This window comes from Bacillus sp. SRB3LM (genome assembly GCF_015712745.1).
Lineage (GTDB): Bacteria > Bacillota > Bacilli > Bacillales > Bacillaceae_G > Bacillus_A > Bacillus_A thuringiensis_K.
In genome coordinates, this window is record NZ_VWVQ01000114.1 from 1 (window position 1) to 115,343 (window position 115,343).

Below are 115,343 nucleotides of genomic sequence, written 5' to 3' on the forward strand. Positions count from 1 at the left end.
GGTGCCACTGGACCTCAAGGTGCTCAAGGTAACACGGGGGCTACCGGTGCCACTGGACCTCAAGGTGCTCAAGGTAACACGGGGGCTACTGGCGCTACTGGACCTCAAGGTGTTCAAGGTAACACGGGTGCTACCGGTGCCACTGGACCTCAAGGTGTTCAAGGTAACACGGGTGCTACCGGTGCCACTGGACCTCAAGGTGTTCAAGGTAACACGGGTGCTACTGGTGCCACTGGACCTCAAGGTACTCAAGGACCTGCTGGTGCTACTGGCGCTACTGGACCTCAAGGTGCTCAAGGTAACACGGGTGCTACCGGTGCCACTGGACCTCAAGGTGTTCAAGGTAACACTGGCGCTACTGGACCTCAAGGTGTTCAAGGTAACACGGGTGCTACCGGTGCCACTGGACCTCAAGGTGTTCAAGGACCTGTTGGTGCTACTGGACCTCAAGGTGTTCAAGGGCCAACGGGCGCGACTGGTATAGGAGTTACCGGACCTACTGGGCCTACTGGACCTAGTTTCCCTGTAGCAACAATTGTTGTAACAAACAATATTCAACAAACAGTACTACAATTTAATAACTTTATTTTCAATACTGCAATTAACGTAAACAATATTATCTTTAATGGCACAGATACAGTTACAGTTGTCAACGGTGGTATTTATGTAATTAGCGTATCTATTTCTACAACTGCGCCAGGATGCGCTCCTCTTGGAGTAGGCATTTCAATTAATGGGGCAGTCGCAACTGATAATTTCTCTTCAAATTTAATAGGCGACTCACTTTCATTTACTACAATCGAAACATTAGCAGCTGATGCAAGAATCTCTGTCCAATCTACTCTTAATGAGATTACGATCCCTGCAACAGGAAATACTAACATCCGCCTTACTGTATTTAGAATCGCTTAAATTTCACTATATATTGTTTATGACAAATAAAAAAAGAGCGAGGAAACTGAACTGCACCCCAATTGTTAGACACAGTCTAACAATTGGAGGTGCAGTTTTTCTATGGCTAAATTTACAGCTGATGAAAAAATACAAATCGTTCTACGTTATTTGAACGGAAATGAAAGTTATCGAGAAATGGGTAAATCGATTGGTATAAGTGACACAATTATTTTGAATTGGGTAAACCAATATAAACAAAATGGTATAGAAGCTTTTCTAAAACGATGTACAAATTACACACAACAATTTAAACTAGACGTACTAAACTTTATGATTGAAAACGGTATGTCCTTATTTGAGACGGCAGCTATCTTTAACATTCCTGCCCCTTCAACGATTTCTGTTTGGAAAAAACAGCTCGAAACACAAGGAATTGATGCCCTTCAATCTAAAAAAAAGGGGCGTCCATCCATGAAAAAAGATTCAAATAAACAATTAAAACAAACTTTAGCTGACGGGTCAGTCGAAGCACTTGAAGCACGTATTAAACAGCTTGAAATGGAAAATGAGTACTTAAAAAAGTTGAATGCCTTAGTTCAAAACAAGGAAAAATCACGAAGCAAGACAAGGCGCAAGTAGTCTATGAATTAAGGCATAAATATTCGGTGAAGGCACTCGTGGAGCTAGCTGGTATTCCACGGAGTACGTATTATGATTTAGTAAAGAAAATGAATCGTCCGGATCAAGATGCCGATTTGAAAGCTGAAATTAAAGCGATTTATGAGGAAAATGAAGGTCGTTATGGCTACCGTCGCATTCGTGATGAGTTAACGAATCGTGATCAGAAAGTGAATCACAAAAAGGTTCAGCGCATTATGAAAGAGCTTGGATTAAAGTGTGTTGTGCGTATGAAGAAATAGAAATCCTATAAAGGGAAAGTCGGTAAAATTGCACCTAATATTTTAGAGCGTAATTTTTATACAGATGCCCCGAATCAAAAATGGGTAACGGACATCACAGAGTTTAAATTGTTTGGAGAGAAACTGTATGTATCACCTGTATTAGACTTGTATAATGGTGAAATTATTACCTATACAATTGGTTCTAGACCGACGTATTCACTTGTTTCAGAGATGTTAGAGAAAGCATTAGAACGTTTACCTGAAAACCACCAGCTACTAATGCATTCGGATCAAGGATGGCATTATCAAATGAGTCAATACGTCCGCACACTTGAATCAAGGGGTATCGTACAGAGTATGTCTCGAAAAGGAAACTGTTACGACAACGCAGTAATAGAAAATTTCTTTGGGATTATGAAGTCGGAGTTCCTCTACATAAAAGAATTTGAAAATGTAGAGCACTTTAAAATAGAATTAGAAAAATATATAGATTATTATAATACGAAACGGATTAAGGCAAAATTAAAAATGAGTCCGGTACAATACCGAACTCATTTTTATCAAGCTGCCTAATGAAATAACCGTGTCTAACTTTTAGGGGTCACTTCACAGTTTTACTCTTTTTTCTATTACCTTATTTTATCATTCAATCATTGAATAACCTCTGCCATGTATCGTTTGAATATATCTTTCTTTCTTCTCGCACTTTAACTTTCTTCTTACATACCCAATATATAAATCTACTACATTTGGATTTACTACTACGTTATATCCCCAAACCTGATTCAAAAGCATTTCACGGCTCAATATTGTATTTTTATTCTTGATTAAAAATACAAGTAAATCGTACTCGCGCTTAGTAAGCGAGAGATTTTCGCCACCTTTTTTCACAATATTACTAGATGCATCAACAAAGAGATCTTTAAACTGATAAAAGTTTGTCTCATTTTGCTGAATACAGTCACTTCTCCTTAAAATTGCTTGAACCCTTGCTACTAATTCTTCTTTCACAAATGGTTTTCTTATATAATCATCTGCTCCTGCTTGTAGCCCTGCTATGCAATCCTTACTAGAAATATTGTCGGTCACAATAATGATCGGTGTCGTTTTAACAAGTCGTATTTGTCTGCAAATTTCTGGTCCCGATATACTTAATGAGTCCCAATCCAATATGATAATATCCCAATCTTGTTCATATATTATATTTAAACCTTGGTTTTCATTGTGAAGTTTTAAAATGAAATAGCCTTCTTGCGTTAGACCGCTTACAATTTTCTTTGCTGAAGACCGTTCATTCTTAATTACTAACACCTGCCTCACCGATGGTTCACCTCTACTTCAATATAACTTATTTAGATAAAAAAATTATCCCGAAAAAACAATTTAAGATTTATAAATTTAAGATTCCTAAATAATCCATTAAAACAGCTTATTAGGAGAACTCTATATAATCTTACAATAGGTATGGTTAAAAACACAAAACATATGAAGATTCGAATAAAGCGAATTATTAATTGAATAGAGATGTTTATCCCCCACTGATTATCAGTCCTCACCAATCGGGCTTTTACTGGATAAAATTGTGATAGTTAAGGGATAACACACAAGATGCATTGATGATGTAATTGAAAGAACCAAGAAATTAGATACATTCTATTTTTAGAACCATAAATTTGCCACAAACAAAAAGGACCATAACCTCGCCAATTTGGCAAAATTATGGTTCATATCATACAAAATAAAAAAACCACCAAATATGTATTGGTGGAGACGGTGGGAGTCGAACCCACGTCCAAAAATATCGGCACTTAAGCTTCTACGAGTGTAGTCGATATATTAGCACTTCGCGAACTCTTCGGCCTATCGACAGGCTTCCAAGTTGCTAGTCTGGTTATTCTCTTCCTTTGTCCTCAGACGGCGAACTCCGGCGTAGTCCACTTAGTTTGAGTCCCTTACCCTACCACATGGACGATGGAGGGAGGAACCTTTAGTGCAATTAAGCAGCTAAAGAAAGATTGTTTTGTTTGCCAATTATAGGCTTTGACGTTTTAACGAGGCCGATCCCCTCGACTCGCAACCTAAGCTCGAACTATCCCTGTCGAATCCGTAACGTCCCCATGATAAAAATGGAGCATACGAAGAAAATATCGTGATAGCTACTAAGAGCTGTTTTTCAATGTGCAACAACCTTACATAAGTTATTATAACATACGCGCTCCATTTTACAAATGTAAATATATGTATTACATCTTTTGGCGATCACGGAACGCGCGTGCAATTTCACGTTTAGCTTCTTTCTCTTTTAAATCGTGACGTTTATCGTATTGCTTCTTACCTTTTGCTAAACCAAGTGCCATTTTTGCAAATCCATTTTTCAAATAAATTCTAAGTGGAACTAATGCGTAACCTGTTTCTTTTGCAGCACCCGCTAGTTTATCAATTTCTTTTTTATGCAGAAGTAATTTTCTCGTACGAAGTGGATCATGGTTGAAACGATTCCCTTGTTCGTACGTATTAATGTGCATATTATGAACCCATACTTCACCATTATGTACACGTGCAAACGCATCTTTCAAGTTTACGCGTCCAGCGCGAATCGACTTAATTTCCGTTCCTTGAAGGACAAGCCCTGCTTCGTATGTTTCTTCGATGAAATAATCATGAAATGCTTTTTTATTTTGTGCAATAACCTTACCTGTACCCTTTGGCATATAACGTCCCTCCTCTATTTTTACTATTGTAACAAATGTTAATAAAAAGCGAAAGTGGCTCGCTCTCAAGCCACGAAGAAAAAAGAAAACGGCCCCGCTTTTGATCAAAGCGAAGCCACCCTTTTCTTACTTACGCTTTTTCTTTTTCTTCTTGAATCCTGGTACGTTTTCGAAGAATGCTTTTTTCTTCTTGCCGTTACCGTCTTTTTTCCCTGGCTGGCTAGCGGATGTGGATGCCGATGCAGATCCTCTTCCTTTTCCTTTACCACCACGGTCAAATTTTCTACCTGTGCCACGTTCACCGCCGCGCTCATTACTGCGCTCGCTACGTCCACCGCGTTTCTTTCTGCCTGTTCTTGGCTGCTCGATAACGACTGGACGATCTTTGAACTTACGGCGAGGTGTGCCTTTCATGCCAACGATTTCAAAGTCGATTGCACGCTCGTCTTTGTTTACGTTAATAACGCGAATTGTAATTTCATCACCGATGCGGAATACGTTTCCTGTACGTTCTCCGATCATAGCGAAATGCTGCTCATCATAACGATAGTAATCATCCGTTAAGTAGCTAACGTGTACAAGACCTTCAATTGTATTTGGAAGCTCTACGAATAAACCGAAGTTTGTTACAGAACTAATCATACCGTCATACTCTTCACCGATCTTATCAACCATATACTCTGCTTTTTTCATCTCATCTGTTTCACGCTCTGCTTCAACAGCACGGCGTTCCATATTAGAAGAGTGCTCTGCAATCTCAGGTAATTTTTCACGCCATTTTGCTTGCGTTTCGTTGTCGACTTTACCATTAATAATGTATTCACGAATTAATCTATGAACGATTGTATCTGGGTAACGACGAATTGGTGATGTGAAATGTGTGTAGAACTCAGTTGATAAACCGAAATGTCCTAAACTATCCGCATCGTAACGAGCTTGCTTCATAGAACGAAGCATAACTGTTGAAATAACTACTTCTTCTGGCTGTCCTTGAACCATTTCAAGAATTTGTTGCAGCGCACGAGGGTGCACTTCATTCGCACGTCCTTTTACCGCATATCCGAAGTTCGTTACAAACTCGAAGAAACGCTCAAGCTTATCTTCTTTCGGATCTTCATGGACACGGTACATAAACGGTACGTTCATCCAGTGGAAGTGCTCTGCTACTGTTTCATTCGCAACAAGCATAAATTCTTCAATTAACTTCTCTGATACAGAACGATCGCGCATAACAACGTCTGTCGGTTTTCCTTCTTCATCCACTAATACTTTCGCTTCTTTAAAGTCAAAGTCAATTGCACCACGACGCATACGTTTTTCACGTAAAATTTGTGCCAATTGGCCCATCTCTTTAAACATCGGTACGAGCGGCTCATAACGCTTAATTAACTCTTCGTCCTCATCTTCTAAAATGCTTCTTACATCAGCATACGTCATACGCTCTGTCGTTTTAATCACACTTTGGAAAATCTCGTGTTTAACAACATCACCTAAGTTGTTGATTTCCATTTCACAAGATAATGTCAGACGGTCTACTTTCGGATTTAATGAACAAATACCGTTAGATAGACGATGTGGAATCATCGGAATTACACGGTCAACAAGATACACACTCGTCGCTCTTTCTGCTGCTTCTACATCAATTGGAGAACCTTCTTGAACGTAATGACTTACATCCGCAATATGAACGCCAAGCTTGTAGTTACCGTTCTCAAGCTTCGTTACTGTAACAGCGTCATCTAAATCTTTTGCATCTGCACCATCAATCGTTACGATCATTTGATCACGTAAATCGCGGCGATCCTTTAAATCTTCTTCTGAAATCGTTTCTGGTACACTGTTTGCATGCTCCATCACTTCCTCAGGGAATGCCAAAGGTAAATGATGTTTATGAATGACAGATAAAATATCTACTCCTGGATCATTTTTATGACCTAGAATTTGAATAACTTCACCTTCTGCGCTTAAACGATTCTCTGGGTAGCTCGTAATTTTCACAACTACTTTATGACCTTCTACAGCTCCCATTGACGCACTTTTCAATACGAAAATATCACTTGTCCAGCGCTTATTGTCAGGTATAACAAAGCCAAAGTTTTTCGATTCTGTATATGTACCAACTAGCTCTTTCGTGCCACGTTCTAAAATGCGTACAATTGAACCTTCTTGACGTGAACCGCTTGATTGAGAACTAAGGCGTGCTAATACTGTATCGCCATGAAGTGCACCGTTTAATTCTGTAGGCGGGATGAAAAGATCATCGTCTCCAGTTTTCTTCTCTTCTGGTACAACGAAAGCAAAGCCACGTGCATGTCCAATTAACTTACCTCTTACTAAATTCATCTTTTCAGGAAGACCGTAACGGTTGCTACGTGTACGAACAACAAGCCCCTTCTCTTCCATCGTTACAAGTGCCTTTACGAAATCTTTAAAGCCCTCAGAACCTTCAATTCCAAATGCCTCTTCTAACTCTTGTATCGTTAACGGTTTATACGCTTCTTCTCTCATAAATAATAACAACTTATCAATATGTTCTTGTATGATTTCTTCCAAGCAAAAATACCTCCTTTAAAACCTTATATTATTTAGTGTATCCGAAAGATAGGGGATGTATAAAGCGAAACTTCAATACTCCCCTTATGATTTTTACAGTTTTCACAAAAAATTCCTTATGAAAAAAAGAGGCAACTAGATCTTACCAATCTAGTTGCTCCAAGAAGTTATATACATCCTCATGTAGCTCGTCACGTTGTTTATCAAGTGTAATGACATGCGTAGAGTCTTCATACCATTTAATGTCTTTTAACGTAGATTCTACACCGTTATAAATAATGTTAGCACTATCTGTATTAATCATTTCATCATGACGCGCTTGTACAACAAATGTTGGCGCATAAATCATATCCACATTGTTACGTACGTCAGCAATTAATTGTTGTAATGCTTTTAATGTATTCATTGGTGTCTTTTGGAATTCCAACATTTCTTGTTCGATTTGTTCTAGTGATTTTTGCTCACGTTTTTTATATTCGCGGGCATATGCCAATATACCTTGGTACATAGTTTCTTCGCTCTTAATATACATCGGTGCACACATTGGTACCACACCTAAAACAGGTACTGTATAACCTAATTTTAAAGAAAATACGCCGCCAAGTGACAATCCAACAACAGCAATTTTCTCAAAACCTTTATCTTTTAAAAGCTGATATGCCTCCGTTACATCTTGCCACCAATCTTCAGGCCCTGTATGAACAAGCTCTTCTGGTGGTACACCGTGCCCTTTATAAATTGGCGCATGACAAGTATAGCCTTTCTTTTCTAAGAAACGCCCTAACATACGTACATCAGCTGAGTTCCCTGTGAATCCATGTAGTAATAAAACAGCGCGGTCTCCACCCTCAAATGTAAATGGTTTCGGAGATGCTAATTTCATCATGTACTTCTCCTCTTTCTCTTCTGTAATCTAGTCGTATTCTTTCTATATCTAGTGTACCATATTTATATTTCTATAATCTAATTAGAAACATCTTTCAAATGGTAAAACAAAAAAAGAAGAACCATTAGTACATCTTACTAACGCTTCTTCTTTCAATTCTATAAGTTTAAGTACGTAACAGCAATTGTTAATACAAAGAACAATACAGCTAAAACAATTGTAATACGGTTTAATACCGCTTCAATTCCACGTGCTTTTTGCTTACCAAATAATTGCTCTGCACCGCCTGAAATTGCACCTGAAAGGCCTGAGCTATTACTAGATTGCATAAGTACCATAACAATCATTAAAATCGATACAATAATAAGTAAAACTGATAATAACGTATGCACTTGGCGTACCTCCTACAAAGATTCAGTTATTGTAACTGTAGCATAAATCCTATAGAAAAGCGAGAGCTATAGAGTCGCTCTCGCTTTTCTTCTATTACATAAACATCATTGCAAATAACGGTCCAAGTAAACATGTCAAAATTGCTGTTAATGTCATTGTTACCGATCCAATAACACCTTCATGTTCGTTATTTTTCATCGCACTCATAACACCCATAATATGAGACGCACATCCAAATCCGATACCTTTACCAACTGAGTTTGTAACACGGCTCCATTTTAATAAAAGAGGTCCTGTAATGGTTCCAGTAATACCCGCGATAACAACGAAAGCTGCTGTTAAGGAAGGTACACCACCGACTTGCTCTGAAACACTCATCGCAACTGGCATTGTCACCGATTTTGGTAAAGAGGATAAGATTAAGCTTTTATCTGTTCCCATAAGTGAAGCAATGGCAAAATCACTAGCGATTGCAACTGTTGTACCTACTAATACGCCACCAGCAATCGGTACAACATATTTTTGCAGAACATGACGTTGTTTATAAAGAGGAATTGCAAATGCTACAACACCGGGTCCAAGTAACTTTGCAATCCAGCCACCACCACTTTCCATATAATGTTGATATGGTATATCAAGCACGATAAATAGGAAAGCCATTAATCCTGTTGCTACAAGCATTGGGATGGTGAATGGTGTTGGAAATAATTTATAGATTTTTTTAGATAATTGATATAATAGCACCGTAAAAAGAACCCAACCGATTCCGATTAATATTTGGCTCATCGCGACTCTCTTTCCTTCCTATTCGCAAGATATTGTCCTGTATGTCCTGCGACAATAATAATTAAAAATGTACTCGCTACAACTGTAATGAAAAGAGAAATTCCTTTACTCATAAAAAAAGCACCGTAATTCATTAGGCCAAGCGTTGGCGGAATTAATAAAAACGGCATAATAGCAACGAGTGTTTCTGCTCCTAAATCGAACCATTTCACTGGAAGAACTTTTAGGCTAAGTAAAACAAGTAAGAGGAACATTCCAATCAAACTTCCTGGAATCGGAATATTTAACATTTCTTGCACCCAAGTTCCAACCATATAAAACACGTAAAGAGCAGCAATTTGGACAAGAATCTTTGTAAATTTCATGTTCATCATCCCTCATGTTTATACGATCTTCTGTTAATATCTTTATCATAGTATAAATTGTAAAAAGCTGCAATTTATCAACTTGACAGCAAAAACAGCCTATGTTATACGCTTACAACCTTGATATGACTGCATTTCTAAACAAAAATTATGTCAAAAACATTGACCTAATATAAAAAGTTTTTATTTTCTGAATTTAAAAGACTATTATTTCAATAAAATAATCTTTTTATCCTTAAACTTACATATATATAAAGTGAAACTTTAATCATTGAGGTTTTCCTCATCCCCATTAATTATTAGCCCTCACCAAGCGGATTTGTACGGGATAAACAAGATAGGTGGTGAACATATGCCCAAAAAAGTTCTCATTTTTTGTGATCCTGGGATTGATGATACGATGGCTCTCCTCTTAGCATTCTTTATCGACGAAATAGAAATCGTCGGTATCGTTGCTGATTACGGCAATGTTCCAAAAAAAACGGCCGTAGAAAATGCTCATTTTTTTAATAACGAAACAAAGAATAGAAATATCAAGATATTCGGTGGTTCAGAACGTCCCCTTACTGGTGCCCCACCTGCGTTTTTTACGGATGTACATGGGAAACAGGGGCTCGGTCCAATTATTCCAAAGGTGAATGTGACTAACGGAGAAATGGAGAATTTTTTTGAAGTCATTCCTCTTATTGAACAGTATAAAGATGAATTAATCATTGTGAGTTTAGGAAGACTTACCTCCCTAGCAATTTTGTTTATCATGTGCAAACAGTTAATGAAACAAATTAAATCTTACTACGTAATGGGCGGTACCTTTTTACATCCTGGTAATGTTACCCCTATTTCCGAAGCAAACTTTTATGGCGATCCTACTGCCGCTAATATAGTCCTTCAATCCGCAGTTAACATGTACATATACCCATTAAACGTCACTCAATACTCCATCATTACACCAGAAATGGCAGAATACATTGAGGTAAAAGGAAAAGCTCCACTTGTCAAACCGTTATTTGATCATTATTACTACGGATATTATAAAGACGCCCTACCACATTTAAAGGGGAGCCCATTCCATGACACAATGCCAATACTCGCTTTATTTGATAACTCTATGTTCACGTATCATAAATCACCTATTGTTGTCATGACAGAATCCTCTGCACAAGGAGCAAGCATAGGGGAATTTCGCTCTCTAGTGAACCAGAAGCCATTTATTGATTGGCCGGTTCATCAAATTGCAATTGATTTTGACTATAACCGCTTCTTCAAACATTTCATGTCACTTATGACGGGTGAACAATTTTAGCATAAAAAAACAGACCGTGATTTCTCACGGTCTGTCGTTTATTTTCTACAATTATCGTTTGATGTTATAGAAAGATTTGATACCATCGTAAACAGCGATTTCGCCTAGTTCGTCTTCGATGCGTAATAATTGGTTGTACTTAGCAATACGGTCAGTACGGCTCATAGAACCAGTTTTGATTTGGCCAGCGTTAGTTGCAACTGCGATGTCAGCGATTGTAGCATCTTCAGTTTCACCAGAACGGTGAGATACAACTGCTGTGTAACCAGCACGTTTAGCCATTTCGATAGCTTCGAAAGTCTCAGTTAAAGTACCGATTTGGTTAACTTTAATTAAGATTGAGTTAGAGATACCTTTTTCGATACCTTCAGCAAGTTTTTGAGTGTTAGTTACGAATAAGTCGTCACCAACTAATTGTACTTTATCACCGATACGCTCAGTTAATAATTTGTGACCATCCCAGTCGTTTTCGTCTAAACCATCTTCGATAGAGATGATTGGGAAGTCTTTGCAAAGCTCTTCATAGAAATCAACCATTTCTGCAGAAGTTAAGCCAGTACGGCCTTCGCCTGCAAGGTCATATTTACCAGTTTCTTTGTTGTAGAACTCAGAAGAAGCAACGTCCATTCCTAAGAATACGTTCTCGCCAGCTTTGTAACCAGCTTTTTCGATAGCTTCGATGATTACTTCTAAAGCTTCACGGTTAGAACCAAGGTTTGGAGCGAATCCACCTTCGTCACCTACTGCAGTGTTAAGACCTTTGTCATGTAATACAGCTTTAAGTGCATGGAATACTTCAGCACCCATACGGATTGATTCTTTGAATGTTGGAGCACCAACTGGTAAGATCATGAACTCTTGGAAGTCAACGTTGTTATCAGCGTGAGAACCACCGTTGATGATGTTCATCATTGGAGTTGGTAATTGTTTTGCATTGAATCCACCAAGGTAACGGTATAATGGAAGACCTACGAAGTCAGCTGCTGCGTGAGCTACTGCCATAGATACACCAAGGATAGCGTTAGCGCCTAGTTTACCTTTGTTTGGAGTGCCATCTAATTCGATCATAGCGCGGTCGATACCAGCTTGGTCAGTTACATCGAAACCAGCGATTTCTGGAGCGATAATTTCGTTAACGTTGTTTACTGCGTTAACAACACCTTTACCAAGGTAACGAGATTTGTCACCGTCACGTAATTCTACTGCTTCGTGCTCACCAGTAGATGCACCACTTGGTACGATAGCGCGTCCGAAAGCGCCGCTTTCTGTGTAAACTTCTACTTCTACAGTTGGGTTACCACGAGAGTCAAGGACTTCGCGAGCATAAACATCAATAATTGTTGACATAATAAATTCTCTCCTTTTTATATAAGCAAATTATTTAATAATTGTTTTACCTGTCATTTCTTTCGGTTGCTCAACACCAAGAAGTGTAAGCATTGTTGGAGCGATATCACCTAAGATACCATCTTCACGTAATTCTACGTCGTTCTTAGTAACGATGAAAGGAACCGGGTTAGTTGTATGAGCTGTCATTGGCTCTCCTTCAGAAGTTAATTCTTCATCCGCATTACCATGGTCAGCAGTAATAAGTGCTACACCATCTTTTGCAAGAATCGCTTCTACAACTTTTCCTAAACATTCGTCAGTTGCTTCTACTGCTTTAATTGTTGGTTCCATCATCCCAGAATGGCCAACCATATCACAGTTCGCAAAGTTAAGAATGATAACATCATGTTTATCATTTTCGATTTCATTTACTAAAGCGTCCGTTACTTCGTAAATGCTCATTTCAGGTTTCAAGTCATATGTTGCAACCTTCGGTGAGTTAATTAAGATACGCTCTTCTCCTGGGAATTCAGCCTCACGACCACCGCTAAAGAAGAATGTAACGTGCGGATACTTTTCAGTTTCCGCGATGCGAAGTTGCTTTAATCCCGCTTGCGCAACAACTTCACCTAAAGTGTTATCAAGGTTCATTGGCTTGAATGCCACGTAACCATCTACAGTTTCACTGAAGTGTGTCATACATACGAATTCTGGAATGTGAGGTACTTTTTCACCACGATCGAACTCACGGAAGTCTTCGTTTGTAAATACACGAGCAATTTGAATTGCACGGTCTGGACGGAAGTTATAGAAGATAACTGCATCATCATCATTGATTGTTGCAACTGGCGTGTTATCTTCGTTAACAATTACAGACGGCAATACGAATTCATCATAGATACCGTTCGCATAAGAGTCTTCTACACACTCTTGTGCTGATTTATAAGTAGGGCCTTCACCATTCACCATAGCACGGTAACATTTTTCTACGCGATCCCAACGCTTGTCACGGTCCATGGAGTAATAACGACCAGAGATAGTCGCGAATTGTCCTACTCCTGTTTCTTTAATTACTTCATTTGTTGCATCGATATAGCTTTGTGCTGTTTTTGGTCCAACATCGCGGCCATCTAAGAATGCATGAATGTATACTTTCTCAACGCCTTCTTTAGCTGCTAAGCGAAGAAGAGCAAACATGTGATTCATGTGACTGTGCACACCACCGTCAGAAAGTAAACCGAATAAATGAAGTGCAGTACCTTTTTCTTTTACGCTTTTAATTGCACTTTGGAACGTTTCGTTCTTATCGAACTCACCTTCACGAATTGCAACGTTAACGCGTGTTAAGCTTTGATATACAATGCGGCCAGCACCAATATTTAAGTGACCAACCTCAGAGTTACCCATTTGACCTTCTGGAAGACCTACTGCCTCGCCACAAGCTGTAAGCGTTGTGTGAGGGAATTTATTCCAGTAACCATCAAAATTAGGTTTCTTAGCTTGTGCTACAGCATTCCCGTAAGTTTCTTCACGAAGTCCGAAACCGTCAAGAATGATTAAAGCTGTTGGCTTTCTCATTTTACCGCCCCCAGAAGACCTAAGAACGAAGCAGGCTCTAAGCTAGCACCGCCAACTAAAGCGCCGTCGATGTCAGATTGTGCCATATACTCTTTAATGTTTTCTGGTTTTACGCTACCGCCGTATTGGATACGAACAGCTTCTGCAGCTTCTGGAGAAACAGCTTCTGCAACAACTTTACGGATGTGCGCACATACTTCGTTTGCATCTGCAGAAGAAGAAGATTTACCTGTACCGATAGCCCAGATTGGCTCATAAGCGATAACAGTTGCTTTAACTTGCTCTTCTGTTAAACCTGCAAGTGCTTTTGTCACTTGACCTGCTACTAGATCAAATGTTTTTCCGCTTTCGCGCTCTTCTAAAGTCTCACCACAACATACAATTGGTGTTAAACCATGTTCAAATGCTGCGATAGTCTTTTTGTTTACTGACTCATCTGTTTCAGCAAACATTTCACGACGCTCAGAGTGGCCAAGTACTACATAGCCAACTTTTAAGTCGCTAAGTGCTACTGGGCTAATTTCGCCAGTGAATGCACCATTTTTTTCGAAGTGCATGTTTTGTGCACCTACTTGTAAGTCAGTTCCTTCAGTTGCTGCTACAAGGCGCTCTAAGAATAGAGCTGGAGAGCAAACTACTGCATCAACAGCTGAAGCTGCTGGGATTTGACCTTTAACTTCCTCTACGAAGCTAACTGCTTCTGATAGAGTTTTATTCATTTTCCAGTTACCTGCGATAATTGGTTTACGCATGCTTTGCACCGTCCTTTTTCTTTGGCTGCTACTTATTTGTCGTTAAGACAAACTACACCTGGAAGCTCTTTACCTTCCATGAATTCTAATGACGCACCGCCGCCAGTAGAAATGTGGCTCATTTTATCAGCCATACCGAATTTTTCAACAGCTGCTGCAGAGTCACCACCGCCGATAACAGAGTATGTATCTTCTGCATCTGCTAATGCTTGTCCTACTGCTTTTGTACCTTCTGCGAATGGAGTCATTTCGAATACACCCATTGGTCCATTCCATACAACAAGCTTAGAATTTTTAATTACATCTGCATAAATTTCACGTGTTTTAGGACCGATGTCCACGCCTTCCCAGTTAGAAGGGATAGAGTCGATACCAACGATTTTAGTTGTTGCAGTTTCAGAGAATTCCTCAGTGATTACAACATCAACTGGCATGTAGAAGTTTACGCCTTTTTCTTTTGCAAGTTGCATAAATTCTTTAGCTAGTTCAATCTTGTCGTCTTCACATAGAGATAGACCAATTTCATGACCTAAAGCTTTAACGAATGTGTAAGCAAGTCCTCCACCGATGATTAAGTTATCTACTTTGTCTAATAGATGACGAATTACACCGATTTTGTCTTTTACTTTCGCACCACCGATGATAGCTGTAAATGGACGTTCTGGGTTAGAAAGTGCTTTACCAAGTACATCTAACTCTTTTTCCATTAATAGACCAGATACTGCTGGTAGGTAGTCTGCGATACCTGCTGTAGAAGCGTGAGCACGGTGAGCTGCACCGAATGCATCGTTTACGAAGATGTCAGCAAGTGCTGCAAATTCTTTCGCAAGTTCTGCATCGTTCTTTTCTTCGCCCGCATAGAAACGTACGTTTTCAAGAACTAATACGTCGCCTTCGTTCATTGCTGCAACCATTTCTTGTGCAACTGGTCCGAATGCTTCATCCGCTTTTTTAACGTCTTTACCAAGAAGCTCGCCTAAACGTGCTGCTACTGGAGTTAAACGCATTTCTTCTACTACTTGACCTTTTGGACGGCCTAAGTGACTTGCTAAAATAACTTTCGCACCTTGCTCTACTAAATATTGAATTGTAGGAAGAGCTGCACGGATACGAGTTTCATCTGTAATTTTGCCTTCTTTCATAGGTACGTTGAAATCAACGCGGCAAAATACACGCTTACCTTTTAAATCTACGTCACGAATTGATTTTTTGTTCATTGGATTTCCCTCCGACTACTAGTTAGGATTGACAAAACCCACTCAAAAGCTTAACACATTTGCTTTTAAAACGAAAGAAGAGAGAGAGGGAACAAACCCTCTCCCTCGTTTTGTCATTGATAACTTATATAATTAAGAATTAAAGACCTTTTGAAGTCATGTAAGCTGCTAGGTCTACTACGCGGTTAGAGTAACCAGTTTCGTTATCGTACCAAGAAAGTACTTTAACCATGTTACCTTCCATTACCATTGTAGATAATGCATCGATTGTAGAAGAAGCTGTACATCCGTTATAGTCGATAGATACTAATGGCTCTTCGCTGTATCCAAGGATACCTTTTAATTCGCCTTCAGCTGCTGCTTTGAATGCTGCATTTACTTCTTCAACTGTTACTTCTTTGTCAAGTTCAACAACTAGGTCAACTAGAGAAACGTTAGCAGTTGGAACACGTACAGCGCCACCGTTTAATTTACCTTTAAGTTCTGGTAATACTAATGCTACAGCTTTAGCTGCACCAGTAGATGTTGGGATCATGTTTTCAGCTGCTGCACGAGCACGACGTAAATCTTTGTGTGGTAAGTCTAAGATTTGTTGGTCGTTAGTGTAAGAGTGAATTGTTGTCATCATTCCGCGTTTTACGCCGAATTTTTCGTTTAATACTTTAGCGAATGGAGCTAGACAGTTTGTAGTACAAGAAGCGTTAGATACTACGTTGTGGTTAGCTGCATCGTATTGTTCGTGGTTAACACCCATAACTACAGTGATATCTTCGTCAGAAGCTGGAGCTGAGATGATAACTTTCTTAACTGATCCACCTAAGTGTTTCTCAGCGTCTGATTTTTTAGTGAAACGGCCAGTAGATTCTACTACTACTTCTACTCCGTAGTCGCTCCATGGTAATTGAGCTGGGTCACGCTCAGCGATAACTTTAATTTCTTTACCGTTAACAACGATGCTGTTTTCGTTAGCAGATACTTCTGCATTTAAAGTTCCGTGAACTGTGTCATATTTTAAAAGGTGAGCTAATGTTTTAGCATCTGTTAAATCGTTGATTGCTACTACTTCTACCTCAGAGTTGTTAAGAGCTGCGCGGAATACGTTACGTCCGATACGTCCAAATCCATTAATACCAATTTTAGTCATTTGAATTTCCTCCTTGGGGGATTATATTAAAGGGTAAAACCCTTTGTTAACTGTTTTGCTGCACCTTCATCTGTAATTAGAATTGAAGTGTGTCCTTGTTTAATTACAGCCTGTATTGCTTTTGCCTTTGAAGAACCTCCAGCGACTGCAACAACGTGAGATACATTTTGTAAGTCCTCTAGTTGCATACCAACTGTTCTTACTTTATGAACAACATTTCCTTCTTCATTAAAGTAGTAACCGAAAGCTTCGCCAACTGCTTCGCTTGCCTGAATCTTTAACCAATCTGCTTCTGAAGTACTTCTGCGACGTGCCATTGTTAACGCATCACCTATTCCATGAATGACGATATTGGAAGATCGAATCAACTCAAGAACTTCTTTCACGGAAGGCTCTGTCACAATAGACGCATATGCTTCGCTGCTAACATGGTCTGGAACATACAATAAGCGATAATTACTCATCGTATTTTGCGCCATCTTGGCACAAATGGTATTGGCTTCTAACTCGACGCCTTCTCCAATTCCACCACGTGCTGGGACAAATAGCATATGTAAATCTTTGCAATCAAGTTGCATCATGTCCGCAGCAGCAGCTAGCGTAGTTCCTCCAGCCACAGCAACGATATTATTCGCTGTCAGACGGTCTTTTATACAAGTCACACAAGCACGGCCCATCTCCAGTTTGACCCAAGGTGATTCATCACTATCGCCAGGGACAACGAAAACTTCATCCAAGTCTAATGTTTCCTTAAGTTGCTTTTCTAAAACCTTTAACCCGGAAATTTCTTTCATAAAGTCTTCCAAAGCAAGAACTAAAGCTGTTCCTTCTTCTGTCAAAGTCATTCCAGAAGAAGCGACGTGAACTAAGTTTTGTTCTTTCAAAACTTGTACTTCACTTCGCAATACTCGTTCTGTCATACCGAGACTTGCTGATAAGTTTCTTCTTCCAATCGGCTGCATGAGCCTAATGTATTGAAGAATTTGCATTCTCGTTTGCATAACAGGTAGCAGATCAGGTAATAATTTTTTTGTGTTCTGAATCCATGAGCGCATATCTTTTCTCCTCACTACATCGGTTCATTTCCCCTCGTGGTCACTTTACGTCCCGTAGTGACATTTTGTGTCCCACATAGGTTAAAAAAATAATCCCTGCTACGTGTATTATTGTAACAGGAGATAGAAACTTATTCAACTCTTAACTGCATTCTTTATATAGTTTATTATGACACCTTTGTGAATGTTACCATATTCTACTTGTTTTCCGTCCATTTCTACAACCGGAATCATTAAATGATATTTTTCTAAAAGGTCATTATCTTCATATATATCTATTTCCTCGATTTGAAAAGAATATTCACATTGTACTTCCTGTAAAACTTGTTTCGCCTTCACGCAAAGGCCACAATCTTTTTTGGTATACAGTACAACTTTCATCTTCTTCACCTATCCAATCGTTTTTCTTAATGACGAAGCTGGGATATGCATTTGTTCTCTATACTTCGCCACTGTTCTTCGAGAAATAACAATTTCATGCTCTTCTTCTAATAATTTTGAAATCTTTTGATCTGAAAGTGGCTTTTTCTTATCCTCTGCCCCAATAAGCGTTTGAATAAATTGTTTTACACGTTTTGTAGAAACTGCTTCATCTTCAGTCGTCGAAACGGCATTGCTAAAGAACGATTTCATCTCAAATAAACCGTGTGGTGTTTGCACATATTTATTTCGCGTCGCACGACTAATTGTCGATTCATGCACACTTAACTCTTCTGCTACCTCTTTTAAAGCGAGCGGTCTTAAATACTCTGGACCTTTCCAGAAGAAATCACGTTGTTTTTCCATAATAATATTCATCACTTGCAGAAGCGTCTGTTTTCTCTGCTTCAAACTGCGCATAATCCACTGCACATGCTGATACTTTTCTGATACATAAGATGCTACTTCACTTTCACTATTATTAAGAAGCGCACTATATTCAGAGTGAATTTCAATTCTCGGCATATTTCTCTCATTCATTTGCAAAACGAGGCGATCATCTTCTTTTTTTACTGCCATATCAGGAACAATATAAAGTGGCTTATCTGAAGAAAATGCAAGACCTGGTTTTGGTTGTAATGACGTTATACAATTTACCGCACTCTGCAATTCTTCATTGCTACACTTCAACACTTGAACGAGCTTTCGCCAATCTTTCTTCACAAAATAAGCGAAATGATCTTCTACAACCTCTTCTGCTAATCCATTACGTCTTTGTAAGCGCTTCAATTGTAAGGTTAAACATTCCTGAATATTACGCGCCCCTACCCCTGCTGGCTCCAGTGATTGGACAAGCTCTACAGAGCGGTCAACTACATGAATATGCGCAGAAAGGAGCTCTGCTAACTCTTCATTCGTTTCTTGTAAATACCCGTTTCCATCCATGTTCATAATAATGAAAGAAGCCACTTTCCGCTCTTCTTCATTTATTTTATAATACTGTATTTGATTTAATAAATGTTGCTGAATCGTTGTAGAATCCACACTGTAGATTTCCATCTGATTCTCGATTTGTTTGCTGGTACTTTTACTTGTGTTAGAGCTTTTTTTCTTCTCCCTCTCAAAACCACCTAACTCAATAAGGGGATTCTCTAACGATTGCTCATACAAAAACTCCGATAATTCTTGTACATTATACTGGAGCATTGTAATCGCTTGCCTTAACTCTTGTGTCATTGCCAAACGTAAGCTTTGTTCTTGTAAAAGACTTGCCTTCAAACTAATCTCCCCCTTGTTTCTATTGTACAATAAGTTTGGTAAAAGGAGAATCCTCACGCAGACACCCATTCCAAAATATTATTAATTTATATGTATTAATGAGATTTACAACTTACAACCGAAATTTGAATAATATTGAAAGAAAATATTAAGGTCAAAATTATTATCAAGTACTAATAGTAAATCTTATTACTAGATATAACAAGAGGGAAATAAAAAAAGTCCTAACCTACAAAACGTAAGTTAGGACTTTTTGACGCGCCCAGAGGGATTCGAACCCCCGGCAGACGTGGTACCGGAAACCACCGCTCTATCCGACTGAGCTATGGGCGCATGATTATAGAAAACACTTCATTTTCTTCTCATAATAATAGCAATAAAATCCATCTAAATCAATAAAAATATCCCCGTAATACCTTATGCATCTTAGCTAAAATCATATAAAATCTATTCCACCCTAAATTTTCCAATCATAAATTCACCCCAACTCACAAATTATAACCTATGAATTGATATTCCAAAGGGGGCTTCATTCAATGACTGTAATTACAAAATTAAAGCAAACTGTTTCTGGATTAAAAAGTGCACAAGCTAGCTTAGAGGGATTCGCTCTTGATACGGATAACCAACAAGCTAAGCAACTTTTCCAAACAGCTGCGCAGCAAACACAAACGATTATCGATTCTTTAAACCCACGCGTTGAAGAAGTCCAACAAGAAGAACCACAATACTCACAGCAATAACGCATCCGTCTTGCTGTGAAATAGAAAAAGGATGATATGCAGTCATCCTTTTTCTATCACATTACATATTGCAATAGAAATGGAATGATAATTATGCGAAAACTCGGCCTCATAACCGCATTATTTGCACTTCTATTTAGCTCTTTTACCGGATGTAATAATAGTCCTTTAGATAAAAAAGTGAAAGAAGAAGCAAAACGAACGGAGAAAGAAAAAGGTCCAAAGTTAACAAAGACGAGTACGGAATCCTTTAATCAATCTATATCACAAGGAGCGAAGAAAAGAGCTCTCGCTATGGATGAAATTATAAAAAGCACAGCAGTGAATTCAAATTTAGATCTCTACATAGCAGTTACACCTGAGCATCACGAAAGGTTTGGATTAAAACCGCTGCGCAGCAAACTTCAAAAGCAATTAAGTGATGAATACCCCACTTTCGATGTTCGTGTAAGTACAGATAAAAAAATCTTTATGTTACTCGAAAAACTTGAAAACAAAATTAAGAAAAAAGAAGTATCTAAAGATGAAATTAATAAGCAATTAAAATTCATCGGCAAAAAAATGGAGTCTAACACTTAACGCTTTTTAAAAGAAAAGGAAGGATTGCAATGTCTAGTAAAGATAAAAACTTAACCCCTGTACAACAGGAGTATAAAAAATTCGAACAAGAACGCGAACCGAAACGACCTGTCTTAAAAAATTGTATAAAAGCCTTTTTCGTCGGTGGTTTTATTTGCTTCATAGGACAACTAATCTCTACTTTTTATATTACTTATTTCGATTTCACTGAACGTTCGGCAGGAAATCCAACCGTCGCAACTCTTATTTTTATTTCTATGTTACTAACTGGATTTGGTATATACGATCGTTTTGGGCAGTTTGCCGGTGCTGGTACAGCTGTACCTGTTACTGGATTTGGTAACTCTGTTATTGCCGCATGTATCGAACACCGAACGGAAGGATTTGTACTCGGCGTTGGTGGTAACATGTTCAAATTAGCTGGTTCTGTTATTTTATTTGGTGTATTTTCTGCTTTCGTCATCGCACTTATTAAAACGATTCTCGTTCAATGGGGAGGGCTATAAATGTTACAAGGGCACCGAACGTGGGTATTTGAAAACAAACCAGTTATTATTTCGACAGGAGTCGTTGGGGGGCCATTTGAAGCAAAAGGGAAAATCCCAGAAGACTTCGATACCCTCCATGAAGATTTATGGCTCGGACAAGATTCCTATGAAAAAGCACATAAAATTTTATTCGAAGAAGCTTGTAGTCGCGCAACTGAAAAAGCAAAACTTCGTAAAGATGATATTCAATTCGTACTTGCAGGAGATTTAATTAATCAAATTACCCCTACAAGCTTTGCTTGCCGTACACTGGGCACTCCTTATCTCGGGCTATTCGGGGCTTGTTCTACTTCTATGGAAGGTTTAGCACTTGGAGCAAGTATCGTAAATGCAAAAGGCGCAAAATATTTATTAACCGGGGCATCAAGCCATAACACCGCTGTAGAAAAACAGTTCCGCTATCCTACCGAATATGGTGGACAAAAGCCACCTACCGCACAGTGGACAGTAACCGGTGCTGGGGCCGCTATTTTAAGCGATACTGGGCACGGTCCAAGAGTAACCTCTGCAACAATCGGACGAGTGGTTGATATGGGATTAACAGATCCGTTTAATATGGGAGGTGCAATGGCTCCAGCTGCCGTCGATACAATTGAAGCTCATTTACGTGAACGTCAAATTGATGCCTCTTACTACGATTTAATTGTAACAGGCGATCTCGGACATGTAGGCCGTGAAATTGCTTATGACTTACTACATAAACACGGAACAAAAGTAACGAGCGAACAGTTTCAAGATTGCGGGCTACTCATTTATAGAGAAGGACAGCCTGTCATAGCTGGTGCTAGTGGACCAGGATGTTCCGCAACAGTCGTTTATGGTCATTTATTAAACCGAATGAAAAGAGGAGAGTTCAAAAAAATACTTGTCGTTGCGACAGGCGCTTTACTATCTCCACTTACATTCCAACAAGAAGAAACGATTCCGTGTATCGCTCACGCCGTTTCGATTGAATTTGGAGGTGCAACGCAATGATTTTTTTCTGGGCTTTCGTCATTGGCGGACTCATATGTGTAATCGGACAACTTATGTTTGATGTTGTAAAACTTACACCAGCTCATACAATGGCAACACTCGTTGTTGCCGGAGCTATATTAGATGGATTCAATTTGTATGAACCATTAATTGATTTCGCTGGAGCTGGTGCAACTGTGCCTATTACAAGCTTTGGTAATGCTCTCGTTCATGGCGCAATGGAAGAAGCTGCAAAACATGGCATCGTTGGTGTTATCACAGGCATGTTTAAAGTAACGAGCGCCGGCGTATCCGCAGCTATTATTTTCGGCTTCATTGGAGCATTGTTATTCAAACCGAAAGGATAAGGAGTGTTTGTATGACTGTTATCGCTAGCGTTAAAACTTGCCTTGCTAGTGTAAGAGGAGCTCAAGCAAGCTTAAGTTCCCTTTCGCTAAATTCTACAGACGATGAAGCTAAACGCATATTTCATGAATGTATGTTAGAAATGGACAGTATCATCGCTGATTTACAAAATAGAGTTTCAGTATTGGAACGTGAAGAACCTCAATATAAAGGGTTTTAAGTAGACTGGAGGAAATGACTATGTCTCACCTGCCGGAATGGACACTTGTCATTATTCGCTCTGTATTCATATTAATCATTTTATTCACTATCACAAAGTGCTTAGGAAAAAGGCAAATTTCTCAGCTTTCCTTTTTCGAATACATAGCAGGAATGACAATCGGTGATATCGCCGCTCAAATATCTACAGGGCTTGACCAAAAGTTTTTCCATGGCGTCTTCGCTATACTTATTTTCGCCTCAGTACCTTTTTTCGTTGGCATTCTTTCCTTAAAAAACAAAACTGCTAGAGACTTTTTTGAAGGAAAATCTACAGTGTTAATAAAAGATGGCAAAGTACTTGAGGATAATTTAAAGAAAGAAAAATATACTAGTGATGAGTTACTCGAACTTCTTAGAGGAAATGGTGCATTTAGTATAGCTGAAGTCGAATTTGCTGTCTTAGAACCGAGCGGAGAATTAAATGTATTATTAAAGAAAGATTCTCAGCCACTTACTGCAAAAGACATCGGTTTAAAAGTACCAAACGAGAAAGAACCACAAACTGTTATTATGGATGGAAATGTACTAGATGAACCTCTTTCAGCAAGCGGACATAACCGCGCTTGGCTACATTCAGAATTAGAAAAACTCGGTGTTGTTATTGAAAATGTCTTTCTCGGTCAAGTGGATTCATACGGACAACTTACTATCGACATTTACAATGACAAACTCCAAATGCCTTCTCCTCAAAACAAACCTTTATTATTAGCATCTTTAAAAAAATGTCATGCTGATCTTGAACTATTTTCCTTAGAAACAAAGTCGAAATCAGCAAGCGAAATGTATAGTAAAAACGCGAAACAAATCGAAAAGATTTTAAATAAAGTAACCTATCTTTTAAAAGACTAATTATCGAAAGAACGCTTCAGTTAAAAGGCGTTCTTTTCTTTTTTTCTCCAGTTTTCATAACGTTTAAATTTATGTAATTCGGTTATGATGTTGAAGATACATAAGCAGGGAATTTCGAAAACATAGCGAATATTTCATGGTACAACTACATATTTTTTTGATTTAAAGTGGTTTCGTTTGACCTTTATTGACCATAATTGTATTATAAGACTAAGAAAGCTTTAGAAGGAGGAAATAACAGATGAATTTAATTCCTACAGTAATTGAACAAACAAATCGTGGAGAACGCGCTTACGATATTTACTCTCGACTATTAAAAGACCGCATCATTATGCTTGGTAGTGCAATTGATGACAACGTAGCTAACTCAATCGTTTCCCAGCTTTTATTCTTGGAATCTCAAGATCCAGAAAAAGATATTCACATCTACATCAACAGCCCTGGCGGTTCTATCACAGCGGGTATGGCAATCTATGATACAATGCAGTTTATTAAACCACAAGTATCAACAATCTGTATCGGTATGGCAGCATCTATGGGTGCCTTCTTACTTGCAGCAGGTGAAAAAGGAAAACGTTATGCACTTCCAAACAGTGAAGTAATGATTCACCAACCACTTGGTGGAGCACAAGGTCAAGCGACTGAAATCGAAATCGCTGCAAAACGTATCCTATTCTTACGTGAAAAACTAAATCAAATTCTTGCTGACCGCACTGGTCAACCACTTGAAGTACTACAACGCGACACAGACCGCGACAACTTCATGACAGCAGAAAAAGCTTTAGAATACGGTTTAATCGATAAGATCTTTACAAATCGTTAATACTTAAAAGCGGAAGCGGCTCGTTTAGAATCGCAGGGCGATGGAGCCCCTGATTCCGAGGCGCTTTTTGCCTCGAATGAAGGGGCGAAGCGACCGGAGATTCTAGCCGCTGGAGCTGGATATAACTAAAAGTGGAAGCGCCCTATAATTGGGCGCTTCTTTTATATATTGTTCCCCGCTCACATACCCCATCCAGTATCCCTCTAAATATATCAACGATTTTTCAATTATATCGAACAAAACTTAAATTATATCAACGATTTTTTTAATATATCAACGGTTCGACACAACATATCGATTTACCGACAATCTACGACAAGGACAAACCACCTACATACCCCCTATCCCGAAAACGCCCTTTAAGTAAACCGCAAAAACAAAAAGCTATCGCACATGCGCGATAGCTTTTTTACTGTACATATGCAGCTAATGCTTCTAAAGCCTCTTCTGCATCTGAACCTTCTGTTGTAATTGTTATCATGCTTCCAGTTCCAATTGCTAAGCTCATAATCCCCATTATGCTCTTTGCATTTACTGTCTTTCCATCTTTCTCGATGAAGATATCTGCATGAAAGCGATTTGCCTCTTGTACAAACAACGCAGCCGGACGTGCTTGTAAACCGTTTTTTAATGAAACCCGAACTCTTTTTTGAACCACAGCTCCATTTCCCCTTTAACCTCTTATTTTTTTGCTACCGTTTCCCCCGCGCGTAATTTCTCTGCAATTTCATCGATTTTACGCAAACGATGATTAATACCCGACTTACTAATCTTCCCCCCGGATACCATCTCACCTAACTCTTTCAATGTTACATCTTGATAATCTCTTCGTAATTGCGCAATCTCTTGTAGTTTATCCGGCAATATATCAAGACCAACTGTCTCATCAATGTAACGAATATTTTCAATCTGCCTTAGTGCTGCACCAATTGTTTTATTTAAATTAGCTGTTTCGCAGTTCACTAAACGATTTACAGAATTACGCATATCACGTACGATTCGAATATCTTCAAATCTTAAAAGCGCATTATGAGCACCTATAATATTTAAAAACTCTGTAATTTTTTCTGCTTCTTTCAAATACGTAATGTACCCTTTTCTTCTTTCCAACGTCTTACTATTTAAATCAAATCCGTTCATCAGTTCACATATAGCATCATTATGTTCCTTATATAACGAAAAGATTTCTAAATGATAAGATGATGTTTCTGGGTTATTTACTGAACCACCTGCTAAAAATGCACCTCGTAAATACGATCGTTTACAACATTTCTTCTCAATCAATTCTTGTGATATATTTCGAATAAATGAAAAGTCATCTCGAACGATATGAAGATCAGCTAATATTTCACGAGACTTCTCAACAAGCCGCACAATATATACATTATTTTTCTTCAATCGCATTTTTTTACGAACAAGTAATTCTACCGTCACGTCATATCCTTTTTTCAAAAGCGTATAAATCCTTCTTGCAATTGCCGCATTTTCCGTTTGAATATCGATAGATAGACGACGGTTTGAAAAAGAAAGCGACCCGTTCATTCGAAGCAACGCTGATAATTCTGCTTTCTCACAGCATTCCTTCATCTCAAGATTCGTCAACTCTTTCTTTGTTTCTGATGCAAATGACACAGTCAACACCTCCTTATACGATTATTGCGGAACAAAAATCTTGTCCTATATGAATGAGGAGCGCTACCTCAAACGAGGCAACGCATATTTATAACAATGAATATAAAATCGAAGCTAACTTTAACGTATCATGCCTTACAACATGATCATCATACTTCGCCAATCCCTCTTGAATAATATCAATATTATTTTCAACAAAACGTTCTTCATCCACTACAACTGGTGTAGACATTTCTTCATCATATAACTTACGTAATTCACAAGGAATCTCACGGTTATTTACAATTGCAGTATTAATAAATGGTTGCCCTAAATGATCGTGTAACGCCTGCACATGATCAAAAGCAGTATATCCCATCGTTTCACCCGCTTGTGTCATAACGTTACATACATATACCTTCTTCGCCTTTGCAGCAAGAACAGCGTCTCCAATTTTGTTAACAACTAAATTGGGTAATATACTCGTATACAAACTTCCTGGGCCGAAAACAAGTAAATCAGCTCGTTTAATCTCAGCCAACGTTTCATGCAATGGCTCTACATCTTCTGGAGTCAAAAAGACGCGATTAATCTTCTTTCCGTAATAAGGAATCTTTGATTCACCTGTTACAATTTCTCCATCTTCAAGTTCCGCATGAAGTACCGCACTTTGATTCGCTGCTGGTAATACACGTCCTCTGACATTTAATACTTTACTTGTTTCCGTAATCGCATGGAAAAAGTCTCCTGTAATCGAGGTCATACCTGCCAACAATAGATTTCCTAACGCATGACCTTTCAGTCCGTCTCCTGTTGTGAAACGGTGCTGAAATAAAGCTTCCACCAGTGGCTCTACATCCGATAACGCAACAAGTACGTTACGGATGTCACCTGGAGGTGGAATTTCTAGCTCATCACGTAATCTACCTGAACTGCCACCATCATCAGCAATTGTAACAACTGCTGTAATATCAACAGGATATTGCTTTAATCCTCTTAATAAAACAGAGAGTCCAGTTCCGCCTCCCATGATGACAATTTTAGGCTTTCTCTCTTTTTTCATCCCTTAATGGCCCTTTCTCTTCTCCACATCACGATGAGATACATGAACACTATACTCTGGTTTCAAATGTTTCCCAAGGTATTCTGTAAGCGTAACAGAACGATGCTGTCCACCTGTACATCCAATTGCAATTACAAGTTGACTTTTGCCTTCTCTTTTATAATGAGGCAGCATGAAAGTAATCAGATCCGTCAACTTCTCTAAAAACTTATGTGTCTCATTAAATTTCAGTACATAGGAAGAAACTTCTTCATCTAGTCCTGTTAATGGCTTCATATGTGGAATGTAATATGGATTTGGTAAAAAACGAACATCAAATACTAAATCTGCATCAATTGGAATACCGTACTTAAATCCAAATGACATAACATTTACACGGAATGCTTGCTCAGTTTCTGTTGAGAACAAGTGAACGATTTTTTCACGTAATTCTTTCGGTTTTAAATCCGATGTATCAAGCACAATATTCGCTCGTGCCTTCATATCTGTTAATAAATTGCGCTCAGCTTCGATTCCCTTTAACGGCAAACCAGTTGGTGCAAGTGGATGCGAACGTCTCGTTTCTTTATAACGAGTTACAAGCGTACTATCTTTCGCATCTAAAAATAAAATATGAGGAATAATCCATGTACGTTCTGATAAATCATCAAGTGCTCCCCATAAATGTTCGAAAAACTCGCGGCCACGTAAATCAATACCAAGTGCCACTTTATTCATTTTCCCTTTTGAATCCGCCATAAGCTCAATAAACTTTGGCAATAACATCGGTGGCAAATTATCCACACAAAAATATCCTAAATCTTCAAAACTTTGTAAAGCTACTGTTTTTCCAGCTCCAGACATTCCTGTAATAATTACCATTTTTATATCATTATTCTCTGTCATCGTATCCTCTCCTTGACGGTTTAACTCGGATCTAATCGATATGAAAGCAACTCAAAATCTGGGGTATATACAAATGTACCGTAGATTATGCCATTTCCTTTAATTAAATAATCAATAATGTGATAATCTCCTGGCGCCATTGCTAAATCATCAATTTTATCAAATGTATGCCAACCAATGATGCCTTCTTCGCTCTCTAGTTTGTTTTCTCCTGCAAAATCTGTCGCTAAAAAGGAGAACATCATCCATTCAGAAACAACTTTATCACCTTCTTGGATGACAAAGGTGAAGACCCCCTTTAACGCTGGGTTTTTCAAATAAATACCTGTTTCTTCACGATACTCGCGAACAACGGAATCTCTTACAGTCTCCCCACGCTCCATTTTCCCGCCTGGTGCAACCCACCAATTCCGGCGAGGTTTTTGGAGTAAGAGTACTTCATTATCTCTAATTAACACACAGTTTGTCACTCTTTGCATGTTTCTTCACCTCAGCTACTTGCAGTAAAATTCCTCACTGCATACTTATTTCATTATACTATCAAAAACAGTTTGCTACAACGAAGGAGCCAGTCCTCTTTCGCTAAGCATATGCTACTCAGCAATTTTAAAAAAGCTTTCTATAACAAGCAATGTAAATGCTTAGATTTTTAATGAATAGCATGAAAAATCCCCTTAACGATTTTTATCGTCAAGGGGATTAAAGCCCTTATTTCTTACCGAAATAAGTAACAATCGCAAAGCCTAAAATAAAGGTAATAATTGAACTTATAATTGAAAATCCGCCAGTCGGAATCCCAGGGAATACAATTACAATTGAACCGATTACAAGTCCAATAATTGCCGCAAATGTCATACTTTTATAACGATCTAATAAAAAACTAATGCCTTTACTACTTACAACAAATCCAACCATAACACCAGCACCGATAACCACGATTAAAGGTAAGTTAAGTGTAGTTAAAGCGTTAATTGCTGTCGGATACACACCAATAATTAATAAAATAAACGATCCACTAATTCCAGGAAGCAGCATGGCCATACTAGCCATCCATCCTGCGAAAAATAAACCAATTGCATTTAAAATTGTTAAAGTCGTAATTGGATCTGCTGCCTTATCTGGTTTAAAGAAAGCTGTAATCGCAACAAGAATTGCTGCAACTATTAATAAAACGATGTGCTTACCTTTAAACGACGACTTTGCATCAGCTTCCCTCATTAGCATCGGTAATATACTAATAATTAAACCGAGGAAGAAAAATTGAGTCGGTTCATAATGATTTGCAAGTAAATATTTAATAACGTGACTTAACGTTAAAAATGCCGCTGCCACGCCAGCTGCAAGGGGAATTAAAAATCCTAAATGTTTTTTCCATTCACGACTAAAGAATCCACTAATTGCCGCAAGCAATTGTTCATAAATCCCTAACACAACAGCGATTGTACCGCCGCTCACACCAGGAATTAAATCACTAACGCCCATACAAAATCCACGATATATATTACGCCATTCCATACTGAATAAATTCCTCATTTCTTATAGTGATTTTTTCCGTAAAGTCCAGTATATCAATAAGAAAGCTTATAATCCTTATATTTTTTGACAAAACTTTGACATTTTCACACAAAAAAAGAAGAAAGCTCCTGTCGGTAGCTTTCTTCTCACAAGGTATATTATCCCTTATTTTTCTGATACAGTTTTTAATTCCTCTAATAATTCTTCTACGTAATGTTGTGCACTTTGCGCTGCAATACTACCGTCACCTGTTGCAGTTACAATTTGACGAAGCATTTTCTCACGAACATCACCAGCTGCGAAAATACCAGGGATTTTCGTTTCCATACGCTCGTTCGTTTCAAGGTAACCATTTTCATTTGTAATACCTAGTTCAACAAATGGTTTTGATAAAGGTAACATACCGATGTATACGAATACGCCGTCAGTTTTGACTTCTTTCTCTTCTCCACTATTTACGTCCACAAGTGTTACACTTCCTACTTTACCACTTGCTTCGTTGATTTCTTTTATCGTGTGGTTCCAAATGAAATCTACTTTTTCGTTTTGGAAAGCACGGTCTTGTAAAATTTTCTGTGCACGAAGCGTGTCACGACGGTGAACGATCGTTACTTTTGATGCGAAGCGTGTTAAGAACACACCCTCTTCAACAGCAGAATCTCCGCCGCCAATTACGATAAGTTCTTTTCCTTTAAAGAATGCCCCGTCACATACTGCACAATATGATACACCGCGGCCGCCAAGTTCTGTTTCACCCGGTACACCAATTTTTTTATACTCTGCACCGCTTGCAACGATAATTGCACGTGCTTTATATTCTTTTTTACCAGCAATAATTGTTTTGTATTCCTTACCATCGATGACTTCTTTTACATCACCGTATGCATATTCGGCACCAAATTTCTTTGCATGCTCGAACATTTTATTTGATAAGTCTGGTCCTAAAATAGACTCATAACCTGGGTAGTTTTCTACATCTTCCGTGTTTGCCATTTGGCCACCTGGAATACCACGCTCAAGCATTAATGTGCTTAAATTTGCACGAGATGTATATACTGCAGCTGTCATACCAGCTGGTCCTGCACCAATAATAACGACATCATAAATTTTTTCTTCTGACACACTATTCACTCCTATCCATTCCTACACAATTAAGTTACCCTCATTATACTGTTAGCATCATTTTTTTCCCAATGATTTGCTTATCTTATGTGTGCGTACGCTTAACAGCTTGCACATACTTTCGGACAGTCGCTACAGATACATTATATACATCTCCAAGCTCCGACTGTGTCATTTTATTTCCTTGTTCGCCGCGTACAATATATTCAATCGCAGCTGACCAGCCGTACACATTTGTAAATATGTCTCCAGATGTATATAAACGTATGAACGTACAAAACCAAAAGTGTAAACACTCTTCAATTAATTCATCATCTTTTTTCGTATAATTGTATAATGCATCCGCGATTCGTACGCACTGCTCAAATTGTTGTAAATCAGCTGGAATACTCTTATGACTATTAAGTAAAAAGAAGTACTTTGCAAGTTGCGACACGATGGGAACACCGTTCTTCGCTTGCGTTATATCAAAAAAGAATCCAACCTTCTCCGGCGTTGACAATTCATTCATTAAATATAAAGCTAGCATTTGTTCTTCTAGCGTCGCACTTTGCTGAAATGATTTTCGTAATTCTTCAAATAACACGTTTTGTCCTTCATCTGCTAAATTCAGCGCATTCCACGGTTCTTTTCCCTTTTTATCAGGATGCAATTCTACGACATGTTGCCACATTTTTTCAGCTAGTTGTTGATCTTTCACCATATACGCAGAATATGCAAACCAATAATAAAAACTAACGTCTCCCTCGTATCCTTGACGCTTTAATAGTTTGAACCATTTATATGCATGCTCGAAATAACCAATTGTTGCAAGTGTAGTTCCCAGTTTCAAACGATGTTCAAATGAAATTGGATATACTGAAACTAGCTGTCCCGCTAACGCTTCTACTTGTTTATGCTCTCCAATTGAATATAGAAAAATAAGCGTATTACAAAGCGCATGTATATTACCAGGATTTTTCTCTAAAATCATTTCTGTTAACTTCAGTGCTTTGTCTACATTACCAGATTGAAAATGTGCAATGGCTAAATTATTATGCCCTGACCAAAACTCCGGATAATCCTTAGTAACAATTTCTAATGTAGCAATTGCTTCTTCCAATTGTCCATTACGAATATAACGATTCGCTTCTTCCTGCATAACAATTAAATCATCTTCATCTTCAATCTCTTCCGCACCCATTGCTTCTTCTTCCATAATCTCAAGAAGTTCTAATGTATCTTCTACGAATTCCTTCTCTTTTGCAACTTCTAAATAACGATCTGCATATTTCTTCGCCTGTTGAAATAACCCCATATATGCATAATTATTTGCAATAAAATAATAGCACTGTTCAAGTTCTGGATTAGATCTAACTAACTTTAAGAAGATTTGATTCGATTCTTGATATTCACCAGCCTCAGATAATACTGTTGCTAATTGACATAGAATAAACGGCTCCTTCTCACTTTGTGCCGCTCTTCGAAAATATTTAATTGCATCTTGCAATTTTTGTCCTTTGTAAGCTCTCATCCCTTTTTTATAAAAGAAGTCCGCTAATTGATTAAAAGAGATAACTTGTCCGTTCTCCTTATATATCCTTTGATTTTTCCCCATATATCCTCCAGTTTTTTGTTTTCTTCGTTCACACATTCTTCTATCTATAAGTATAAACGATTCCGTAAAAAACAAAACAGTATATTATACTCAATTATTTCCTTTTTATTCATAAAAAAAGAGGAGAAATGTTACATTTTCACCATGAACCTTCTCTTGCGGTCATTTGCTCTTTCGTATAAATAATACGCATTGGATTTCCACCTACGAAAGCACCGCTCGGTACATCTCTATGAACAAGTGTGCCAGCTGAGACAGTCGCACCGTCTCCAATTTTCACACCTGGTAATATTGTTACATTCGCTCCAATCATTACTTCATTTCCAATGACGATTTCGCCAAGTCGATATTCACGAATTAAATATTCATGTGCTAAAAGCGTTGTGTTATAGCCAATAATCGAATTCTCTCCCACAGTTATCTTTTCTGGGAACATAATGTCCGGCATAACCATAAGTGCAAATGATGTTTTCTTTCCTACTTTCATCCGTAAAAAAGTACGGTACAACCAATTCTTCACAGATAAAAATGGCGTGTAACGCGCAATTTGGATAATAATAAAGTTTTTCATTACCTTCCAAAAAGACACTGTTGTATACACATTCCATAACGAATTTTCTCCTGAAACAGGATAGCGCGTTGTCCGTCGCACTTAGCTCGCTCCTCTACTAACTTACTTGGACCTTTATGAACGGTTCATATTAGACAAAATCGGTAGCAAATCACTCATTTTATCTAGCATAAAGTCCGGCTTGTAAGCCTCTAAATACGCTCTACCTTTCAACGTCCATGAAACCGCAGCTGTTTTCGTCCCCGCATTTTGACCACCGACAATATCATGATGATTATCCCCAACCATCAATGCCTCTTCTGGTTTTGCATCTAATAATTCAAGCGCTTTTTGAAGTGGCTCCGGATGTGGTTTCACATGCTCTACATCATCAATTGTCACGACAACATCAAAAAATTCATCAAGCTTTGACAACTGTAATCCCATCTCAACGGTTTGTCTCGCTTTCGTTGTAACAATACCAACTTTATAACCTTGCTTCTTCAACTCTTGAACTGTTTCATATACAGTTTCATATTCTTCTACTAATTCATCATGATGATCATGGTTAAATTGACGATAGCTTGTAATTAACTCTTCAACCTTACTTTCATCAATCTTACTGAAAGTATCATGCAAAGACGGACCGATAAATGGCAATACATCTTCACGCTTATATTGATTTGGATAATATGTATGTAAAGTATGTAAAAAAGAAGAAATAATAAGTTCATTTGTATTAATTAACGTTCCATCTAAATCAAATAACACTGTATTTATTTTCATTGCCTGAGTCCTTTCTCTTTCCTGAATATGAAAGAAGCAGCATCTTATAATAAGATGCTACTTTTCTCTAATTTTCTAAATATCTTTTATCAGCTTGCCCCATTTTTCGTCTCACAATAATGAAAATAATAGAAATAACAACAAGTCCAATTGACATTACTTGTGCAATACGAAGTGGTCCTAGCATTAAACTATCTGTACGTAAGCCTTCTACGAAGAAGCGTCCTACTGAATACCAAATTAAATATGTGAAGAATAATTCCCCGCGACGTAAATTCACTTTTCTTAATGCAAGTAGTAAAATTACACCTACAAAATTCCATAATGATTCATATAAAAACGTCGGATGATAGTACACACCCTCAATATACATTTGATTAATAATGAAATCTGGTAAATGAAGACCTTCTAAAAACTGTCTCGTTACTTCATCACCATGCGCCTCTTGGTTCATAAAGTTTCCCCATCGGCCAATTGCTTGTCCTAGTAAAATACTTGGAGCAGCAATATCAGCCAACTTCCAGAAGGAAACTCCACGTCGCTTCGCAAAAAGAATTCCGGTAATAACAGCCCCGATTAAACCACCATGAATCGCCAAACCACCTTGACGAATATTAATAATTTGACTCGGATTTTGTGCGTAGTATTCCCATTCAAAAATAACATAGTACATTCTCGCAAAAAGAATAGCGATCGGTACCGCAATTAATACAAGGTCAACAAATGTATCTTTTGGAATACCTAGCCTTTCTCCCTCGCGAGTTGCCAGCCAAAGACCTAATAGCACACCTGTACCAATAATAATCCCGTACCAATACACAGGAAACGGCCCAAGTTGGATAGCTACACGGTCAAGCTGTGGTACAGAAGCTAACAGCATATGTATATGACCTCCCTCTCCAGAGTTTACTCCTGATTTCCTAACTCAATCGCACTCATTAATCGTTCTGAGAACTGTTGTGCTGCATTGACTCCCATACGTTTTAAACGGAAGTTCATCGCTGCTACTTCAATAATAACAGCCAAGTTTCGACCAGGACGAACTGGAAGTGTAATCTTCGTAAGTTCTGTATCAATAATTTTCATCTTCTCTTCATCAAGACCTAAGCGATCATAATTTTTCTTTTGATCCCAAATTTCAAGATTAATAACAAGTGTAATACGCTTATAATTTCGTACTGCCCCTGCACCGAATAACGTCATAACGTTAATAATACCTAGACCACGAATTTCTAATAAATGCTCGATTAAATCTGGTGAGCTTCCTACTAATGTGTCTTCATCTTCTTGGCGAATTTCTACACTATCATCAGCAACAAGGCGGTGGCCACGCTTTACAAGCTCAAGAGCTGTCTCACTTTTACCAACACCACTTTGACCTGTAATTAAAACACCAACACCGTAAATATCTACTAATACACCATGAACAGCAGTTGTTGGTGCTAACTTACCTTCTAAATAATTGGTTAAACGACTTGATAATCTCGTCGTCGTTTGAGAAGAACGTAATAAAGGCATGCCTGATTCACGTGATGCTTGTAATAACTCATCTGGTACATCTTGATTACGAGTTATAATAATACATGGCGTCTCCTCAGTACAAAGCGCTTTCATTCTCTCTTGTTTTTGCTCTGTTGTTAACGTATCAAAGAACGTAAGCTCCGTTTTACCAAGAAGCTGCACACGATCTGCTGGATAGTATGTAAAAAATCCTGCCATTTCAATTCCAGGTCGTGATAAATCACTTGTATCAATCGGACGATGAATGCCTTCTTCACCACTGATTAACTCCAATTGAAATTGTTCAATTAAATCTTTTGTCCTTACTTTCGGCATATGTATAAACCTCCACTCCGCTGCGGGTTCAGTCTCGTTTGATGTGAAATTCCATTCTATCGGATATTGTACCATTTTTTTCTGGAAACAAGAAATACGGTTTCTAATAAATAGAAAAAAACATTTCATACGAATAATGAAATGTTTTTCTTTTTGTCACTTTCTCTTTTTTTCATATAGAGGTTCAACAATTGCCTTTTCAATTATCATATTAAAAATTGAAATACAAATTGCCGCAACAATCGCTACACCAAATCCTGATATATTAAAAGCATCTCCTAATAATGAATCTGCTATTTTTAACGTAATCGCATTAATAACAATTAAGAAGAACCCGAAAGTTACAACCGTAATTGGTAACGTAATTAAAATTAAAAACGGTTTTACGAACACATTTAAAACAGCCAAAATAATACTCGCAATAATTGCAGTTTGTATATTTGCTACGTAAAATGCATCTGGTGCAATCCCTTTTAAAAGTCCCGATACAGCGATTAACACAACGCTATTTACAAGAAGTGATACAATCCATCTCATTTCGTTACACATCCTTTTAACCATATATATTTCATCATACGCTAATAGATAATAAACGCAAGTATCATACAAATACTTATATCAACTTATTCTACTCTTCATGCTTGTATACCTACTAATACTTCCTCGCAAAATAAGGACCACACCACCTATTTTCATGAGTTTTTACAAAGGTCCAAGTGAAATCTTTATCTACAATATAGATATCGCCTTTATACGCATCGTCTGTCTCACACAATATATCATCCATATGTAACAAACTCGCATCCTTTATTAACAGTACTTCATCACAGTGTTGGTAGAAAACATAGCACTCCTTTTTCGCTTCATTATGAAACGCTCTCTCTGCTTCTGTTCCTTCTAAACACTTCTTTTTCTCATAACTAAATATGTGCCATAGATAACCACATGCATACCTATCTCCATAAAGAAAAATATCTTCTTTTTCTTCATCACTTAAATGATTTGCAAAGTGATCCTCCCAGCGCTTGCGAAAATATATACCCCAACTTTGAAATTCTCTTACCTTCATATTTTTCTTCCTTAACATCTCTAAAAACTCCATCTTCTCCCCCTATACAATAAAAAACCGAGCGTCATTTCCACTCGGTTTTCATCAATAAACTTATTGCGATAACTCTACTTCTTTTATTTTCTCTTTCATTCTTGCTTTATCACGATTTAAGATCTCTTTTAAATACTTACCTGTGTACGAGCGCTCTTCTTTCACTACTTGCTCTGGCGTTCCAGAAGCAACGATTTGTCCACCTTTATCTCCGCCCTCTGGTCCAAGATCAACGATATAATCAGCTGTTTTAATTACATCTAGATTATGTTCAATTACAAGTACAGTTTCACCGCTCTCAACAAGACGTTGCAGCACTTCTAAAAGACGTGCAATATCATGCGCATGCAAACCAGTCGTTGGCTCATCTAAAATGTATAACGTACGACCTGTAGAACGACGGTGTAATTCAGAAGCTAATTTCACACGCTGTGCTTCCCCACCAGATAATGTTGTTGCTGGTTGACCTAATTTCATATAACCAAGCCCAACATCTACAAGCGTTTGAAGTTTACGCTTAATTTTAGGAATATTGGCGAAGAATTCTACTCCATCTTCAATTGTCATCCCTAACACTTCAGAAATATTCTTATCTTTATATTTCACTTCTAACGTTTCACGATTATATCGTTTACCGTGACAAACTTCACACGGAACGTATACGTCTGGTAAGAAGTGCATTTCAATTTTAATAATTCCATCACCACGGCACGCTTCACAACGGCCACCTTTTACGTTAAAACTGAAACGTCCTTTTTGATATCCGCGCACTTTCGCTTCATTCGTTTGTGCAAACACATCACGAATATCATCGAATACACCTGTGTACGTCGCTGGATTAGAACGTGGTGTACGACCAATTGGTGATTGATCAATATCAATTACTTTATCTAAATGTTCAAGACCTCTAATCTCTTTATGAGTACCTGGCTTCGCTTTCGCTTTATATAGCTTTTGCGCTAACGATTTATATAGTACTTCATTAATCATCGTACTTTTACCAGAACCAGATACCCCTGTTACCGCTACAAACGTACCGAGTGGAAATGACATCTTCGCATTCTTTAAGTTATTCTCTTTTGCGCCGACAATCTCCACTTTACGTCCGTCACCTTTACGTCTTTCAAGTGGAACCGGAATAAACTCTTTACCGCTTAAATACTTCCCTGTTAATGAATTCTCATCTTGCATCACTTCAGCTGGTGTACCTGCTGATACGACTTGTCCGCCGTGAATACCTGCGCCAGGCCCGATATCAAGTAAATAGTCAGCTGCCATCATCGTATCTTCATCATGCTCAACAACAATTAACGTATTACCTAAATCACGCATTTCTTGCAATGTACGAATAAGACGATCGTTATCACGCTGGTGTAAACCGATAGAAGGCTCATCAAGAATGTAAAGCACGCCAGTAAGACGAGAACCAATTTGCGTCGCTAAACGAATACGCTGCGCCTCACCACCTGATAATGTTCCGGCGGCACGACTTAACGTTAAATAATCTAAACCGACGTTTACTAAGAACCCAACGCGCTCCTGAATTTCTCTTAAAATTAAATGAGCAATTTTTTGTTGTTTCTCCGTTAACTCCACATTTGAGAAGAATTCCTGTACTTCTTGAACAGAATATTTCGTTACATCAGCAATCGTTTTCCCACCAACGAAAACAGCTAAACTCTCAGGTTTTAAACGTCCACCTTTACACTTCGGACAAGCTTGTTCTGCCATATACTTTTCCATTTGCTCACGAATGTAATCAGAACTCGTTTCGCGATAACGACGTTCAATATTTGGAATAACACCTTCAAATAAAATCTCATTTTCCTTTACTTGACCAAATTCATTTACATAGCGGAAATAAACTTTCTCTTCACCGCTTCCGTACAACACTTTATCAAATAAATCTTTCGGTATATCTTTCACAGGCACATCCATATCAACGCCGTAGTGATTACATACAGATTGTAAAAGTTGTGGATAGTATTGTGAACTTGTCGGTTCCCAAGGTGCAATCGCATGTTCATTTAATGATAAATCCCAGTTCGGGATAACAAGCTCTAAATCGACCTCTAGCTTTGAACCAAGTCCATCACAAGAAGGACATGCTCCGAACGGACTGTTGAATGAGAACATACGCGGCTCTAATTCTCCGATTGAAAAACCACAATGCGGACAAGCATGATGTTCACTAAATAGAAGTTCCTCTTCTCCCATTACATCAATTAACACTCGGCCTCCGCCAAGCTTTAATGCACTTTCAAGTGAATCAGCAAGACGGCTTGCGATTCCTTCTTTTACAACAATACGGTCAATTACAACTTCAATGGAATGCTTCTTATTTTTATCTAACGTAATATCTTCAGATACATCAAGCATTTCACCATCAACACGTACACGAACATATCCTTGCTTCTTAATATCTTCAAGTACTTTCACATGTGCACCTTTACGCCCAGACACGATAGGAGCTAACACTTGTAATTTCGTACGTTCAGGATATTCAAGAACACGGTCTACCATCTGCTCTACTGTTTGTGATGTAATTTCAATTCCATGATTTGGACAAATTGGCGTACCAATTCGCGCAAATAATAAACGTAAATAATCATAAATCTCCGTTACCGTTCCGACAGTTGAACGTGGATTACGACTCGTCGTTTTTTGATCGATTGAAATCGCTGGTGACAATCCTTCAATCGTGTCCACATCCGGCTTATCCATTTGTCCTAAAAACTGGCGCGCATACGCAGATAATGATTCTACGTATCTGCGCTGCCCTTCTGCATAAATCGTATCAAATGCTAATGATGATTTCCCCGAACCAGACAATCCCGTTACAACGACAAGCTGATTTCTCGGAATGGTTACATCAATATTTTTTAAGTTATGTGCTCTAGCACCTTTTACAACGATAAAATCCTTGCTCTTACTCACTTTTTTCACCCTTCCGCTTTTAATTCTAATAGTAAATCTCTTAGTTCAGCTGCACGCTCGAAGTCTAACGCTTTTGCTGCTTCTTTCATCTCTGCTTCCATCTTCGCAATTGTCTTTTCGCGCTCTTTTTTCGTCATTTTCTTAGAAGGAGTTGCTTCGTATGTTTCTGTCTCTTCAGCAGCTGTCGTTGCACGGATAACATCACGAACGCCTTTTTGAATCGTTTTCGGCGTAATACCATGCTCTTCATTGTAAGCTTCTTGTATACTACGACGACGCTTCGTTTCTTCAATCGCAATCCCCATAGATTTCGTTATACGATCTGCATACATAATAACGCGGCCGTTTTCATTACGCGCGGCACGACCAATTGTTTGAATTAATGAACGTTCTGAACGCAAAAATCCTTCCTTATCAGCATCTAAAATAGCTACAAGTGATACTTCCGGAATATCTAATCCTTCTCGCAATAAGTTAATACCGACAAGTACATCAAATTTACCGAGGCGAAGATCACGGATAATTTCAATACGTTCTAACGTTTTAATTTCAGAGTGAAGATAGTTAACTTTAATTCCTACATCTTTTAAGTAATCCGTTAAATCCTCTGACATTTTCTTCGTTAAAGTCGTAATTAATACACGTTCATTTTTTGCAATGCGATCTTGAATTTCTCCTAATAAATCGTCAATTTGCCCTTCAATTGGTCGTATATCAATTGGTGGATCTAAAAGCCCTGTTGGACGAATAATTTGTTCTATTACTTCTGGTGACTGCTCTAACTCGTACGGTCCTGGCGTTGCTGAAACATAAATAACTTGATTCGTTTTCTCTTCAAACTCATCGAATGTGAGCGGTCTATTATCTAAAGCTGACGGCAGACGGAATCCATGATCCACAAGCACTTGCTTACGCGCTTGGTCACCGTTATACATCGCTCTTACTTGCGGTACTGATACGTGCGATTCATCCATAACGATTAAGAAATCTTTCGGGAAATAGTCTAATAGCGTATACGGCGTTGCCCCCGCTGGACGAAGTGTTAAATGACGGGAGTAGTTTTCGATACCTGAACAAAATCCCATCTCGCGCATCATTTCTAAATCATAACGTGTACGCTGTTCTATACGCTGCGCTTCTAACAACTTGCCGTTATCATTTAATTCCTTTAAACGCTCTTCTAATTCTTTTTCGATATTTTCAATAGCGACCTTCATCTTTTCTTCACGTGTAACGAAGTGAGATGCTGGGAAGATTGCTACATGATCACGTTCTGCTAATACTTCACCTGTTAACGCATTTACTTCACGAATACGATCGATTTCATCACCGAAAAATTCGATTCGAATACAATGCTCATCAAGTGATGCCGGGAAGATTTCAACTACATCTCCGCGTACACGGAATGTACCACGCTTGAAATCAATATCATTACGTCCATACTGTACATCAACAAGTTCACGAAGCAATTGATTACGGTCTTTTTCCATACCAACTCGAAGCGAAACAACTAGCTCGCGGTATTCTTCTGGAGAACCTAAGCCATATATACACGAAACGCTCGCAACGATAATTACATCGTCTCGTTCAAATAATGCAGACGTTGCCGAGTGACGCAATTTATCAATTTCATCATTAATCTGCGCATCTTTTTCAATAAACGTATCTGTTTGTGGTACATACGCTTCTGGCTGATAATAATCGTAGTAACTAACAAAATATTCAACTGCATTATTCGGGAAAAAGTCTTTCAACTCACTATATAACTGCCCTGCTAACGTTTTATTATGAGCCATAACAAGTGTTGGCTTTTGCACTTCTTTAATGACATTTGAAATCGTAAATGTCTTACCCGTTCCTGTTGCTCCAAGCAACACTTGCTTTTTCTTTCCACTATTAATTCCCTCTACAAGCTTCTCTATAGCTACCGGCTGATCACCTTGCGGGGAATACGCTGAGACAATTTCAAATTGACGTTCCAAGAAAATCCGACCTGCTACAAAAAATATAGACAAATGTATATTCTTAGAGTGTTCCTGCTTCTACGTGTCCTGCCTTGCCAACCACTCGCTACTACAGTTTGATCTAACACTCCACAGGCGTAAATTCCGATGTAGCCCACCGTACATATATACAATCTATTTACGTTAGTATTGTATATTTTTTTGCTTGTAAAAGGTTTATTGACGCGTTCAAATCTCTATCCATTACATTTCCACAGTTACATGTATATACTCGGTCGGATAGCTTTAAGTCTACTTTCTTTTGACCACAGTATGAACATAGCTTTGAAGATGGATAGAACCTGTCTACTTGACGTAATTCAATTCCATATTCCTCACATTTCGTCAATAACCATGTTTTAAATGTATAAAAGCACTGCTTAGCAACTGCTTTAGATAGATGTTTATTCTTCATCATACCTTTTACATTCAAATCTTCCACTGTAATAAACGTTGGCTTGGTTTTCACCACATCATTTACAACAGATTTTACATACGCTAATCGAATATTTGCTAGCTTGGCATGTAGTTTTTGCACCCTAAGAATATTTTTATCTATATTCGCTCTTTTGTTAGTAGCAGATTGTTCACCTCTCTTTCTTATATTTTCAAATTTGCGTGATAAAGAGCGTTGTTCACGTTTCAACCGTTTTTCTATCTTTTTTACTTGTATTGTTTTGTTCATATTTTCATGAACGATACCATCGCTACGTATAGCGAAATCCTTTACCCCCAAATCAATACCTAGACCTGTTTGATTGAGTATTGGCTTCATTTCTGCTTCTTTCCATTCGCAAAGCACAGATACAAAATATCTTCCTGCTCTTTTACCTATCGTCCCACTTTTTACAATCGCATTTTGGGGGATATACCCATATTCTTTTAACCTCATCCAACCAATCGTTGGAACTTTTACTCTATGTCTTTCTACTGTCCAATCTGTTTTGTTGTTTTTAGGAAAATAGCATTTCACATCTTGATTCTTCTTTTTCTTATAACGTGGAAATCCAGATAAACCCTGAAAGAATCTTTTAAAAGCTTTATCTCCATTCATAATGGCCTGTTTTACCGCTTTACTAGATACCTTTTTAATCCATTGACTACATTCTTTTGTATAAACATTGTTTAGCCATTTAGAAAAATCATATCCACTAAGGAACCTTCCCTCTGATTCATACATCTCTTTGTTTTTGGAGAGATACAGATTATAAACGTACCCACAAACCCCAATCGTTTGATTGATCTTGGTTATTTGTTCATGTGTCGGTTTTATCTCTATAAAATATGCTCTTCTCATGTCTCTTTATCCCTCGACATTTTTTGTATTTTCTCAATCATATATCTTACAACTACATACACGAATGATAGATAGCAAATCTTGAACAATTTCTTCTTGTAGAGATTGTTTTTCATTTATTTTTTTGACTTTGATAAGTAGTTAAAACATCTGGATTATCCTATCTTTTCAATAGACATGTGAATCATTCCCCAAAACTCTTTCAATATATACTCTTTCATAATTACATTTTTATACATCTGTCTATCATTGTTTGCTTTTTTGAATACTGTTTAATGTTCCTCATAAAAATCTGTATTATTATTTTACCACGAATACCTATAAAAAACCTAAAAAAACGAACAGATATTCGGTAAAATTTTCGACAATATACACGTAGAAAAAGGAAGGAGTAAATACTTCCTTCCTCTACTAATTCTATTTTTTAGGTACATATACTAAGTCATATCCATTGCGCCCATTTTCATTCACACAGTCTATTAACCTATAAGCCGTTTGCGATTCACACTGCTCTTTAACAATCCTTTTACAGCTATCTTTATATAACCTCTTATCCTCACCAGCAAATTTGTCTTGTCTACTATCTAACACATAATGTATATCTTTCCCACTATGCTCTAATGTTTGAAAAACCGGGTCATCTTCTTCGGTATACTGTACAATTCTTATTTCATCAACTTTCCCTTGTTCCACATTCCAAACGAACTGCTCGAATTTATCTAGATTGGAAATCCTGGTTCCCTTTACAATGACATCATTCTTCTTGTTAATTGTAGTGTTAGATGGTGAACATGCTACTAAACTAAAGAGAAATAGATATATATAAATGGTTCTTTTTCCTATTTTTATCCTCTCCTATAAAAATTATTTGTATACCCAAAAGCTACTTTCAACTATGAAAGTAGCTTTTCTTTTCCTTTCTCCTTCTTCGGAAAAATAACATATGAAAATGAAATTGCTGTATCAATTAAAAATACAATCGCCCACACTTGGCTGACGCGACTTGCAGCTTTATTTAAAACGATTCCCGATTCTAACCAATTACCCCATTTTTCAAATGGAATAAATCCATACGCGAAGTAAAAGAATATGTGCACACCAACGAATAAAACAAGATGTAATACCCAATTTTTTATTTCCTGCTTCGCATAAGCCATACCTGTTAATTCTACGTGCTCTTCCATAATTGGCGCTGGTTCATTCCGCCATTTCGCAACTAGCTTTTGCGCAAATATATCAAGCTTCTTCAAATCCTTTTTCCCGTAGAAAACTGCATACAATAAAATAATTACAGTAATGATCTGAAAGTTAGAGAACTTTCCTGTTTGATAATAGTCCACTACTCCTAAGGATAAAATGAACACTTCATTTACGAGTAGTACAATCCCCATAATAAAGCTTGCCTTCTTCAAACGGAATCCGTAACGGAGTAAAAAGAAACCGATAGCCGATAACCAAAATACAATCTCTGCCCCAATTAAAAAATACCAACGATATTCTGCGAGTATACTCATTTATCCTTCTCCTTTTCATCATATATACGAAAAGCTTCATCCATATATAATAAAAATTCTTCTTCAATTGGATACATGCTCATTTTCTGTGAATCTTCCTTCGATTTTCTAACTTCCCATAACTTATCTAAAAATGCTTCATCACCATTGGCCATTTCTAAACACTTCTGCATTAATCTCTTCGTTGCCCTTTGTACCTCATCACTCGCGACTTCTTTGCCGTATTTCATAAAAGTGCGTAATTGCTTTAATACATCTACCCACTCTAAAACATTCGGATCTTGTTCACTCATATTTGGCAAATTATGAAGCAATTTTTGTTCTTCCTTTGAAAACACTTCATTTTGAAATATTTCACGTATACGAGAAGACTGTTTTGAAAGCTGAATCAGTTCAAACATAACTTTCCAATCAAGTTCTCCCTCTACATCTACCGAATAAACAACAGCTTGTAAAACACGCTCCATTCGATTAAACTTCTTTTGTTCTTCCTGTACAAATCGAAGTTGTTTTTCAAGCAAATCCTTTAAATTAAGCTCACCTTTTACTAACATATTCGCAGACTCTTTTAATGAAAATCCCATTTCCTTTAAAAATAAAATTTGTTGCAAACGAATAACGTCATTTTCACTATATAACCGATGCCCGCCTTCTGTTTTCCCGCTCGGCTTTAATAAATCTATTTGATCATAATAACGTAATGTACGTACTGTTACCCCTGTTTCTTTCGTCAATTGTTGTATTGAAATCACTACCATCACCTCTTCCCCTTCATTATAAAAGATGACGTTACGTCACTTTCAAGCCTTTTGTAAAAAAATACAAAAAGCTGTTTATACTCTTCGTATAAACAGCTTTTACGGAAATAATCCTTTTTGTACAGCGCGCCCACAAAATAAAATAAGTGCTCCAACAACAACACTCGTTGCCGTTTTATGATAATGGGCTAATAATAATAAATAATACGATAAACCTACAGTACCAATCATAATACACATACTCGGCACTGGATTACGAGAAAAGTTTTGCATTCCCCAAAGAAGCGAAAATATAGCTGTAGCGACACATAACACCGGTAATCCCATCCCAGTTCTCCTTTTTCTATCTATTATTCCTTGTTGCTAACACGCTCGTTGATGCGATACTAATTAATAAATCAAAACCAATCCTTATATATTTAAACGTTTACTCTAATTGAAATCTCTCAAGCTTATCATTTATTTTCTTTCTCCTTACTCCAGCGTAAAGATTTCCTCCACCTTCACTCCAAAATATTTGGCGATTTTTAAGGATAGCTCTAGACTCGGGTTGTAATGATGATTTTCAATCGCCACGATCGTCTGCCGCGTCACCTGCATCGCCTTTGCCATTTCAACTTGTGTTATATGATTTTGCTTTCTTAATTCTTTTATTTTATTTTTCACACCCATAGAATCCACCTTCAAAAGTAGAGATATCTTTACTTGAATTATAAATATTTTCCAATTTTAAGTAAAGATATCTTTACAAATTTCAGAAAAATATTTCACTGAACATCTACTCTAACGAAGTACAAGAGTAATTCAATTTATATCAGCGATTTCCCAAATATATCAGCGCAACTTAAATTATATCGGCGATTTCCCAAATATATCAGCGCAACTCCATTTATATCGGCGATTTTTCAAATATATCGACTTACCGACAAATATCGACATCCGTAGCGCTACTATAATCATAAGAAAAAGCTGTCCCCAAATACCTTCAGGAACAGCTTTCTCCTCTACTACATAAATCCTAACGCATATACAAGAACGTATCCAAGAACCGATAAGCAAATCGAGCCAATCAGCCCTGCCACGAATGCTTTACTTCCTAACTTACGGAACGTTTTAAACTCTACATTTAAACCGAGCCCCGCCATCGCCATTGCGATTAGCATATAAGCAATGACAACAATGTATCCCGCAACAACTTCTGGAATAATCCCAAGCGAATGCACTGCACTCATTGCTAAAAACCCGAAGATGAACCACGGAATTGGAAGTTCGCGCCATGATCTTTTTCCCTCGCTACCTTCACTCTTACCAAACCATAATCCGATTAAAATCGCTACTGGTACAAGCATTGCTACGCGCGTTAGTTTCACGATAACTGCGATATCTACAGCCGTGCTTCCTCCTGGCGCCGCAGCCGCAATTACGTGAGCAATTTCATGCAGTGTCGCCCCTGAGAACACTCCATATCCGTATGGAGATAGGCCAAGCACTGGATATAATAACGTATAAATAAGCGTAAATATGGTACCTAAAATCGCGATGATTGCTGCCCCAACTGCTGTTTCATCGTCCTTCGCTTTCACTTGCGGTGCAATTGCCACGACCGCGGCTGCGCCACAAATTGCCGTACCGCATGCTGTTAAAATCCCAAGTTTCTTTTCTACTTTAAATACTTTCGTTAGCCCGTATACAACAAAAATAGTAAATGTAATAACAACCGCCGCGATGACCAATACTTTCGGTCCCGCCTTCGCAATATCAACAAGATTTAATCGCATTCCAAGTAAGATGATCCCAAAGCGCAGCAACTTCTTACTCGCAAAGTTCGTTCCTGCTATCGCATCGTGAGGAACTCCAATTGCAGCGCGCCAAACCATCCCAATTAGAATAGCAATTACTAATTGTCCCATAATATTTAAAAATGGAAGCTCTGCTAAATATTTCGCGGCAATTGCGATTAATAATGTAATCCCAATTCCTTGCGAAAATCCAAAACGCTTCTTCTTTTGTATAACAAGTGTTTGTTCCATTTTGAACCACTCCAATAATCGTATTGGAACATGCATGTTCTTTCTACTTACATTATAAGAGAGTTTCTATAATAAGTTTAATACCAATACCAAATCTCTATCATCAGAAATACTTATGATAAGATGATAGAAAAAGAAAGGAGCCCATTATATGAACGTAGACATTTTAAAAATTTTTGTTACTGTCGTTGAACAGAAACACTTCTCCCGTGCAGCAGAATTATTAAACCTTTCACAGCCTGGAGTAAGTATGCATATACGCAACTTAGAAAACGAATTTGGCACTACGCTTATTCAACGCTCCCCGAAGCACGTCCAAGTTACTGAAGCTGGAAACATATTATATATACATGCAAAGCAAATGCTCTCTCTTTACGAAGATGCTAAACAAGAAATTAATGAACTACATAACGTTGTAACAGGAACACTTCGCATTGGTGCTAGTTTTACAATTGGCGAATACTTACTTCCAAAAATACTGGCTAACTATGCGAATGAAAATCCACACGTCGAAGTTCATACTTTCATCTCAAATACAGAAGACGTTTTGCAAAGCCTTCGCTCTAATCAAATTGATATCGGCCTAGTGGAAGGACAAGTCGTATACGCCGACGTAGATGTTGAAACATTTATGCAAGATGAAATGAAGCTCGTCGTCCCGCCAAATCATCCATTACTCCGCACAAATGAAATAAATGAAAGTACACTCCAAGATCAAGTATGGGTATTAAGAGAAAGTGGTTCTGGTACACGCGCTTATAGTGACCGCTTTATTCATCAACACCATTTAAAAATGAAACGATTCTTTACATTCAGTAGTATCCAAAGCGTAAAGGAAGCTGTTAGTGCCGGGCTTGGCATCGCTATCCTTTCTGATTGGACTGTACGGAAAGAGCTATTAGCAAAAGAACTATTCCACGTCGAAGTTCCAAATGAACAACTAATCCGTCCGTTTTCCATCGTGCGCGGTAAATATTTCATTCCATCTAAAGCCATTCAAGTGTTCTTAAATCATGTAGATTCTTTTGCGAAAAAACAGAGTTGACCTTCACATTAGTGTGAAGGTTTACAATACATGTAAAAGGAGTGAAATACATTGCGAATTGGAGAATTATCAAAAGAAACTGGCGTTAGTGAAAGATCAATAAGACATTACGAAGAAAAGGGACTACTCCCTTCTAAGCGCCTCGCAAATTGCTACCGTGATTTTAATGAAAGTGCCATCGAAAAAGTGGAGCTTATTCAAATGTACTTACAAATTGGCTTAAATTTAGAAGAGACGGCAAGGATGCTGCGTTGCCTTGCAATTGAACCGCACCTGTACGACAATCCGTGTAGCAGTATCCTTACGCTTTATGAAGATAAACTCAATGAAGTAACAAAGCAAATCACATTGCTTTCCAACATCCAAACGAATTTGCAAAAACACGTTTCACTCCTAAAACAAGCAAAAGAAAAGGGATGATTACATGTTTGTTATACATGGCAGTTCAAGACAAAACGGAAATACAGAAGCTTTAACACATATGATGATAGAGGGCATTGAAACAGAACAAATTTACTTGCGTGATCATACCGTCTATCCTATTACAGACCAACGTCATGATGCAGAAGGATTCCAACCTGTAAATGATGACTATGAGCAGTTAACGAAACGCATGCTAGAGCACGACACAATTATCTTTGCTACACCATTATATTGGTACGGAATGAGTGGACATATGAAAAACTTCGTTGATCGCTGGTCACAAAGCTTGCGTGATACATCTCTTCATTTCAAAGAAAAAATGAAAGGCAAAAAAATGTATGTTGTCATCGTTGGCGGGGACAATCCAAAGCTAAAAGCATTACCGCTTATTGCTCAATTCCAATATATCTTTGATTTTGTTGGTTCTTCATTTGAAGGTTATGTTATTGGGGATGCGAATGGACTAAATAAAATTAAAAACGATGCTGAGGCGCTGGCAAAAGCACAATTGTATAATAATAAATTCAAAAATAGCGAACAGAAATAAGTTTGACAAACCCTTTTGTATGCGCATACAATAAAAGTAATATTATGAAAGGAAGGTACTTTGACCAATGAAGTTCTAATTCTCTTATTTATTTCATCCATCACAAATAGTGAACAAAAATGATGAAAACTAGCAGGGGATTAGTCTGTCCATTTGTCGATACTTTCTTTCGAAACGATCATGTAAAAAATCGTTTATTTATGTACGATTTTTTACATACAAGGGCGACGTTTATCCTCTCTAGTGAAACTAGGGAGGTTTTTTTATGACTATTTTATTCGCAAGTAATATTGAAAAGAGCTTTGGTGATCGCACACTCTTTACATTACCATCACTGGAAATTCAAGCACAGGATCGCATAGGAATTGTCGGAGTCAACGGAGCTGGTAAATCTACGTTATTACAAATATTAAGTAAAGAAATAGAAGCTGACAGAGGCATAGTAACTCATCATAGTTCTATCGCCATCATTCCTCAGCTTAGCGAAGAACTACCGGAAACCGCTTCTTCTCTCGCAAAAGGAAAATGGAGTATTTCAAACGTTACCGACGCAATGAGCGGCGGTGAACGAATGCGGCTAAAGATTGCTCATGCTCTCGAACAAAATGCAGGCATTTTATTCGCTGATGAACCAACAAGCCACTTAGATATGGTCGGTACAGAGCAATTAGAAAAGGCACTTTCATCTTATAAAGGGGCACTTGTTTTAATATCGCATGATCGTGAATTTCTAGATAATATATGTACCAAAATTATTGAAATTGAAGACGGTATTATTCAAGAGTACAAAGGGAATTATTCAAACTATTGAAAACAAAAAGAACGTGAACGAATACAAAAACAAGCAGAATATGAGCAATATATACAAGAAAAAAATCGTTTAGAACAATCCATTCTACAAAGAAAACAACGTGCTTCTAACATGACAAAAATCCCAACACGGTTCAGTTCATCTGAATCTAGACTTTATAGGTTAAGTGGGGCTCATGGCCAAGAACAAGTTAGCAAAGCAGCGAAAGCATTAGAGACACGTCTCGAAAAACTAGAAAAGAAGGAAAAACCAAAGGATCTTTCTCAAGCTCAATTTGACGTACAATACCATACACCCATTCATAGTAAGGTGGCAGTACAATTCAATAAAGCAACAAAGAAAATAGGCGACCGCACACTATTTAAAAATATGAATGGAACTATTGCCCCTGGTGCAAAGCTTGCCGTTTTAGGGGCAAATGGAAGCGGCAAAACCACTTTGTTCAACATGCTTCTCACAAACGAGCGTGGCATGCAGTTATCGAAAAGTTGTAAAATTGGATACTTTGAACAAACATTATCTATTTTAAAAACAGATAAAACAATTTTAGAAAATGTTCTAGAAGAAACAAACTATACGGAAGCATTCGTTCGCACAATACTTGCGCGGCTTCTATTCCGCCGTGAGGATGTTCATAAACCTGTGCACATTCTAAGCGGGGGTGAACGAATGAAGGTTGCACTCGCAAAAGTATTTTTAGGAAACTATAATATGCTTCTGCTCGATGAACCGACAAACCATTTAGACTTAGCAACGCAAGAAGAATTAGAAACCATGTTACAGGAGTATCCTGGCACTATACTTTTTATTAGCCATGACCGTGCCTTTATTCGCTCTGTTGCAGACCATATTCTCCAAGTAGATGAGAGTGAACCAAGAATCTTCCACGGTAATTACGAGCAATACACAAAAAGAACCAGCGGAGATTCTGTAAATGTTACTGAACAAGAATTGTTACGATTACAAACAAAATTAACAGAAGTCATCGGCCGGATTTCCATTCCAAATCATCACGATGACATCACATCTCTCGAACAAGAATATGCAAAATTATTAACTCAAATTCAAAAATGTAAAGAAGCACTCTAATGTCTTCCCTATATATCGACGGGACCTTCCGCATTTCCCAAGAAATATTGAAACTTCGACATATAAAGTAAAAAGCCGTGCATCAGCACAGCTTTTTACTTTTATATACGGACAGCAGTCCCGCTCACAGCAACCATTAGCATTCCTTCGCGAACTACTTCGTAATCCACGTCTATACCAACAATTGCATTCGCATTTTTTTGTCTTGCGAAAGTTTTCATTTCTTCCATTGCGATGTCGCGTGCTTCTTTTAATTTACTTTCATAAGCGCCCGCACGACCGCCGACAACGTCACGAACAGAGGCGAAAAGGTCACGAACAATATTCGCGCCCATAATCGCTTCTCCATTGACGATATCGATATACTCAATAATTTCTTTCCCTTGAATTGTAGACGTTGTTGTTACAATCATACTTTATAGCCTCCCATATGAGATTTTTACCTACTTATGGTGCACTAATTCAGTACAAATTATATTTACGAACTAAACTGAGCTTCGTATAACCTACTATATCCTCCGCCTTGCTCAATTAATTCATTATGTGAACCTTGTTCTGCAATACCATCTTTATTTACAACGACGATGCGATCTGCATTTTTAATCGTTGCAAGTCTGTGAGCGATAACTAATGTTGTACGACCAACAGATAGCTCCGCAAGCGATTTTTGAATTGCAAGTTCTGTCTCAGTATCTAATGCAGAAGTTGCTTCATCCAATATTAAAATTGGAGGGTTTTTCAAGAACATACGAGCAATAGCTAGACGCTGCTTCTGTCCACCTGAAAGTTTCACGCCGCGCTCACCGATAACAGTATCTAAACCGTCCGGCTGTGAGTAAATTAAATCTTCTAACTGCGCACGTTTTACTGCCTGCCAAATTTCAGCTTCTGATGCTTTTAAATTTCCGTAAGCAATATTTTCACGAATTGTTCCTGAGAATAAGAACACGTCTTGCTGCACAATTCCAATTTGCTTACGAAGTGAAGATAACGTCATATCTTTCGTATCAATACCATCAATTTGAATCGATCCAGATGATTGCTCATAAAAACGTGGTAATAGGCTACATAACGTCGTTTTCCCAGCTCCTGATGGTCCAACGAACGCCACTGTTTCACCTGCATGTATTTTCAAACTAATGTCATTTAAAATCGGTTCTTTGTTTTCATATCCGAACGTAATGTTGTTATATTGAATATCACCATGTACATGTTTAACTTCCATTGCATCTTTAGAGTCTACAATGTCAGGCTCTGTTTCAAGAAGCTCTACATATCTTTTAAAACCGGCGATTCCTTTCGGATAGCTTTCGATTACCGCGTTAATTTTTTCAATTGGGCGGAAGAAAATATTCGTTAATAGAACGAATCCGATAAATCCACCGTACGTTAATTCTCCTTGCAGAACAAACCATGTACCGCATATTAAGACGAAGAGCGTTACGAGACGCATGAGCATATAACTAATCGATGAATTTAACGCCATAATTTTATACGCCATTAATTTCGTTGTACGGAAACGAGCGTTGTTCACAGCAAATTGCTCTTTCTCAAACTTTTCATTTCCGAATGCTTGTACAACACGAATTCCCCCAACATTGTTCTCAATGCATGCATTAAAATCAGCAACGTCTGAGAATAAACGTCTAAATGTACCTGTCATTTTTTTATTGAAGTAAAGTGCTAACCATAATAGGAATGGAATGACGAAGAACGTTAATAACGCTAACTTCCAGTTGATCATCATCATAAATGAGAATGCCCCAACTAAAGTCATTACGGCGATAAATAAATCTTCTGGTCCATGGTGAGCAATTTCCCCAATTTCCATTAAATCGTTTGTAAGGCGTGAAATTAAATGACCTGTTTTATTATTGTCAAAAAATCTAAATGATAGCTTTTGAATATGATCAAATAATTTCTGCCTCATATCTGTTTCAATGTTAACACCAAGCATATGTCCCCAATATGTAACGACATATTGTAAGCCTGCATTTAACATATAAACTGCGAGTAAACCGAAACAGGCCCATAAAATAAGCGTCCAGTTTTGCCCTGGCAATAACTTATCAATAAATTGATTTACGATAAGCGGGAAGCCAAGTTCTAATAATCCTGCGACAACCGCACAAGAAAAGTCGAGTATAAATAAACCTTTATATGGTTTATAGTACGAGAAAAATTTACGCAGCATATCTTACCTCCATTTTCCAAAATTAAAAAGACTCACTAAATGATAACCATTATCAAATAATTATTCAAGTTATCCGTCTATGAAACTGAAAATAAGCTTTCCGACAGTTGTCTTTTTTTGCCGGAAAGTCAATATATTCGAATAATCGCCGATATATTTCGAGTTGCGCTGATATATTTGCAAAATCGCCGATATATTTCAAGTTGCACTGATATATTCGGATAATCGCCGATATAAATTTCATTTACTAACTATCCTCCCCCCAAAAAACAAAAAAAAGGTACCACCACAAGGTGATACCATTCCTTCTATTACATCGCTTCCGAATCCCACTCATGCTCCTGTTCAACGAATACAATACCTAATTCGTGATGTCCACCAGCATATAATGCAGTTTGTGCAAGACGAAGCTCACCATTTGTATCTAATACTTCTAATTTACAAAATGCTCCTGTCGTCTTCGTTTGAAGCGCATCATAAAATTCCTCGGCGCTTTTTGGAATGACTCCATTTACTTTCGTAATAATTTCTCCAGGAAGTAATTTCAGCTCTGCTCCAATTGTATTTGGAATTGTATCTAATACAACGAGCCCATCATTGCGTGCAGCAAAATACGCTGGTCTTGTTTCATCGGCAATTTTTTCTTGCATCGAAATTGTGAAACGCCCAAGCATAGCGACTCCCATCGCGATAATTGCAAGTACGTGCCACCAGTAGCTTGCGATTCCTAAAACGAGCACAAGTCCCGCTAACCCATAAACACGTCTTCCTGTAAATAATAAAGCTTCCGTCGGCTCATAACTTTTAATCTTTCTCATAAATCCAATTAAAAATGGAACGAGGAATAGAGAATATGTATTTGACCCTATTGAAACGATAGGCCACCATGAAATAAACTGCGTTACCGCATCACCCGGTACAAGAATAAAAATAGGAACGATCCATAAACGCTTTGATTCGTGTAAACCAATCTTTAATCCACGCTTCCCCTTCCTAATCTTCGGCGTCGAATATCCTACTGCGTTTTTAGAAATCAATAAGCCTTCTACAATAAGCATCACGCCTAGTAAAATAACAAGGGATACAATGGTACTCTCTTCACCTTCTCGAAGCTGTAAAAAGGAAACTGGTAGCTTAGAAGATAATAGAACACATACAATCGCAATGCTAAATGTATAAGCTGCCGATAAATATCGATACATAGCCGTTAATCCAAATAGTAACGTCCAAATTAAAATGGCCCATAAGCTTGCTTTAGAAACAACAAGTCCAAGCCCAATCGTAACAATAGACACTACTAATCCATATCCAATCCCTGCAAATAGAGAGGTTCGCAGTTCAAACCAAATATCATAAACTTTAAAAGAAAAATCTTTTCGTTCTCTTAACATACGTAAGTATCCAACGAAGATACTACTTATTACAAATATATAGACAGCAGGGTGTAAGAAAAAACGTCCAACTGCCCGCATTATTTCAAAAATCCACGCCTCCATGAACTCATTCACCACCATTTATATCATTCTTTCTTTTTATATTATCATAACTAAACAAACGTTTGTTTAACACAAAAAAATACAGGCAGCAAACTGCCTGTATTTCTTCTTATTTTGCCATTAATTTTAATGCTGACTGTAATTGTAGATCATTTTCTCCAGAACGGATTTTTTCGATAATTTTAGTTTGAATCGCTTCAGCTGTCTTTTTATCAAGCTGTCCTGTCGCTTCCATCTCATTTGCATTTTGGAATGCTTTCAGAGCCGATTCTGTCTCTTTACTAAAGTATCCATCTTCACGACCTGGTACATACCCTAAGCTCTTAAGCATTTCTTGAGCATGTTTTACTTGTACATCATTTGAATTGTATGAAAGTGTTTTTTCAATTTGAATTGGTGTCGCATGATAATAATTTGGTTGCTTCACTTCTACTGTTGGCGCGATTCCTTTTTTATGAATCCAGTTCCCATCCGGTGTTAACCATTTAAACATCGTTAATTTAATGTTGCTGCCGTCTTTAAATGGAACAGCTTGCTGGACAGTACCTTTACCAAATGTCTTTTCACCAATTAAATCGTATCCTTCTCCTTCTTTTAGCGCACCCGCTAAAATCTCTGAAGCAGAAGCACTTCCATTATCAATTAATACTGAAATTGGATATGGTTTTCTCTCTTTCAGTTCTGTAGAGAATTTCTTCTTCTCACCATTTCGCTGCTCTACTTGTAGCATCGGCTTTTTATTCGTCATAATTTCCCCTAGTATATCTTCTACACTATTTAAGTAGCCACCAGGATTACCACGCACATCAATAACTAAGCCTTTTATATTTTTCTTCTCTAACTCTTTTAACTGATCCTTAAATTCTTTCGCTGTATTTTCAGCAAAAGAAGTGATTTGCATATAACCGATATCTTTTCCGCTCTCTTGCTTCACAGAACTAAACACTGTAAAGATCGGAATCTTTTCACGCTTAATTTTAAATACAATCGGATCAGTTACTCCCGCACGTTTAATTTCAATTGCGACAGTCGTTCCCTTTTTACCACGAATTTTTAATACTGCTTCTTCACGTGATAAGTCTTTCACACTGTTTCCATCTACAGATAAAATTTGGTCATTCGGTTTAATTCCTATCTTTTCTGCTGGTGAACCTTTAATTGGCGATACGATAATAAGCTTACCGTCCGTCTTGTTCACCTCAGCCCCAATCCCCTCTAATTCGGGATCAAGCGATTCACTAAACTGTTTGGCTGTTTCTTTATCCATATACGTGGAATAAGGGTCCTTCAGCGTAGACAACATACCTTGTATTGCACCTTCAACTAACTTTTCATCTTTCACGTCTTCCACATAACGTGAATCAATTAGTGCATACGCCTCATTAATTTTTGCCAAATTCCCTTGCGCAGTGCTAGCATTCCCACTCGAAATTGTTTGCGTTACTTCTGATGGGTTAACCCCAAATACAGACATGCCTGCAAACATTCCGCCAGCACCAATTAAAAATGCAACAACCATTCCAATAATTGCAACTCTACGTTTCAATGCGGAATTCCCCTTTCCAAAACACACAGGTGGTGTAGCAAAAGGCATCACACAGTGTGTGATGCCTTTACCTATTTCTACTATATGATAAGCTTGTACGAATTATGTTTGCAACTTTTTATACTTTTAAGAAGCGACGAATTGACATTACACTTCCCCACATACCGATTAAAGCACCGATTAACACTAGTAAACCAGCTAATTGGAATACGAACGGACTGTATGGTAGAAGCTCGAAAATTGTTCCGCCAAGTTTTTCATTAAACACACCTTGCAACGAATTATACGTAATTAGAATTAGGCCAATTGGAATAATTGATCCTAATACTCCTAAGAATAATCCCTCTAGCAAGAATGGCCAACGAATAAACCAGTTTGTTGCACCAACAAGTTTCATAATTTCAATTTCTGTACTACGAGCATAAATTGTAATTTTAATTGTATTAGAGATTAAGAACATCGCTGTGAATAAAAGACCAGCAATTAACGCAATCCCAATGTTACGACCAGTTTTTACAGTATCAAATAATCGTTCAACTTGCCCTTTTCCGTACTGAACATTACTAACAAACTGCATTTTTTCAACCTTCTTCGCGATTGTCGCTGTATCGGTTGGTTCTTTCGCTTTTACAACGAATACGTTTTTAAGTGGGTTATCTTGTTCAAATAACTCAAACGTTTTTCCACTATCACCTAAGCTTTTAATTAAACGTTTTAACTCTTCTTCTTTAGAAGAATATTTAATAGAATCTACTTTTGCAATCTTACTCATATCTTCTTCTAATTTCTTTTGATCCGCTTCTTTTGCAGCTGGATCAATGTGTACACGAATCTCTACATCTTGCTCTACTTTCGTCGCAAAATGGTTCATATTCATAATCGCTGTTAAAAAGACACCTACAAGTAATAATGTAACTGTTACTGCACTAACAGAAGCAAATGTCATCCATCCGTTACGTGATAGATTCTTTACACCTTCTCGCAAATGTCGACTAAGGGTCTTAGCCTTCATATCCGTATCCTCCCTCAATCTCATCTCGAACAATTTTTCCGCCTTCAATCGCGATTACACGATGACGGATTGTATTTACGATATCTGCATTATGCGTCGCCATAACAATCGTTGTGCCGCGCTCATTAATGCGAGTAAAAATATTCATAATATCAAGAGCTGTTTCAATATCTAAGTTACCTGTTGGCTCATCGGCAATTACAACCTTTGGTCTATTTACAATTGCTCTTGCAATAGCCACACGTTGTTGCTCCCCGCCCGAAAGCTCACTTGGAAGTGCGTCTGCACGATCTTCAAGGCCTACAAGACCTAGAACTTCTGTTACACGCTCACGAATTGCATCTGGTTCTTCTTCAATTACTTCTAAAGCAAACGAAACATTCTCATATACCGTTAATTTAGGTAGCAATTTGAAATCTTGGAAAATTACGCCTAATTGGCGACGGAAATACGGAACGTCTCTTTCTGCCAATGTTTCGATAGTAAGTCCATTTACATTAATAGATCCTGTAGATGGTTTCTCTTCACGATACATCATTTTAATAAATGTAGATTTCCCGGCTCCACTCGGTCCAACTACGTATACGAATTCACCTTGTTTAATGTTAACTGTAAGACCAGCAATGGCTTTCATACCATTCGGGTACTCCTTATAAACATTCGTCATTTTTATCATTATTTATCACCCAATACTTAATGATTTTTTTCGAAATACTTTTCTGTACATCTGAAAATAAAAGACATCCTTCATTTTCATTTAGTCATCCTTGTTGAAGGTAGTTTACTTATGCTTTCTCATAAGCAATACCACTCTATGTAATATATTTCAGCAAAATTCTACAAACCCCATTGTAACATCAAACGGTTTCCAATTTGGATACATTTTTGTTACAGTTATGTTACATACCAGAAAAAAGGAAAACGAGCTGACTATATTATCAACTCGCCCATTTCACCTTTTTATTTATGTTCAGCTAACCATTCAGATACTTTTTTCACATCTTCACCTTGAATAAGTCCTGGTGACATTGAACCACGGCCTTTTTTAATAATCTCTTCGATATCTGCAGCGTCGTACTTACCGCCTACTTTTCTTAAATCAGGTCCAGTTGCCCCTGATAAATCTGTTGCGTGACATCCCGCACAACTTCTTTGGAAAATTTGTTCTGCGCTGTCTGTGCTTGCAGACTGTTTCGAAGACTTACTCTCTTCTTTATTTCCGCATGCTCCTAAAGCAAAAACAACCGATGTCCCTAGCGCAATAGCCAACAATTTCTTTTTCACTTCTATCGCTCCCCATTGTTGATATTCTTTTTATTCCTAACACACTCATTTTCATTATAAGCATTATCTTTATATAGAAAAACTAAGGTGTATTTCATATTCCTCAAAAATACAGTGAGAACCTTGATAAAATAAAGCTTTCATAAGTTGTTTCAATTCTGTGAACAGCTTAAAAAACTTCTATAAAGTATCCTTTTTAAAAGGAAAATTAGAAAAATTCTATATAAATCTTTACCCTATTACCGCTCTATTTTACTATTCTCTACTTTTTACAAAACAATATACAGCATTGTAATCTACATATAATCCCATCAAAAAGAGAAGTTGTCGTTTCCAACTTCTCTTCCTCTTTACTTCATCTATAAAAATAGAATCAAATTCTTTATATCCTCTATTGTCCTCAGCATGCGCCAACAATTTCGTTGGCTTTTTTTCGCTTATTAGATGCGAGAACGTAAGTAAGCATCAATAAATGGATCAATCTCTCCATCCATAACAGCTTGTACGTTACCAACCTCCGTATTTGTACGATGGTCTTTTACAAGAGAATACGGGTGGAATACGTAAGAACGGATTTGGCTACCCCATCCGATTTCTTTTTGCTCTCCGCGAATTTCATCTAATTCTGCTTGTTGCTCTTCTAGTTTCTTTTGATATAATTTCGCTTTTAACATTTTCATCGCATGCTCACGGTTTTTAATTTGAGAACGCTCCGACTGACATGTTACAACCGTATTTGTCGGTGTATGTGTAATACGAACTGCTGAATCTGTCGTATTTACGTGCTGCCCACCAGCTCCACTTGCTCGGTACGTATCAATTTTTAAGTCTTCTGTACGTACTTCGATTTCAACTTCATCATTGAACTCTGGTACAACTTCACAAGATACGAACGATGTATGACGGCGCCCTGAAGAATCGAATGGTGAAATACGTACAAGACGATGTACACCTTTCTCTGCTTTTAAGTAACCGTAAGCGTTATGACCTTTAATTAATAAAGTTACACTCTTAATACCAGCTTCATCACCTGGTAAATAATCAACCGTTTCTACTTTGAATCCGCGTTTTTCAGCCCAGCGTGTGTACATACGTAATAACATAGAACCCCAGTCTTGTGACTCAGTTCCACCTGCACCTGGATGTAATTCTAAAATCGCATTATTTTTATCATAAGGATCACTTAATAGTAACTGAAGCTCATACTCATTCATTTCTTGAATTAAGCCTTTTACTTCTGATTCTAATTCCTCATGTAAATCTTCATCATACTCTTCTTTTAAAAGCTCATGCGTGATTTCTAAATTTTCGAACGTCTCATCTAACTGACGGAACTTTCCAACCATATCTTTTAACGCATTCGCTTCATTAATTACAGCTTGTGCGCCTTGTTGGTCATCCCAAAATCCTGCGCCCATCATTTTCTCTTCTAATTCTGCAATTTGTTTCTCCTTAGTAGGGAGGTCAAAGAGACCCCCTAAAAGCCGCTAATCGCTTAGCCATTTTCTCTAATTCCTGTCTAATTTCTACTAATTCCATTTCCTTCACCTCTATGTAATTGCTGTTACTTTCGTATGAAAACAAGGGAAACTCTCTCCACTTATTACGGAGAGAGTTTAATCCTTCTTAATTATACATTTTTGATATAAAAGTTTGCAAAACAGCCAAAGCTACCGTCCTATATTACTGAACGATACCACAGCAGTTTTTATATTTTTTACCGCTACCACATTTACATAAATCGTTGCGGCCCACTTGGTCACCTTTTACAACTGGCTTTTTCTTTGCTTCTTCGCCATCGCTAGAAGGATGAACAGCTTCACCTTGAACAACTTCTTGACGTTCTAAGTTTTGTTCAATTTCAGCTTTCATAATGTAACGAGAAATTTCCTCTTCAATAGAAGCAACCATTGACTCGAACATCGCGAACCCTTCCATTTGGTACTCACGAAGTGGATCGATTTGACCGTAAGCACGCAAATGAATACCTTCACGAAGGTGATCCATCGCATCAATATGCTCTGTCCATTTCGTATCTACAACGCGGAATACAACAACTTTCTCAAACTCACGCATTTGCTCTTCTGGCATAAGCTTTTCTTTGTCATTGTAACGCTCTATTAATTTCGCCATAATCGGTTCGCTCATTTCCTCAGGAGCAAGGCGACGTAATTCTTCTTCTTTTACATCTCCGTCTTGAAGAAGGTTTGTATTTAAGTAGTCAACAAGACCTTTAATGTTCCAATCTTCTTCAATTTCCTCTTGTGTATGAAGGGCAACAGCACGTTCTACTGTAGATTTCATCATACCTTCAATAATGCCACGTAAGTTTTCCGATTCCATAACCTCTTGACGTTGCTTATAAATAACTTCACGTTGCTGACGAAGTACATCATCGTATTGTAATAACTGCTTACGTGCATCATAGTTATTTCCTTCAACACGTTTTTGTGCAGATTCTACCGCACGAGAAACCATTTTACTTTCAATCGGCTGTGAATCATCCATACCAAGGCGGTCCATCATTGCTTTCATATTATCTGAACCAAATCGGCGCATTAATTCATCTTCCATTGATAAGTAGAACTGCGTCACACCAGGGTCCCCTTGACGACCGGCACGACCACGTAACTGATTATCAATACGACGGCTTTCATGTCGTTCTGTACCGATAACTGCTAGACCGAAGATTTTTACATCATCTCCAAGCTTAATATCTGTACCACGACCAGCCATATTCGTTGCAATCGTTACAGCACCTTTCATACCTGCTTCCGCAATAATATCAGCTTCACGTGCATGGTTTTTCGCATTTAAGATGTTATGACGTACACCTTTACGCGTTAACATTTTTGAAATAAGCTCTGAAGTTTCAATTGCAACTGTACCTACAAGAACAGGTTGCCCTTGTTTATGACGATTTACAATATCCTCAACAACAGCATTGAATTTACCTTCCATTGATTTAAAGATTAAATCGGCACGATCATCACGAATAATCGGTTTGTTTGTCGGAATTACAATAACGTTCATATTGTAAATGTTACGGAATTCCTCTTCCTCTGTTTTCGCTGTACCAGTCATACCAGATAATTTTTCATACATACGGAAGTAGTTCTGGAATGTAATTGTTGCAAGCGTCATGCTTTCATTTTGAATTTCTACACCTTCTTTTGCTTCAATCGCTTGGTGTAATCCTTCGCTATAACGACGACCTTTCATAAGACGACCAGTAAATTGGTCTACAATTACGATTTCACCTTCTTGTACAACATAATCTGTATCACGGTGCATAACAACGTGTGCACGAAGCCCCTGATTAATATGGTGAAGAAGTGCTACATGTTTTAAATCGAATAAGTTTTCAATATGGAAAGCTTTCTCTGCTTTCGTAATACCATCTTCTGTTAACATTACATTTTTCGTTTTCACATCAAAGGAATAATCTTTTTCATTTTCTAACGTACGAACAAATGCATTTGCAAACATGTATAGCTCTGTTGATTTTTGAGCTTGTCCTGAAATAATAAGCGGCGTACGTGCTTCATCGACTAAAATAGAATCGACTTCATCGATAATAGCAAAGTGAAGTGGACGTTGAACGCACTGCTCTTTATATAAAACCATGTTATCACGTAAGTAATCGAATCCAAGCTCATTATTTGTGCTATACGTAATATCAGCAGCATAAGCCTCTTGTTTCTCTTCGCGTGACATACTATTTAAGTTAATTCCTACTGTTAAGCCTAGGAACTCATGAAGTTGTCCCATTTCATTCGCATCACGTTGTGCTAAGTATTCATTGACTGTAACAACGTGAACACCTTTTCCTGTTAAAGCATTTAAATATACAGGTAATGTAGACGTTAACGTTTTACCTTCACCCGTTTTCATCTCAGAAATATTCCCTTCATGTAAGGCAATACCACCCATTAACTGTACGCCATATGGACGCATTCCAAGAACACGAGTTGCCGCTTCGCGAACAACCGCGAAAGCTTCAGGTAGTAGATCATCTACTGTTTCACCTTTTGTTAGACGTTCTTTAAATTCAAGCGTCTTTCCTTTTAATTGTTCATCAGTTAGTGGCTTAATAGATGACTCTAATGCATCAATTTGCTCAACTGTTTTCTGCATACGTTTAATTTGGCGTTGGTTTACATCAAACACCTTTTTTAAAATACCGATCATAGGAAATACGCTCCTCTTTTTATTAAAATAAAACTTCCGATTGTTTTCTTTTTCTCTATTACAATCAGTCGTTATAACAATCAAATGTATGTTATGCCAATTTTTCTCCTAATTAAAAAAACTAAAATGTATATACCTAATGATAATTGTAACACTTGTCTTATAACTATGACAACAATCGGCCGAATGTCTCGTTCTAAATTAAGAAAAGTTTTTTAAAAATCTATTTTCAGCAAAAAAAGCGCAGCCATTTCGGCTACGCTTTCGAATTATTATTTAGTTTCGATTAAACCGTATTTCCCATCTTTACGGCCATATACAACATTAGTTTCGTTTGTATCAGCATTTGTGAAGACGAAGAAATTATGTCCTAGCATATCCATTTGTAGGATTGCCTCTTCAACGTCCATCGGTTTTAAATCGAATCGTTTTGTACGTACAAGTTCTAATTCATCTTCTTCTACCTCATCCAAAACAGCTACTGCTTCTGGAAGGATAAAGTTCGTTTTTATAGAACCTTTCTCACGTAACTTACGATTTACTTTTGTTTTATGTTTACGAATTTGTCGCTCAATTTTATCAACTACTAAATCGATAGCAGCGTACATATCGCTATTAGTTTCTTCTGCACGAAGTAATAAATCAGTAAATGGGATTGTTACCTCGACACGTTGCTTGTCAGAGTATACTTTTAAATTAACTTTAATCTCTGGGAATGTATCAAAATAACGCTCTAACTTACTTAGTTTTTTCTCTACATATTCCTTTAATGCTGGAGTTACTTCAATATTTTCACCACGAATGTTGAATTTCATAGATGAATTCCTCCTTTCAAGCCTATATACTATAATTTCGACATTGGCTTAAAAACTCCTTCTAACTTTTTTAAAAAAATTAGTGGAATTGCGATTTTTTTATCGTTTTTTGTTGAAATGAAAAGATGCATCGTTTCTATCTTTATTTTATCCTATTAACATCGTGAATAACGAATATTTCTGTGGACAATTCGTTACAGAAAAGAAACAACTTTTTGACAACTTACCCTATAACAAAAACCCCTTGCGAAAAACAAGAGGTTCTACTACATATATATAACGTTGCCACAAACGCAGCTTTCTCTTCCAAAAACAATATCCCCTACAGTTTCACAACATTAGCTGCTTGTGGTCCACGTGCTCCATCTACAATGTCAAACTCTACTTGTTGCCCTTCTTCTAATGACTTAAACCCATCTTGTTGAATAGCAGAAAAATGGACAAATACATCGTCACCATCTTCACGCTCAATAAACCCAAATCCCTTTTCTGCATTGAACCATTTCACTCTTCCTTGCATGTTCATTCCATTCCCTTCACTCTAAAAATCAGGGCATTCGCCCCATATTTTGACTATAACGAATGACAACATATGAAGTCAAAGAAGACTTATCGCCTTTTTATTATCCCTTTCGACACTGCCATATTAACTTCTACAAAGTGTCAAACTAGATACTTCCCTTGCCCCTCTCTCATATAACAAACTTCCGATTTGCCTAACTGTAATTCCTGTCGTATACACGTCATCAACGAGTAAAATATGTTGTCCAGAAAACATCTCTTCTCCCTGAAAATAAAAAGGATTGCTTCCTGACACCCTTTCTTTACGTGTCTTCTTACTTTGCTTTTCTGTTTCCCTTCTTCTTAATGATGGATAAGAAATTTTGACAGGCAAACAAGTTGCTAATAACTCAGCTTGATTAAAACCACGTTCAACTTCCCTTTCCTTACTAAGCGGAACAGCTATAACGGTTGAAACGTTCGTAAAATACTTTTGAAATAGCTCTCGAAAGGATTGATGAAAAATACGAACTAACTCCGCATCTCCTCGAAACTTAAACTGTGCTACTATTTCTTTCATCTCATCATCGTACACATGCAAAGAACGATTTTTAAAAGGACGATACTTCTCCTCATTTATCCATCTTACGCAATCCATACAAATATCATTTTCTTTATATTCGGAAGGCAAATCCTCTAAAGGTCTCCCGCACTCCTTGCAAATCGCTCCTATAATATAGGAGAGTTTCTGCTCGCATCTATCACATATATATTTTCTATGACACTTTACAAAAAAAGTGTACCAACTAATCTTTTCTACAAAACACTCATCACAAAGTAAACAATGCATCAATCGATCAATCCTTGTTCTTTCGCATTTTTATTCATACCTTGAATATGTTTTTTCGCGCGCACCATCGCTTCTGTCTTACCATAGTGAAAATAAATAACCTCTCCATACGGCGCTTCAGAGCTCCGCCCTGCTCGACCCGCAATTTGTACGAGTGCACTTTCTGAGAATATTTCTTCTTCCGCCCCTAAAACTGCGACTTGCAAATTTTTCACCGTTACGCCTCGCTCTAAAATTGTCGTTGTAACTAATAATGGGATTTCTCCGTTTCTGAAAGCCGCTATTTTTTCTTTTCTCCCCGGATCTTCTGCATGTACACCTTCAATTCGATTGTTTAATGGTTTTAACAACAAGCTTATTTCTTCTATATATCGCACATGGGGGACGAATAAAAAAATAGGGAATTTTTTATTTAAGTATGTTTGTAACCACTGTAGTAAAACTCGAGGAATTCTTTTATGAATGAGGTTTTTTTTCCAATTCCCGCACCAACAAAATAAAGGAACTGGTAAAGGATGACGATGATATCGTCCAGAAACAATAACACCTTTTTGTTTACCTTGTTTAAGTTTTCGCTTCCACGTTTCATCTGGAGTCGCAGTTAAATAAATACGCGCCGCTTTTTCTTTCATCGCTTGTCGCACCGCATACTGTAACATTTGATCTGCGTGATACGGGAAGGCATCAATTTCATCTACAATCATGACATGAAACGCTCTATAATAACGTAACAATTGATGCGTCGTTGCAACCACTAGTACTGCATCTTTTTCTTTATCCACACTCCCTCCATATAAAGCCGCTACCTTTATATATGGAAATACTTCTTGCAATCTCGGTGCTAATTCTAGAACAACATCCGTTCTCGGCGTTGCGATACAAACTCTTTCCCCTTTTTGAAGCGCTTCGTTAATTCCGTAAAACAACATCTCTGTTTTCCCAGCCCCGCATACAGCCCAAATAAAAAAGGATTCTTTTTGCTTAATGGCCTCTATAACTCCTTGCGCCGCAAAATCTTGTCCAGCAGACAACGTCCCGTTCCACTGTAACAAGTTTAAATTCTTTTCTCTCTTTCTTTCACCAATCCCGCGAACAAGTACAGCACATTCACTTACCCTCCCCATCGTTATACACTTTCGGCAATATGTGCACACTTTACTACACGTTTTACATAAAAACGACGCAAATAGTCGCTGCTCTATATTTCCACAGCGCTGACATACATATTTAGAAGCCTTCTTTTTTACACCTTGTACACACACGACCTCTCCCTTCTTTTTCAAATCATTTAATTCCCTCTGTAAATCTGAAGAAAGTTCGTCTAATAGCAACTGTTTCCCCGCTAGCATCAACAATCACCTCCAGCACTACTATAAACCTTTCTCATCATCTCGTAAAAACTCAAAAAAGCCGATAACCTACTTATAGAATAGTAAGCTATCGACTTTATACACATGTTTTATTCTTTTATAAATCCTAGAATCGACCGTATCCTAAGAAATGTTTTTTGTTATACGAACTGTTAATATCACCGTACGCAATTCCTTTATCACTAGCATGGATCATTTGGCCATTACCAACGTAAATACCGATGTGAGATGGGCCTGCTTTGTAAGTACCTTGGAAGAATACTAAGTCTCCTGGTTGTGGGCTACTTACTTTAGAAACTGAGTTCCAGTAACCATTAACGTCTTGACGACCTACACCAAAGATGTAAGAAATGAATCCACTACAGTCAAAACCACCGTTTGATGGAGATGCACTACCCCAAACATATGGCATATCTAAGTATTGCTTAGCTTTACCAATTACGCCAGTATCCGGTGGAGTTGGTGCTGGGTTTTGCTCTGGTGTTTTCTTTTCTGCTTTAGGTGCCTCTTTTTTAGGTTCTTCTTTTTTAGGCTCTTCTTTTTGAGCTTGTCCACCATTGTTTGCTGGTGCAGCTTGCTCTGCAGGTGCTTGTGCTGGCTGAGCTTGCGCAGCTTTAGCAGCTTGCTCTGCTTGTTTTTGAGCAGCAGCTTCTTGTGCAGCTTTTGCTTGTGCTTCTTCTTCTGCAATGCGTTGTAATTGTAACGCTTGTTTCTCAAGCTCTTTCAATTGACCTTCCGTACTTGTCATTGAAGTTACAACTGTATCCATTTTACTGCTTAAATCGTTTACCGCTGTTGCTTTTTTCTCTTTTTCAGCGTCAAGTTCTTTCTTAGCAGTTTCAATTTGAGCTTGTGCTTCTTTTAATTCTTTTTGTTTCTCTTTTACCGTTGCAACATCTTTTTTCACACTAGCTTGATCTTCTTGTTGTGTTTTCATGATATCTTCATCAGACTCAAGAATTTTAGAAACAGAAGTTAAACGATCAACTAAATCTGCAACGTTTTTAGAGTTTACAAGAACTTCTGTTACAACGTTCGTATTTGGTTGTTCTTGAAGTGCAACTAAACGCTTTCTTAATAGCTCTTCACGTTTTGCAATCTTTGTTTGTAATTCTGCAATATCTTTATTTTTCTTTTCAATTAATTGCTCAGTATCAGAAACTTTTTTCGTTGTTTCATCAAGCTTTGCAGCATTCTCTTGAACAGATTTATCTAAACCTTGAATTGTTTTGTTTAAGTCATTCATTTGTTTTTGTAATTCATCACGTTCTTGTTGTTGTTTATGTAAAGTGTCATTTTGTGTATTAATTTGTGATTTCACGTCAGAAATTTTATCTTCTGCAAATACATTTGGTGTTAGCCCTGAAAACATTAACCCTGCAACTAATGCGCAAGATGTCATTTTTAGCTTTTTCATTTTATTTTTTACACCGCTTTCTTTTTTCTTTTTCCGTATATAACCTATAAAATTTATACCATAATTCGGGATTTTTTTTGCTAATGTTACGTTTTTGTAAAACAAATGTAATATTATATGTGACTATAGTGCAAAATTCGTATATTTTTGTATGTGTGTGTAGAAATTTATATACTTTTCTTACTTCTATAAACAAAGAAAAAACGTAAGGAATCCCTTACGTTTTATTAAATATACGAATAGAAATGAAATGCTACTTCATCCATTTCTCAGCCCAATTTTGGACCTCATCCATAACACTTTCTAACGCTTTTCCCTTGTCAGTTAAGCCATACTCGATTCGAACTGGTACTTCTGGATAGACATTACGAACTACAATGCCCTCGCTTTCCAATTCCTTCAAACGCTCTGACAACATACGATCGCTCATATTTGGGATAATATCTGCGATTTCTCTAAAACGTTTCGACTCTTCAAGCAAAGATTTAATAATTAAGCCAGTCCACTTCTTACTAAGCAGAGTAAAAGCTGACTCAAACTTTGGACATAAACAAGAATTATGCTCCATATGTTTCACCTCTCTTCCATTATAATATAGTTCCTTGTAAAAAGTAAGTTATAAAACTTTCCTCATTATTTTATTTTACGTACATTTTACCATTTCCAAATATTAACTTGTCAACTAAACGTAACATACCCGTAAAAAAACCCTCTTAAAAAGAGAGCTTTTTATATCTTTATTACTTCGTATACCATCCAAGACCTAATGCACCTTCACCTAAGTGCGTACCAATTACAGCTCCAAAATAACCTGTACGAATTGTGACGTGAGGATATTTTGCTTCTAATTCTTTCTTCCATTCATTCGCTTCTTCTTCACGTTGTGCATGAATGATAACTGCTTCCATAGGTACACCTTTACTTGCTTGCTCATCAAAAATTTCAATGATACGTTTTAATGCTTTTTTACGTGTACGAATCTTTTCAAACGGAATAATGATTTTATCTCTAAAATATAAAACTGGCTTCACTTGTAACAGACTGCCGATGAAAGCTTGTGCGCTATTCAATCGACCACCACGCTGTAAATGATGTAAATCATCAACTACAAAATAGGCGTCCATTGTTTTCTTCATTTCATCAAAACGAGCGATAATCTCTTTTGGATTCTTTCCTTCACTTGCTAACTTTGCACCTTCACGCACATAAAATCCTTGTACTTCACAACTAATTTCAGAGTCATACGTGTACACATCAATACCCTCTACCATCTGTCCAGCTGTCGTTGATGTTTGATATGTACCACTAATTCCACTTGATAGGTGAATACTAATAACTGCATCATAATCTTTAGCTAGTTCTTCATATAGCTCAACAAACTTTCCGATTGCTGGTTGAGAAGTTTTTGGAAGTTCCTCTTGTTCACGTACTTTCACATAAAAATCATCTGCTGAAATTTCAGCTTCTTCTTGATAAGATTCTGTTCCAAACACAACGTTTAATGGAATCATATATATATTGAGTTCATCACGAATTTGCTTCGGTATATATGCCGTACTATCAGTAACAATAGCTATTTTCATTTTCGTACCTGCCTTATAAAAAGTTTTATTTCCTAATTTTACACGAAAACTACAAATGGTGCATCCATACATGAAAATGCCGGTTGAAATTATACCTACCATCTCGACAAATTACAACAAAAAGATAAAATACTCACCAAAAACTTCAGCATATTTAGAAAAAATGTTTGAATATAAAAAGGCTCGCTTTTAAAATGGAAAGTACTAGTCATTTTGATAGATAGGGGCGTACACAAGTGCTATTACAATATTTTACAATCAAAGACTACGGCGAACACGAAATCGTCATTCAAAAATCAAGATTTATTTGTTATATTAGCCGAGCAACGACTGAGGAAGAGGCTCAAGCATTTATACAAAAAATAAAAAAACAACATTGGAATGCAACACATAATTGTTCCGCTTATTTAATTGGCGAACAAGATCATATTCAAAAAGCAAACGATGACGGGGAGCCTAGCGGTACAGCTGGCGTACCGATGCTAGAGGTACTTAAAAAACGTGGACTAAAAGATACCGTTGTTGTCGTAACACGCTATTTTGGTGGCATTAAACTTGGCGCAGGTGGATTAATTCGTGCATATGGAAAATGTACAAGCGAGGGCATTAATCATGTCGGTGTTGTCCAGCGAAAACTAATGCGTGTGATGCAAACCGAGATTGATTACACATTACTTGGCAAAGTGGAAAATGAATTACGCAATTCAAAATATGCCATTAAAGATATACATTATCTAGAAAATGTCACATTTGATACGTATGTAGAAGAAGACGGCAAACAAGCATTTACAGATTGGATGATTGAATTAACAAACGGGAAATGTACAATTACAGAAGGAGATATGTTGTACTTAGAACAAGATGTTATCTAAGCATAACCCATTTATCACCTTCAAAGATTAATGTAGTGAATTACTTCCCTACGAATGAACTAACGAACTAAGGAGATTATATATGGAAGAACGTTATTATCATCTCCAAAATAGCAGAATAAAAAAGAAGCGAAGAAGGAAACTTTTCTTCTTCCTTATTTTCGCATTTTTATTTGGCAGTATAGGAGTTTATGTGTTAAATTCTTACTCTTCTCTTATGGGGATGTATAGTGGTTTTACTCGTGAAAAATCGGATTTAAGAAATAAAGATGTAGAAATTACAAAGGAACCTTTTACAATTCTCATTATGGGTATAGAAGATTATGCGACAGACGGTCAAAATGGTCGTACAGACTCATTAATGTTTGCAACAGTCAATCCAAAAACACAAAAGATTTCACTTATGAGTATTCCTCGTGATTCTCGAGTTAAAATTGTTGGCAAAAATAAAGAAGACAAAATTAACGCTGCCCATGCTTACGGCGGAGAAGAAATGGCAATCAAAACTGTCGAAGGCTTTCTAAAAGTTCCTGTAGACCATTATCTTAAAATTGATTTCCAAGGCTTTAAAGGTATCGTTGATGCTGTTGGCGGCGTTACCGTTGACGTACCCTTCGATTTCTGGGAGCGATCTGACGTCGATTACTACAAAAAAATCCAATTTAAGCAAGGACAGCAAAACTTAAACGGTGAAGAAGCACTTGCTTATGTACGTATGCGAAAGCAAGATCCAAATGGCGATTATGGTCGAGCTGCTAGACAAAGACAATTACTAGCCGCTGTTGCTCATAAACTAAACTCCACTTCTACTGTATTTAAAATTAAAGATTTAACAGCTGTCGTTGGAAAATATATAAAAACCGACATTCCTATTTCAGACGGACTTGCTCTTTACAATAAACTTTCTGGATTTGATCCTTCTACAATGCAAACGTTAAAGCTTGAAGGTGAAGACAAAAAGATAGGCGGTATTTATTACTTCCTTCCAGATCCAATCAGTATAGAAACGGTGCGTAACGAAATTGAAAAAGAATTAGGAGAAAAAGCAAAAAATCCAACTACAAAAAACAACTCAAATCCTGATTCAAATTCAAGTTCTAATTCTAACGAACAAACAAAAAAAGAAACAAACCAAAATAAAACACCAACTGATCCGCCACCTTCTACAAATGCTCATGCGGAGTGGATTATGCGCAATCAGCCGTAGCAAAAAGGCCCAATCTATCCGATTGGGCCTTTTTTATTTACTTATTAAAGTGTTGTAAAATTGCTTCTACAATACGCTCTGATGCACGACCATCACCGTAAGGGTTAGATGCTTTCGCCATCTTATCATGAGCTTCTTTATCTGATAACAATTCATCAGCAAGACCAAAGATTGTCTCTTCGTCTGTTCCTGCTAATTTCAGCGTACCTGCTTCAATACCTTCAGGGCGCTCTGTTGTATCACGAAGAACAAGAACTGGTACACCAAGTGATGGAGCTTCTTCTTGTACACCACCAGAATCCGTTAACATTAAGTATGAACGAGCTGCAACATTGTGGAAATCAATTACATCTAGCGGCTCAATTAAATGAATACGGTTATGTTCACCTAAAATTTCATTTGCTATTTCACGAACGACAGGGTTCATATGAACAGGGTATACAACTTGTACATCTTCATGCTTATCAACAAGACGCTTAATTGCACGGAACATGTTACGCATCGGTTCACCTAAGTTTTCACGACGATGAGCTGTCATAAGTACAAGACGATCATTTCCAAGTTTCTCTAGTACAGGATGACTATATGTTTCTTTTACAGTCGTTTGCAGCGCATCAATCGCTGTATTTCCTGTGATGAAAATACGTGATTCATCTTTATTTTCCTTCTGTAAGTTCGTTGCTGATTTTGCTGTCGGTGAGAAATGAAGATCCGCCATTACACCTGTTAATTGACGATTCATCTCTTCTGGGTATGGAGAATACTTATCCCACGTACGAAGGCCCGCCTCAACATGACCTACTGGAATTTGATTATAAAAAGCAGCTAAGCTTGCAATAAATGTTGTTGTTGTATCACCATGTACAAGTACAATATCCGGCTTCGCTTCTTTCATTACTTTATCCAAACCTTCTAAGCCACGCGTTGTAACATCAATTAAAGTTTGGCGATCTTTCATGATATTTAAATCGAAATCTGGCGTAATTCCAAAGATACTTAATACTTGGTCTAACATTTGGCGATGTTGTGCTGTTACAGTCACAATCGATTCAATTTTTTCTGGGTGTTTTTGCAACTCTAATACAAGAGGTGCCATTTTAATTGCTTCTGGACGTGTCCCGAAAATTGTCATTACTTTTAAACGTTCAGTCATGTGATTGCCTCTTTTCTTTCACTAATTACAGCTTCTATTATGACATATAAAAATAGGCATGAGTATATCCCTTTTTAACGTATAACAGAAACTTTTCTATTACAAATACTTTTTCTTCCCACCGAGTAATAATCTATCTTTTGTTTCTTAACATCTTCATCAGTATAACAATTTCTCCCATCAAATAAAATAGGCTCCCTCATAAGTTGTACGTACTTTTCTAACGGATAAGTTTGAATATCTTCCCATTCTGTTACGATAAAAACCGCACTCGCATCTCTAATCGATTCATCTATACAATTGCTATATTGTATAGCATCTCCAAATATATTTTTCACATATTGAATTGCTTTTGGGTCGTAAAGAACAATATCTGCACCTATATTAATTAATACTTCTATTATAATAAGAGATGGTGCCTCTCTAATATCATCCGTATTTGGTTTAAAGGATGCGCCAAGAACTGCAATCCGCTTTTTATTCATGTTCATGACTTTTTTCGCTTTTTCAATCAATAGCAGTTGTTGCTTATTATTTACTTCAATAACCGCTTTTAACAAACGAAAATCATGAGCAACATTTCCCGCAATTTGCACCAGCGCTTTCGTATCTTTCGGAAAACACGATCCTCCGTATCCAATGCCCGCATTTAAAAAAGATGCACCAATTCTCTTATCCATTCCCATCCCTTTAGCAACATCCAGTACATTTGCGCCTACCTTCTCACATATATTTGAAATTTCATTCATGAAACTAATCTTTGTAGCTAAAAAGGCATTCGACGCGTATTTAATCATCTCTGCACTTTTAATATCTGTAACATACGTTTCTAAGCGTAATTCGCTATACAAACTCTCTACTCTTCTTGCTACTTCCTCACTATCTGCTCCAATTACAATACGATCTCCATGAAAGAAATCATAAATACCTGAACCTTCACGCAAAAACTCTGGATTCGATACGATATGTAATGTATATCTCCCCTTTAACTCCTCCTCAATCCATCCTTTCATTACATCATTTGTACCTACTGGAACTGTACTTTTCGTAACCACAATAATATCGTTCGTCGCATATACTCCAATATCATTACAAGCACTCTGAATATACGTTAAATCCGCCGTCCCATCTAATAAAGGTGGTGTTCCAACTGCAATAAATATAAACTCTACATCCTCAAACGCCTCTTCTTTATTTGATGTGAAAGTTAAAGCATTATTCTCATATGCATGATTTATTAATTCATGTAATCTAACCTCATAAATAGGTAAATCCCCTTGTTTTATCCGTTCAATTTTCTCATCATCTATATCAAAACATGTAACTGAATGCCCCAACTTTGCCAATCCTACTCCTGTAATCAATCCAACATATCCAGTACCTACTATCGTAATTTTCATTTCCTTTTCGCACAGGAATATACAATAGAAAAGATATGAAATATAGAATTCTCCCTGTGCTTCCCCCTCTCACATTAAAAATGAGAAAACTCTTTTCCTTTTTCATTATATGAATTACTTCCCTCATTCTTTTTAAAGTTTTTGTAAAATTAAATGCACTATAATATAAAGTGCAACTTAATCATTGGGAAGCCAGCTACCAGCTCACTCCAGATAAATTCCCACATTTTAACACGAGACTTACTCATTTCTACGTGTAACACTTATAATACTGAAATAAAAGTATTCACTATTGAAGAAAAAGAGGAAATGTCATATTCCAAAGTCCAGTACGATTAACCTTCTTATATGATTCAACATTCTATATACAATTGTCATATATTCTATCCGCTTCCATTAAGCGTAAAAAGAAAAAAAGATTGAATTCTAATCTTTTTGTGATACCATATGTTATGAGCCTGTAAATAAACATCATAATTTTCAGATAAATATATTTTCAAAAAAAAAATTACGTTAGACTATAAAGGGTGGGGTATTAATGGACTCACAAGTGATTTATGCCATTTTGGCATCTTTCATCACTGTACTCGTCGTTACTCCTTTAGTTATTAAATTAGCTTTTAAAATAGGAGCGACAGATAAGCCAAACGCACGTAAAGTGCACCAAAAGATTATGCCTCGTCTTGGCGGGTTAGCAATCTTTATCGGTGTAGCTGTAGGATTTGTTGTTGGCGGCTTATATGAGCAAAGAATGTTATCGATAACGCTAGGTGCGATTATCATTGTAATCATCGGAATTTTAGATGATATGTACGAGTTATCTGCGAGAGTAAAATTCGGTGGACAACTGTTAGTTGCCATTATGATTGTAAAAAGTGGATTATTAGTGCAAGTATTATATATCCCATTCCTTGGGGATACTGAACTTGGATGGCTTGCTTATCCAATTACAGTATTTTGGCTTGTAGGTATTACGAATGCAATCAACTTAATTGACGGCTTAGATGGATTATCTGCGGGGATTTCATCTATCGTACTTGCAACGCTAGCATATATGGCCTTCACTAGTCCATGGGGTACTGGAACAGCTATTATATTGCCACTTGCATTAATTATATTAGCAAGTACAATTGGATTTTTATTCTACAACTTCCATCCAGCAAAAATTTTCATGGGAGATACAGGAGCACTATTTTTAGGATACTGTATTTCTGTTATATCGTTACTTGGATTATACAAAAGTGTAACGTTATTCAGTTTTATCGTTCCAATTATCATTTTAGGTGTACCTATATTTGATACGATATTTGCAATCATCCGTCGTATCGTAAATAAAAAACCTATTTCAGCACCAGATAAATCGCATTTACATCACCGCTTACTTGCAATGGGATTCTCTCATCGCAAAACGGTACTAATTATATACGCATTCGGTATTTTCTTTAGTGTAAATGCCATTATTTTCACTAGTGCAACATTATGGTTATCCATTATTCTTCTTTTCGCTTTGATTTTCTTCACAGAAATCATTGCTGAAATAATCGGGCTTGTACATGAACGCTACAAACCAATTATTTCCTTTTATAAAAAAGTGAAAAAACGCGAAGACTAATTGTAGTATAGCCTTTACCATTATGAAATATTCAAATAGCATCCTCTTTCTTATAAGAGGATGCTATTTTTTATTCCTTATTTTATATTTCCAAAATATAGATTGTTTGAGAGTTCCTCTATTGGAGAAAGATATACATAATAAGAAACGTATCAAGTTTTCTTTTTACATCTTGATTGTCAAACTGAGGGTGAATGTTATGATCAAGCGAGTATTGCAATGTATTATTTTATTTTTGACCATTACTATGTACGCATCATCTAATACTGAAGCAACAACTGTTATTCCTGCTGAATATCATCCAAATACTGAAACGACCTCTCCTACACAAAAAATTGCGTACTTAACATTTGATGACGGGCCAAACAAATATACTACACAAATTTTAAACATCTTAAAAGAAAAGAACGGAAAAGCAACTTTCTTTGTTATTGGCGGAAAAGTGCCACATTACACAAAAACGATGCAAAGATTAATTAAAGAAGGACATTATATCGGTCTCCACAGCATGTCACATGATGTAAAACGCCTTTACACTGGTGACCCTTCCACTTTAATTGCAGAAATGGAGCAAACACAAAGCATTGTCCAGCAAGTTACGAAATTAAATACACATCTCGTTCGCGTTCCATATGGTAGTATGCCTTACTTAAAAAAGAATTACCGTGACGCACTTGTATCGGCCCAGTATAAAATGTGGGATTGGACAATCGATACATACGACTGGAAAAGCTATGACAATCCTTCTGCCATACTCGAAAGAGTACGTAATCAAAGTGATGAACAAGTAGAAGTCATTTTAATGCATGATTCGAGTGTAACCGTACAAATACTGCCAAAAGTAATTGATTATTTACAGTCACAAGGATACAAACTTCTTCCCTATAATCCTTCTTCTCATCTCAAGGTAAATTTTTGGAAAGACACAAGATTGTAACAGCTTTAGTGCCTATGTGCTAAAGCTGTTTTATTTTTCTCTTCCCACCCTTCCCGTTTTTGTGTAAAATTTTAAATAGTGATGAAGTTTCGAGGTGAATAGAAATGAAACGAATAGATCTCATTTTTAACGCAATACAAAAAGGCAATTATACAGAAGGTGTAACCGCATCAGAACTCGCTACCTTTCTGCAACTAGATCGCGCCAATGTAAGTAGCGACTTAAACAAACTTGTAAAAGATAAACGTTTATTAAAAACAAATACGCGTCCCGTTCGTTTTTATATAGAAACGAACGCTTTGTTGGAAACGCATTCAAAAGAAGTGACTTCATTAGATACATTTGCAATTGAAAATACAAGCCTTAAAATCGCAATTGAAAAAGCGAAAGCTTCTATGCTCTATCCTCCAAACGGTATGCATACTTTACTGCTCGGAGAAACAGGAGTCGGAAAGTCTATGTTTGCTTCTTTAATGCACGAATATGCAATTGAAGTTGAACAACTTCCTAAAAATGCACCATTTATCGTCTTTAACTGCGCTGATTATGCAAATAATCCACAGCTACTACTTGGACAGTTATTTGGAATTAAAAAAGGAGCTTACACAGGTGCAAGTGATCAAAAAGGGTTAATTGAAAAAGCTCATGAAGGGATTCTCTTCTTAGATGAAGTACATCGCCTGCCTCCAGAAGGCCAAGAAATGCTTTTCACCTTTATTGACCGCGGAGTATATCGCCGCCTTGGAGAAACAGAAAACGAGCGTAAAGCACAAGTATTAATCATTACTGCAACAACAGAAGAACCAAATTCATTTTTATTAAAAACATTTACAAGACGTATACCGATGACTATCACGCTGCCACCACTTCGTGAGCGTACACATAAAGAGCGCTTTGCTTTACTACAACTATTTTTTACAAATGAAGCAATTCGTCTGCGAAAAGAAATTCACGTTAGTCCGAATGCAATGCGTGCTTTCGTCTTTTACAATTGTCCCAATAACATCGGTCAATTAAAAACGGATGTACAGATCGCCTGTGCGAAAGCCTATTCTGAATTCGTAACAAAGAAACGTGATTCTGTCTATGTTTCAAGTACAGACTTACCTTGGTATATGAAAGAGGGGCTGTTCATCGAAAGAAAGAGCCGTCACTTATACCAAATACCAAATGAAACGTTTGTATTTACAGGTGATGAAGGTTGGAGTAATCATAAAACAGAAGATGAAAAACGCTCTTCTATTTACGATTATATTGATTATAAATACGAAGAACTTCAAGCACGCGGTATTGAAGAGGAAGAATTAGAATTACTAATAGAAAATGATGTTCAAAGCTTTTTCGTACAATATTTTAACCAAATATCAAAAAAAACAAGCCATGAAAATGTTTTTAAAATTGTGGATCGTAATATCGTTTCCGTATGTGAAAAAATAGCGGAACTTGCGGAAAAGCATTTATCTAAGACGTTTGATGAAAAAGTATTTCTCGCTTTAAGTTTACATGTACAGACAACTCTACAACGTTTACAAAGCGGCAAACAAATACATCACCCACAATTAAATCAAATTCGTACGAAATATAAAAAAGCCTTTTCCGTAGCTATGCAAGGCATTCAACTACTGGAAGAAGAGTTACAAATAACAATGCCTATTGATGAAGCTGGCTTTTTAACAATGTTCTTCGTTGTTGATCCAATTCCTGCCTCACAAACAGAAGTAAAAGTATTAATATTAGCACACGGTAATGGCATCGCAACTGAAATGGCAAACGTTGCAAACGAACTTCTCGGCATTGAGGAAGTAACCGGTATTGATATGCCGTTACATGAATCACCGAAAGATTTCTTGGAACGTGTGAAAGTATATATGAAAACACTACAAAATGTAAATGGGCTTCTCTTACTTGTCGATATGGGGTCACTTGCTTATATCGGTGACATATTAGAAACGGAGTTCAAAATCCCTGTACGTGTTCTCTCGATGACGAGCACACCACATGCACTAGAAGCAGCTCGAAAAGCTCAGCTCGGTTATTCATTAGATGCGCTGTATGAAACAGTAAAAAATTTAACACCATTTTACTTAAACGTACAAGAAGAAAAGAAAAAACCTCTCTCTCCAATGAAATCTGTTATTTTAACAGCTTGTTTAACTGGTGAAGGAAGTGCTTTAGCTATTCAAAAAATGTTAGAGAACTATTTACGATTTGATAAAGACTTAATTGAAATTATTCCGATTAGTATCGTCCATGAAAAAGATTTAACGAAAATGATCGAGAACATAAAAAAAGAGCGTAACATCATTTGTATCGTCACGAATTTCGATGTGCAAGTGCCGTGCTTAACATATCATTTCCAAGACATCGTAAACTACACAGCGATTCAGCCCATTCAAGAATTAATTACGTATGAAGAAACATATGCAAAAATGGCGGATATTCTTGAACAACAAATGCAGCGTAACGATGGGGCATTACTTATCAAAACAATTCGTTACGCATTAAATACAATTCAAGAATTAATTTCCTTACAGCTAACTCCTGATAGCTTAATGGGTGTTATTCTGCATATGAGCTGTATGGTTGACCGTCTTCAAAAAGGAGAAAGCCTTCTTCCTCACCCTGATAAAGAGAAAAGAAGACAAGATGAATACTGGATGTATATGAAAGTAAAAAAAGCATTGCAACCAATTGAAAATACATTTGAAATACAAATACCTGATGACGAAGTATTTTACGTTATGGACTTCTTTATTAAAAATCAGCCTGCGAAAAATTAATCGAGGCAGTTTTTAAAAATATCGACCGTAACGCGAGTTATATCAGCGATTTTCAAAATATATCGCTTTACCGACAATAATCACTAAAACTAGCACCTTATATTAAGAAGAAAAGGCTGTTCCAACATATGGACAGCCTTTTCCTCTATTTCTTTACTTTTCTAACTCGCCCTCTTATTTCTCCTCTTTTTTGTGATTTCGTATGAACATTAACATATACATTTGCTTGAATAATTTCTTGAAGTAAATGTACAAATGATTTCCCTTGTAAAGGTCCCTCAAAATCCTCCACATTCACTACACCAGTAATGCTTCCCTCGTTCAAGCTAATCCCTTGCTCCAGTGGACCATACAAATAGAAAACAACAGGACCAATTTGAGTAGACTTCCCTAAATGAATTTGACACGATGTAACCTTTTCTATATTTTTTAGTATTACTCTGTAATGCAATTTCGTTAAATCATCACTAAAAATAAACTCTGCTACCCCAAAAGCTTCTGTATTTACAGGAGGCACTTCCCTCTTACCTGTTAACCTGGCAAAGAAATGTGTTGTCATAAGGCATTCTCCTTATATAAATTTCCCAGCACTACTTCTACTACTTTATGGTTTAGACATAATCATTTATGACTTTTTCAATTTTAATTACAAAGAAAAGATTCACAAAATCTTTACATTAAAATCGTTCCTATAGATTGAACGTCTCTTGTATAATGCACATAGAAAAACATTATAGGAGGTTATTTTGAAAAAAAACAAACACACCTTTCACACATTATTAGAGATTTTTCTCGTCTCATTTAAATTAGGACTTACTTCATTCGGCGGTCCTGTCGCTCATCTCGGCTATTTCCACCACGAATACGTGCAAAAAAGAAAATGGATGAATGAACGAAGCTATGGAGATTTAGTAGCATTATGTCAATTCCTTCCTGGTCCTGCCAGCAGTCAAGTCGGTATGGGGGTTGGATTATTACGGGGCGGGCTATTAGGAGCTATTATTTCATGGATTGGATTCACTTTACCGTCTGTGCTTGTTTTGGTTTTCTTCGCCTCATTCCTTAATCAGTTCGATCTTGGAAGTGCTGGCTGGATTCATGGACTAAAACTTGTAGCAGTCGCTATTGTCGCTCATGCCATATGGGGAATGGCGCGGAAGTTAACTCCAGATCGAAATCGTGCAACGATTGCGATTGTAACTGCCGCAATCGCCTTATTATGGCCAAGTAGTTGGACACAAGTCATCCTCATTATAATATGTGGCTTTATCGGCTGGTTTTTATATCGCAACCAACCAATTAGCCAATCTCAAAATATAAAAGTACCTATTTCAAAAAAGATAGCAGTTTCTTGTCTCGTCTTATTCTTTGGACTATTACTACTGCTACCAATATTAAGACCGTTCTCTTATTACATCGCTTTATTTGATAGTTTCTATCGCTCTGGCGCACTTGTATTTGGAGGAGGACATGTCGTGCTGCCTCTTCTTGAAGGTGAGTTCGTACAAAACGGAATGATGACGAAAGAACAGTTCCTAGCTGGATACGGATTAACACAAGCAGTACCAGGACCACTATTTACATTCGCTTCTTATATAGGAGCAGTGTTAAACGGGACGCTTGGGGCAATACTCGCAACAATTGCGATTTTCCTCCCTGCTTTCTTACTCGTTATTGGTGTTTTACCATTTTGGAACAGTGTAAGAAAAATATCTTTCATACAAGGCGCACTACTTGGAGTCAATGCCGCTGTTGTCGGTATTTTAATTGCCGCTTTTTATGACCCTATTTGGACAAGCACAATTATGAACGCTGTAGATTTTGTTTTTGCGTCTCTTCTATTTTGCTTGCTCGCTTTTTGGAAAACACCACCTTGGGTTATCGTTATACTTGGAGCCTTTGGCGGATATGTTCTGTCCATTTTATAAATAGAAAAAACGACGGCTATACCATGCCGTCGTTTTTTCTATTAAAACTTTACAAGCTCTATTCCTTCTGGCAACTCACTCTCTGTTAAAATACGCAATTCCTTCACACGATCCATTACGTAAGAAGAACGCTTCACAAGCTCTGGATCAATATAAGCTGGATGAACCATAATTTCTACCGTTTGTTCACCTTGTACTCTTTCTTTTAACTTCACAAAGTAATCTTCCGTCACACCATCTGCGTAAAAGTCACTGTAAAACACATCAGAAAATGGATGCACCGCTCTATCTTCCTCACAACGACGAATTGGAACATTATATGTAGCCGCTAATCTCTCAAGAACATCGTGTAAGATCGGTAATCCGTGTACATGATGATGACTATCTAAATGAGTTGGTGTTAATCCGTAAGATAAAAACTTCTCAATTTGAGCAGTCCATTCTCTCTCAACTTCTTCTGGATTTATATTCCCTTCCCTTACAACACTTTGTTTATGAAACGACCCGTTTGCCCCTACGAGTGACGGTACATCCTTTAACAGTGGTTCCCCTGCTGTTAATACGAGATGTACGCCTACTCCGAGTAGGTTGTACTCTTTCGCTAAGCGTACCGCATGCTCTGTTCCTGGCATATTCATCATCATCGTCGTTGAATTTACAAGTCCATTTATATGTCCATCAATAATGCCATAATTTGTACCTTCTGTAAGACCGAAATCATCTGCATTTACAATTAACTTAATCATCATAATACCTCCTAATAAAGTGAAACTTTAATCAGTGGGGGGTTTTCTCCCCCCCACTGATTATTAGTTGAACCAATCGGACTTTTATGGGCAGTTGATCCCCCACCTAATTTCTTTGTTTTCGCTGAATTTTGAGGTAGTGGTCTTACTGCCCATTAAAGTGGGATAGAATAAAAAAAGCGGGCTAAATAGCGCCGCTTTATTTCTCTACCTTTTTAAAGAATTGCGGAAGATATTCTTTATGTGCTTCCAACATTTCATCTAAAATTTGTTTTGCAACTTTATCTGATGGTACAAGTGGATTAATTGTCATAGCAAGCAGCGCCTTATGATAATCCCCTGTAACAGCAGCTTCAATTGTTGTGCGCTCGAATGATTTAATTTGTTGTACTAAACCGCGAACTGGTACTGGAAGATCTCCAACTGCAATTGGTTTTGGGCCTTCTTTCGTAATAATACAGTTCACTTCAACAGCTGAATCATGTGGTAAGCTTGCAATTGTTCCGTTGTTTCGTGTATTAACAGGCTGGATATCACCTTTATTATTGTAGATAGACGTAATTAAGCTACATGCTGCATCACTATAATAAGCTCCGCCACGTTTTTCTAATTGTGGTGGTTTAATATCTAAGTTCGGGTCTTTATATAACTCGAATAAATCATTTTCTAATTGTTTTACTACTTCTGCACGTGTACCTTTTTCAATTGAAGCTTCTTTCTCTTCTTCTAACATTTCACGTGTTTTGTAGTAGTAACGATGGTATGGACATGGAATTGCACGAAGGCCACGAATAAAGTCTGGTTCCCAGTTAAGCGCTGCGATATTTTCCATCGTAATTTGCTTTTCTGGATCTGTCACAAGCTCTAACACACGATCCATTACACTTACGCCATCTAAGTATACATCTAGTCCGTATACCATATGATTTAAACCTGCGAAATCAACGTGAACACGACTCGCATCTACTTCAAGTAACTTTGCAAGACCCATACGGATTCCGATTGGAACGTTACATAGACCAACTACTCTTTGAATATTTGTATAACGAAGAACAGCTTCTGTTACCATACCAGCTGGGTTTGCAAAGTTAATTAACCATGCATTCGGACAAAGCTCCTCCATATCCTTACAAATATCTAAAATAACAGGAATCGTTCTCAGCGCTTTGAATAAACCACCAGGACCATTCGTTTCCTGACCGATTACATCATATTTTAATGGGATTGCTTCATCTTTTGCACGTGCTTCTAATAAACCAACACGAAGCTGCGTCGTTACGAAATCAGCATCCTTTAATGCCTCGCGGCGATCAAGCGTTAAATGTACCTCGATTGGTAAACCAGATTTTTTTACCATACGTTTCGCTAAGTTACCAACGATTTCTAACTTTTCTTTTCCTGCCTCAATATCTACTAACCAAATTTCACGAACAGGAAGCTCATCATAACGCTTAATAAATCCTTCAATTAACTCTGGTGTATAACTAGATCCACCGCCGATTGTAGCAATTTTAATTCCAGTCATGCTTTATTCCCCTTTCGCTTCTAACTTTTTATAAAGATCGATAAACTCTGCCGCTAATTCTTTTACTGTAATCGCATTCATTAAATGATCTTGTGCGTGAATTAAGAGAACACTAACCGCTGTTTTTTCTCCTCTTGCTTCTGATTGTATGAGCTCTGTTTGGAAATGATGCGCTTCATTGATCGCTTCTTTCGCCTTTACCATCGCTTCATCAGCCTCTGCCATTTTCCCCTGTTTGGCAAATTGAATTGCCTCCATTGCAAAGCTGCGTGCGTTACCACTATTTAAAATCAATTGGAATGGAATTTGTTCTGCTGTAGTCATCATAATTACCGTCCTCTCTATAAGGTTCAACCGATTGAAATACCCCTTCAGTTTGAACATTTCTATTAAATTATTATTTTATGAATGATAGTTTGGTGTTCTTGTAGATGAGTATCATCTTTTTGAACATGATATAAAGGTAATTGTTCTCACAGATCATGTTGTCTGTGAGAACAATTATTATGTTACATAGGTACAGAGTTGTTATTTCCTTGAGCTGCTTTCTCAGTACGGATAACTGAACGATCGCATGCGACAACGAATGGGAAGTAAATCGCCATTGCAACAACAAAGTTGAATAATTGTAAAATCGCACCAGAAGGATGTAAACCTGTTACAAGATACCCACTAATAATTGGTGGAACGTTCCATGGAACCATCGCTACTGTTTTTGGTACCCATCCTAAGTAAATTGCTGTATAAGATGTAATAACTAACACAACAGGTGTTAATACGAACGGGATGAATAAAATTGGATTTAATACGATTGGTGTACCAAAGATTACTGGTTCGTTAATGTTAAATGCACCAGGTCCAATTGATAGACGAGATACACCGCGTAATTGTGCACTTTTCGCTACAATTAATACAACTACTAAGAATGCTAATGTTGCACCAGAACCACCAAGATATACGAAAGTATCAAAGAATGGTTTTGTAACAATGTTTGGAACATCAAATGCAGATGTACCATCTTGGAATAACTTAATATTTTTCTCTAATGCTGGTAAATAAAGTGGCTCAATAATACCACCAACAATATTTGGACCATGTAAACCGAAGAACCAAAGTACATGTACTAATAACGCAATAAAGATTGCACTTGGTAACGTACCCGCTAACCCTTGTAATGGAACTTGTAATGTATTAAAGATATACTCATGAACACTTGTACCTGCTAGTTTTACTGCTAATTGAATACCTGCTACACCTGTTAAAATTACAAATGCCGGAACTAATGCAGCGAAAGATTTCATTACTGCTGGTGGTACACCGTCAGGCATTTTAATTGTAATGTTTCTTTGAACAAAGAAGCGGAATATCTCCGTTACGAGTATGGAGACAATAAGTGAAACGAACAAACCCTGTGCGCCTGTCCAAAGCATATTTATTCCAGCTTCTTTTGGTGTTGTTGGTGTAAGAATAATTAATGCACCAAACGAAATAATACCTGCTGACAATCCATCAACACCATAAGATTTTGCTAGGTTATAACTTATGGTAACCGCCACCATCAGAGCTAATACCCCGAAGGACCCTGTCCACATACCAGCACCAATTTGTGTCCAAGTTTCACCGAATAAATCTTTCATAAAACCTTGGAATGCTGGAATTGGTAAACCATTAACTAGTACTGCCATCGAACCAACTAAAATAAGTGGCATAACTGCAATAAATCCATCTCGGATCGCAGCTAAGTGACGTTGCGATCCGATTTTACCAGCAATCGGAACCATGTACTTCTCCATAAATGCAATAAACTTTTGCATTTTACTTCCCCCCTAATTATTTTTTTAGTGTTAATGCGTGATCTAAAACTGCTTCTCCATTCATCATGCCGTAGTGCATTGGATTGATAACGTCGATTCCAACGTTTTTCTCGTCAGCAAGCGTTTTCATTGAAGAGAGCATGTAACGAACTTGTGGTCCTAGTAATAACACATCTGCTTGGTCGATATTGTTTTTTACTGCATCCCCAGATACAGCCCAAATCTTTCCTTCTAAACCGCGAGCTTTTGCAGCCGCTTCCATTTTTGTAACTAGTAAACTTGTAGACATCCCTGCTGAGCAACATAATAAAATATTCATTTGAAAATCCCCCTTGTGTAGTATAAAAAATTTATGTTTTATTTATTTTTCTTTACGCTATTTATTAATGCAATTAGCGTGCCAACTTTTTAAAAGCACTAAAATCAGTGCTTTTTCGAGCATTTTCTTTGTGTGTTAACGCTTTCAATTAGTGTGTCGTCTAAAAAACACACAGTGTGTTATAAAACAACACGCTTTTAACACATAACTGTATGAAAATAGATTAGTGTTTAGTTGTCTAGTTGTGTTTAAAACAAAAAAACACTAAAAAAATTTTTTTAGCGTGAAACTCTATTAAAAAAACTCCTCTATCTATTGTCCAAGCAAACTCTACTAAATTACATAGAATAGAATAAAATAACAGAATTCGAAAGGGGATTCCTATGCCAAAACATAGAAAACAAAGCAAAATAAAGATTTATAGAATAACAAGCTATAAAAAAGACAAGCGTTCTGAATTAGACTCTGACAAATTTGAACTTGAACAGCAGGAGGTAGAAGATAAGCAGGACAAGCAAGTACAATCGGAAAATGTAGTCATAGTACCCACAGATTCACACAACTTAGATATATGGGATGAAATTTCTCTAAAGGAAATACAAGCTGGTGAACATACAAATTTATTTGTGGAACAAAGTAATTATCAAAATATTAATTTGTTACAAGTTAGCGATATCCGTTTATATTTGGACAAGCAACTACAATTCAGTTCCGTCGATGAGCAAATTTATCATGAAGCACTTGTACATCCAATTATGTCAAAAGTAATTGATCCAAAACGTGTTCTCATATTAGGCGGTGGCGATGGTCTTGCCCTGCGAGAAGTTTTAAAATATGAAACTGTACTACATGTAGACCTTGTTGACTTAGATGGATCGATGATTGATATGGCTCGTAATGTTCCTGAATTAGTTTCTTTAAACAAAAGTGCATTTTTTGATAATCGTGTAAATACACACGTATGTGATGCAAAAGAATTTTTAAGCTCTCCTTCCTCTTTATACGATGTAATCATTATTGATTTCCCAGACCCAGCGACAGAGTTGTTAAGTACTTTATATACAAGCGAACTTTTTGCTCGTATAGCTACATTCTTAACAGAAGACGGCGCGTTCGTCTGCCAATCTAATTCACCCGCTGATGCACCACTAGTATATTGGAGTATTGGTAAAACAATTGAACATGCGGGATTAACTGTGAAAAGTTATCATACAATCGTTCCTTCTTTCGGAACTGACTGGGGATTTCATATTGCCACTAATTCTGCCTATGTACTCGATCAAATTGAGCAATTATACGTAGTACCAACTCCTCGAACATTGCCTTCTCTTCTTTTTCCTTTATTTCAATTTAAAGAAGAACATCTAGAACAACGTAACCTCGCTCTTTTAAATTCAGAATCAAATCTTATCTTACACCAATGTTACAAAAAGGAAATGGAGTTTTGACGATATCACAGGAAGGAGTGCTACCTTATGAAATATTCTACTTTCGGTAAGCATATAATAGTAGATTTGTGGGGAGTGGATTTTTCCCTATTAGATGATATGTACTTTTTAGAACATCATTTAGTTAACGCTGCTGATCAATCTGGTGCCCACGTTTTAAACGTAAGTACAAAAGAATTTGATCCGCATGGTGTTACTATTTTAGTTTTACTATCAGAAAGCCACCTTTCTATTCACACTTATCCAGAAAAAAACTTTGCAGCCATCGACTGTTATACTTGCGGTACGACCGTTGAACCGCAAATAGCGATTGATTATATCGTAAGTATATTAAAACCAAATGAGATGCATATAAAAAAACTAATTCGTGGTATAGGAGAGATTGTAAATACTGATTAAATACCGCTCTTATTCATTTGTAAAAAGGAGGAGTGTAAATACCATCAGTGGAACGAACATTCCACTGATGGTACAGACACATACATAAAGTGAAACTTTAATTAGTGGGGGTTTTGTTCATCTCCCACTAATTATTAGTTGAACCAATCGGGCCTTTACGGACAGTTAAGCTCCCTCCTAACTTCCTTGCTCCAGCCACATTTTGAGGTGGGAGTTTTACTGCCCGTTAATGCGGGATAAAAAAACCTTGCATACGCAAGGTTCATTCAGTCACTGACATCTTCCTATATAATTCTACAAATTCACTCGCTAATTCCTTCACCGTAATCGCATTCATTAAATGATCTTGCGCGTGCACCATCAGAAGGGTAACTTCAGTCTTTTCACCACCAGCTTCTTTCTGTATGAGATCCGTTTGTACACGGTGCGCCTCTTTTAATTCCTCTAACGCTTCTTGTAATTTCGCTTCTGCTTCTGTAAACTCCCCACGCTTCGCGCAATCAATTGCTTCCATTGAACAACTTCTCGCATTTCCCCCATGCAAGATTAAGTGAAAGGCCTTCGTTTCTATCGTATCCATTTTAGTTCTTTACTCCCCCTTTTCTTCCGCCACTTTTTGTTTATCCCATATTTTTAAGAACGGTAAATAAATGAAGAATGCAAGCGCAAAGTTAACAAGTTGTAAAACAACACCTGAAAGTTTCCCGCCCGATCCTAAATATCCACTAAATAGAATTGGTGTCGTCCAAGGAACAGCAGCACCGCTCGGACGAGCAACTAATCCCCATTCCATTGCAAAGTAAGAAACAATTGTTAACACAACTGGAACCAATATAAATGGAATTAATAAAATTGGATTCATGACAATCGGCATCCCAAAAGTTACCATCTCATTAATATTAAATATACCAGGCGCAATTGACAATCTACCTATACTTTTTAATTGCTGACTTCGGGCAAATAATAACATCCCTACAACTAAAGCAAGTGTCGCACCAGATCCGCCCATATAAATCCATAAATCAAAAAACTGTGCAGTAATCGTATTTGGTATATCTTGACCCGCTTGGTAAGCAATTCGGTTTTGATCCATTAACGACAACCAAACCGGACTCATTACACCACCAACAATAGTAGCTCCATGAATTCCACATGACCAAAGAACATGAACGAGAATAACTGCTATTATTGCGCCCCAAAGACTAGCACCAAGTACACTAAGTGGCTCCTGTAAAATTTGTCCTACAATATTATGGATACTGCCAAAAGAAGTATTTTCTATAATTAAGCGTAAAATCCAAATAACTGTTACAACAATAAATCCTGGAACAAGTGCCGCAAATGAACGCGTGACAGCTGGTGGAACTGTCTCTGGCATCTTTATAATTATCTTTTTTTGTACAATAAATCGATAAAGTTCAGTAGATATAAGTGCAATAATCATTGCTACAAATAACCCTTGGCTTCCCATTAATACAGCTGGGATAGCGCCTTCTACAAGTACACTCTCTTTTGTACTTGGTATAATATATGCAACTTGGAATGGAGTCGCAAGTAAAAACGTCACAAGCGACAATGCCCCGGATGCTAAAGCATCCACTTTATAATACTCTCCAAGCCTGTAAGCGATTCCAAAAACAGCTATTAAAGCCATTATATTAAAAGTTGCACTAACTGGATAGCCTAAAGCTCTCTGCCAATTCTCCCCAAACAAACCTGCCATAAACTCGTTATATCCCGGTATCGGTAGCGCACTAATAATAAGGAAAAATGATCCAATAATTAAGAACGGCATCGTTAAAATAATTCCATCTCGAATCGCTTGTAAATGCCTCTGCTCTGCAACCTTCCCCGCTATCGGCATCACATACTTCTCTAAAAACCGTATCATCTATCCCACTCTCCTCATGGTTTCATTGACAAAGCTGCTTGCAAGATAGCTTCTCCATTACAAAGTCCGTAATGAACGGATTGAATGACATCAACAGGTATCCCTTTATCCTTACATAATTCTTTCATCTTCGGTAATAAATAACGTACTTGTGGTCCAAGTAAAAGTACATCGGCTTTATCAATATGGCTATTTACTTCAGAACCTGATACAGCCCAAATCTTTACCTCTATTCCTCTTGCCTCTGCTGCTTTCTCCATCTTTGTAACAATCAAACTGGAAGACATTCCCGCTGCACAGCAAAGCAAAATATTCATTCCGCTTCCCTCCCCCTTTTATTAAGCCTAAGTTATGGTGCATCCCTTGCCACCACTAGTTTACAAATATATATGTCTAGATTTCCTGCTGTATGCCGAGCTTAAAAACAAAAATTTCTTGGTTTTCACGCTATTCCATTTATCCGTATTCTCCTAGTAAAGAGGACTCTAACTCGCTATAATGATTCAGTATGAATTTTTTTAATTGATAGGAGGATATATTTATGAAGGCATATCGCTTTCCACTTATTTTATTATCTTCTATCCTAATTGGTGGTTTCATTGGTTATTTCATGGGTGCCGATGCAGTTGCTTTAAAGCCGCTTGGTGATATTTTCTTAAACTTAATGTTTACGATTGTTGTACCTTTAGTGTTCTTTAGCATCGCATCGTCTATTGCTAATATGGATGGATTAAAACGTTTCGGTAAAATTATGTCTAGTATGGCTGGGACTTTCTTATTTACAAGTATTTTAGCTGCTATTTTTATGATTATTGTCGTGAAAGTATTCCCGCCAGCACAAGGTGTTGTACTAGAACTAACACAACCTGACAAAGCCGGCAAAGCTGTTAGTGTTGCAGATCAAATCGTCGGTATTTTAACAGTATCTGACTTCTCTAAATTACTATCTCGTGAAAATATGTTAGCTCTTATTTTCTTCTCTATTTTAATGGGGATTGCAACTTCAGCAGTTGGCGAAAAAGGAAAGCCATTCGCTACATTCCTACAAGCTGGTGCAGAAATTTCAATGAAAGTTGTATCTTTCATTATGTACTACGCTCCAATCGGACTTGCTGCTTACTTCGCAGCATTAGTTGGTGAATTCGGACCACAACTTCTTGGAACTTACTTCCGAGCAGCAATGGTATACTATCCAGCGTCTCTCATTTACTTCTTTGTATTCTTTACGTTCTATGCATATCTTGCAGGCCGTAAGCAAGGTGTACAAATATTTTGGAAGAACATGGTCTCTCCTACAGTTACATCACTTGCAACTTGTAGTAGTGCTGCTAGTATTCCAGCGAACTTGGAAGCAACGAAGAAAATGGGTATCTCTTCTGACGTTCGTGAAACAGTTGTCCTTCTTGGATCTACACTTCATAAAGACGGATCTGTTTTAGGCGGCGTATTAAAAATTGCTTTCTTATTCGGTATTTTCAACATGGAATTCGAAGGACCGAAAACATTAGCAATCGCACTTGTTGTTTCTCTATTAGTAGGAACAGTAATGGGCGCTATTCCCGGCGGCGGTATGATTGGTGAAATGTTAATCGTTTCTCTATACGGCTTCCCGCCAGAAGCATTACCAATTATCGCGGCAATTAGTACAATCATCGATCCTCCTGCAACGATGTTAAACGTAACAGCAGATAACGCTTGTGCGGTAATGACAGCTCGCCTTGTAGAAGGTAAGAATTGGATCAAAAACAAATTTGCTTAATAGATAGAAAGAGGATGCTCGTTTAGAGCATCCTCTTTTTGTCGTTATTTGTTGATAAGTTGATATCTCCTCTCGCCACAAATTTGTTACAATCTTCACAAATATTCCACACTCATTATCCATTCTCCGTACTATAATCATGTATGGAAAAGGAGTTGGACATAATGACACAAAGCGCACCAGAATTTAAAGTTTTGCAAAGCATTGCATTCCTTGCTGTCGTTTTGCAAAGTTCGTTATTATATACAATGAATCAAGGAAATGTCTTACTTGAGCAATCTCTCATTATGGGCATGCTATTTAATCTTGCAAAATTCTCAGCACCTGCATTCATATTTATCGTTGGATTTCATTTAATTCGTCACTATACAAAGCAATTAGTATACAAAGAATATATTTCTGAAAAAGCCGCACATTTACTCATTCCTTATTTCTTCTGGTCTATTCTTTACTTATTAACAACAAACGATATGATTACATTACAAGGCGGAATAAAAAGTGTATTACTCGGAACGGCTGCACCTCATCTTTGGTACGTAATTATGATGTTCCAAATTCACTTATTGTTCCCTTTGCTGTGCACACTATTTTATTGGTTTCAAAAACGAACAGAAAATAAAAAAGATATATAAATATATGACTATCTTTGCTTGCCTATATTTCCTCTTAATGTGGTATTCTTCGCACTACATTTTTAATGGAGAGAAATTGACTAGCTCAACCATTTTACATTATACAGATCGTTCCTTCTTCTTCTACTCGTTCTATTTCGTCATGGGAGGAATCGCTGCTGTAGCACTAAAAACATGGCGGCTATTCGTCATGAAACATATCCCGCTTATCACAATCTTATTTTTCATCTTATTTTTATTCATCAATTATGAGTTATTTAGTTTTTACGGCGCAAACTCTATTCATTTAACTGTTTCTACCTATTTAAAACCATCTATGTTTTTATATATCGTATGCGAAATTATCATACTGTATGTGTTATCTATTATGATAGTACAGCGTCGTGGTTTCTTATATAAAACGTTACGTTTCATTGGAAATTACACGTATGGTGCTTATTTAGCTCATTTATTCTTCTTGCAACTATGCACAAAACTTCTTTCCTTATTCACGCTGCAAGAAAATACTATATTATATAGCCTATTACTATTTGTATTAACGGCCATTACCTCTATTTCAACAATGGTCATTTGTAGTACAATACCATTTCACACTTGGATTACAGGTCCTTCTCCTACAACTAAGATGAAATGGACGAAGGTTGTATTCCGAAAAAATCATAGAAAACTATTCAAACCATATATTTGATATAATAATACGCATATAAAAAAGAAAGCGAGAGACACCTATGATTAATCAAGTTGGACAAATTATGCTATATGTAAATGACCAAGACGAAACAGTACAATTTTGGATAGAAAAAGTAGAATTCCAAATCATTGCGGATGAAAATAACGGAAACGGATTCCGCTGGATTGAAATTGCGCCGGCGAAAGAAGCAGGAACAAGCATCGTCCTTCACGATAAAGCGTTAATTGCGAAGATGCAACCTGAATTAAACTTAGGTACTCCTTCACTTATGTTCTTCTCTAATAACTTAGATCAACTGTATAAAGATCTTTCTGAGAAAAATGTCACAGTTGGACAGATTGTAGATTTACCTACTGGCAGAGAATTTAACTTTGCTGATAATGAAAATAATTACTTTGCAGTAATGGAACGTAAATAAAAAAGAAGCTATCCGAAAAAATCGGATAGCTTCTTTCATTTTAAGAAACTTGTTCTGCATTCGTTTCTCTATGCTGTATATGACTCGTGACCCAAGCAATGCCACCGGCAACAACGAGATAACATAACAATATTAAAATTTGCATTTGTAATTGCGACCAATCTCCTAAAGAGATAACATCTTGTAATCCTCTAAGAGAATGGGACATTGGGAGAAACTGTCCAATTTTGCTAAGAACAGCTATGTTTAATTCTCCTGGGAAAGTACCTCCGCTCGTCGCTAATTGCAGGACAAGAAGCGTTACCGCTAAGAACTTTCCAACAAGACCAAATACTGTGACTAACATAAGAATAAATGTCATGAACGTAAAGGAAATCACAATACTTGATAAAACAAAAAGTGGCACACTTGCGACTTCTAATTTCATAACACCTAGCACAACTACATCTACGAGTAGCGCTTGAATAAGTCCAATTAAATATACCAATCCTAGTTTATTAATAAAATGTACGGTTCCACTTACCTTCATATTTTGTCTGCGGCCAAGCGGTAAAATATTCGATGCCATAATTCCGCCAACATAAAATGCAAGTGATAAGAAATATGGTGCAATGCCTGAACCGTAGTTAGGAACGTCAGAAACTGTTGACTTCACTAACTGAACTGGCTCTGAGAACATCGTATTGCGTGCATCATCATTACGAACATCCGCTATCTTCTCTGCGCCCTCTCCTAATTTCGTAGAAAGTTCTTTCGCACCATCGTCAAGTTTAACAAGTCCGTTCGTTAACTGATTAGCACCATGATTCAGCTCTGTTCCGCCACTCGCAAGTTGATTGACACCTTCTTGTAATGATGTAAATCCATTTCCCCACTTCGTAAATCCATCAGCCAAATTCGATGCACCATCTGCTATCTTTTTCGTTCCAGCAGTAGCTTCATTTAACTTAACTCCGAATGTATTCATACCTTCTTCAATCTTATGTTGACCGTCAGTAAGCTTCTTCGCACCTTGTGTCAATTGTTGTTGGCTATTATTTAAAGTACTTGTTGCTTTAGCTAGTCCATTAGACGTAGCAACAATTTTTTGAAAAGCGGGATCTTGCTGCACTTCTGGATGATTTTTCACGTACTCTTCTAATTGTTGTTTTATACTATTAGCCGCACCATCCGCTTTTACTTGGCCTTCAGCAAGCTTCTCACTTCCGCTCACCCATTCATTTGTACCAGCACTTAATTCACTAACTCCTGATTGTAACGTTTTTTCACCTTGTGCTAATAACTCCATACCACTATGAAGTGATGTCGCTCCTTGACTCAGCTCATTTGCTCCCCCCGTTAAGGCAGATTGACTGGATGCAAGTTTTTCACTTCCTTCTTTCAATTTCGATGTCCCACTACTTAAACGATCAATACCATCCGCAAGCTGATTCGCTCCATTTTTTGCATCGGTCGTTCCTTCATGTAACTTCTCAGCACCATTACTTGCATCACTCAATCCTTGTGCCAAATCTTGAAACTTTGAAAAGACGCCTTCTGTATAAGATTTCGTAATACTGTTTGAGATTTTTGTTTTCATATTTTCAACAGCTGTCGTTCCAATTTGAGCCGCTACAAAGTTTTTCCCTGGATTTACTTTGTACTGCAACGTTGCCGGCTCTGGTTTCTCATCCATAAGTGTACTTACCTTTTTAGAGAAATCTTCCGGAATCGTAACAACCATATAATATTTATCTTCTTTTAACCCTTCATCAGCATTTTTTTCTGATACGAAATGAAAAGCCAATTCCTTATTCTCTTTTAAATTTTTAACAAAATCGTCTCCTGCATGAATTGTTTTTTCATCCATCGCAGCACCCTTATCTAAATTCACAACCGCAACAGGTAATTTATCTAATTTTCCATACGGATCCCAATATCCAGCCAAGAAGAATCCTGAATAAATTAACGGAACGATTAATAAAAAAATTAAAGCGATACGTCCATGTTTATGGTGCCACATCGCTTTCCAATCTTTAAATATAAGTTGAATTCCTTTCATGAAACATACTCCTTCTCCTAATTTAACACCATTAGAATGGTTTAACAGATTTACTATACACGTCACTTTCCATACTGTATAATACATCTTTAATTATCAATTCATTCCTTTTGGTCTATAGAAAGGAGATTCGAAATGGAACTGCTCCAGTTAAAATACTTTCAGACAGTTGCACGACTAGAACATATGACAAAGGCAGCTGAAGAATTGCATATCGCGCAACCTTCACTCAGCAAAACAATTGCTAGACTCGAAAAGGATTTAGGCGTCCCTTTATTTGATCGCCAAGGCCGACAGATTACTTTAAATTCTTTCGGAAAAGTATTTTTAAAACGGGTAGAACGTATTTTTCATGAATTAAGTGAAGGGGAACGAGAAATTAAAGATTTAGCCGAATTACAACAAAGCTCTATTACACTGGCCGTTTCTATTCCGAGAATATTACCAGAACTACTTGGCTCTTTTTTACTAGAACATCCTAACGTTCGATTCCAACAATTTCTTGCATCCACTCCTTCTATGAAACGACAACTAGATAATATAGAAATTGACTTTTGTATCTCCTCTGTACCAATTGAAGGTGAGGAGATTGTTTGGGAACCACTTATTACAGAAGAAATTTTCTTAGTCGTCCCTTCAGACCATCGTTTATCAGGCCGAGAAAATATCCACCTGCATGAAGTAAAAGACGAACCATTTATTAGTATGAACACTGGCTATGGATTTCGGCACTTAACGGATGCATTTTGTAAAGAAGCTGGTTTCACTCCGCATATTGCTTTTGAAGTAGATGAACCGACCGTGATTAGCGACCTCATTAAGCAAGGTCTCGGCATCGCTTTTGTTCCAAGTTTAACTTTATTAAAAAACTCTGCTTTAGCATCAAGCAAATTGCGTATTATTGAACCCACTTGTCAGCGAACTATCGGTTTAAGTTGGTCGAAAAAACGCTACTTATCAAAAACAGCTCAGCAATTCCGTGAATTCGTGATTGATTACTTCTCCAACATTAGGACGTAAGATTATATCAACAAATAAAAGTTGCCACCCTCATATGGTGGCAACTTTTATTGTTCACTCTTTTTTAATTCCATTTCAGCTAAAAGTGGTAGTACATTATCAAAAATATGCGTATTATTATTTTCACCTGTTACATATCCACCGTAATATCTACTAAATACGTTATCATTTCGGAATGTGGCCATATGATTATACAATTCTTTCGCAAACTTTGTATCACCTGTTTGTAGTACGTACAAAATCGTTAATCCGTATGCGGCTGGCGATTCATAATTCACAGTTTGTTTTCCCGTTTCTAAATTGTAACGACCGTATAGCTTTCCATCCTCCTGGAATTTCTTCTTTATAAATTCTAAATAAGCAGCTGATGAAAGACCACCTAAACTTCGATGATATGCAACGTACGATTGGTCAATAAGATTCACTTCTTTATCGTACGTAAATGTACCATCTTCTTTATACTCTTTTGGGAATGCCCAGCCATGCCTTGGATAATCCGCTAAAAACTGAACGACTTCCTGATATTGCTGAGCAGAAACTTTGCCGTACTTCTTCATATAGGAGAATGCACGCGGATTTATGTATGATGTTGTTACAAAATTATTTTGTTTCCCTGCATCTGCATCATAATAATCAACATAATAATTATTTTTTTTATTATAACGAAGTACAGCATCACTTAATTGATCGGCAACGTTTTTATAACGCTCTTCCTCATACATTTCATAAGCACGATATAATTGTTCTATAATACGAAGATCATCTATAAGTGCATTTGTAGCTGACTGCCTCTCTCCCTTTTCAGAGAGTTTCCATAAAACGATATGATTCTTATATACGAAATTATCTTGAATAACCTTTACTTGCTCATCAAATAACGCCTGATCATCTTTATCAAGTGTATATTGTAACCATAATCCCGCCGATTCTGATAAAGCTTCACGTCCCTTGGCTTCACCCGTACCTGCCTTAGTATCTACTAAACGATACGTGGCAAGCGTTCCATTGTCATTCACCATATGTCTTAAAATAAAATTTTCTGTACGGTTTCCTTGTAAAGCTGACCAAAATACAATTCCACCTAAAGCGATTAAGAAGATAACCCCAATCCCTATATATAAACGTTTCCGCAATCTTTTCACCTCCCTAGTAAGGCTAACCTTAATTTTATCAGAACATACATAAATTTAAAAAAGACAATCTATTAGATTGTCTCCCGCATTTCTACCCCTCGCAAACCCCTTTAGAAGGTTTATATAGCGATTGTACAAGTCGATCATATTCACGACGTGTAATCTCTTTATTATATAACTTCAATAATAAATCTCTATGCTCTTTTGAAAATGCCATCTTTTTAATGACTTCAGGATACATAAAACACCCTCTCCATTTCACATAAACTTCTTTTCCGAAAAACAGAACTTATGTTCGCATAAAAGATTATAAAAGATTCCTGTGCAAAAAACAAACAAAATATAAGCAACTACTTATTTCTTTCTATTCAAAATATTACAACATTATATTATCATATTCACTTTTTAAATACATATATATTTTTGGTAGTTTTTTTGAATAAATCTTCCAATTCAATCAGAAAATAATGGCAAAAAAGAAGAGGAGTTTACATATGGATACGGTAACATTAGCAAGAGCATTTTTTGGTTCTTCATTAGCATTCCACATTATCTTTGCAACACTTGGCGTTGGGCTTTCATTGATGATTTTTATAAGCGAAATACTCTATCACTGGAAGAAAGACTCCGACTATGCCATTATGGCGAAAAGATGGACAAAGGCGTTTGCTATTCTTCTCGGTGTAGCAATTCCAACTGGAACAATTGTCGGTGTGCAAATCTCACTTCTTTGGCCTGGTTTTGCCAAAATTGTTGGACAAGTTATTTCTGTTCCCTTCCAAATTGAGATTTTCGCCTTCTTTTTGGAGGCTTTATTCATGTCGATTTACGTATATGCAGCCGATAAACTTCCTCCATTTATGAGATTAATCTCGCTATTTTTCGTCATGCTTGGTGCCACGGCATCCGCCGTTCTTATTACATCAGCAAATACATGGATGAATACACCAGCAGGTTTTTCAATGAATCCAGACGGATCTGTTTTTAACGTTGATCCGTGGAAAGCTTTCTTTAATCCGAGTTTTGGCACAAGTGCATTCCATGTCGTTATTACGGCTTATGCAACTGGTGCGGCTGTCATTGCTTCTATCGCTGGATTTAAATTATTGAAGAAAAATTTAAGTACACGTGAAATTGCTTATCATAAAAAAGGGCTACTATTAGGGCTCGTCGTTACATTTATTACAGGCGCTACGATGTGGCTTTCAGGACATGAATCAGCGATTGCCTTACATAAACACTCACCTGAAAAACTTGCATCTGCTGAAGCTTTATTTGAAACGACATCACACGCACCGTTATCCATTGGCGGAGTTGTGGATCCTAATACACTTGAACTAAACTATGCACTTGAAATTCCAAACATGCTTAGCTTATTAGTGGGACTAGACCCTAGCACTGTCGTAAAAGGTCTAAACGAATTTCCACAAGAAACATGGCCACCATTTTATACACATACTCTTTTCAACTTAATGGTCGGCACTGCTGCGTTTACCTTTGCTGTTGCAGCAATTGCGCTCTTATATTGGTACTTCGTTTATCGAAAAAAAGGAACAGAACTACCGAAGTGGCTACTTTGGGGGACTGCCGCATGCGGACCAATTATGATGCTCGGTATTGAATTCGGATGGATTTTCAGTTGTAGCGGTCGTCAGCCATGGACAATTTATGGTATGCAACGTACAGTCGATGCATCTACACGCGCTGATTTCGTCGGTCCTTTATTTGTTTTGTTCATCATTTTATATATTGGACTCGCTATTTTAACAGTCATTGTTCTACGGACATTCTTTAGAAGACATCCATTAAAGAATGATTTACAACACCAAGGAGGCGATTCTCGTGCATGAGGAAAGTATTGCAATCATCATCTTATGGGCCCTTATTTTCGTATACAGTATATTAGGGTCTATCGATTTTGGAGCTGGTTTTTGGGGCATGGTATACGCAAAACATCCAACGCTCGCTGCCAAACTTGCGAATCGGTACTTATCACCAACTTGGGAAGTAACAAATACGTTTCTCGTTTTCGTCGTTGTCGCATTTCTCGGCTTCTTTCCGAAAGCGGCCTTTACTCTTGCGACAGTAATGTTCGTACCAGTTATGTTAATTTTAGTGCTCATTGCAGTACGTAGTACATTTATGGTATTTGCTTACTCCTTGCCAAAATATCAATACCTTCTTCGGGTTATTTCAGGTATTACCGGTCTATTAATTCCAGCACTATTAATTACCGTTTTACCCGTTACAGAGGGAGCCTATATTACAATGTCTGAAGGAAAAGAAGTACTCCTATATGGAAAACTTCTTTCTAGCCCGGTTATCTACTGTTATATGCTCTTCGGACTAACGTCTGAACTATTTCTCTCCTCTCTCTTTCTTGCTGATTTTTCGAGAGAACAAAGTTCAGAAGATACGTATAGAATTTATAGAAGAAATGCCATCATCCTTGGTCCTGCAACGCTCGTCACGGCAATTATTGCCCTCGTTGTAATGGATCCAGAAACACATTGGCTTATGCAAGGATTAATAAAGCAATTCCCGTGGTTTACAGTTTCTATTGTTTTATTCGTTATCGGATACTCGTCCCTTTGGTGGACAAACAAAAAGTACAATACACTAGGATACCCTCGCATTGCCGTTTTAGCTGTCGTCGCTCAATATGCATTTGCAAGCTATGCTTACGGGGTCGCGCATTTACCGTATATTATTTATCCTGACGTAACTGTATTTACAAGCTTTACAACGAAAGAAACGTTCTATGCACTGCTCATTCTATACGCAATTGGAATCGCAATTTTACTACCTGGATTTATTTTCTTCTGGAATTTATTCTTAAAAGATCGTACTTTTTTGAAGGAAAAATAATATAACCTTGGAGTCTGTTCCAAAAGGCATTTTGGGATAGACTCCTTTTGTCATGTTTTGTCGTTAAATCGATATATTTTAATAACCGCTAATATATTTTGAGTTGCGCCGATATATTTCAATAATCGCTGATATATTTTAAGTTGCGCCAATACATCTCCATAATCGCCCATATAAATCTCATTTACTACCTTACTGCCCAATCAATTTATAGACTTCTATCACAATAGTTATTTCACTACTAATGACACTTGTCCTTTAGCTTGAAAAACACATATTCGCTTCATCTCGTTATACGTCTAGTTCTTCTTATTTTTTGCTGAATATACTACCAATATAAACTTGAGACAAGCTACATCTGTTTAAGGGAAAATAGAAAGGTAGGCAAAATATGAGCATTGAAATATGGATTACTATTATTGTATTTTTCTTAACAATGATTGTTATCTTTTGGCGGCCTCGAGGTTTAAATGAGGCGTGGCCAGCGGCAATCGGTGCTGGCATTATCCTAATTACTGGACTTGTGTCAAAACCAGACGTCATAGATATTGTTAGTAAAATAGGAGGAGCCTCCATAACAATATTAGCGACCATAGTTATGGCAGTTATATTAGAAAGCTTCGGCTTCTTCCATTGGTCCGCAGCGAAACTGGCAAATCTAGCGAAAGGTTCTGGCCGCCGTCTATACTGGTATATTCAATTATTATGTTTTCTTATGACTCTTTTATTTAATAACGACGGCAGTATTTTAATTACAACTCCCATTTTAATTCTCCTTCTAAAAAACCTTCAATTAAAACCACACCAACAAATTCCTTATTTATTAAGTGGCGCTTTAATCGCTACTGCGTCTAGTGCACCAATTGGTGTAAGTAATATCGTAAACTTAATTGCATTAAATATCGTTAATATGACTCTTTATATGCATACCGCTATGATGTTTGTACCTGCAACACTAGGCTTATTATTTATGTCATGGCTCATGTATACAGTTTTGAAGAAAAAACTTCCGAAAAAATTACCTGTTTCTTCATATGATATTGAAGAAATTTTCTTCACGAAAAACTTCCATCCACTAAAAGGAAATAATTCTGTTGATACGAAACAAAAACGGACAAGATTCATGTTAAAAGTATTAGGCTTCGTCTTCCTTATGCGCTGCCTTCTATTCGTTGCATCCTTCTTATCCATCCCAATTGAAATCGTTGCGGTACTTGGTTCACTCGTTCTTCTCATTTGGAGATGGTACTACTTACGAACAAATCCTGTCGACATTCTGAAAAAAACACCGTGGCACATTTTAATTTTCGCCTTCTCTATGTACGTCATTATTTACGGACTCCACAACGCAGGATTAACAGCTGCACTTGTACAATGGCTCGAGCCAGTTGTGAATCAGCATCTACTTTATGCTAGCTTTGCGATGGGCGGACTTGTATCCATCCTCTCTAACGTCTTCAATAACCATCCTGCCCTTATGATTGGTACAATCACATTAACAGAAATGGGATTAGATCCAGTCACATTAAAAACAATCTATCTTGCAAACATCATTGGTAGTGACATCGGTTCACTATTACTACCAATTGGTACACTAGCTTCACTCATTTGGATGTATATTCTGAAACAAAACAAAATTAAAGTAAAATGGAAAGACTATTTAAGTGTATCCCTTATCGTTATCCCGCTCACAACAGTCGTCACACTATTCCTCTTATTCTACTGGGTACATCTCTTCTTTGCCCTCTAAACAACAGAAGCCCCATTTTGCTACCGTCTTAGCAAATGGGGCTTCTTCTATAATAAAGTTAGGTACTACAGTGTGATCAATCAAGTAAAGAGGTGTAACGTGTTATTGATATAAATGACTACCAGCTTCTTTAAATTCTTCTGCTTTCTCTTTCATTCCTTTTTCAATTGCTTCTGTCGTTTCTAAATCATTTTCTTTTGCATATTCACGAATATCATGTGAAATTCTCATACTACAAAACTTCGGTCCACACATTGAACAGAAGTGAGCTGTCTTTGCCCCTTCTGCAGGCAACGTTTCATCGTGATATTCCATCGCACGTTCAGGATCTAAAGATAAATTAAATTGATCGCGCCAACGGAATTCGAAGCGTGCTTTTGAAAGTGCATCATCACGCTGATGAGCCGTTTTATGTCCTTTCGCAAGATCAGCCGCATGCGCTGCAATTTTGTACGTAATAACACCCGTACGTACATCATCTTTGTTTGGCAAACCTAAATGTTCTTTCGGCGTTACATAACAAAGCATCGCCGTTCCAAACCAGCCAATCATCGCAGCTCCAATCGCTGATGTAATATGGTCATAACCTGGTGCAATATCTGTCGTTAACGGCCCAAGTGTGTAAAACGGCGCGCCCTGACAAATATCAAGCTCTTTCTCCATATTCTCTTTAATTAAGTGCATCGGTACATGTCCAGGTCCTTCGATCATAACTTGCACATCATGTTTCCAAGCAATTTTGGTTAATTCACCAAGTGTTTCAAGCTCAGAAAACTGTGCTTCGTCATTTGCATCTGCAATAGACCCTGGACGTAATCCATCTCCAAGAGAGAACGAAACATCGTACTGCTTCATAATTTCACAAATCTCTTCAAAGTGAGTATATAGGAAGTTTTCTTTATGATGGAATAAACACCACTGTGCCATAATCGAACCACCACGTGAAACGATACCTGTCGTACGCTTTGCCGTGATTGGAATGTAACGAAGCAATACACCAGCGTGAATCGTAAAGTAATCAACGCCTTGCTCCGCCTGCTCAATTAACGTATCACGATATACTTCCCACGTTAAATCTTCTGCAATTCCGTTTACTTTTTCCAGCGCTTGATAGATTGGTACAGTTCCAACTGGTACAGGTGCGTTACGAATAATCCACTCACGCGTCGTATGAATATTTTTACCTGTAGATAAATCCATAATCGTATCTGCACCCCAGCGCGTTGCCCACGTCATTTTCTCTACTTCTTCTGCAATCGAAGAAGATACAGCTGAGTTTCCGATATTCGCGTTTACCTTCACATGGAAGTTACGCCCGATGATCATCGGTTCAGCTTCTGGATGATTAATATTCGCCGGTAAAATAGCGCGGCCTTCTGCGATTTCCTTACGAACAAACTCCGGCTCTACCCCTTCACGAATCGCAACGTATTCCATCTCAGACGTAATAATGCCATTACGTGCATAGTGCATTTGCGTAACATTTGCACCTTCCTTTGCTCTAAGCGGCTTACGATCCATTTGCGGGAAAACAGGTGTATGTTTCGAAGCCACTTTCACACCGTCATCCTCTGGTTTCACTTCACGCCCTTCGTATGCTTCTACATCACCACGCCCCATAATCCAAGAGTGGCGCGGCGTTGGAATGCCTTTTTCCAACTCGACCTTATACGCAGGATCTGTATAAGGACCGCTCGTATCATACACACGAATTGGCGGATTTGGAACGCCATTCGTTTCGCTTTGTTCAATCTCACGCATCGGGACTTTCATACCTTCTCGTGGTCCATCCACATATACTTTCTTACTCCCTGGTAAACTCGATTTCAATTCAATTTGCTCAGCTGAAACAGATTGTTTCATAAATTTTATTGCCCCCCTGTTCGTGACAAGGACGAGATATGGCCAGCGCATGCCAAAATAAAAAGAGCCAGGTCCATAGAAAAATAAGGACCTGGCTCATAAAGACATCATTATGTAAAGCCGTTAACTTCCCTACGCTGGTACGAGCCAGATCAGGTCCAAAGGGTTAAGAAGTTCACGCGCTTCTCTCTCAGCCTACGCATACGTTAGGCACCCCTAGTTTATCACTGATTTAATTTTCAATACTTTCCCATCATACACCATAATCTGAAAAATTCAAAGTTTATTTCTTTTATTGTTTATGGAATCATCCACGTTAAATAATACGCCTGCACATACGTCATAATACCAACAATAATTACGAAGAATAAACTATGCTTTACTGTAAAACGGAACAAATCCGATTCTTTTCCAGCAAGTCCAACTGCTGCACAAGCAATTGCAATCGATTGCGGAGAAATCATTTTTCCTGTTACACCGCCCGTTGTATTTGCTGCAACGAGAAGCACTTCAGATACACCGACTTGCTGCGCTGTAATGGCTTGTAAATTCGAGAACAGTGCATTCGCAGACGTATCAGACCCTGTTAGGAATACGCCAATCCAGCCTAAGAATGGTGAGAAGAACGGGAATAGTCCGCCAGTTCCGGCTAATGCTAACGCTAACGTAGAAGATAGACCAGAATAGTTTGCGATAAATGCAAACCCTAGTACGAATCCGATAGATAGAATTGGCATTTTTAATTCGCTTAACGTTTCTTTAAATGTCACTACTGCATCTTTTACATTCATTTTCAAAATAAACATGGAAATGATACAAGCAATTAAAATCGCTGTTCCAGTTGCCGATAATACATCAAACTTTAGAATTGCCTCGTAAGGCGTTGGTTTATTTACAATGGGCTCTGCTTTCATTACTAAATTATGTAGACCTGGAATTTCAAACTTAAATACAAGACTTTCTAAAGCCCCTCCTGGAGCGAATAATGCCTTAAAGAAACTTTGGCTCCAAATGACTACCATAACCGTTAATACGATAAATGGAGACCATGCCTTCACCACTTTTCCAAACGTTAATTTCGGCATCGATGCTGCTGTCGTTGTTGCTGCTACTTCACTATTTGCTTGCCCGGATTGATAAATTTCTTTCGGCTGCCAAACTTTTAAGAACAGCGCTAAACTAATTAAACTTACAAGTGCCGATGTAATATCCGGAAGTTCTGGCCCTAAAAATGTCGCTGTAATGAACTGCGTAATCGCAAATGAACTACCCGCTACAAGTAACGCAGGCCACGTTTGTCTTATCCCTTTAAATCCATCCATTAAAAATACGATGAAGAATGGAACAAATAATGATAGGAACGGTAATTGATGTCCAGCCATTTGTCCAATTTTATGTGGATCAATACCTGTCACTTGTCCAGCAACTGTAATCGGAATTCCCATCGCTCCGAACGCCACTGGTGCAGTATTTGCAATCAAACAAAGACCTGCTGCGTATAAAGGATTTAACCCAAGACCCGCAAGAAGCGCTGCTGTAATCGCTACTGGTGCCCCAAATCCTGCCGCTCCTTCTAAAAATGCTCCAAATGAAAATCCAATTAAAATAACGAGTAGACGATGATCGTTCGTAATCGATAATACCGATGCACGAATCACATCAAATTGACCTGTTTTTACAGAAATTTTATATAAAAATACGGACATAATGATAATCCAAGCAATTGGCCATAACCCGTACAAAAAACCGTACCCGGTTGCTGCCATTGCCATCTTGAACGGCATTTTATAAGCGAATAACGCTACTAAAACTGTAAGTACAACTGTAATAAATCCTGCTACATACCCCTTCATGCGGAAAACTGCTAAAGCTAAGAAAAAAAAGATAATCGGAATAAGTGCGACCGCTGCCGAAATCCAAATGTTTCCGAATGGATCATAAACTTGTGTCCATGTGTTCATTGTTCTCTCCCCCTAAAGAATCCCCTTTTAAATAGAATAACCTCATCAATAGACTATCAGGTCATCATACCTTTAAGCCTAAAATAAAAAAACGTTTAAGAAAACGTTTTCAACAACTTTCATTTATACTGTACCATAACAATTTCTATTAAAAAAGATTTTTTTGAAAATTTTATTATTTAATAGAAAATCTTACAAAATCGTCACGTTCTTGTAATGTTTATCGATAGGAAGTTTGCCAAAATTATTGCATAATAATAGTATAACAACAGAAATTATTCATGAGGTGATATATATGAACGGAAATAAAATATTAGCTGCGTTATCATACTTTAGTGTACTATTTGCCCCTATCTTATTCCCTATTATCGTTTGGATTGTGGGAGACGCTGAAACAAAACCACATGCAAAACGTGCTCTATGGACACACATCATTCCAAGTATCGCTACATTCATTGGCGTAACTATTTTAGGAATTATGGGTCTTGGATCTGATCAACCAGATGTAACACTTGGAATTGGATCAATGATTGTCTTAGCTATTTGCGGAATCATCAGCTTATACTACTTCATCTGGAACATTGTAAAAGGAATTAAAGTGCTGAAAGCTTAATTTTAAACAAATGTTTGTTTAAAAAGGGCCCCTTGCAAATTGCAAGGGGCCTTTTCCAAATTCGTTCACTTTATCTCCTGCGTTTCTTCTTTTTTCTCATCATTTTCTTTCGGCGCGTATTCACTTTATCCGCTATAATGTGGAGCGTACTTGCCACAACAATTCCCATTAAGAACGTTACAATTTCAACCTCATGTTTCTTCGCAATTTCTATTAAATTACCATCCAGTGCGATTACATTTAATAGAAATAAAAATGGAGAAAAGACGATTAACATGTACGCAATACGAATCACATCACCAAGTATAATCGTATGCGTAAAGAAAGATCGATGCGGCATTACTTTCTTATAAGGATACCAAAATATACGTAAGAAACCCCATTTGTTATAAGCATTACTGTACGTATCTAAATCTGGTGTTAAAAATGAAGTACCTACTAAAAAACCAATTGCAAAAGTTAATAAAAAATCAAAATTTGTTAATCCATACGAAAAGAGCAAAAACAAAACAACCGGAAGGGATATTAAGTTTATTTTCGTATGCGTTCTTCCTGATGGCATAATGCACTTCCTCGCTTACGTTCGTCCTGTCACCTTATGACAGGTTTCACCTATTGACCTAATTTCTGATCGATAAATGTTGTGTCTATATCCGAACCAAACCATTCTGCCAACTTCACTCGTGCCTTATTTTTCACATCTTCATTGACGTATAACGACACCTGTATTAGTGCGGCCGTTAACGCCCCCAAATCATCCGTATAGCCAATTCCAGCAATGAAATCTGGAATCGCATCAATCGGTGCAATAAAATAAGCAAGTGCTCCAATTACAATAATTTTCACTCGTTTTGGAACATCGGGTCTTTGTAAAACGTAAAACAGTAATAAACTTGCATAAATGACCGACTGCCCTGCTTGCTTTGCAACATGTTTTACTTTCTTCCAAAACGCTTCAACTGAAAATTTTTGTTTCATGTAAAAGCCTCCCTATTTTTAAAAAGAAATAAGCTAGAATATGTTATCAGTAAAAGTTCATGGAAATTACACAAAACCTATCAATGAACTTTCATTGTAACAAACAAACCAAAAAAGAACAAGTGTTCGTTAATTTTCACACGATTTCCTTCATATAATAGATTTCTAGATAACCCTTACCCATCTTCATTTCTTATTTCTCAACAAAGAAAATTTTCACTTCCACTTAACATTCTGCTCTACCTTTGTTATATTTTCTAGTTGACGGACATATAAACGAATGTTAAAGTTTTCTCTGGTAGTGACAAATCTTATACAAAAAATGTAAAATGTTATAGTGTTTCTCAGAAATGAATTTTGTTGTATAATACAGAAATGACGTTATGCTTATGAGCAACAAAAGAAACCAAAAGGGTATGCATAGTTATAGTCGTATATGGGTGAATATAGAACCTTTAATTATGGCCAAGAAAACTATGTATTTTTTATTTTAGCATTTTTCGCTCCAAAATCGACCAAGCCTGATAGAGAAAGGGTGGAAATGAATGAAAGAAACCTTGAAATCACAATTTCAAAATGTGCGTTTCACTGTATTCGTAGCTTTAGCCTTATGGCTGAAAACTTACCTTATTACACGCACAAGCTTTGATTTAAAACTTGAATCTTTCATGCAAGAATTCATTTTATTCCTTAGCCCATTAGCAGCATCATTACTGCTTGTTGGTCTTGCATTATTTGCAAAAGGGAAAAAACGTAACTATATAGCACTTGGAATTAATTTTGTCTTAACAATCGTTCTTGTTGGTAACGTAATGTTCTACGGATTCTACAATGACTTCGTTACTTTACCGGTGCTAGGACAAACATCTAACTTTGGAAGTTTAGGTTCTAGTGTAAAAGAATTATTTAACTACAAAATTATTCTTGCATTTGCAGACATTATCATATTCTTCGTTCTGTTGAAGAAAATGAAAAACTTTGCACCTACAGAGCGTGTAGCACGCCCGATGCGTTCCCTATACTTCGTATCAACAGTTGCTATTTTCTTCGCAAACTTAGGACTTGCAGAAGCTGAACGTCCAGAATTATTAACACGTTCATTCGACCGCGTTATGCTTGTTAAAAACTTAGGATTATATGTACACCAAGTATACGATCTTGGCTTACAAGCAAAATCAAGTTCACAAAAAGCATTCGCTGACGGTAGTAAATTACAAGAAACAGAAAACTACGTGAAAACAACACAAAGTAAACCAGATCCAAATATGTTCGGTACTGCAAAAGGGAAAAACGTAATTGTTGTCTCTCTTGAGTCATTACAAACATTCTTAATTGGCGCAACAGTTAACGGACAAGAAGTTACACCATTCTTAAACCAATTTACGAAAGAAAGTTATTACTTTGATAACTTCTTCCATCAAACTGGGCAAGGTAAAACATCTGATGCTGAATTCCTAGTAGATACTTCTTTATATCCACTAGACCGCGGTGCTGTATTCTTCACACACGGTAATAATGAATATACAGCAACTCCAGAAATTTTACGTCAGCAAGGGTATCACACGTCGGTATTCCACGCAAACAACGCAACATTCTGGAACCGTAACATTATGTATCCAGCACTTGGTTATGATCGTTACTACAACGAGCTTGACTACAAGATTACGCCAGAAACAAAATTAAACTGGGGATTAAAAGATATCGAATACTTCGATCAATCTATTGATATGTTAAAACAAGTGAAGCAACCATTCTATACTCGCTTCCTTACTTTAACGAATCATTACCCATTCACTTACGATGACAGTACAAAATTAATCGACGAATATAATTCTGGTGATGGAGTATTTGACCGTTACATGGTAACTGCTCGTTACTTAGACGAAGCAATGAAACACTTTATTGAGCGTCTAAAAGCAGAAGGTATTTACGACAACTCAGTAATCGTATTCTACGGTGACCACTACGGTATTTCTGAAAACCATAACCGTGCAATGGCACAGTTCTTAGGAAAAGAAGAAATCACTGCATTTGACCATATGAACTTACAAAAAACACCGATGTTTATTCACGTTCCAGGTCAAAAAGAAGGTAAAACAATTTCGAAACCAACTGGAGAAATTGATATTAAACCAACTATTCTAAACTTACTTGGTGTAGATTCTACAAATGACGTTCGATTCGGTCATGATGTATTCTCACCTGATAATAAAGGATTTGTTGTTCTTCGTGACGGTAGCTTCGTTACAGATAAATACATGTACACAAACAGTACATTCTACGATCGTGCTACTGGCGAAGTTGTACAATTACCGAAAGAAGAATCTCAACCACTAATTGATCGTGCCCAAAATGAATTGAACATGTCTGATAAAATCATTGAAGGTGACTTACTTCGCTTCTCTGAAAGTAATAAGATTAAAACTGGTGAAGTAAAAACAGTTATTAAAGAAGAAAAGAAGAGTGCTGAGTAATCTCAGCCTCTTTTTTTATTTTCTTCCATACAACTACTTATATTCATTAACTTTAAAATTACATAACCTTTACCAAATATTAACATAGCGTTAATGAAGAATCTCTATAATAAAATATGTAAACGAGGTTCTACATATTTCTTATCTTTCATCTTTCGTAAGATCCCTTAAAGAAATGTGTAAATCTTTTGTTTCTACTTTCTTATAATTGTCTTTCAACATGTTTTGTTTCCATACACAAAACATTCAACAAGACAATGTCCCTATGAAAGATAGCTACCCTCCTTGTGCAGCATTCCATAAGAATGTTGCTTTTTTTTATTTAAAAGCAGGATTCTCATTCTTATTTTCGAATTTGTATATACAAAATGCTGTAAAGTGAAACTTTAATCAGCCCTTACCAATCGGGCAGCTACGGGCAGTTATTCGCCCAATTCACTTCTTTGCTCCACCCTAATTTTTAAGTGGAAGTTTTACTGCCCGTTAATGCGGGGTAAATCATCCTTACTTCTCTATGATTTATAAATACATATACGGTCATATGTAGAGAATTGCTTACATAAAAATTACTATAGTAATTTTTATGTCGCATGAATGAAAGTTTCACATTACTTACGTACTTACGAAAGGATGGGACGGAAATTGGCATACGAAAAATTTGTACTTTGGAATGATGAAGTTATTGATACAACAAAACAACAAACGTACATAGAACTTGAAGAGAGAGGTTTGCAGTTCGGAGATGGTGTCTACGAGGTGATTCGCCTATATAAAGGGAACTTTCACTTATTAGATCCGCACATAACGAGATTATATCGCTCCATGGAAGAAATAGAATTATCGCTCCCTTTCTCAAAAGCTGAGCTCATCACTTTACTTTACAAATTAATTGAACGAAATCATTTCCATGAAGATGGCACAATTTATTTGCAAGTATCTCGTGGTGTACAAGCTCGCACACATATATTTTCATATGACAACCCTCCGACAATTTATGCCTATATTACAAAAAAAGAAAGACCAGCATTATGGATTGAATATGGTATACGTGCTATATCAGAACCCGATACTCGATGGCTACGCTGTGACATTAAATCATTAAATTTATTACCAAACGTACTAGCTGCTACGAAAGCTGAACGGAAAGGTTGTAAAGAGGCACTTCTCGTAAGGAATGGTATTGTAACGGAAGGAAGCCATTCCAACTTCTTTTTAATTAAAAACGGAACTCTTTACACACATCCAGCCAATCACCTTATTTTAAATGGCATTATTCGTCAATATGTCCTTTCTTTAGCTAATACTCTTCACATTCCTGTACAGGAAGAACTTTTCAGCGTTCGTGACGTTTATCAAGCAGATGAATGCTTTTTTACAGGCACAACGATTGAAATTTTACCAATGACCCACCTTGATGGGACCGCGATTCAAGATGGGCAAGTTGGGCCTATCACCAAAAAACTGCAAAAATCTTTTAATCAAATCTTGTTACAATCCAATATGACCTCTTCTTAAACACGAATAATTTCTGTCCTTTCATATTCAATATATGCATTTAAATGGAAATCAAGGTGTAATTTTATGCCTTGATTTTTTTCTTGTAATCTTTTTGTCATATTCAGATTCCTATATAAGTCTTGACAGTAATCGACATGCTCTTTAGAATTTTTAACAGTTGGTAAATATTTCTTCACTACATTACAGACAGAAAGGAATCGACAAATTATGAAAAAGTATCTTGCCGGTCTTGCGGCAGTGTCTGTAGCAGGAGGAGCAGCACCTACACTTGATAGTGTTCAAGCTGCACCTGAACAAAATACACAAAAAGCTGCTACAACTGTCCAAGCTTCTGCATCAAACAGCTCATCTTATAAGGTAAACGCGAGCGTATTACATGTTCGTGCAGGATCAAGCACTTCTCACGACATCATCTCACGCGTTTATAACGGTCAATCATTAAACGTGATTGGCGAAGAAAATGGTTGGTTCAAAATTAACATTAATGGACAAACAGGCTTTGTTAGTGGCGAATTTGTATCAAAAAGTGGAGCAGCAAACAACAATGTAAGTACAGGTGGAAACAATAAAGTTACCGCTGATGTATTACGTGTACGTACAGCTCCTAACACATCTAGTTCTGTTTCTGGACGTGTATATGAAGGACAAACATTAAACGTAATCGGACAAGAAAATGGTTGGGTGAAAATTAACCATAATGGACAAGTAGGTTATGTAAGTGGCGAATTCGTATCTGGCGTTTCTTCTAATGCGGGTTCTTCAAACAACAATACGAATAATAACAACCAAGAAGTAAAACCAGCAAGCGGAAACTATACAGTAAATGTATCTTCCCTTCGCGTTCGTACAGGTCCTAGCACTTCTCACACAACTGTAGGTTCTGTTACAAAAGGACAAGTAGTACAAGTTGTTGGAGAAGTTCAAGATTGGTTCAAAATCAATTACGCAGGACAAACTGCTTATGTAAGCAAAGACTATGTAACAAAAGGTGGTTCCAACGAAAACGTTACAGAAGGCAACAAACAAGAGCAAAACAATAATGGAACTATTCAAACTGGTGGTTCTTACGTGGTTAACGCTACATCTTTACGTGTTCGTACAGGCCCTGCCGCTTACCATAGTGTAATTGGTGGCGTTTTAAACGGTACAACATTAAACGTAGTTGGATCTGAAAACGGTTGGTTTAAAGTGAATTACCAAGGAAAAACAGGCTTTGTTAGTAGCGAATTTGTAAAATTCGTTAAAGGTGGCACTACTACTCCTGAGCAACCAAAACAACCTGAAAAACCTAACCAAGGTGCAATTGGCGACTACTACATTAATGCTTCTGCACTAAATGTACGTAGCGGCGAAGGTACAAATTATAGAATCATAGGCGCACTTCCACAAGGACAGAAGGTTCAAGTAATCTCTGAAAACTCTGGATGGAGCAAAATTAACTACAACGGTCAAACTGGTTATATCGGAACACGTTATCTGTCTAAAACACCAGTTGGAGGCGCAGTAGATAATAAGCCTAACAATAACAACAATAATAATACAGGCAACAATAGCGGCGACAGTTCTTCCGTACTTGCATACGCAAAATCAATGCAAGGTGTACCATACGTTTGGGGCGGAACTTCTGCTAACGGCGTAGACTGCAGTGGCTACATCTACCACGTATTTAAGAAATTTGGTCATAACATTAGCCGTCAAAGTGTTGCGGGATACTGGAGTAGCCTACCAAAAACTTCAAGTCCACAACCTGGTGACTTAATTTATTTCCAAAACACTTATAAATCTGGTCCTTCACACATGGGTATTTACCTTGGAGGCGGATCATTTATCCAAGCTGGAGATAAAGGTGTTGCAATCGCTTCATTAAGTAACTCTTATTGGAAGAGCCACTTCTTAGGATACACGAAAGCACCTTAATTAATAGTTTCAAAGCCTTCTAATTTACTAGAAGGCTTTTTTGCTATGAGTTCAACATATTACTCCCTTTCTCCTACCTTCTCTCTACAAAAATAATGTATCCATTCTTCTATTTCATACACTTTATTCTGCAAAAACAATGCATAACGTTATCATAATGTATATATTTTCATAAAAAACATAACCTATTTCATGTCTATTTATTTTATATGTGTTTTTTTGAAGAATTTTCTTTTTATTTAAACTTTTCATTAGACGTTTGACCTCCGATGTCCATTATGATAAGTTACTAAAGATGTTATATTCGTAAACGTATAGACAACTGGTTTATACACTGTTTTTACTATGAGGAAGGAGCATACACTGCATGAATCTTTTATGGGGAATTGGCGGCGTGATTGGAGTATTAGCAATTGCTTTCTTACTATCTTCCAACCGCAAAGCTATTAATTGGCGCACAATTTTAATTGCGCTAGCATTACAAATGTCATTTTCATTTATCGTATTACGATGGGACGCTGGTAAAGCAGGTTTAAAACACGCTGCTGACGGTGTTCAAGGATTAATTAATTTTTCTTACGAGGGTATTAAGTTCGTTACTGGGGATTTAGTCAACGCAAAGGGACCTTGGGGATTTGTATTCTTTATTCAAGCACTACTTCCAATCGTATTTATTAGTTCATTAGTAGCAATCTTATATTATTTTGGTATTATGCAGAAATTTGTTAGCATCGTTGGTGGTGCATTAAGTAAACTTCTTGGAACTTCTAAAGCAGAAAGCCTAAACTCAGTAACGACTGTATTTTTAGGACAAACTGAAGCTCCAATCTTAATTAAACCTTACTTAGCACGCTTAACAAATAGTGAATTCTTCACTATTATGGTAAGCGGTATGACAGCTGTTGCTGGATCTGTTCTTGTCGGTTATGCAGCAATGGGTATTCCGTTAGAGCACTTATTAGCAGCTGCAATTATGGCGGCTCCATCGAGCTTATTAATTGCGAAACTAATCATGCCAGAGACAGAAAAAGTAGATAATAACGTTGAACTTTCTACAGAACGTGAAGACGCAAATGTTATTGATGCAGCTGCACGCGGCGCATCTGAAGGTATGCAACTTGTTATTAACGTAGCAGCAATGTTAATGGCTTTCATCGCATTAATCGCTTTATTAAATGGATTATTAGGATGGGTTGGTTCTCTGTTCGATATTAAACTTAGCCTTGATTTAATCTTTGGTTACTTATTATCACCATTCGCAATCTTAATCGGGGTTTCTCCTGGTGAAGCGATACAAGCAGCAAGCTTTATCGGTCAAAAACTTGCAATCAACGAATTCGTTGCATACGCAAACTTAGGACCACACATGGCAGAGTTCTCTGACAAAACAAATCTAATTTTAACATTCGCAATCTGTGGATTTGCAAACTTCTCTTCTATCGCAATTCAATTAGGTGTAACAGGAACACTAGCTCCTACTCGCCGTAAACAAATTGCACAATTAGGGATTAAAGCAGTTATCGCTGGTACATTAGCGAACTTCTTAAATGCAGCAGTTGCAGGTATGATGTTCCTATAAACTTATATAGAGTCTTCTCTTTCTACAAGAGGAGACTTTTTTCATGCAATCCAAGCGTCTTTTATGTATCTATTAATCAATTTATCCTAAATATAAGTACATTATGATACAATAATGTTTAAGTCTTTTTATTTTTCTTATGAAAATAGAGATACTACTTGTTGTTGCCCTTCAAAAGAATGTAACGACATAGTCAATTTCTTAATAATTGCGCATACTACAAGTATCTATTGATGAAATAGCTTTAAGGAGGAAAGTTTTGTGAAAGATAAGTTCTATAAAATCCTCTCTATGTGGATTTTACAAATTGTATTTTATTTTACTACTGTATATGTGACGAAATATGAGCATGCTCTCATTTTTACAATAATATACGTAATCGTAAATGTACTATTCTTATTTTTAGCTGACAAAACAGCATTTGTTTTCTTCATACTAGGAACCATTATTTCCGTATTTTATTTGTTCTATCAAGCATGGCTTCACTTATGGAGTACATCAGATCAATGGCAATATATGATTACCCACTTCCTGATGGCAGCTAACTTCTTCATTGTATATATAACAACTCACCTATTGAAAAAAGTGATTCATGAAAATAAAACTTTAACTGAGCGTGTGAGAACAT

At 37.3% G+C, this 115,343-nt stretch carries 105 protein-coding genes, 1 tRNA gene, 1 other RNA gene, 3 pseudogenes and 1 riboswitch (1 of these 111 running past the window's edge); of the genes and pseudogenes, 36 read left to right on the forward strand and 74 right to left on the reverse strand.

The genetic code is table 11. The features are described from left to right. Positions 1 to 912 (forward strand): Gly-Xaa-Xaa repeat protein (locus tag F3I02_RS32390; protein WP_196478804.1); only part of this gene is annotated, 912 nt, incomplete at its 5' end. A gap of 102 nt (positions 913 to 1,014) precedes the next feature. Continuing rightward, positions 1,015 to 2,369, forward strand: a pseudogene (locus tag F3I02_RS32395) (IS3 family transposase). A 69-nt stretch (positions 2,370 to 2,438) separates the two neighbouring features. On the opposite strand, the gene F3I02_RS32400 reads toward F3I02_RS32395, so the two are convergent. From F3I02_RS32400 to F3I02_RS32435, 8 genes are all read right to left on the reverse strand, one after another. Further along, entirely contained in the window at positions 2,439 to 3,116 is a 678-nt protein-coding gene (locus F3I02_RS32400; protein WP_074593742.1) for a response regulator transcription factor, read from the reverse strand. A 442-nt stretch (positions 3,117 to 3,558) separates the two neighbouring features. After that, positions 3,559 to 3,913, reverse strand: a transfer-messenger RNA (tmRNA) gene (gene ssrA / locus F3I02_RS32405). Between the two features lie 126 nt (positions 3,914 to 4,039). After that, positions 4,040 to 4,507, reverse strand: a complete 468-nt coding sequence (smpB, locus tag F3I02_RS32410; protein WP_001123919.1) for an SsrA-binding protein — start codon at positions 4,505 to 4,507, stop codon at positions 4,040 to 4,042. Positions 4,508 to 4,633: 126 nt separating this feature from the next. Then, a complete protein-coding gene (gene rnr, locus F3I02_RS32415; RefSeq protein ID WP_046946642.1) occupies positions 4,634 to 7,060 on the reverse strand; it encodes a ribonuclease R in 2,427 nt (808 codons plus the stop codon). 142 nt (positions 7,061 to 7,202) lie between these two features. Beyond that, positions 7,203 to 7,943: a carboxylesterase gene (gene estA, locus F3I02_RS32420; protein WP_000761974.1), complete on the reverse strand. Its 741-nt coding sequence runs from the start codon at positions 7,941 to 7,943 to the stop codon at positions 7,203 to 7,205. Between the two features lie 161 nt (positions 7,944 to 8,104). Then, positions 8,105 to 8,338 (reverse strand): preprotein translocase subunit SecG, encoded by a 234-nt coding sequence (gene secG / locus F3I02_RS32425; protein ID WP_000557263.1) that lies wholly within the window; start codon positions 8,336 to 8,338, stop codon positions 8,105 to 8,107. A 94-nt stretch (positions 8,339 to 8,432) separates the two neighbouring features. Next, positions 8,433 to 9,125 (reverse strand): LrgB family protein, encoded by a 693-nt coding sequence (locus F3I02_RS32430; protein ID WP_196478805.1) that lies wholly within the window; start codon positions 9,123 to 9,125, stop codon positions 8,433 to 8,435. Then, positions 9,122 to 9,490 carry a CidA/LrgA family holin-like protein gene (locus F3I02_RS32435; protein ID WP_000673222.1) on the reverse strand — a complete coding sequence of 123 codons (369 nt, stop codon included), beginning with the start codon at positions 9,488 to 9,490 and terminating at the stop codon, positions 9,122 to 9,124. The genes F3I02_RS32430 and F3I02_RS32435 overlap by 4 nt, the downstream gene beginning before the upstream one ends. 352 nt (positions 9,491 to 9,842) lie before the next feature. On the opposite strand from F3I02_RS32435, the gene F3I02_RS32440 reads away from it, so the two are divergent. Next, on the forward strand, positions 9,843 to 10,793 hold the full coding sequence (locus F3I02_RS32440; RefSeq protein ID WP_001125063.1) for a nucleoside hydrolase: 951 nt from the start codon (positions 9,843 to 9,845) through the stop codon (positions 10,791 to 10,793). A 51-nt stretch (positions 10,794 to 10,844) separates the two neighbouring features. On the opposite strand, the gene eno is transcribed toward F3I02_RS32440, so the two are convergent. The 9 genes from eno to F3I02_RS32485 form a co-directional block, all read right to left on the reverse strand. Beyond that, positions 10,845 to 12,140: a phosphopyruvate hydratase gene (eno, locus tag F3I02_RS32445; RefSeq protein WP_000103951.1), complete on the reverse strand. Its 1,296-nt coding sequence runs from the start codon at positions 12,138 to 12,140 to the stop codon at positions 10,845 to 10,847. A gap of 30 nt (positions 12,141 to 12,170) precedes the next feature. Next, complete coding sequence (gene gpmI, locus F3I02_RS32450) at positions 12,171 to 13,700, reverse strand: 2,3-bisphosphoglycerate-independent phosphoglycerate mutase (protein ID WP_196478806.1); 1,530 nt, start codon at positions 13,698 to 13,700, stop codon at positions 12,171 to 12,173. Further along, complete coding sequence (tpiA, locus tag F3I02_RS32455) at positions 13,697 to 14,452, reverse strand: triose-phosphate isomerase (RefSeq protein ID WP_001231038.1); 756 nt, start codon at positions 14,450 to 14,452, stop codon at positions 13,697 to 13,699. Before tpiA ends, gpmI begins: the two co-directional genes overlap by 4 nt. Before the next feature lie 32 nt (positions 14,453 to 14,484). Then, positions 14,485 to 15,669 carry a phosphoglycerate kinase gene (locus F3I02_RS32460; RefSeq protein WP_001036350.1) on the reverse strand — a complete coding sequence of 395 codons (1,185 nt, stop codon included), beginning with the start codon at positions 15,667 to 15,669 and terminating at the stop codon, positions 14,485 to 14,487. A gap of 139 nt (positions 15,670 to 15,808) precedes the next feature. Continuing rightward, on the reverse strand, positions 15,809 to 16,813 hold the full coding sequence (gap, locus tag F3I02_RS32465) for a type I glyceraldehyde-3-phosphate dehydrogenase (protein ID WP_000161236.1): 1,005 nt from the start codon (positions 16,811 to 16,813) through the stop codon (positions 15,809 to 15,811). 26 nt (positions 16,814 to 16,839) lie between these two features. Then, positions 16,840 to 17,868: a gapA transcriptional regulator CggR gene (gene cggR / locus F3I02_RS32470; protein WP_001258185.1), complete on the reverse strand. Its 1,029-nt coding sequence runs from the start codon at positions 17,866 to 17,868 to the stop codon at positions 16,840 to 16,842. Positions 17,869 to 18,003: 135 nt separating this feature from the next. Next, on the reverse strand, positions 18,004 to 18,249 hold the full coding sequence (locus tag F3I02_RS32475; protein WP_000869730.1) for a glutaredoxin family protein: 246 nt from the start codon (positions 18,247 to 18,249) through the stop codon (positions 18,004 to 18,006). Positions 18,250 to 18,258: 9 nt separating this feature from the next. Next, the gene (rpoN, locus tag F3I02_RS32480; protein ID WP_196478807.1) at positions 18,259 to 19,566 is read right to left on the reverse strand and encodes an RNA polymerase factor sigma-54; all 1,308 of its coding nucleotides are present in this window, start codon (positions 19,564 to 19,566) and stop codon (positions 18,259 to 18,261) included. Between the two features lie 257 nt (positions 19,567 to 19,823). Continuing rightward, positions 19,824 to 19,899 (reverse strand) — tRNA-Arg (locus F3I02_RS32485). Positions 19,900 to 20,102: 203 nt separating this feature from the next. Between F3I02_RS32485 and F3I02_RS32490 the strand changes: the two genes are divergently transcribed. From F3I02_RS32490 to clpP, 8 genes are all read left to right on the forward strand, one after another. After that, positions 20,103 to 20,309: a DUF1657 domain-containing protein gene (locus F3I02_RS32490; protein WP_000216166.1), complete on the forward strand. Its 207-nt coding sequence runs from the start codon at positions 20,103 to 20,105 to the stop codon at positions 20,307 to 20,309. Positions 20,310 to 20,402: 93 nt separating this feature from the next. Then, positions 20,403 to 20,888, forward strand: a complete 486-nt coding sequence (locus F3I02_RS32495) for a YhcN/YlaJ family sporulation lipoprotein (protein ID WP_001228550.1) — start codon at positions 20,403 to 20,405, stop codon at positions 20,886 to 20,888. Between the two features lie 29 nt (positions 20,889 to 20,917). Beyond that, on the forward strand, positions 20,918 to 21,394 hold the full coding sequence (spoVAC, locus tag F3I02_RS32500) for a stage V sporulation protein AC (RefSeq protein WP_000095399.1): 477 nt from the start codon (positions 20,918 to 20,920) through the stop codon (positions 21,392 to 21,394). Beyond that, a complete protein-coding gene (gene spoVAD, locus F3I02_RS32505) occupies positions 21,395 to 22,411 on the forward strand; it encodes a stage V sporulation protein AD (protein WP_000938963.1) in 1,017 nt (338 codons plus the stop codon). It abuts the gene before it with no gap. Then, the gene (gene spoVAE, locus F3I02_RS32510) at positions 22,408 to 22,758 is read left to right on the forward strand and encodes a stage V sporulation protein AE (RefSeq protein ID WP_000575924.1); all 351 of its coding nucleotides are present in this window, start codon (positions 22,408 to 22,410) and stop codon (positions 22,756 to 22,758) included. The genes spoVAD and spoVAE overlap by 4 nt, the downstream gene beginning before the upstream one ends. Before the next feature lie 11 nt (positions 22,759 to 22,769). Then, positions 22,770 to 22,976 carry a DUF1657 domain-containing protein gene (locus F3I02_RS32515; RefSeq protein ID WP_000215912.1) on the forward strand — a complete coding sequence of 69 codons (207 nt, stop codon included), beginning with the start codon at positions 22,770 to 22,772 and terminating at the stop codon, positions 22,974 to 22,976. A 20-nt stretch (positions 22,977 to 22,996) separates the two neighbouring features. Next, positions 22,997 to 23,866, forward strand: coding sequence for a DUF421 domain-containing protein (locus F3I02_RS32520; protein WP_000018892.1), 870 nt, complete (start codon positions 22,997 to 22,999; stop codon positions 23,864 to 23,866). Positions 23,867 to 24,107: 241 nt separating this feature from the next. Beyond that, entirely contained in the window at positions 24,108 to 24,689 is a 582-nt protein-coding gene (gene clpP, locus F3I02_RS32525) for an ATP-dependent Clp endopeptidase proteolytic subunit ClpP (RefSeq protein ID WP_001049162.1), read from the forward strand. 409 nt (positions 24,690 to 25,098) lie between these two features. On the opposite strand, the gene F3I02_RS32530 is transcribed toward clpP, so the two are convergent. From F3I02_RS32530 to F3I02_RS32640, 23 genes are all read right to left on the reverse strand, one after another. Continuing rightward, positions 25,099 to 25,347 carry an HPr family phosphocarrier protein gene (locus tag F3I02_RS32530; protein ID WP_000250310.1) on the reverse strand — a complete coding sequence of 83 codons (249 nt, stop codon included), beginning with the start codon at positions 25,345 to 25,347 and terminating at the stop codon, positions 25,099 to 25,101. Positions 25,348 to 25,370: 23 nt separating this feature from the next. Beyond that, positions 25,371 to 26,321, reverse strand: a complete 951-nt coding sequence (gene whiA, locus F3I02_RS32535; protein ID WP_000006560.1) for a DNA-binding protein WhiA — start codon at positions 26,319 to 26,321, stop codon at positions 25,371 to 25,373. Between the two features lie 88 nt (positions 26,322 to 26,409). Next, on the reverse strand, positions 26,410 to 27,363 hold the full coding sequence (locus F3I02_RS32540; RefSeq protein ID WP_196478808.1) for a gluconeogenesis factor YvcK family protein: 954 nt from the start codon (positions 27,361 to 27,363) through the stop codon (positions 26,410 to 26,412). 3 nt (positions 27,364 to 27,366) lie between these two features. Further along, positions 27,367 to 28,248, reverse strand: coding sequence for an RNase adapter RapZ (gene rapZ / locus F3I02_RS32545; RefSeq protein WP_000138459.1), 882 nt, complete (start codon positions 28,246 to 28,248; stop codon positions 27,367 to 27,369). 20 nt (positions 28,249 to 28,268) lie between these two features. Further along, the gene (locus tag F3I02_RS32550) at positions 28,269 to 28,727 is read right to left on the reverse strand and encodes an NUDIX hydrolase (RefSeq protein WP_001190080.1); all 459 of its coding nucleotides are present in this window, start codon (positions 28,725 to 28,727) and stop codon (positions 28,269 to 28,271) included. A 229-nt stretch (positions 28,728 to 28,956) separates the two neighbouring features. After that, on the reverse strand, positions 28,957 to 29,763 hold the full coding sequence (locus tag F3I02_RS32555; RefSeq protein ID WP_000455196.1) for a DUF368 domain-containing protein: 807 nt from the start codon (positions 29,761 to 29,763) through the stop codon (positions 28,957 to 28,959). Between the two features lie 165 nt (positions 29,764 to 29,928). After that, positions 29,929 to 30,885, reverse strand: coding sequence for a thioredoxin-disulfide reductase (trxB, locus tag F3I02_RS32560; RefSeq protein ID WP_001288078.1), 957 nt, complete (start codon positions 30,883 to 30,885; stop codon positions 29,929 to 29,931). A gap of 85 nt (positions 30,886 to 30,970) precedes the next feature. After that, positions 30,971 to 32,482 carry a tetratricopeptide repeat protein gene (locus F3I02_RS32565; protein WP_000517724.1) on the reverse strand — a complete coding sequence of 504 codons (1,512 nt, stop codon included), beginning with the start codon at positions 32,480 to 32,482 and terminating at the stop codon, positions 30,971 to 30,973. Positions 32,483 to 32,621: 139 nt separating this feature from the next. Beyond that, the gene (locus F3I02_RS32570; protein WP_131250602.1) at positions 32,622 to 33,134 is read right to left on the reverse strand and encodes an acyltransferase; all 513 of its coding nucleotides are present in this window, start codon (positions 33,132 to 33,134) and stop codon (positions 32,622 to 32,624) included. A gap of 33 nt (positions 33,135 to 33,167) precedes the next feature. Beyond that, complete coding sequence (gene ppaX, locus F3I02_RS32575) at positions 33,168 to 33,818, reverse strand: pyrophosphatase PpaX (protein WP_000700960.1); 651 nt, start codon at positions 33,816 to 33,818, stop codon at positions 33,168 to 33,170. A 67-nt stretch (positions 33,819 to 33,885) separates the two neighbouring features. Next, entirely contained in the window at positions 33,886 to 34,698 is an 813-nt protein-coding gene (gene lgt, locus F3I02_RS32580; protein WP_046946629.1) for a prolipoprotein diacylglyceryl transferase, read from the reverse strand. 26 nt (positions 34,699 to 34,724) lie between these two features. Continuing rightward, positions 34,725 to 35,654 carry an HPr(Ser) kinase/phosphatase gene (hprK, locus tag F3I02_RS32585; protein WP_001127251.1) on the reverse strand — a complete coding sequence of 310 codons (930 nt, stop codon included), beginning with the start codon at positions 35,652 to 35,654 and terminating at the stop codon, positions 34,725 to 34,727. Between the two features lie 156 nt (positions 35,655 to 35,810). After that, positions 35,811 to 36,191, reverse strand: a complete 381-nt coding sequence (locus F3I02_RS32590; protein ID WP_001267308.1) for a phage holin family protein — start codon at positions 36,189 to 36,191, stop codon at positions 35,811 to 35,813. Positions 36,192 to 36,306: 115 nt separating this feature from the next. Next, entirely contained in the window at positions 36,307 to 36,756 is a 450-nt protein-coding gene (locus F3I02_RS32595; protein ID WP_196478809.1) for a DUF4275 family protein, read from the reverse strand. A gap of 60 nt (positions 36,757 to 36,816) precedes the next feature. After that, complete coding sequence (gene uvrA / locus F3I02_RS32600; protein WP_196478810.1) at positions 36,817 to 39,693, reverse strand: excinuclease ABC subunit UvrA; 2,877 nt, start codon at positions 39,691 to 39,693, stop codon at positions 36,817 to 36,819. 5 nt (positions 39,694 to 39,698) lie between these two features. Then, entirely contained in the window at positions 39,699 to 41,675 is a 1,977-nt protein-coding gene (uvrB, locus tag F3I02_RS32605; protein WP_000441060.1) for an excinuclease ABC subunit B, read from the reverse strand. A 160-nt stretch (positions 41,676 to 41,835) separates the two neighbouring features. Then, positions 41,836 to 42,993, reverse strand: a complete 1,158-nt coding sequence (locus tag F3I02_RS32610) for an RNA-guided endonuclease InsQ/TnpB family protein (RefSeq protein ID WP_196478811.1) — start codon at positions 42,991 to 42,993, stop codon at positions 41,836 to 41,838. A 417-nt stretch (positions 42,994 to 43,410) separates the two neighbouring features. Then, positions 43,411 to 43,842, reverse strand: coding sequence for a DUF4362 domain-containing protein (locus F3I02_RS32615; protein WP_033690032.1), 432 nt, complete (start codon positions 43,840 to 43,842; stop codon positions 43,411 to 43,413). Between the two features lie 44 nt (positions 43,843 to 43,886). Continuing rightward, positions 43,887 to 44,507, reverse strand: a complete 621-nt coding sequence (locus F3I02_RS32620; protein ID WP_000025199.1) for a hypothetical protein — start codon at positions 44,505 to 44,507, stop codon at positions 43,887 to 43,889. Next, positions 44,504 to 45,265, reverse strand: coding sequence for a MerR family transcriptional regulator (locus tag F3I02_RS32625; protein WP_046946627.1), 762 nt, complete (start codon positions 45,263 to 45,265; stop codon positions 44,504 to 44,506). Before F3I02_RS32625 ends, F3I02_RS32620 begins: the two co-directional genes overlap by 4 nt. 99 nt (positions 45,266 to 45,364) lie before the next feature. Beyond that, positions 45,365 to 45,592 carry a hypothetical protein gene (locus F3I02_RS32630; protein WP_196478812.1) on the reverse strand — a complete coding sequence of 76 codons (228 nt, stop codon included), beginning with the start codon at positions 45,590 to 45,592 and terminating at the stop codon, positions 45,365 to 45,367. A gap of 147 nt (positions 45,593 to 45,739) precedes the next feature. After that, complete coding sequence (locus tag F3I02_RS32635) at positions 45,740 to 45,937, reverse strand: helix-turn-helix transcriptional regulator (RefSeq protein WP_000538364.1); 198 nt, start codon at positions 45,935 to 45,937, stop codon at positions 45,740 to 45,742. Between the two features lie 335 nt (positions 45,938 to 46,272). After that, complete coding sequence (locus F3I02_RS32640) at positions 46,273 to 47,295, reverse strand: YeiH family protein (protein ID WP_196478813.1); 1,023 nt, start codon at positions 47,293 to 47,295, stop codon at positions 46,273 to 46,275. Between the two features lie 151 nt (positions 47,296 to 47,446). Between F3I02_RS32640 and F3I02_RS32645 the strand changes: the two genes are divergently transcribed. The 4 genes and pseudogenes from F3I02_RS32645 to abc-f all read left to right on the forward strand — a co-directional run bounded on the left by F3I02_RS32645 (position 47,447) and on the right by abc-f (position 51,210). Then, complete coding sequence (locus F3I02_RS32645; RefSeq protein WP_001099987.1) at positions 47,447 to 48,340, forward strand: LysR family transcriptional regulator; 894 nt, start codon at positions 47,447 to 47,449, stop codon at positions 48,338 to 48,340. Positions 48,341 to 48,391: 51 nt separating this feature from the next. Continuing rightward, positions 48,392 to 48,760 (forward strand): MerR family transcriptional regulator, encoded by a 369-nt coding sequence (locus tag F3I02_RS32650; protein WP_196478814.1) that lies wholly within the window; start codon positions 48,392 to 48,394, stop codon positions 48,758 to 48,760. A gap of 4 nt (positions 48,761 to 48,764) precedes the next feature. Further along, complete coding sequence (locus F3I02_RS32655; protein ID WP_089148674.1) at positions 48,765 to 49,310, forward strand: flavodoxin family protein; 546 nt, start codon at positions 48,765 to 48,767, stop codon at positions 49,308 to 49,310. Between the two features lie 265 nt (positions 49,311 to 49,575). Next, positions 49,576 to 51,210: pseudogene (gene abc-f, locus F3I02_RS32660) on the forward strand (ribosomal protection-like ABC-F family protein). Between the two features lie 101 nt (positions 51,211 to 51,311). On the opposite strand, the gene F3I02_RS32665 reads toward abc-f, so the two are convergent. The 16 genes from F3I02_RS32665 to F3I02_RS32740 all read right to left on the reverse strand — a co-directional run bounded on the left by F3I02_RS32665 (position 51,312) and on the right by F3I02_RS32740 (position 69,469). Then, positions 51,312 to 51,623, reverse strand: coding sequence for a heavy metal-binding domain-containing protein (locus F3I02_RS32665; protein WP_000637523.1), 312 nt, complete (start codon positions 51,621 to 51,623; stop codon positions 51,312 to 51,314). A 65-nt stretch (positions 51,624 to 51,688) separates the two neighbouring features. Beyond that, positions 51,689 to 53,404: an ABC transporter ATP-binding protein gene (locus tag F3I02_RS32670; RefSeq protein ID WP_000944620.1), complete on the reverse strand. Its 1,716-nt coding sequence runs from the start codon at positions 53,402 to 53,404 to the stop codon at positions 51,689 to 51,691. 311 nt (positions 53,405 to 53,715) lie between these two features. Continuing rightward, positions 53,716 to 54,900, reverse strand: coding sequence for a PDZ domain-containing protein (locus tag F3I02_RS32675; RefSeq protein WP_000388611.1), 1,185 nt, complete (start codon positions 54,898 to 54,900; stop codon positions 53,716 to 53,718). A 109-nt stretch (positions 54,901 to 55,009) separates the two neighbouring features. Next, the gene (locus F3I02_RS32680; protein WP_000830313.1) at positions 55,010 to 56,446 is read right to left on the reverse strand and encodes a S41 family peptidase; all 1,437 of its coding nucleotides are present in this window, start codon (positions 56,444 to 56,446) and stop codon (positions 55,010 to 55,012) included. 118 nt (positions 56,447 to 56,564) lie between these two features. Next, positions 56,565 to 57,458: a permease-like cell division protein FtsX gene (gene ftsX / locus F3I02_RS32685; RefSeq protein WP_000645027.1), complete on the reverse strand. Its 894-nt coding sequence runs from the start codon at positions 57,456 to 57,458 to the stop codon at positions 56,565 to 56,567. Continuing rightward, positions 57,448 to 58,134, reverse strand: coding sequence for a cell division ATP-binding protein FtsE (gene ftsE, locus F3I02_RS32690; RefSeq protein WP_000594321.1), 687 nt, complete (start codon positions 58,132 to 58,134; stop codon positions 57,448 to 57,450). Before ftsE ends, ftsX begins: the two co-directional genes overlap by 11 nt. A 284-nt stretch (positions 58,135 to 58,418) precedes the next feature. Beyond that, positions 58,419 to 58,742 (reverse strand): cytochrome c551, encoded by a 324-nt coding sequence (gene cccB / locus F3I02_RS32695; RefSeq protein ID WP_196478815.1) that lies wholly within the window; start codon positions 58,740 to 58,742, stop codon positions 58,419 to 58,421. Between the two features lie 440 nt (positions 58,743 to 59,182). Then, positions 59,183 to 60,281, reverse strand: a protein-coding gene (gene prfB / locus F3I02_RS32700; protein ID WP_096001716.1) for a peptide chain release factor 2 whose coding sequence is annotated in 2 segments (ribosomal slippage) — positions 59,183 to 60,208 and positions 60,210 to 60,281 — 1,098 coding nt in all. Because the reading frame shifts where the segments join, the coding sequence is not laid out codon by codon here. Between the two features lie 144 nt (positions 60,282 to 60,425). Then, positions 60,426 to 62,933, reverse strand: a complete 2,508-nt coding sequence (secA, locus tag F3I02_RS32705) for a preprotein translocase subunit SecA (RefSeq protein WP_000579370.1) — start codon at positions 62,931 to 62,933, stop codon at positions 60,426 to 60,428. A 272-nt stretch (positions 62,934 to 63,205) separates the two neighbouring features. Next, the gene (gene hpf / locus F3I02_RS32710) at positions 63,206 to 63,748 is read right to left on the reverse strand and encodes a ribosome hibernation-promoting factor, HPF/YfiA family (protein WP_000671185.1); all 543 of its coding nucleotides are present in this window, start codon (positions 63,746 to 63,748) and stop codon (positions 63,206 to 63,208) included. A 322-nt stretch (positions 63,749 to 64,070) separates the two neighbouring features. Continuing rightward, positions 64,071 to 64,268 (reverse strand): cold shock protein CspC, encoded by a 198-nt coding sequence (gene cspC / locus F3I02_RS32715; protein ID WP_003303412.1) that lies wholly within the window; start codon positions 64,266 to 64,268, stop codon positions 64,071 to 64,073. A 126-nt stretch (positions 64,269 to 64,394) separates the two neighbouring features. After that, positions 64,395 to 65,099 carry a ComFC family protein gene (locus tag F3I02_RS32720; RefSeq protein WP_002164245.1) on the reverse strand — a complete coding sequence of 235 codons (705 nt, stop codon included), beginning with the start codon at positions 65,097 to 65,099 and terminating at the stop codon, positions 64,395 to 64,397. Further along, positions 65,099 to 66,448 (reverse strand): ATP-dependent helicase ComFA, encoded by a 1,350-nt coding sequence (comFA, locus tag F3I02_RS32725; protein WP_196478816.1) that lies wholly within the window; start codon positions 66,446 to 66,448, stop codon positions 65,099 to 65,101. The genes F3I02_RS32720 and comFA overlap by 1 nt, the downstream gene beginning before the upstream one ends. A 127-nt stretch (positions 66,449 to 66,575) precedes the next feature. After that, positions 66,576 to 67,991, reverse strand: a complete 1,416-nt coding sequence (locus F3I02_RS32730; protein WP_196478817.1) for a coiled-coil domain-containing protein — start codon at positions 67,989 to 67,991, stop codon at positions 66,576 to 66,578. A 148-nt stretch (positions 67,992 to 68,139) separates the two neighbouring features. Then, positions 68,140 to 68,454 carry a winged helix-turn-helix transcriptional regulator gene (locus F3I02_RS32735; protein WP_000400857.1) on the reverse strand — a complete coding sequence of 105 codons (315 nt, stop codon included), beginning with the start codon at positions 68,452 to 68,454 and terminating at the stop codon, positions 68,140 to 68,142. A gap of 172 nt (positions 68,455 to 68,626) precedes the next feature. After that, positions 68,627 to 69,469 (reverse strand): DegV family protein, encoded by an 843-nt coding sequence (locus F3I02_RS32740; RefSeq protein WP_000684725.1) that lies wholly within the window; start codon positions 69,467 to 69,469, stop codon positions 68,627 to 68,629. A gap of 236 nt (positions 69,470 to 69,705) precedes the next feature. Between F3I02_RS32740 and F3I02_RS32745 the strand changes: the two genes are divergently transcribed. Both F3I02_RS32745 and F3I02_RS32750 read left to right on the forward strand, forming a co-directional pair. Further along, positions 69,706 to 70,341 (forward strand): YigZ family protein, encoded by a 636-nt coding sequence (locus tag F3I02_RS32745; RefSeq protein WP_000926664.1) that lies wholly within the window; start codon positions 69,706 to 69,708, stop codon positions 70,339 to 70,341. An 82-nt stretch (positions 70,342 to 70,423) separates the two neighbouring features. After that, entirely contained in the window at positions 70,424 to 71,548 is a 1,125-nt protein-coding gene (locus F3I02_RS32750; RefSeq protein ID WP_061884756.1) for an LCP family protein, read from the forward strand. A 37-nt stretch (positions 71,549 to 71,585) separates the two neighbouring features. On the opposite strand, the gene wecB is transcribed toward F3I02_RS32750, so the two are convergent. Continuing rightward, positions 71,586 to 72,701 (reverse strand): non-hydrolyzing UDP-N-acetylglucosamine 2-epimerase, encoded by a 1,116-nt coding sequence (gene wecB / locus F3I02_RS32755; RefSeq protein ID WP_000140145.1) that lies wholly within the window; start codon positions 72,699 to 72,701, stop codon positions 71,586 to 71,588. A gap of 74 nt (positions 72,702 to 72,775) precedes the next feature. Continuing rightward, entirely contained in the window at positions 72,776 to 74,101 is a 1,326-nt protein-coding gene (locus F3I02_RS32760) for a UDP-glucose dehydrogenase family protein (RefSeq protein WP_196478818.1), read from the reverse strand. Positions 74,102 to 74,639: 538 nt separating this feature from the next. Here F3I02_RS32760 and F3I02_RS32765 point away from each other — a divergent pair. The 3 genes from F3I02_RS32765 (at position 74,640) to F3I02_RS32775 (ending at position 79,430) form a co-directional block, all read left to right on the forward strand. Continuing rightward, on the forward strand, positions 74,640 to 75,713 hold the full coding sequence (locus tag F3I02_RS32765; RefSeq protein ID WP_000378319.1) for a glycosyltransferase family 4 protein: 1,074 nt from the start codon (positions 74,640 to 74,642) through the stop codon (positions 75,711 to 75,713). A gap of 199 nt (positions 75,714 to 75,912) precedes the next feature. Then, positions 75,913 to 76,650, forward strand: a complete 738-nt coding sequence (locus tag F3I02_RS32770) for a polysaccharide deacetylase family protein (RefSeq protein WP_000597185.1) — start codon at positions 75,913 to 75,915, stop codon at positions 76,648 to 76,650. A 104-nt stretch (positions 76,651 to 76,754) separates the two neighbouring features. Beyond that, a complete protein-coding gene (locus F3I02_RS32775) occupies positions 76,755 to 79,430 on the forward strand; it encodes a sigma-54-dependent transcriptional regulator (RefSeq protein WP_196478819.1) in 2,676 nt (891 codons plus the stop codon). Positions 79,431 to 79,575: 145 nt separating this feature from the next. On the opposite strand, the gene exsM is transcribed toward F3I02_RS32775, so the two are convergent. Further along, on the reverse strand, positions 79,576 to 79,989 hold the full coding sequence (gene exsM, locus F3I02_RS32780) for an exosporium regulatory protein ExsM (RefSeq protein ID WP_000207045.1): 414 nt from the start codon (positions 79,987 to 79,989) through the stop codon (positions 79,576 to 79,578). A gap of 187 nt (positions 79,990 to 80,176) precedes the next feature. On the opposite strand from exsM, the gene F3I02_RS32785 reads away from it, so the two are divergent. Continuing rightward, complete coding sequence (locus tag F3I02_RS32785) at positions 80,177 to 81,358, forward strand: chromate transporter (protein WP_196478820.1); 1,182 nt, start codon at positions 80,177 to 80,179, stop codon at positions 81,356 to 81,358. 41 nt (positions 81,359 to 81,399) lie between these two features. Here the strand turns inward: F3I02_RS32785 and chbG are convergent, their stop codons facing one another. The 5 genes from chbG to F3I02_RS32810 all read right to left on the reverse strand — a co-directional run bounded on the left by chbG (position 81,400) and on the right by F3I02_RS32810 (position 85,762). Continuing rightward, entirely contained in the window at positions 81,400 to 82,104 is a 705-nt protein-coding gene (gene chbG, locus F3I02_RS32790) for a chitin disaccharide deacetylase (RefSeq protein ID WP_046946620.1), read from the reverse strand. 199 nt (positions 82,105 to 82,303) lie between these two features. Further along, positions 82,304 to 83,629 (reverse strand): 6-phospho-beta-glucosidase, encoded by a 1,326-nt coding sequence (celF, locus tag F3I02_RS32795; protein ID WP_000145747.1) that lies wholly within the window; start codon positions 83,627 to 83,629, stop codon positions 82,304 to 82,306. 3 nt (positions 83,630 to 83,632) lie between these two features. After that, positions 83,633 to 83,956, reverse strand: a complete 324-nt coding sequence (locus F3I02_RS32800) for a PTS lactose/cellobiose transporter subunit IIA (RefSeq protein ID WP_000989046.1) — start codon at positions 83,954 to 83,956, stop codon at positions 83,633 to 83,635. A gap of 182 nt (positions 83,957 to 84,138) precedes the next feature. Next, entirely contained in the window at positions 84,139 to 85,443 is a 1,305-nt protein-coding gene (gene celB, locus F3I02_RS32805) for a PTS cellobiose transporter subunit IIC (protein ID WP_046946619.1), read from the reverse strand. Between the two features lie 16 nt (positions 85,444 to 85,459). Next, on the reverse strand, positions 85,460 to 85,762 hold the full coding sequence (locus tag F3I02_RS32810) for a PTS sugar transporter subunit IIB (protein WP_001023563.1): 303 nt from the start codon (positions 85,760 to 85,762) through the stop codon (positions 85,460 to 85,462). Positions 85,763 to 86,145: 383 nt separating this feature from the next. On the opposite strand from F3I02_RS32810, the gene F3I02_RS32815 reads away from it, so the two are divergent. Then, complete coding sequence (locus F3I02_RS32815) at positions 86,146 to 87,210, forward strand: polyamine aminopropyltransferase (RefSeq protein ID WP_046946618.1); 1,065 nt, start codon at positions 86,146 to 86,148, stop codon at positions 87,208 to 87,210. A gap of 27 nt (positions 87,211 to 87,237) precedes the next feature. Next, positions 87,238 to 87,609 carry an adenosylmethionine decarboxylase gene (speD, locus tag F3I02_RS32820; protein ID WP_089148627.1) on the forward strand — a complete coding sequence of 124 codons (372 nt, stop codon included), beginning with the start codon at positions 87,238 to 87,240 and terminating at the stop codon, positions 87,607 to 87,609. A gap of 262 nt (positions 87,610 to 87,871) precedes the next feature. Here speD and F3I02_RS32825 read toward each other — a convergent pair whose 3' ends face one another. From F3I02_RS32825 to F3I02_RS32835, 3 genes are read right to left on the reverse strand one after another with little or no spacing between them, the layout of a single operon-like run. After that, positions 87,872 to 88,189 (reverse strand): PTS sugar transporter subunit IIA, encoded by a 318-nt coding sequence (locus F3I02_RS32825; protein WP_000379638.1) that lies wholly within the window; start codon positions 88,187 to 88,189, stop codon positions 87,872 to 87,874. 9 nt (positions 88,190 to 88,198) lie between these two features. Next, on the reverse strand, positions 88,199 to 89,500 hold the full coding sequence (gene celB / locus F3I02_RS32830) for a PTS cellobiose transporter subunit IIC (protein WP_196478821.1): 1,302 nt from the start codon (positions 89,498 to 89,500) through the stop codon (positions 88,199 to 88,201). Positions 89,501 to 89,514: 14 nt separating this feature from the next. Then, positions 89,515 to 89,817 (reverse strand): PTS sugar transporter subunit IIB, encoded by a 303-nt coding sequence (locus F3I02_RS32835; protein WP_001023543.1) that lies wholly within the window; start codon positions 89,815 to 89,817, stop codon positions 89,515 to 89,517. A 224-nt stretch (positions 89,818 to 90,041) separates the two neighbouring features. Between F3I02_RS32835 and F3I02_RS32840 the strand changes: the two genes are divergently transcribed. The 3 genes and pseudogenes from F3I02_RS32840 to F3I02_RS32850 all read left to right on the forward strand — a co-directional run bounded on the left by F3I02_RS32840 (position 90,042) and on the right by F3I02_RS32850 (position 93,000). Further along, entirely contained in the window at positions 90,042 to 91,259 is a 1,218-nt protein-coding gene (locus F3I02_RS32840) for a dicarboxylate/amino acid:cation symporter (RefSeq protein ID WP_016079716.1), read from the forward strand. A gap of 164 nt (positions 91,260 to 91,423) precedes the next feature. Next, positions 91,424 to 92,579: pseudogene (locus F3I02_RS32845) on the forward strand (acyltransferase). A 40-nt stretch (positions 92,580 to 92,619) separates the two neighbouring features. Then, the gene (locus F3I02_RS32850) at positions 92,620 to 93,000 is read left to right on the forward strand and encodes a VOC family protein (RefSeq protein WP_196478822.1); all 381 of its coding nucleotides are present in this window, start codon (positions 92,620 to 92,622) and stop codon (positions 92,998 to 93,000) included. A 40-nt stretch (positions 93,001 to 93,040) separates the two neighbouring features. On the opposite strand, the gene F3I02_RS32855 is transcribed toward F3I02_RS32850, so the two are convergent. After that, positions 93,041 to 95,041 (reverse strand): YhgE/Pip domain-containing protein, encoded by a 2,001-nt coding sequence (locus tag F3I02_RS32855; RefSeq protein WP_074593724.1) that lies wholly within the window; start codon positions 95,039 to 95,041, stop codon positions 93,041 to 93,043. A gap of 135 nt (positions 95,042 to 95,176) precedes the next feature. Here F3I02_RS32855 and F3I02_RS32860 point away from each other — a divergent pair, with 135 nt between their 5' ends. Further along, the gene (locus tag F3I02_RS32860; RefSeq protein ID WP_061884763.1) at positions 95,177 to 96,061 is read left to right on the forward strand and encodes a LysR family transcriptional regulator; all 885 of its coding nucleotides are present in this window, start codon (positions 95,177 to 95,179) and stop codon (positions 96,059 to 96,061) included. A gap of 47 nt (positions 96,062 to 96,108) precedes the next feature. Here F3I02_RS32860 and F3I02_RS32865 read toward each other — a convergent pair whose 3' ends face one another. Next, complete coding sequence (locus tag F3I02_RS32865) at positions 96,109 to 97,194, reverse strand: transcriptional regulator (RefSeq protein ID WP_196478823.1); 1,086 nt, start codon at positions 97,192 to 97,194, stop codon at positions 96,109 to 96,111. Positions 97,195 to 97,285: 91 nt separating this feature from the next. Continuing rightward, positions 97,286 to 97,435, reverse strand: coding sequence for a hypothetical protein (locus tag F3I02_RS32870; RefSeq protein WP_000283182.1), 150 nt, complete (start codon positions 97,433 to 97,435; stop codon positions 97,286 to 97,288). Between the two features lie 253 nt (positions 97,436 to 97,688). On the opposite strand from F3I02_RS32870, the gene cydA reads away from it, so the two are divergent. From cydA to F3I02_RS32885, 3 genes are all read left to right on the forward strand, one after another. After that, on the forward strand, positions 97,689 to 99,044 hold the full coding sequence (gene cydA, locus F3I02_RS32875; protein WP_046946617.1) for a cytochrome ubiquinol oxidase subunit I: 1,356 nt from the start codon (positions 97,689 to 97,691) through the stop codon (positions 99,042 to 99,044). After that, on the forward strand, positions 99,037 to 100,062 hold the full coding sequence (locus F3I02_RS32880) for a cytochrome d ubiquinol oxidase subunit II (RefSeq protein WP_000544169.1): 1,026 nt from the start codon (positions 99,037 to 99,039) through the stop codon (positions 100,060 to 100,062). The genes cydA and F3I02_RS32880 overlap by 8 nt, the downstream gene beginning before the upstream one ends. Before the next feature lie 391 nt (positions 100,063 to 100,453). After that, positions 100,454 to 101,812, forward strand: a complete 1,359-nt coding sequence (locus F3I02_RS32885; protein WP_046946616.1) for an arsenic transporter — start codon at positions 100,454 to 100,456, stop codon at positions 101,810 to 101,812. Positions 101,813 to 101,914: 102 nt separating this feature from the next. Here F3I02_RS32885 and thiC read toward each other — a convergent pair whose 3' ends face one another. After that, the gene (gene thiC, locus F3I02_RS32890) at positions 101,915 to 103,675 is read right to left on the reverse strand and encodes a phosphomethylpyrimidine synthase ThiC (protein WP_061884764.1); all 1,761 of its coding nucleotides are present in this window, start codon (positions 103,673 to 103,675) and stop codon (positions 101,915 to 101,917) included. A gap of 112 nt (positions 103,676 to 103,787) precedes the next feature. Continuing rightward, positions 103,788 to 103,903, reverse strand: a riboswitch (TPP riboswitch). A 71-nt stretch (positions 103,904 to 103,974) separates the two neighbouring features. Further along, positions 103,975 to 105,636: an L-lactate permease gene (lldP, locus tag F3I02_RS32895; protein ID WP_046946614.1), complete on the reverse strand. Its 1,662-nt coding sequence runs from the start codon at positions 105,634 to 105,636 to the stop codon at positions 103,975 to 103,977. A 295-nt stretch (positions 105,637 to 105,931) separates the two neighbouring features. Here lldP and F3I02_RS32900 point away from each other — a divergent pair, with 295 nt between their 5' ends. Further along, on the forward strand, positions 105,932 to 106,249 hold the full coding sequence (locus F3I02_RS32900; RefSeq protein ID WP_001014099.1) for a magnetosome magnetite crystal formation protein family: 318 nt from the start codon (positions 105,932 to 105,934) through the stop codon (positions 106,247 to 106,249). A 70-nt stretch (positions 106,250 to 106,319) separates the two neighbouring features. On the opposite strand, the gene F3I02_RS32905 is transcribed toward F3I02_RS32900, so the two are convergent. Together F3I02_RS32905 and F3I02_RS32910 are read right to left on the reverse strand one after the other, a co-directional pair. Next, a complete protein-coding gene (locus F3I02_RS32905) occupies positions 106,320 to 106,811 on the reverse strand; it encodes a metal-binding protein (RefSeq protein WP_001139059.1) in 492 nt (163 codons plus the stop codon). A 50-nt stretch (positions 106,812 to 106,861) separates the two neighbouring features. Further along, entirely contained in the window at positions 106,862 to 107,227 is a 366-nt protein-coding gene (locus F3I02_RS32910; RefSeq protein WP_000810373.1) for a YkvA family protein, read from the reverse strand. A gap of 545 nt (positions 107,228 to 107,772) precedes the next feature. On the opposite strand from F3I02_RS32910, the gene F3I02_RS32915 reads away from it, so the two are divergent. The 5 genes from F3I02_RS32915 to F3I02_RS32935 form a co-directional block, all read left to right on the forward strand. Next, positions 107,773 to 109,701, forward strand: a complete 1,929-nt coding sequence (locus tag F3I02_RS32915) for an LTA synthase family protein (RefSeq protein WP_000665350.1) — start codon at positions 107,773 to 107,775, stop codon at positions 109,699 to 109,701. Positions 109,702 to 110,331: 630 nt separating this feature from the next. Continuing rightward, positions 110,332 to 111,216: a D-amino-acid transaminase gene (locus F3I02_RS32920; protein WP_080029564.1), complete on the forward strand. Its 885-nt coding sequence runs from the start codon at positions 110,332 to 110,334 to the stop codon at positions 111,214 to 111,216. Between the two features lie 210 nt (positions 111,217 to 111,426). Beyond that, positions 111,427 to 113,136 (forward strand): C40 family peptidase, encoded by a 1,710-nt coding sequence (locus F3I02_RS32925; RefSeq protein WP_196478824.1) that lies wholly within the window; start codon positions 111,427 to 111,429, stop codon positions 113,134 to 113,136. A 367-nt stretch (positions 113,137 to 113,503) separates the two neighbouring features. Continuing rightward, positions 113,504 to 114,715 (forward strand): NupC/NupG family nucleoside CNT transporter, encoded by a 1,212-nt coding sequence (locus tag F3I02_RS32930; RefSeq protein ID WP_001051029.1) that lies wholly within the window; start codon positions 113,504 to 113,506, stop codon positions 114,713 to 114,715. A 261-nt stretch (positions 114,716 to 114,976) separates the two neighbouring features. After that, positions 114,977 to 115,343, forward strand: the 5' end (the start) of a protein-coding gene (locus F3I02_RS32935) for a dGTP triphosphohydrolase (protein WP_196478825.1). The gene runs 389 nt beyond the window's last position; only the first 367 of its 756 coding nucleotides appear in the window; its start codon is at positions 114,977 to 114,979; its stop codon lies off the right edge, out of view.

What these genes read in the sequence shown, in the direction of transcription:
- smpB (WP_001123919.1), bottom strand. Translation starts at nt 4,507, where the DNA reads ATGCCAAAGGGTACAGGTAAGGTTATTGCACAAAATAAAAAAGCATTT.
- estA (WP_000761974.1), bottom strand. Translation starts at nt 7,943, where the DNA reads ATGAAATTAGCATCTCCGAAACCATTTACATTTGAGGGTGGAGACCGC.
- F3I02_RS32430 (WP_196478805.1), bottom strand. Translation starts at nt 9,125, where the DNA reads ATGAGCCAAATATTAATCGGAATCGGTTGGGTTCTTTTTACGGTGCTA.
- F3I02_RS32435 (WP_000673222.1), bottom strand. Translation starts at nt 9,490, where the DNA reads ATGAAATTTACAAAGATTCTTGTCCAAATTGCTGCTCTTTACGTGTTT.
- F3I02_RS32440 (WP_001125063.1), top strand. Translation starts at nt 9,843, where the DNA reads ATGCCCAAAAAAGTTCTCATTTTTTGTGATCCTGGGATTGATGATACG.
- eno (WP_000103951.1), bottom strand. Translation starts at nt 12,140, where the DNA reads ATGTCAACAATTATTGATGTTTATGCTCGCGAAGTCCTTGACTCTCGT.
- gpmI (WP_196478806.1), bottom strand. Translation starts at nt 13,700, where the DNA reads ATGAGAAAGCCAACAGCTTTAATCATTCTTGACGGTTTCGGACTTCGT.
- tpiA (WP_001231038.1), bottom strand. Translation starts at nt 14,452, where the DNA reads ATGCGTAAACCAATTATCGCAGGTAACTGGAAAATGAATAAAACTCTA.
- F3I02_RS32460 (WP_001036350.1), bottom strand. Translation starts at nt 15,669, where the DNA reads ATGAACAAAAAATCAATTCGTGACGTAGATTTAAAAGGTAAGCGTGTA.
- gap (WP_000161236.1), bottom strand. Translation starts at nt 16,813, where the DNA reads ATGACTAAAATTGGTATTAATGGATTTGGACGTATCGGACGTAACGTA.
- cggR (WP_001258185.1), bottom strand. Translation starts at nt 17,868, where the DNA reads ATGCGCTCATGGATTCAGAACACAAAAAAATTATTACCTGATCTGCTA.
- F3I02_RS32475 (WP_000869730.1), bottom strand. Translation starts at nt 18,249, where the DNA reads ATGAAAGTTGTACTGTATACCAAAAAAGATTGTGGCCTTTGCGTGAAG.
- F3I02_RS32490 (WP_000216166.1), top strand. Translation starts at nt 20,103, where the DNA reads ATGACTGTAATTACAAAATTAAAGCAAACTGTTTCTGGATTAAAAAGT.
- F3I02_RS32495 (WP_001228550.1), top strand. Translation starts at nt 20,403, where the DNA reads ATGCGAAAACTCGGCCTCATAACCGCATTATTTGCACTTCTATTTAGC.
- spoVAC (WP_000095399.1), top strand. Translation starts at nt 20,918, where the DNA reads ATGTCTAGTAAAGATAAAAACTTAACCCCTGTACAACAGGAGTATAAA.
- spoVAD (WP_000938963.1), top strand. Translation starts at nt 21,395, where the DNA reads ATGTTACAAGGGCACCGAACGTGGGTATTTGAAAACAAACCAGTTATT.
- spoVAE (WP_000575924.1), top strand. Translation starts at nt 22,408, where the DNA reads ATGATTTTTTTCTGGGCTTTCGTCATTGGCGGACTCATATGTGTAATC.
- F3I02_RS32515 (WP_000215912.1), top strand. Translation starts at nt 22,770, where the DNA reads ATGACTGTTATCGCTAGCGTTAAAACTTGCCTTGCTAGTGTAAGAGGA.
- F3I02_RS32520 (WP_000018892.1), top strand. Translation starts at nt 22,997, where the DNA reads ATGTCTCACCTGCCGGAATGGACACTTGTCATTATTCGCTCTGTATTC.
- clpP (WP_001049162.1), top strand. Translation starts at nt 24,108, where the DNA reads ATGAATTTAATTCCTACAGTAATTGAACAAACAAATCGTGGAGAACGC.
- F3I02_RS32540 (WP_196478808.1), bottom strand. Translation starts at nt 27,363, where the DNA reads ATGAAAAAAGAGAGAAAGCCTAAAATTGTCATCATGGGAGGCGGAACT.
- rapZ (WP_000138459.1), bottom strand. Translation starts at nt 28,248, where the DNA reads ATGACAGAGAATAATGATATAAAAATGGTAATTATTACAGGAATGTCT.
- F3I02_RS32550 (WP_001190080.1), bottom strand. Translation starts at nt 28,727, where the DNA reads ATGCAAAGAGTGACAAACTGTGTGTTAATTAGAGATAATGAAGTACTC.
- F3I02_RS32555 (WP_000455196.1), bottom strand. Translation starts at nt 29,763, where the DNA reads ATGGAATGGCGTAATATATATCGTGGATTTTGTATGGGCGTTAGTGAT.
- F3I02_RS32565 (WP_000517724.1), bottom strand. Translation starts at nt 32,482, where the DNA reads ATGGGGAAAAATCAAAGGATATATAAGGAGAACGGACAAGTTATCTCT.
- ppaX (WP_000700960.1), bottom strand. Translation starts at nt 33,818, where the DNA reads ATGAAAATAAATACAGTGTTATTTGATTTAGATGGAACGTTAATTAAT.
- lgt (WP_046946629.1), bottom strand. Translation starts at nt 34,698, where the DNA reads ATGCTGTTAGCTTCTGTACCACAGCTTGACCGTGTAGCTATCCAACTT.
- hprK (WP_001127251.1), bottom strand. Translation starts at nt 35,654, where the DNA reads ATGCCGAAAGTAAGGACAAAAGATTTAATTGAACAATTTCAATTGGAG.
- F3I02_RS32590 (WP_001267308.1), bottom strand. Translation starts at nt 36,191, where the DNA reads ATGAGATGGATTGTATCACTTCTTGTAAATAGCGTTGTGTTAATCGCT.
- F3I02_RS32595 (WP_196478809.1), bottom strand. Translation starts at nt 36,756, where the DNA reads ATGGAGTTTTTAGAGATGTTAAGGAAGAAAAATATGAAGGTAAGAGAA.
- F3I02_RS32610 (WP_196478811.1), bottom strand. Translation starts at nt 42,993, where the DNA reads ATGAGAAGAGCATATTTTATAGAGATAAAACCGACACATGAACAAATA.
- F3I02_RS32620 (WP_000025199.1), bottom strand. Translation starts at nt 44,507, where the DNA reads ATGAGTATACTCGCAGAATATCGTTGGTATTTTTTAATTGGGGCAGAG.
- F3I02_RS32625 (WP_046946627.1), bottom strand. Translation starts at nt 45,265, where the DNA reads ATGGTAGTGATTTCAATACAACAATTGACGAAAGAAACAGGGGTAACA.
- F3I02_RS32630 (WP_196478812.1), bottom strand. Translation starts at nt 45,592, where the DNA reads ATGGGATTACCGGTGTTATGTGTCGCTACAGCTATATTTTCGCTTCTT.
- F3I02_RS32635 (WP_000538364.1), bottom strand. Translation starts at nt 45,937, where the DNA reads ATGGGTGTGAAAAATAAAATAAAAGAATTAAGAAAGCAAAATCATATA.
- F3I02_RS32640 (WP_196478813.1), bottom strand. Translation starts at nt 47,295, where the DNA reads ATGGAACAAACACTTGTTATACAAAAGAAGAAGCGTTTTGGATTTTCG.
- F3I02_RS32645 (WP_001099987.1), top strand. Translation starts at nt 47,447, where the DNA reads ATGAACGTAGACATTTTAAAAATTTTTGTTACTGTCGTTGAACAGAAA.
- F3I02_RS32655 (WP_089148674.1), top strand. Translation starts at nt 48,765, where the DNA reads ATGTTTGTTATACATGGCAGTTCAAGACAAAACGGAAATACAGAAGCT.
- F3I02_RS32665 (WP_000637523.1), bottom strand. Translation starts at nt 51,623, where the DNA reads ATGATTGTAACAACAACGTCTACAATTCAAGGGAAAGAAATTATTGAG.
- F3I02_RS32670 (WP_000944620.1), bottom strand. Translation starts at nt 53,404, where the DNA reads ATGCTGCGTAAATTTTTCTCGTACTATAAACCATATAAAGGTTTATTT.
- F3I02_RS32675 (WP_000388611.1), bottom strand. Translation starts at nt 54,900, where the DNA reads ATGGAGGCGTGGATTTTTGAAATAATGCGGGCAGTTGGACGTTTTTTC.
- ftsX (WP_000645027.1), bottom strand. Translation starts at nt 57,458, where the DNA reads ATGAAGGCTAAGACCCTTAGTCGACATTTGCGAGAAGGTGTAAAGAAT.
- ftsE (WP_000594321.1), bottom strand. Translation starts at nt 58,134, where the DNA reads ATGATAAAAATGACGAATGTTTATAAGGAGTACCCGAATGGTATGAAA.
- secA (WP_000579370.1), bottom strand. Translation starts at nt 62,933, where the DNA reads ATGATCGGTATTTTAAAAAAGGTGTTTGATGTAAACCAACGCCAAATT.
- hpf (WP_000671185.1), bottom strand. Translation starts at nt 63,748, where the DNA reads ATGAAATTCAACATTCGTGGTGAAAATATTGAAGTAACTCCAGCATTA.
- cspC (WP_003303412.1), bottom strand. Translation starts at nt 64,268, where the DNA reads ATGCAAGGAAGAGTGAAATGGTTCAATGCAGAAAAGGGATTTGGGTTT.
- F3I02_RS32720 (WP_002164245.1), bottom strand. Translation starts at nt 65,099, where the DNA reads ATGCATTGTTTACTTTGTGATGAGTGTTTTGTAGAAAAGATTAGTTGG.
- comFA (WP_196478816.1), bottom strand. Translation starts at nt 66,448, where the DNA reads ATGCTAGCGGGGAAACAGTTGCTATTAGACGAACTTTCTTCAGATTTA.
- F3I02_RS32735 (WP_000400857.1), bottom strand. Translation starts at nt 68,454, where the DNA reads ATGGAGCATAATTCTTGTTTATGTCCAAAGTTTGAGTCAGCTTTTACT.
- F3I02_RS32740 (WP_000684725.1), bottom strand. Translation starts at nt 69,469, where the DNA reads ATGAAAATAGCTATTGTTACTGATAGTACGGCATATATACCGAAGCAA.
- F3I02_RS32750 (WP_061884756.1), top strand. Translation starts at nt 70,424, where the DNA reads ATGGAAGAACGTTATTATCATCTCCAAAATAGCAGAATAAAAAAGAAG.
- wecB (WP_000140145.1), bottom strand. Translation starts at nt 72,701, where the DNA reads ATGACTGAACGTTTAAAAGTAATGACAATTTTCGGGACACGTCCAGAA.
- F3I02_RS32760 (WP_196478818.1), bottom strand. Translation starts at nt 74,101, where the DNA reads ATGAAAATTACGATAGTAGGTACTGGATATGTTGGATTGATTACAGGA.
- F3I02_RS32765 (WP_000378319.1), top strand. Translation starts at nt 74,640, where the DNA reads ATGGACTCACAAGTGATTTATGCCATTTTGGCATCTTTCATCACTGTA.
- F3I02_RS32770 (WP_000597185.1), top strand. Translation starts at nt 75,913, where the DNA reads ATGATCAAGCGAGTATTGCAATGTATTATTTTATTTTTGACCATTACT.
- F3I02_RS32775 (WP_196478819.1), top strand. Translation starts at nt 76,755, where the DNA reads ATGAAACGAATAGATCTCATTTTTAACGCAATACAAAAAGGCAATTAT.
- exsM (WP_000207045.1), bottom strand. Translation starts at nt 79,989, where the DNA reads ATGACAACACATTTCTTTGCCAGGTTAACAGGTAAGAGGGAAGTGCCT.
- chbG (WP_046946620.1), bottom strand. Translation starts at nt 82,104, where the DNA reads ATGATTAAGTTAATTGTAAATGCAGATGATTTCGGTCTTACAGAAGGT.
- celF (WP_000145747.1), bottom strand. Translation starts at nt 83,629, where the DNA reads ATGACTGGAATTAAAATTGCTACAATCGGCGGTGGATCTAGTTATACA.
- F3I02_RS32800 (WP_000989046.1), bottom strand. Translation starts at nt 83,956, where the DNA reads ATGATGACTACAGCAGAACAAATTCCATTCCAATTGATTTTAAATAGT.
- celB (WP_046946619.1), bottom strand. Translation starts at nt 85,443, where the DNA reads ATGCAAAAGTTTATTGCATTTATGGAGAAGTACATGGTTCCGATTGCT.
- F3I02_RS32810 (WP_001023563.1), bottom strand. Translation starts at nt 85,762, where the DNA reads ATGAATATTTTATTATGTTGCTCAGCAGGGATGTCTACAAGTTTACTA.
- F3I02_RS32815 (WP_046946618.1), top strand. Translation starts at nt 86,146, where the DNA reads ATGCCAAAACATAGAAAACAAAGCAAAATAAAGATTTATAGAATAACA.
- speD (WP_089148627.1), top strand. Translation starts at nt 87,238, where the DNA reads ATGAAATATTCTACTTTCGGTAAGCATATAATAGTAGATTTGTGGGGA.
- F3I02_RS32825 (WP_000379638.1), bottom strand. Translation starts at nt 88,189, where the DNA reads ATGGATACGATAGAAACGAAGGCCTTTCACTTAATCTTGCATGGGGGA.
- celB (WP_196478821.1), bottom strand. Translation starts at nt 89,500, where the DNA reads ATGATACGGTTTTTAGAGAAGTATGTGATGCCGATAGCGGGGAAGGTT.
- F3I02_RS32835 (WP_001023543.1), bottom strand. Translation starts at nt 89,817, where the DNA reads ATGAATATTTTGCTTTGCTGTGCAGCGGGAATGTCTTCCAGTTTGATT.
- F3I02_RS32840 (WP_016079716.1), top strand. Translation starts at nt 90,042, where the DNA reads ATGAAGGCATATCGCTTTCCACTTATTTTATTATCTTCTATCCTAATT.
- F3I02_RS32850 (WP_196478822.1), top strand. Translation starts at nt 92,620, where the DNA reads ATGATTAATCAAGTTGGACAAATTATGCTATATGTAAATGACCAAGAC.
- F3I02_RS32855 (WP_074593724.1), bottom strand. Translation starts at nt 95,041, where the DNA reads ATGAAAGGAATTCAACTTATATTTAAAGATTGGAAAGCGATGTGGCAC.
- F3I02_RS32860 (WP_061884763.1), top strand. Translation starts at nt 95,177, where the DNA reads ATGGAACTGCTCCAGTTAAAATACTTTCAGACAGTTGCACGACTAGAA.
- F3I02_RS32870 (WP_000283182.1), bottom strand. Translation starts at nt 97,435, where the DNA reads ATGTATCCTGAAGTCATTAAAAAGATGGCATTTTCAAAAGAGCATAGA.
- cydA (WP_046946617.1), top strand. Translation starts at nt 97,689, where the DNA reads ATGGATACGGTAACATTAGCAAGAGCATTTTTTGGTTCTTCATTAGCA.
- F3I02_RS32885 (WP_046946616.1), top strand. Translation starts at nt 100,454, where the DNA reads ATGAGCATTGAAATATGGATTACTATTATTGTATTTTTCTTAACAATG.
- thiC (WP_061884764.1), bottom strand. Translation starts at nt 103,675, where the DNA reads ATGAAACAATCTGTTTCAGCTGAGCAAATTGAATTGAAATCGAGTTTA.
- lldP (WP_046946614.1), bottom strand. Translation starts at nt 105,636, where the DNA reads ATGAACACATGGACACAAGTTTATGATCCATTCGGAAACATTTGGATT.
- F3I02_RS32900 (WP_001014099.1), top strand. Translation starts at nt 105,932, where the DNA reads ATGAACGGAAATAAAATATTAGCTGCGTTATCATACTTTAGTGTACTA.
- F3I02_RS32905 (WP_001139059.1), bottom strand. Translation starts at nt 106,811, where the DNA reads ATGCCATCAGGAAGAACGCATACGAAAATAAACTTAATATCCCTTCCG.
- F3I02_RS32910 (WP_000810373.1), bottom strand. Translation starts at nt 107,227, where the DNA reads ATGAAACAAAAATTTTCAGTTGAAGCGTTTTGGAAGAAAGTAAAACAT.
- F3I02_RS32915 (WP_000665350.1), top strand. Translation starts at nt 107,773, where the DNA reads ATGAAAGAAACCTTGAAATCACAATTTCAAAATGTGCGTTTCACTGTA.
- F3I02_RS32920 (WP_080029564.1), top strand. Translation starts at nt 110,332, where the DNA reads ATGGGACGGAAATTGGCATACGAAAAATTTGTACTTTGGAATGATGAA.
- F3I02_RS32925 (WP_196478824.1), top strand. Translation starts at nt 111,427, where the DNA reads ATGAAAAAGTATCTTGCCGGTCTTGCGGCAGTGTCTGTAGCAGGAGGA.
- F3I02_RS32930 (WP_001051029.1), top strand. Translation starts at nt 113,504, where the DNA reads ATGAATCTTTTATGGGGAATTGGCGGCGTGATTGGAGTATTAGCAATT.